Annotated in this window: 115 protein-coding genes and 1 tRNA gene (2 of these 116 running past the window's edge); 72 read left to right on the top strand and 44 right to left on the bottom strand. The window is 45.5% G+C overall.

All coding sequences use genetic code 11. The features are described from left to right. Nucleotides 1-220, bottom strand: the beginning of a protein-coding gene (locus PBAL39_RS01345; protein ID WP_008237447.1) for a hypothetical protein. Its footprint begins 641 nt before the window's first position; 220 of the gene's 861 nt are visible here — the first part of the coding sequence; the start codon lies at nt 218-220; its stop codon lies off the left edge, out of view. Nucleotides 221-745: 525 nt separating this feature from the next. Here PBAL39_RS01345 and PBAL39_RS01340 point away from each other — a divergent pair. After that, nucleotides 746-1,768 carry a low specificity L-threonine aldolase gene (locus PBAL39_RS01340; RefSeq protein ID WP_008237444.1) on the top strand — a complete coding sequence of 341 codons (1,023 nt, stop codon included), beginning with the start codon at nt 746-748 and terminating at the stop codon, nt 1,766-1,768. 221 nt (nt 1,769-1,989) lie between these two features. Next, nucleotides 1,990-2,574, top strand: coding sequence for a riboflavin synthase (locus PBAL39_RS01335; RefSeq protein ID WP_008237442.1), 585 nt, complete (start codon nt 1,990-1,992; stop codon nt 2,572-2,574). 24 nt (nt 2,575-2,598) lie between these two features. Here the strand turns inward: PBAL39_RS01335 and PBAL39_RS01330 are convergent, their stop codons facing one another. Beyond that, nucleotides 2,599-3,786 (bottom strand): tetratricopeptide repeat protein, encoded by a 1,188-nt coding sequence (locus tag PBAL39_RS01330; RefSeq protein ID WP_008237441.1) that lies wholly within the window; start codon nt 3,784-3,786, stop codon nt 2,599-2,601. A 125-nt stretch (nt 3,787-3,911) separates the two neighbouring features. On the opposite strand from PBAL39_RS01330, the gene PBAL39_RS01325 reads away from it, so the two are divergent. Next, on the top strand, nt 3,912-4,211 hold the full coding sequence (locus PBAL39_RS01325) for a hypothetical protein (protein WP_008237434.1): 300 nt from the start codon (nt 3,912-3,914) through the stop codon (nt 4,209-4,211). Between the two features lie 131 nt (nt 4,212-4,342). On the opposite strand, the gene PBAL39_RS01320 is transcribed toward PBAL39_RS01325, so the two are convergent. Further along, nucleotides 4,343-6,103 carry a histidine kinase N-terminal 7TM domain-containing protein gene (locus PBAL39_RS01320; protein WP_008237433.1) on the bottom strand — a complete coding sequence of 587 codons (1,761 nt, stop codon included), beginning with the start codon at nt 6,101-6,103 and terminating at the stop codon, nt 4,343-4,345. A gap of 144 nt (nt 6,104-6,247) precedes the next feature. On the opposite strand from PBAL39_RS01320, the gene PBAL39_RS01315 reads away from it, so the two are divergent. Further along, nucleotides 6,248-6,835, top strand: a complete 588-nt coding sequence (locus PBAL39_RS01315) for a porin family protein (RefSeq protein ID WP_008237432.1) — start codon at nt 6,248-6,250, stop codon at nt 6,833-6,835. A 113-nt stretch (nt 6,836-6,948) separates the two neighbouring features. Continuing rightward, complete coding sequence (locus PBAL39_RS01310) at nt 6,949-7,230, top strand: hypothetical protein (RefSeq protein WP_008237431.1); 282 nt, start codon at nt 6,949-6,951, stop codon at nt 7,228-7,230. Between the two features lie 18 nt (nt 7,231-7,248). Here PBAL39_RS01310 and PBAL39_RS01305 read toward each other — a convergent pair whose 3' ends face one another. From PBAL39_RS01305 to PBAL39_RS01295, 3 genes are all read right to left on the bottom strand, one after another. Next, nucleotides 7,249-8,169 (bottom strand): YihY/virulence factor BrkB family protein, encoded by a 921-nt coding sequence (locus PBAL39_RS01305; RefSeq protein WP_008237430.1) that lies wholly within the window; start codon nt 8,167-8,169, stop codon nt 7,249-7,251. A 188-nt stretch (nt 8,170-8,357) separates the two neighbouring features. Further along, nucleotides 8,358-9,488 (bottom strand): 4-hydroxyphenylpyruvate dioxygenase, encoded by a 1,131-nt coding sequence (gene hppD, locus PBAL39_RS01300; protein WP_039865967.1) that lies wholly within the window; start codon nt 9,486-9,488, stop codon nt 8,358-8,360. A 40-nt stretch (nt 9,489-9,528) separates the two neighbouring features. Beyond that, on the bottom strand, nt 9,529-10,695 hold the full coding sequence (locus tag PBAL39_RS01295; protein ID WP_039865898.1) for a homogentisate 1,2-dioxygenase: 1,167 nt from the start codon (nt 10,693-10,695) through the stop codon (nt 9,529-9,531). A gap of 335 nt (nt 10,696-11,030) precedes the next feature. Between PBAL39_RS01295 and PBAL39_RS01290 the strand changes: the two genes are divergently transcribed. Further along, nucleotides 11,031-12,029 carry a fumarylacetoacetate hydrolase family protein gene (locus tag PBAL39_RS01290; RefSeq protein ID WP_008237426.1) on the top strand — a complete coding sequence of 333 codons (999 nt, stop codon included), beginning with the start codon at nt 11,031-11,033 and terminating at the stop codon, nt 12,027-12,029. Nucleotide 12,030: 1 nt separating this feature from the next. After that, nucleotides 12,031-12,918 carry a flavin reductase family protein gene (locus tag PBAL39_RS01285; protein ID WP_008237425.1) on the top strand — a complete coding sequence of 296 codons (888 nt, stop codon included), beginning with the start codon at nt 12,031-12,033 and terminating at the stop codon, nt 12,916-12,918. 5 nt (nt 12,919-12,923) lie between these two features. Here the strand turns inward: PBAL39_RS01285 and PBAL39_RS01280 are convergent, their stop codons facing one another. From PBAL39_RS01280 to PBAL39_RS01250, 7 genes are all read right to left on the bottom strand, one after another. Then, nucleotides 12,924-13,460 (bottom strand): C40 family peptidase, encoded by a 537-nt coding sequence (locus tag PBAL39_RS01280; RefSeq protein WP_008237424.1) that lies wholly within the window; start codon nt 13,458-13,460, stop codon nt 12,924-12,926. Nucleotides 13,461-13,522: 62 nt separating this feature from the next. Then, nucleotides 13,523-14,224 (bottom strand): SDR family oxidoreductase, encoded by a 702-nt coding sequence (locus PBAL39_RS01275; RefSeq protein WP_008237423.1) that lies wholly within the window; start codon nt 14,222-14,224, stop codon nt 13,523-13,525. Then, nucleotides 14,225-16,009: an aromatic amino acid hydroxylase gene (locus tag PBAL39_RS01270; RefSeq protein ID WP_008237422.1), complete on the bottom strand. Its 1,785-nt coding sequence runs from the start codon at nt 16,007-16,009 to the stop codon at nt 14,225-14,227. It abuts the gene before it with no gap. Between the two features lie 106 nt (nt 16,010-16,115). Continuing rightward, nucleotides 16,116-16,601, bottom strand: a complete 486-nt coding sequence (locus PBAL39_RS01265) for a GtrA family protein (protein ID WP_008237420.1) — start codon at nt 16,599-16,601, stop codon at nt 16,116-16,118. Nucleotides 16,602-16,604: 3 nt separating this feature from the next. Further along, the gene (locus tag PBAL39_RS01260; protein ID WP_008237417.1) at nt 16,605-18,533 is read right to left on the bottom strand and encodes an LTA synthase family protein; all 1,929 of its coding nucleotides are present in this window, start codon (nt 18,531-18,533) and stop codon (nt 16,605-16,607) included. Between the two features lie 104 nt (nt 18,534-18,637). Beyond that, nucleotides 18,638-19,321: a CAP domain-containing protein gene (locus tag PBAL39_RS01255; protein ID WP_008237415.1), complete on the bottom strand. Its 684-nt coding sequence runs from the start codon at nt 19,319-19,321 to the stop codon at nt 18,638-18,640. 133 nt (nt 19,322-19,454) lie between these two features. Then, complete coding sequence (locus tag PBAL39_RS01250; RefSeq protein ID WP_008237410.1) at nt 19,455-20,936, bottom strand: glycine--tRNA ligase; 1,482 nt, start codon at nt 20,934-20,936, stop codon at nt 19,455-19,457. A gap of 173 nt (nt 20,937-21,109) precedes the next feature. Between PBAL39_RS01250 and PBAL39_RS01245 the strand changes: the two genes are divergently transcribed. From PBAL39_RS01245 to PBAL39_RS01200, 10 genes are all read left to right on the top strand, one after another. After that, a complete protein-coding gene (locus PBAL39_RS01245) occupies nt 21,110-22,027 on the top strand; it encodes a glycerophosphodiester phosphodiesterase family protein (protein ID WP_008237407.1) in 918 nt (305 codons plus the stop codon). A gap of 1 nt (nt 22,028) precedes the next feature. Next, complete coding sequence (locus PBAL39_RS01240) at nt 22,029-22,736, top strand: ATP-binding cassette domain-containing protein (RefSeq protein WP_008237399.1); 708 nt, start codon at nt 22,029-22,031, stop codon at nt 22,734-22,736. Between the two features lie 96 nt (nt 22,737-22,832). Continuing rightward, the gene (locus PBAL39_RS01235) at nt 22,833-23,363 is read left to right on the top strand and encodes an outer membrane beta-barrel protein (protein WP_008237397.1); all 531 of its coding nucleotides are present in this window, start codon (nt 22,833-22,835) and stop codon (nt 23,361-23,363) included. A 162-nt stretch (nt 23,364-23,525) separates the two neighbouring features. Beyond that, the gene (locus tag PBAL39_RS01230) at nt 23,526-23,981 is read left to right on the top strand and encodes an SRPBCC family protein (protein ID WP_008237393.1); all 456 of its coding nucleotides are present in this window, start codon (nt 23,526-23,528) and stop codon (nt 23,979-23,981) included. 336 nt (nt 23,982-24,317) lie between these two features. Next, nucleotides 24,318-24,860, top strand: coding sequence for an outer membrane beta-barrel protein (locus tag PBAL39_RS01225; protein ID WP_008237392.1), 543 nt, complete (start codon nt 24,318-24,320; stop codon nt 24,858-24,860). Nucleotides 24,861-24,893: 33 nt separating this feature from the next. Then, nucleotides 24,894-25,622, top strand: a complete 729-nt coding sequence (gldF, locus tag PBAL39_RS01220; RefSeq protein WP_008237390.1) for a gliding motility-associated ABC transporter permease subunit GldF — start codon at nt 24,894-24,896, stop codon at nt 25,620-25,622. Beyond that, nucleotides 25,616-27,295: a gliding motility-associated ABC transporter substrate-binding protein GldG gene (gene gldG, locus PBAL39_RS01215; RefSeq protein WP_008237388.1), complete on the top strand. Its 1,680-nt coding sequence runs from the start codon at nt 25,616-25,618 to the stop codon at nt 27,293-27,295. The genes gldF and gldG overlap by 7 nt, the downstream gene beginning before the upstream one ends. A 35-nt stretch (nt 27,296-27,330) precedes the next feature. Next, nucleotides 27,331-28,455 (top strand): DNA polymerase III subunit beta, encoded by a 1,125-nt coding sequence (gene dnaN / locus PBAL39_RS01210; RefSeq protein WP_008237387.1) that lies wholly within the window; start codon nt 27,331-27,333, stop codon nt 28,453-28,455. Nucleotides 28,456-28,648: 193 nt separating this feature from the next. Continuing rightward, entirely contained in the window at nt 28,649-29,368 is a 720-nt protein-coding gene (locus tag PBAL39_RS01205; RefSeq protein WP_008237386.1) for a DUF4397 domain-containing protein, read from the top strand. Nucleotides 29,369-29,443: 75 nt separating this feature from the next. After that, a complete protein-coding gene (locus PBAL39_RS01200; RefSeq protein WP_008237385.1) occupies nt 29,444-30,118 on the top strand; it encodes a VTT domain-containing protein in 675 nt (224 codons plus the stop codon). On the opposite strand, the gene PBAL39_RS01195 is transcribed toward PBAL39_RS01200, so the two are convergent. The 5 genes from PBAL39_RS01195 to PBAL39_RS01175 are packed head-to-tail and all read right to left on the bottom strand — an operon-like array spanning nt 30,075 to nt 37,226. Next, nucleotides 30,075-30,965 carry a zinc dependent phospholipase C family protein gene (locus PBAL39_RS01195; protein ID WP_157273844.1) on the bottom strand — a complete coding sequence of 297 codons (891 nt, stop codon included), beginning with the start codon at nt 30,963-30,965 and terminating at the stop codon, nt 30,075-30,077. The two genes, PBAL39_RS01200 and PBAL39_RS01195, sit on opposite strands and share 44 nt — an antisense overlap. A 35-nt stretch (nt 30,966-31,000) precedes the next feature. Further along, the gene (gene hscA, locus PBAL39_RS01190) at nt 31,001-32,854 is read right to left on the bottom strand and encodes a Fe-S protein assembly chaperone HscA (RefSeq protein ID WP_008237383.1); all 1,854 of its coding nucleotides are present in this window, start codon (nt 32,852-32,854) and stop codon (nt 31,001-31,003) included. A gap of 39 nt (nt 32,855-32,893) precedes the next feature. Beyond that, nucleotides 32,894-33,988 (bottom strand): DUF3810 domain-containing protein, encoded by a 1,095-nt coding sequence (locus PBAL39_RS01185; protein ID WP_008237382.1) that lies wholly within the window; start codon nt 33,986-33,988, stop codon nt 32,894-32,896. Then, nucleotides 33,988-35,319, bottom strand: a complete 1,332-nt coding sequence (locus PBAL39_RS01180) for a dihydroorotase (protein ID WP_008237381.1) — start codon at nt 35,317-35,319, stop codon at nt 33,988-33,990. Before PBAL39_RS01180 ends, PBAL39_RS01185 begins: the two co-directional genes overlap by 1 nt. 26 nt (nt 35,320-35,345) lie before the next feature. Continuing rightward, nucleotides 35,346-37,226, bottom strand: coding sequence for a M1 family metallopeptidase (locus tag PBAL39_RS01175; RefSeq protein ID WP_008237380.1), 1,881 nt, complete (start codon nt 37,224-37,226; stop codon nt 35,346-35,348). A gap of 224 nt (nt 37,227-37,450) precedes the next feature. On the opposite strand from PBAL39_RS01175, the gene PBAL39_RS01170 reads away from it, so the two are divergent. Genes PBAL39_RS01170 through PBAL39_RS01155 form a run of 4 tightly spaced genes read left to right on the top strand, consistent with a single transcriptional unit; the run spans nt 37,451 to nt 39,888 of the window. Continuing rightward, a complete protein-coding gene (locus PBAL39_RS01170; protein ID WP_008237371.1) occupies nt 37,451-38,782 on the top strand; it encodes a DEAD/DEAH box helicase in 1,332 nt (443 codons plus the stop codon). 14 nt (nt 38,783-38,796) lie between these two features. Next, the gene (locus tag PBAL39_RS01165; protein ID WP_232282878.1) at nt 38,797-39,078 is read left to right on the top strand and encodes a hypothetical protein; all 282 of its coding nucleotides are present in this window, start codon (nt 38,797-38,799) and stop codon (nt 39,076-39,078) included. A 49-nt stretch (nt 39,079-39,127) separates the two neighbouring features. After that, nucleotides 39,128-39,463 (top strand): gliding motility protein GldC, encoded by a 336-nt coding sequence (gene gldC / locus PBAL39_RS01160; RefSeq protein ID WP_008237367.1) that lies wholly within the window; start codon nt 39,128-39,130, stop codon nt 39,461-39,463. Nucleotides 39,464-39,468: 5 nt separating this feature from the next. Continuing rightward, nucleotides 39,469-39,888 carry a hypothetical protein gene (locus PBAL39_RS01155; RefSeq protein ID WP_157273843.1) on the top strand — a complete coding sequence of 140 codons (420 nt, stop codon included), beginning with the start codon at nt 39,469-39,471 and terminating at the stop codon, nt 39,886-39,888. Between the two features lie 5 nt (nt 39,889-39,893). Here PBAL39_RS01155 and PBAL39_RS01150 read toward each other — a convergent pair whose 3' ends face one another. After that, nucleotides 39,894-40,409 (bottom strand): DUF421 domain-containing protein, encoded by a 516-nt coding sequence (locus tag PBAL39_RS01150; protein WP_008237362.1) that lies wholly within the window; start codon nt 40,407-40,409, stop codon nt 39,894-39,896. A 55-nt stretch (nt 40,410-40,464) separates the two neighbouring features. Between PBAL39_RS01150 and PBAL39_RS01145 the strand changes: the two genes are divergently transcribed. The 14 genes from PBAL39_RS01145 (at nt 40,465) to PBAL39_RS01080 (ending at nt 51,565) form a co-directional block, all read left to right on the top strand. Continuing rightward, nucleotides 40,465-41,124, top strand: coding sequence for a heme exporter protein CcmB (locus PBAL39_RS01145; RefSeq protein WP_039865897.1), 660 nt, complete (start codon nt 40,465-40,467; stop codon nt 41,122-41,124). Nucleotides 41,125-41,174: 50 nt separating this feature from the next. Further along, nucleotides 41,175-41,831, top strand: coding sequence for a cytochrome c biogenesis protein (gene ccsA / locus PBAL39_RS01140; RefSeq protein ID WP_008237357.1), 657 nt, complete (start codon nt 41,175-41,177; stop codon nt 41,829-41,831). 4 nt (nt 41,832-41,835) lie between these two features. After that, nucleotides 41,836-42,051: a CcmD family protein gene (locus PBAL39_RS01135; protein WP_039865965.1), complete on the top strand. Its 216-nt coding sequence runs from the start codon at nt 41,836-41,838 to the stop codon at nt 42,049-42,051. Between the two features lie 288 nt (nt 42,052-42,339). Continuing rightward, nucleotides 42,340-42,648: a hypothetical protein gene (locus tag PBAL39_RS01130; protein ID WP_008237352.1), complete on the top strand. Its 309-nt coding sequence runs from the start codon at nt 42,340-42,342 to the stop codon at nt 42,646-42,648. 357 nt (nt 42,649-43,005) lie between these two features. Next, the gene (locus tag PBAL39_RS01125; RefSeq protein WP_008237345.1) at nt 43,006-44,427 is read left to right on the top strand and encodes a Glu/Leu/Phe/Val dehydrogenase; all 1,422 of its coding nucleotides are present in this window, start codon (nt 43,006-43,008) and stop codon (nt 44,425-44,427) included. Nucleotides 44,428-44,586: 159 nt separating this feature from the next. Further along, complete coding sequence (gene msrA, locus PBAL39_RS01120) at nt 44,587-45,306, top strand: peptide-methionine (S)-S-oxide reductase MsrA (protein ID WP_198139721.1); 720 nt, start codon at nt 44,587-44,589, stop codon at nt 45,304-45,306. Nucleotides 45,307-45,470: 164 nt separating this feature from the next. Beyond that, nucleotides 45,471-45,881, top strand: coding sequence for a cytochrome c maturation protein CcmE (locus tag PBAL39_RS01115; protein ID WP_008237343.1), 411 nt, complete (start codon nt 45,471-45,473; stop codon nt 45,879-45,881). 4 nt (nt 45,882-45,885) lie between these two features. Continuing rightward, a complete protein-coding gene (locus tag PBAL39_RS01110; RefSeq protein WP_008237342.1) occupies nt 45,886-48,351 on the top strand; it encodes a heme lyase CcmF/NrfE family subunit in 2,466 nt (821 codons plus the stop codon). Nucleotides 48,352-48,362: 11 nt separating this feature from the next. Continuing rightward, nucleotides 48,363-49,121, top strand: a complete 759-nt coding sequence (locus tag PBAL39_RS01105) for a Rossmann-like and DUF2520 domain-containing protein (RefSeq protein WP_008237335.1) — start codon at nt 48,363-48,365, stop codon at nt 49,119-49,121. Nucleotides 49,122-49,163: 42 nt separating this feature from the next. Continuing rightward, nucleotides 49,164-49,496, top strand: a complete 333-nt coding sequence (locus PBAL39_RS01100) for a 2Fe-2S iron-sulfur cluster-binding protein (RefSeq protein ID WP_008237333.1) — start codon at nt 49,164-49,166, stop codon at nt 49,494-49,496. A gap of 19 nt (nt 49,497-49,515) precedes the next feature. Continuing rightward, nucleotides 49,516-49,758 (top strand): Fe-S cluster assembly protein IscX, encoded by a 243-nt coding sequence (iscX, locus tag PBAL39_RS01095; protein ID WP_008237331.1) that lies wholly within the window; start codon nt 49,516-49,518, stop codon nt 49,756-49,758. Between the two features lie 3 nt (nt 49,759-49,761). Beyond that, nucleotides 49,762-50,289, top strand: coding sequence for an HAD family hydrolase (locus PBAL39_RS01090; protein ID WP_008237330.1), 528 nt, complete (start codon nt 49,762-49,764; stop codon nt 50,287-50,289). Between the two features lie 196 nt (nt 50,290-50,485). After that, a complete protein-coding gene (locus PBAL39_RS01085) occupies nt 50,486-50,884 on the top strand; it encodes a Spy/CpxP family protein refolding chaperone (protein WP_008237327.1) in 399 nt (132 codons plus the stop codon). 111 nt (nt 50,885-50,995) lie between these two features. Further along, a complete protein-coding gene (locus tag PBAL39_RS01080; RefSeq protein ID WP_008237325.1) occupies nt 50,996-51,565 on the top strand; it encodes a Maf family nucleotide pyrophosphatase in 570 nt (189 codons plus the stop codon). A gap of 41 nt (nt 51,566-51,606) precedes the next feature. Here PBAL39_RS01080 and PBAL39_RS01075 read toward each other — a convergent pair whose 3' ends face one another. The 7 genes from PBAL39_RS01075 to PBAL39_RS01045 all read right to left on the bottom strand — a co-directional run bounded on the left by PBAL39_RS01075 (nt 51,607) and on the right by PBAL39_RS01045 (nt 57,624). After that, entirely contained in the window at nt 51,607-52,539 is a 933-nt protein-coding gene (locus PBAL39_RS01075; protein ID WP_008237324.1) for an exopolyphosphatase, read from the bottom strand. 53 nt (nt 52,540-52,592) lie between these two features. After that, nucleotides 52,593-53,684, bottom strand: coding sequence for an AI-2E family transporter (locus PBAL39_RS01070; protein ID WP_008237322.1), 1,092 nt, complete (start codon nt 53,682-53,684; stop codon nt 52,593-52,595). A gap of 92 nt (nt 53,685-53,776) precedes the next feature. Further along, nucleotides 53,777-54,943: a molecular chaperone DnaJ gene (gene dnaJ, locus PBAL39_RS01065; RefSeq protein WP_008237317.1), complete on the bottom strand. Its 1,167-nt coding sequence runs from the start codon at nt 54,941-54,943 to the stop codon at nt 53,777-53,779. A gap of 6 nt (nt 54,944-54,949) precedes the next feature. After that, complete coding sequence (locus PBAL39_RS01060) at nt 54,950-55,531, bottom strand: nucleotide exchange factor GrpE (RefSeq protein ID WP_008237315.1); 582 nt, start codon at nt 55,529-55,531, stop codon at nt 54,950-54,952. Between the two features lie 126 nt (nt 55,532-55,657). After that, a complete protein-coding gene (locus tag PBAL39_RS01055) occupies nt 55,658-56,341 on the bottom strand; it encodes a cell division ATP-binding protein FtsE (RefSeq protein ID WP_008237313.1) in 684 nt (227 codons plus the stop codon). Nucleotides 56,342-56,343: 2 nt separating this feature from the next. Further along, entirely contained in the window at nt 56,344-56,547 is a 204-nt protein-coding gene (locus PBAL39_RS01050) for a hypothetical protein (RefSeq protein WP_008237312.1), read from the bottom strand. A 48-nt stretch (nt 56,548-56,595) separates the two neighbouring features. After that, the gene (locus tag PBAL39_RS01045) at nt 56,596-57,624 is read right to left on the bottom strand and encodes an acyl-CoA reductase (RefSeq protein WP_008237311.1); all 1,029 of its coding nucleotides are present in this window, start codon (nt 57,622-57,624) and stop codon (nt 56,596-56,598) included. 77 nt (nt 57,625-57,701) lie between these two features. Between PBAL39_RS01045 and PBAL39_RS01040 the strand changes: the two genes are divergently transcribed. Then, nucleotides 57,702-58,052, top strand: a complete 351-nt coding sequence (locus PBAL39_RS01040; protein ID WP_008237310.1) for a 4Fe-4S dicluster domain-containing protein — start codon at nt 57,702-57,704, stop codon at nt 58,050-58,052. Between the two features lie 107 nt (nt 58,053-58,159). Here the strand turns inward: PBAL39_RS01040 and PBAL39_RS01035 are convergent, their stop codons facing one another. After that, complete coding sequence (locus PBAL39_RS01035; RefSeq protein WP_008237309.1) at nt 58,160-58,633, bottom strand: universal stress protein; 474 nt, start codon at nt 58,631-58,633, stop codon at nt 58,160-58,162. A gap of 112 nt (nt 58,634-58,745) precedes the next feature. Here PBAL39_RS01035 and PBAL39_RS01030 point away from each other — a divergent pair, with 112 nt between their 5' ends. Further along, nucleotides 58,746-59,522 carry a C40 family peptidase gene (locus PBAL39_RS01030; protein ID WP_008237308.1) on the top strand — a complete coding sequence of 259 codons (777 nt, stop codon included), beginning with the start codon at nt 58,746-58,748 and terminating at the stop codon, nt 59,520-59,522. Nucleotides 59,523-59,611: 89 nt separating this feature from the next. Here PBAL39_RS01030 and PBAL39_RS01025 read toward each other — a convergent pair whose 3' ends face one another. The 10 genes from PBAL39_RS01025 to hisG are packed head-to-tail and all read right to left on the bottom strand — an operon-like array spanning nt 59,612 to nt 68,098. Beyond that, nucleotides 59,612-60,088, bottom strand: a complete 477-nt coding sequence (locus PBAL39_RS01025) for an OsmC family protein (RefSeq protein WP_008237307.1) — start codon at nt 60,086-60,088, stop codon at nt 59,612-59,614. A gap of 46 nt (nt 60,089-60,134) precedes the next feature. Then, nucleotides 60,135-61,037, bottom strand: a complete 903-nt coding sequence (locus PBAL39_RS01020) for a WD40 repeat domain-containing protein (RefSeq protein ID WP_008237306.1) — start codon at nt 61,035-61,037, stop codon at nt 60,135-60,137. After that, nucleotides 61,038-61,628, bottom strand: coding sequence for a bifunctional phosphoribosyl-AMP cyclohydrolase/phosphoribosyl-ATP diphosphatase HisIE (gene hisIE, locus PBAL39_RS01015; RefSeq protein WP_008237305.1), 591 nt, complete (start codon nt 61,626-61,628; stop codon nt 61,038-61,040). After that, complete coding sequence (gene hisF, locus PBAL39_RS01010) at nt 61,625-62,380, bottom strand: imidazole glycerol phosphate synthase subunit HisF (RefSeq protein WP_008237304.1); 756 nt, start codon at nt 62,378-62,380, stop codon at nt 61,625-61,627. The genes hisIE and hisF overlap by 4 nt, the downstream gene beginning before the upstream one ends. 4 nt (nt 62,381-62,384) lie before the next feature. Continuing rightward, complete coding sequence (hisA, locus tag PBAL39_RS01005) at nt 62,385-63,134, bottom strand: 1-(5-phosphoribosyl)-5-[(5-phosphoribosylamino)methylideneamino]imidazole-4-carboxamide isomerase (protein WP_008237303.1); 750 nt, start codon at nt 63,132-63,134, stop codon at nt 62,385-62,387. A 1-nt stretch (nt 63,135) separates the two neighbouring features. Continuing rightward, a complete protein-coding gene (gene hisH, locus PBAL39_RS01000; RefSeq protein ID WP_008237302.1) occupies nt 63,136-63,729 on the bottom strand; it encodes an imidazole glycerol phosphate synthase subunit HisH in 594 nt (197 codons plus the stop codon). Next, nucleotides 63,729-64,862, bottom strand: a complete 1,134-nt coding sequence (gene hisB / locus PBAL39_RS00995; protein WP_008237301.1) for a bifunctional histidinol-phosphatase/imidazoleglycerol-phosphate dehydratase HisB — start codon at nt 64,860-64,862, stop codon at nt 63,729-63,731. Before hisB ends, hisH begins: the two co-directional genes overlap by 1 nt. Before the next feature lie 5 nt (nt 64,863-64,867). Then, nucleotides 64,868-65,911, bottom strand: coding sequence for a histidinol-phosphate transaminase (hisC, locus tag PBAL39_RS00990; RefSeq protein WP_008237300.1), 1,044 nt, complete (start codon nt 65,909-65,911; stop codon nt 64,868-64,870). Between the two features lies 1 nt (nt 65,912). Beyond that, nucleotides 65,913-67,199, bottom strand: a complete 1,287-nt coding sequence (gene hisD, locus PBAL39_RS00985) for a histidinol dehydrogenase (RefSeq protein WP_008237299.1) — start codon at nt 67,197-67,199, stop codon at nt 65,913-65,915. A 47-nt stretch (nt 67,200-67,246) separates the two neighbouring features. Further along, entirely contained in the window at nt 67,247-68,098 is an 852-nt protein-coding gene (hisG, locus tag PBAL39_RS00980) for an ATP phosphoribosyltransferase (RefSeq protein WP_008237298.1), read from the bottom strand. 278 nt (nt 68,099-68,376) lie between these two features. Between hisG and PBAL39_RS00975 the strand changes: the two genes are divergently transcribed. From PBAL39_RS00975 to PBAL39_RS00885, 19 genes are all read left to right on the top strand, one after another. Continuing rightward, complete coding sequence (locus PBAL39_RS00975) at nt 68,377-69,975, top strand: L,D-transpeptidase family protein (RefSeq protein WP_008237296.1); 1,599 nt, start codon at nt 68,377-68,379, stop codon at nt 69,973-69,975. 21 nt (nt 69,976-69,996) lie between these two features. Further along, on the top strand, nt 69,997-72,042 hold the full coding sequence (locus tag PBAL39_RS00970) for a BatA and WFA domain-containing protein (RefSeq protein ID WP_008237295.1): 2,046 nt from the start codon (nt 69,997-69,999) through the stop codon (nt 72,040-72,042). Next, a complete protein-coding gene (locus tag PBAL39_RS00965; protein WP_008237294.1) occupies nt 72,039-73,301 on the top strand; it encodes a dihydroorotase family protein in 1,263 nt (420 codons plus the stop codon). Before PBAL39_RS00970 ends, PBAL39_RS00965 begins: the two co-directional genes overlap by 4 nt. Further along, nucleotides 73,294-73,965 (top strand): hypothetical protein, encoded by a 672-nt coding sequence (locus PBAL39_RS00960; protein WP_008237293.1) that lies wholly within the window; start codon nt 73,294-73,296, stop codon nt 73,963-73,965. The genes PBAL39_RS00965 and PBAL39_RS00960 overlap by 8 nt, the downstream gene beginning before the upstream one ends. A 14-nt stretch (nt 73,966-73,979) precedes the next feature. Further along, entirely contained in the window at nt 73,980-74,558 is a 579-nt protein-coding gene (locus PBAL39_RS00955) for a DUF4199 domain-containing protein (protein ID WP_008237292.1), read from the top strand. Between the two features lie 87 nt (nt 74,559-74,645). Further along, nucleotides 74,646-75,599 carry a glycosyltransferase family 2 protein gene (locus PBAL39_RS00950; RefSeq protein WP_008237291.1) on the top strand — a complete coding sequence of 318 codons (954 nt, stop codon included), beginning with the start codon at nt 74,646-74,648 and terminating at the stop codon, nt 75,597-75,599. Between the two features lie 2 nt (nt 75,600-75,601). Beyond that, nucleotides 75,602-76,570, top strand: a complete 969-nt coding sequence (locus PBAL39_RS00945; RefSeq protein WP_008237290.1) for a glycosyltransferase family 2 protein — start codon at nt 75,602-75,604, stop codon at nt 76,568-76,570. Beyond that, nucleotides 76,567-77,490, top strand: a complete 924-nt coding sequence (locus PBAL39_RS00940) for a hypothetical protein (RefSeq protein ID WP_008237289.1) — start codon at nt 76,567-76,569, stop codon at nt 77,488-77,490. Before PBAL39_RS00945 ends, PBAL39_RS00940 begins: the two co-directional genes overlap by 4 nt. Before the next feature lie 8 nt (nt 77,491-77,498). Beyond that, entirely contained in the window at nt 77,499-78,998 is a 1,500-nt protein-coding gene (locus PBAL39_RS00935; RefSeq protein WP_008237288.1) for a GH3 auxin-responsive promoter family protein, read from the top strand. Beyond that, nucleotides 78,995-80,146: a 1-deoxy-D-xylulose-5-phosphate reductoisomerase gene (locus PBAL39_RS00930; RefSeq protein WP_008237287.1), complete on the top strand. Its 1,152-nt coding sequence runs from the start codon at nt 78,995-78,997 to the stop codon at nt 80,144-80,146. Before PBAL39_RS00935 ends, PBAL39_RS00930 begins: the two co-directional genes overlap by 4 nt. A gap of 45 nt (nt 80,147-80,191) precedes the next feature. Beyond that, the gene (gene rseP, locus PBAL39_RS00925) at nt 80,192-81,517 is read left to right on the top strand and encodes an RIP metalloprotease RseP (protein ID WP_008237286.1); all 1,326 of its coding nucleotides are present in this window, start codon (nt 80,192-80,194) and stop codon (nt 81,515-81,517) included. A gap of 5 nt (nt 81,518-81,522) precedes the next feature. Beyond that, nucleotides 81,523-82,059, top strand: coding sequence for a Fe-S protein assembly co-chaperone HscB (hscB, locus tag PBAL39_RS00920; protein ID WP_008237285.1), 537 nt, complete (start codon nt 81,523-81,525; stop codon nt 82,057-82,059). A 107-nt stretch (nt 82,060-82,166) separates the two neighbouring features. Beyond that, on the top strand, nt 82,167-82,466 hold the full coding sequence (locus tag PBAL39_RS00915) for a DUF3817 domain-containing protein (protein ID WP_039865893.1): 300 nt from the start codon (nt 82,167-82,169) through the stop codon (nt 82,464-82,466). Nucleotides 82,467-82,511: 45 nt separating this feature from the next. Next, nucleotides 82,512-82,591 (top strand) — tRNA-Leu (locus PBAL39_RS00910). A gap of 85 nt (nt 82,592-82,676) precedes the next feature. After that, complete coding sequence (locus tag PBAL39_RS00905) at nt 82,677-83,489, top strand: hypothetical protein (protein ID WP_039865892.1); 813 nt, start codon at nt 82,677-82,679, stop codon at nt 83,487-83,489. Between the two features lie 296 nt (nt 83,490-83,785). Beyond that, complete coding sequence (locus tag PBAL39_RS00900; protein WP_008237280.1) at nt 83,786-84,502, top strand: DUF3667 domain-containing protein; 717 nt, start codon at nt 83,786-83,788, stop codon at nt 84,500-84,502. 13 nt (nt 84,503-84,515) lie between these two features. Further along, a complete protein-coding gene (locus PBAL39_RS00895; protein ID WP_008237279.1) occupies nt 84,516-84,698 on the top strand; it encodes a hypothetical protein in 183 nt (60 codons plus the stop codon). A gap of 93 nt (nt 84,699-84,791) precedes the next feature. Beyond that, nucleotides 84,792-85,514, top strand: a complete 723-nt coding sequence (locus PBAL39_RS00890) for a 3-ketoacyl-ACP reductase (RefSeq protein ID WP_008237278.1) — start codon at nt 84,792-84,794, stop codon at nt 85,512-85,514. Nucleotides 85,515-85,689: 175 nt separating this feature from the next. Then, a complete protein-coding gene (locus tag PBAL39_RS00885; RefSeq protein ID WP_008237277.1) occupies nt 85,690-87,327 on the top strand; it encodes an ABC-F family ATP-binding cassette domain-containing protein in 1,638 nt (545 codons plus the stop codon). A gap of 120 nt (nt 87,328-87,447) precedes the next feature. Here the strand turns inward: PBAL39_RS00885 and bioB are convergent, their stop codons facing one another. The 3 genes from bioB to PBAL39_RS00870 form a co-directional block, all read right to left on the bottom strand. After that, the gene (gene bioB / locus PBAL39_RS00880) at nt 87,448-88,428 is read right to left on the bottom strand and encodes a biotin synthase BioB (RefSeq protein ID WP_039865960.1); all 981 of its coding nucleotides are present in this window, start codon (nt 88,426-88,428) and stop codon (nt 87,448-87,450) included. A gap of 172 nt (nt 88,429-88,600) precedes the next feature. Next, nucleotides 88,601-89,656, bottom strand: a complete 1,056-nt coding sequence (locus tag PBAL39_RS00875; RefSeq protein WP_232282877.1) for a glycoside hydrolase family 43 protein — start codon at nt 89,654-89,656, stop codon at nt 88,601-88,603. 38 nt (nt 89,657-89,694) lie between these two features. After that, on the bottom strand, nt 89,695-90,717 hold the full coding sequence (locus PBAL39_RS00870) for an AraC family transcriptional regulator (RefSeq protein WP_008237272.1): 1,023 nt from the start codon (nt 90,715-90,717) through the stop codon (nt 89,695-89,697). A 93-nt stretch (nt 90,718-90,810) separates the two neighbouring features. On the opposite strand from PBAL39_RS00870, the gene PBAL39_RS00865 reads away from it, so the two are divergent. The 3 genes from PBAL39_RS00865 (at nt 90,811) to PBAL39_RS00855 (ending at nt 93,711) form a co-directional block, all read left to right on the top strand. Continuing rightward, nucleotides 90,811-91,932, top strand: a complete 1,122-nt coding sequence (locus PBAL39_RS00865) for an NAD(P)/FAD-dependent oxidoreductase (protein ID WP_008237271.1) — start codon at nt 90,811-90,813, stop codon at nt 91,930-91,932. Between the two features lie 116 nt (nt 91,933-92,048). Further along, nucleotides 92,049-92,639, top strand: coding sequence for a hypothetical protein (locus PBAL39_RS00860; RefSeq protein ID WP_008237270.1), 591 nt, complete (start codon nt 92,049-92,051; stop codon nt 92,637-92,639). A gap of 109 nt (nt 92,640-92,748) precedes the next feature. After that, on the top strand, nt 92,749-93,711 hold the full coding sequence (locus PBAL39_RS00855) for an AraC family transcriptional regulator (protein WP_008237269.1): 963 nt from the start codon (nt 92,749-92,751) through the stop codon (nt 93,709-93,711). Between the two features lie 4 nt (nt 93,712-93,715). Here the strand turns inward: PBAL39_RS00855 and PBAL39_RS00850 are convergent, their stop codons facing one another. Continuing rightward, nucleotides 93,716-94,297: a Crp/Fnr family transcriptional regulator gene (locus tag PBAL39_RS00850; protein WP_008237268.1), complete on the bottom strand. Its 582-nt coding sequence runs from the start codon at nt 94,295-94,297 to the stop codon at nt 93,716-93,718. 158 nt (nt 94,298-94,455) lie between these two features. On the opposite strand from PBAL39_RS00850, the gene PBAL39_RS00845 reads away from it, so the two are divergent. Further along, entirely contained in the window at nt 94,456-95,523 is a 1,068-nt protein-coding gene (locus PBAL39_RS00845; RefSeq protein ID WP_008237267.1) for an SDR family oxidoreductase, read from the top strand. A 63-nt stretch (nt 95,524-95,586) separates the two neighbouring features. Here PBAL39_RS00845 and PBAL39_RS00840 read toward each other — a convergent pair whose 3' ends face one another. Continuing rightward, nucleotides 95,587-96,090 (bottom strand): DinB family protein, encoded by a 504-nt coding sequence (locus PBAL39_RS00840; protein ID WP_039865889.1) that lies wholly within the window; start codon nt 96,088-96,090, stop codon nt 95,587-95,589. Between the two features lie 445 nt (nt 96,091-96,535). On the opposite strand from PBAL39_RS00840, the gene PBAL39_RS00830 reads away from it, so the two are divergent. Beyond that, nucleotides 96,536-98,623 carry a hypothetical protein gene (locus PBAL39_RS00830; RefSeq protein WP_039865887.1) on the top strand — a complete coding sequence of 696 codons (2,088 nt, stop codon included), beginning with the start codon at nt 96,536-96,538 and terminating at the stop codon, nt 98,621-98,623. 132 nt (nt 98,624-98,755) lie between these two features. Here the strand turns inward: PBAL39_RS00830 and cobA are convergent, their stop codons facing one another. Then, nucleotides 98,756-99,574: a uroporphyrinogen-III C-methyltransferase gene (gene cobA, locus PBAL39_RS00825; protein WP_232282876.1), complete on the bottom strand. Its 819-nt coding sequence runs from the start codon at nt 99,572-99,574 to the stop codon at nt 98,756-98,758. A gap of 202 nt (nt 99,575-99,776) precedes the next feature. On the opposite strand from cobA, the gene nirB reads away from it, so the two are divergent. From nirB to PBAL39_RS00805, 4 genes are read left to right on the top strand one after another with little or no spacing between them, the layout of a single operon-like run. Beyond that, nucleotides 99,777-102,287, top strand: coding sequence for a nitrite reductase large subunit NirB (nirB, locus tag PBAL39_RS00820; protein WP_083801680.1), 2,511 nt, complete (start codon nt 99,777-99,779; stop codon nt 102,285-102,287). A 37-nt stretch (nt 102,288-102,324) separates the two neighbouring features. Next, entirely contained in the window at nt 102,325-102,672 is a 348-nt protein-coding gene (gene nirD / locus PBAL39_RS00815; protein ID WP_008237254.1) for a nitrite reductase small subunit NirD, read from the top strand. 3 nt (nt 102,673-102,675) lie between these two features. Further along, nucleotides 102,676-103,491: a formate/nitrite transporter family protein gene (locus PBAL39_RS00810; protein WP_008237252.1), complete on the top strand. Its 816-nt coding sequence runs from the start codon at nt 102,676-102,678 to the stop codon at nt 103,489-103,491. 11 nt (nt 103,492-103,502) lie between these two features. Continuing rightward, nucleotides 103,503-103,901: a hypothetical protein gene (locus PBAL39_RS00805; protein ID WP_157273842.1), complete on the top strand. Its 399-nt coding sequence runs from the start codon at nt 103,503-103,505 to the stop codon at nt 103,899-103,901. Here the strand turns inward: PBAL39_RS00805 and PBAL39_RS00800 are convergent. Next, the gene (locus tag PBAL39_RS00800) at nt 103,889-104,593 is read right to left on the bottom strand and encodes a Crp/Fnr family transcriptional regulator (RefSeq protein WP_008237248.1); all 705 of its coding nucleotides are present in this window, start codon (nt 104,591-104,593) and stop codon (nt 103,889-103,891) included. The genes PBAL39_RS00805 and PBAL39_RS00800 overlap by 13 nt on opposite strands. Before the next feature lie 161 nt (nt 104,594-104,754). Here PBAL39_RS00800 and PBAL39_RS00795 point away from each other — a divergent pair, with 161 nt between their 5' ends. From PBAL39_RS00795 to PBAL39_RS00765, 7 genes are all read left to right on the top strand, one after another. Next, complete coding sequence (locus PBAL39_RS00795; protein WP_008237246.1) at nt 104,755-105,342, top strand: sigma-70 family RNA polymerase sigma factor; 588 nt, start codon at nt 104,755-104,757, stop codon at nt 105,340-105,342. A 76-nt stretch (nt 105,343-105,418) separates the two neighbouring features. Continuing rightward, nucleotides 105,419-106,408, top strand: coding sequence for a FecR family protein (locus PBAL39_RS00790; protein WP_008237243.1), 990 nt, complete (start codon nt 105,419-105,421; stop codon nt 106,406-106,408). 102 nt (nt 106,409-106,510) lie between these two features. Beyond that, nucleotides 106,511-109,966: a TonB-dependent receptor gene (locus PBAL39_RS00785; protein WP_008237235.1), complete on the top strand. Its 3,456-nt coding sequence runs from the start codon at nt 106,511-106,513 to the stop codon at nt 109,964-109,966. Between the two features lie 11 nt (nt 109,967-109,977). Continuing rightward, nucleotides 109,978-111,387, top strand: a complete 1,410-nt coding sequence (locus tag PBAL39_RS00780) for a RagB/SusD family nutrient uptake outer membrane protein (protein WP_008237234.1) — start codon at nt 109,978-109,980, stop codon at nt 111,385-111,387. 8 nt (nt 111,388-111,395) lie between these two features. Then, the gene (locus tag PBAL39_RS00775; protein ID WP_008237233.1) at nt 111,396-113,963 is read left to right on the top strand and encodes a zinc-dependent metalloprotease; all 2,568 of its coding nucleotides are present in this window, start codon (nt 111,396-111,398) and stop codon (nt 113,961-113,963) included. 12 nt (nt 113,964-113,975) lie between these two features. Beyond that, complete coding sequence (locus tag PBAL39_RS24455) at nt 113,976-115,079, top strand: TlpA disulfide reductase family protein (protein WP_008237232.1); 1,104 nt, start codon at nt 113,976-113,978, stop codon at nt 115,077-115,079. Nucleotides 115,080-115,199: 120 nt separating this feature from the next. Beyond that, nucleotides 115,200-115,343: the 5' portion of an amidohydrolase family protein gene (locus PBAL39_RS00765; protein WP_157273841.1), read on the top strand. The gene runs 1,137 nt beyond the window's last position; the window shows 144 of its 1,281 coding nt (coding positions 1-144); it begins with the start codon at nt 115,200-115,202; its stop codon lies beyond the right edge, outside the window.

The following is a 115,343-nucleotide window of genomic DNA, read 5'->3' as shown; positions in this document are numbered from 1 at the left end:
GCTTGGCATCTGTAGAGCAGCCAGCACCGTAGTAATTTACCTGCGTTAATTTATCTGTTTCCAAATGATCCGGAAGTGTTTTTCTTAACGAATCAACAATATATTTGGTGTCTGAGAAATAGGGATTGTATCCTTCTGTGTTGAATAAGATCTTTCTGCCAGCTTCATTGATTAGACACCAATTGGTTTTGGTTGAACCACCGTCTGCGATTACTATCATCTTAATTTGATTTTTTCGGGATAAAAGTAAATAAACCTGCTGCTTTTGGTTGTGTTTTTTTCATAAATTTAATTTTTATTTTTTGCTCTGTTCATAAATTTAGGCCTTCAGATACGCTCAAAGGCTCTTTTTTGGTTATTATTCCTATGGTCTTTAGGTTACCATATTGTTAATTAAACACTAAGCTAAAATACACTTGTTATTTTAAAATCCAAATTTCCGAACGGGTATTTATGCCTGAACACATGCTTAGGGTCTTAAAATCATGCCAAAATGAAAAATAAATCACCACTGTATAGATATTCGTCAAAGTGACGCTTTTAAAAACATGGTTAAACATCTTTTTTCTCCATAAAATCATTTTAGCGACTATTTAAATAAGGTTTATGCCCAATTTTTTGGAAGGCAAATCAGATTACATTATTGTAGCGGAGGAAATAAATGTCGGCACCCAGGTACTATTTGAAATAAAAAAGCACACGAGATATTTTTTTTTCAATATTTGTATTTACTGATCAAATAAATATGGCAATCAAGATTGATTTTAGAAGTGATACGGTGACGAGGCCAACTGCAGGGATGCTGGAGGCAATGATGACTGCAAAAGTCGGAGATGACGTCTTTGAAGAGGATGAAACTGTCTGTCAGCTGGAAACAAAACTTGCGACGAAGTTTCATATGGAGGCCGGTTTGTTTTGTCCCTCAGGAACGATGAGTAACCAGATTGCCATTAAGTGTTTTACACAGCCGATGGACGAGGTGATCTGTGATCAGACTGCTCATGTATACCGCTATGAGGGTGGTGGCATTGCCTACCATTCCATGGCCTCAGTCAGGTTACTAAATGGGGAACGGGGAATTCTTACTCCCGAACTGATTGAACCAGAAATCAATGAGTCCAATATCCATTATCCGCAGTCCAGCCTTGTGGTACTGGAAAATACTGTCAACAAAGGTGGTGGCGCCTGTTATACACTTAGCCAGATCGAACCAATACATACACTTTGTAACATCAAAGGGCTGAGGCTACATCTCGACGGCGCGCGTATATTCAATGCCTTGGTTGCTACAGGAGATGATTCCCGGAAATATGGTCAGTATTTTGACGGCATTTCCGTTTGTCTGTCTAAGGGGCTTGGTGCGCCTGTGGGCTCAGTACTTCTGGGCAGTAAAGAAATGATCCTGAAAGCGCGTAAAATCAGGAAAGCCTTTGGTGGCGGAATGCGCCAGGCCGGCTTTCTCGCAGCAGCGGGCATCTATGCGTTGGACCATCATGTGGAAAGACTCGCGGAAGACCAACTTCACGCCAAAGCCCTCGAAGCCGCACTACTTCCACTTTCTTTTGTGGCAAATGTAATACCTGTAGAAACCAATATCGTGATATTTGAGGTCGCAGCGGGTATCATAACTGAGAAGCTCTTACATCAGCTGGCTGAAAAGGGGATTGCTTGCTCGGCAACCGGGCCCAAAACAATCAGATTGGTTACTCACCTTGACATCAGTCCGGCCATGATCGACATGGCCATCGAAAACTTCAAACACCTGTAAAATTGCTGAAGATCTTTGTGAACATAACTGAAAATCTTTACTATAGATGAATATCACATTCCAGGGACATAAACTCTACTTACTTTTGGTAATTTTGCGATAGATAGACGGGCACATTTCACCTTTGGGTAAAGCGTCGCGTTATGGAGAATCACAGGTGTAACTTGTCGGAAAGTCCAGAAGTAAAAACAGAACAGAATATAATTAGAAGCGCGCAACTTATGTTTACAGGAATTATTGAGAAATTTGGTGTGGTCTCTGCCATAGCTGAAGAAGGTACCAACCTACATTTTACCATCACTTCAGAATTGAGTAATGAATTGAAGATTGATCAGAGTGTGGCACATAACGGGGTCTGCCTTACCGTAGTCGGACTGACCGACAACACACATACCGTTACTGCCATTCAGGAAACACTGGAAAAGACCAATCTTAGTCAGCTGAAAGTTGGAAGTAAAGTCAACCTTGAACGTTGCATGCAGATGAATGGCCGCCTGGACGGACATATTGTACAGGGGCATGTAGATCAAACTGCTATATGTATCAAACAAGAGGCACTGGATGGCAGCTGGGAGTACCGGTTTAAGTACGATGTAGGGATGGGGAATATCACCGTGGAAAAGGGGTCAGTGTGTGTCAATGGAATCAGCCTGACCGTCGTTAATTCTGCTGATGACGAATTCTCTGTGTTTATCATTCCTTATACCTTTGAGCATACCAACCTTTCCGAGGTATCCGCAGGCGATCAGGTAAACATTGAATTTGATATCATTGGTAAATATGTGGCAAGGCTGAGCAGGAGATAAACTTTGCTTTAGCCCGTTGCATCATTATCTTTTCAGCTCCTCAATTTTACTTTTGATGAATTTTATGGTCTTGGCCTGTTTATTCTGATCAAGCGTCTTCTGGTACAAGGTATAGTATTCTATTGCGTTCTTTTTATCATTCAGTTTGTTCTCGTAAACAAGTGCGATGTTATAATACAAACTTCCGTTATTCTCAAATTTGAGCCCTTCCTTATAGGCGGCATTGGCCTCCTGGTTTTTATTGATTCTTTCAAAGGAGTCTCCAAGGACGCCATAATATGAAGCCGTTTTGGAAGAAATCCCCTCCCGGATGGAATTCTCCAGATAGGGGATAGCACTTTTGTAATCCCTCAAGCCACGGTAGGATTGCGCAACCTGATAAGCCAGCGTTTCTTCACTCATTTCCTTCTTGTCTATCTTAAGGAAACAATTCAGTGCTTTCTGATATTGCAACAGCAGGAAATAGGTCTTGCCAAGCTCATTGAGTACCATAGTGGAGCTGTCGCCCTGAGCGAGTAAGTGTTCTCCCGTGGCTACAGCATCTTCATATTTTTTTGCTGCGATGTGTACCGGCATCTTTAGCTCCAATAAGCGCAGGTTGCTGCTGTCGGCTCTAATCGCCGGGGTCAGCACCGCGTCTGCCTGACTGTATTCTTCTTTTTGCACATACAAATTGCCTAACCCGACAGCAACTTCAGCATCGCCGGGATCGAGACTATTTGCTTTTTTAAGGTAAGCGAGATAGACATCTTGCGGACCTTTGCTGCTAAGCGATGCCAGTTGTTTATAAGATAACGCATTGGTGCTATCCACGCGGATGGCTTCCCGGTAATAATCTTTGGCTTTTTTAATGTTGCCCCTTTTAAGGCTGATGCCCGCTAAACCCTGTATTGCAGCTAAGTTATTGGGGTGCTGTTGTTGAATTCTCAGGTATTGTGCTTCCGATTTCAGCAACTTTCCAGCCATCAGATGGGCATATGCCAGTTGCGCAAGCTGGACCGGATCGTTGGTGTTTTCCTGATAAACACTATCGACATACTTTGAGGCAGCTGCGTAGTCCTGTTTCTGAAGGTAACTGAGCAGTTGCTGTTCCTGCGCCGCGTTCGATTTTGACTGCCCAAAGGCATGGAGATGAAATGTAAGTATTGCAGCGATAAAAAGTAGTTTCTTCATGTCTTTTACAAATGTCTTCTCTGTGAGTTTAGGTGGCATCTTCGCGCTACGTAAGACCACAGCTTTAATGCCAAAAATACGTTAATTGAAAAATTAAAAAACATAGTGGCAAGGTAATTGGTTGATTAGGGTATAAATTGAATGTTAATTTAATACATAAACATATGGATACTTTAAAAAAGTTTGAGTTGATGCAAAAGATTGTCAGAGAGTTGGAAGATTTACAACATTCACAACAGGCCATCATACAAAAGTTGGGAAAAATTGAAGTAGATAATATTGATTTAGGAGATAAAAGGCTGGATAAAGATCTTCCTGATATGCACCAGCGTGTTTCTGATAACCTGGATGCTATTGTAGGGATCCTGGATTATTTTGCAGAAAAAACACAAAACTTCGGTAATAAAAATAATGTCGATGCGCTGAAGGAACAGCAAGTAATTGATGAAGTGTCGAAACACTAATTTTATTTCATCAAGCCTTCTTCATTGAATAAATAAGCCCTTGTGCATGGGATGAAAAGCCATATCCGTGGCATAAAAATCAGCTTACATCAAATAGAAAAAGAGAAGCCATAAAGCTTCTCTTTTTTATGTTATTCTGGTGCTATAGGTAAGTAAATGAAAAATTTCGTTCCTTTTCCGGTTTCACTTTCTACCTTGATACTCCCATTATTACGTTCCATAAATTCTTTACATACCATCAATCCCAGTCCGGTTCCTTTCTCATTCATAGTGCCTCTTGTCGACTGATTTTCTCCGCTAAACAGTTTTTTCAGCACCTGCTCCTCCATGCCTGCACCATTGTCCATAATACAGAGTTCCATCATCCCGGATTTGTGGTACATTGCAAACACATCAATCTGGCAACCTTCATAACAGAATTTAATGGCATTGTTCAGCAGGTTTCTTACCACAATTTGTACCATCAGCATGTCTGCATATACCAGCTTACCCGGAAAGACGTCCTGAATGATGCTGATTTTCTTCGAGGCTGCCGAGGGCAGGTAGTAGTTGATCTCGTTGACCACCATACTGCGTAGGTCGAAATGCTCTTTTTTTATGCCGTACCCACTAAGCTGGCTCCTCGACCAGTGCAATATGTTCTCCAGAAGGTCGGTAGTATATAAAATGTCTTTGCTTAGTGTTGGCGAGAGCATCTTGAATTCCTCGATGGTAATGAGGTCGTTGGAAATCATTTTGATCACTTCCGAGAGGTTCACCAGGGGCCCCCGAAGGTCATGGGAGATGATCGAAAATATCCGGTCTTTGAGTTGGTTGAGCCGTTTCAGTTCCTCGGTCTGCTGCAGTGAGCGGAGCTCCTCCTTTTTTATTTGTGTCAAGTCCTGCAAACGGATGATGGTTGTATTGCTATTCAGCTCATTTTCATTCAGCAGCTGGATTTCAGCCTCCAGGTGGACTGTGCCTTTCAAACGCTCCATGGTCAAAACGACCTTGCCTGAACGCTCGTTCTTGATGAAGTTCAACATTTCTTCCTGATCTGGGAAGGCGATTTTCATGGGCATGCCCACAATCTTTTGGCCGGGCTGTATATATTGTACTGCAGCTTTGTTGTAGTCGATGATCCTATGCCGGTCGTCCACAATTAGAAAGCCATCCTGCATCAGGTCCAATACCTTCTCGCGGGCCACGGGTATAATATCAAATAACCTGAACCGATGTACGGCAATGGCCACGACAAAGACAGAAATGATAAATGAAAAGGGCGTGATGTCCATGTTTCCAAACGGCCGCAGCCCCAGGAGATAACAGAAGTTGGCCATCCACGGAATGGTTGAGGAAAATATGATGCTGTATCTCTGCCTTTTGTAAATAGGAGCAGATTTTTTATAGCTGATGTAAAGCAGGATGTTCGCAACCAGCAAGGTGATGTAAAAGTAAATCGTGAACAGAAGATAACCAGTGCCCCGTTTAAAAGAGAGCAGCGGGATTTTTTCTGTAAAATCGATGTGCATCTCCTTGTAATAAAAATGGTGATGGTCGTTTGTCCAGACCATGATACAGCTGATCAACGTCATGAAGCATAACAGATAAGCATTCAACCGCCGCTGGTACCATTTCTCCAGACCAGAAAGTTTCATGCAGAACAATAGCCAGTATACGGGTAAGGTAGTGATGCCAATATACTGAATGTCGACAAATACCTTAACCTGCTCCAGGTCTGAACTAGCCAGCTCAAAGCCGTAACCAAGGCACCAGATGGCATTGGATAACATCGCAAAACTGAACCATCTTACAGCCCCCTCGCTACTCCTGTAAATATAGTAAGGAAGGATGATGGTTACTGTTCCGAAAAAAAGGAGGATTACCGAATAGGTGTTGAATGTGAAATCCATTAATATAAAGACAGGCTGCAGTGGTATGGCCCTTTTAAAAACAATATAGTTCTTTTATGGTTGTTATGATAAAACTACGTATTTAAGTTATCAATTGAAAATATTCTTAGTTTTACTGAATTATTAAACACATATCATTCCATCATGAAAAAAATAATTATCTCGGCATTATTGCTTTGCGCAAATGTAACTGCTTTTAGTCAGGTTTTACCAAGTTTTCAATTCGGATTAAAAGGAGGTGTCAATTTATCTAAATTCAGCACTGAAAATACTTTCAGCAGCGATAACAGAGCAGGATACTATGGTGGTGTCTGGGCACGTATCGGAGCAGCTGGGATCCATCTTCAGCCGGAACTTTACCTTTCGGGGAAAAATACCACGTTGGAAGATGCCAACGGGGTTCAGAATAAAGTGAAATTTACCAGTCTGGATGTACCCATATTAGTAGGTACAAAAATAGGTGCCGCAGGAATTGGACTTCGCCTGAACACTGGACCGGTATTCTCCTTTATCCTTAATGATGACCAATCTCTGGGAGATGCTGCGGGCAGTGCCATTCGTGGACGCTTCAAAGATCAGAATGTTGGCTGGCAGTTCGGCGCCGGACTGGATGTCAGTAAGCTGGGTGTTGACCTCAGGTACGAACAGGGACTGTCAAAAATAGGAAAAGACGATTTAGCAGCTAAAAAATTAGGACTTTTCACTATAGGTCTGGCTTACAGGTTGTTCTAAGCCAAAAAAAAACGAATAAAATTCGCAAAAAGGGTAAACGTTAAACGTTTTACCCTTTTTTTTTGGCTTTAAAATTGTTGATTAATTCCATGCTAACTTAATATTATACAATTATGAACATCAAGGAATTACTTTTGAATGGAAACAGCTTTGCAGAGTTGTTGAGACAGTTTTCTATCGACCAGAATGATGTCCGTATTCAGGACGAAGAGGTGGTTTTGTCTGACCAGAATTTACAACACCGTGAGATCGTCAGGGAGAACATTTGTATCGAAGGCTGGAATAAAGATGGTGTGATCAATTTCTTTGGTACCCTCCATTATAACCTCCTGAATAAACTGGCCGTATTTGAAATGCAGGGATTTGAGCAGATCTTGCCCCGACAGGTTTGTTAATTAGCGTTTTTGTGTTTGCTAGCCTTCTTTAATTACTTCTTTGATCTCATAATTGAACGTCCCCTTGATTGGTCGTATGGGCTTGTTTTTGTCGTCGCTTAACACCTTAACATAACAGGACCCGAAATAGAATATAAAAGAAGAGTAGAAGACAAATAGCATGATCAGCACAATTGAGCCCGAGGTGCCATAAATGTTACCGATACCACTCATTGGCAACATTATCCGCAGTATAAATTTTCCGATGGTGAACAGGATTCCGGTAAATATACCCCCATGGATCGCAGATGCCCAGGTCGGGCGGCCATTGGTGAGAAAGCGAAAAAGTATGGTAAACCAGATGGTTACAATTGCCACAAAAAGCAACTGATTTAGAATTGAAAGAAAAAACTTCCCGAATGTCGGCGCTGCATTATTGAGGTATATGCCAATAAATGCCTGAACACTGTCTGTCAGCAATCCTACAAAAAAGAGAATTCCTGCCAGCAGGATGATGATAAAGGAACGCGCCCTCAATTTTAGCGTAAAAAAAAATCCCTGATGGGGTTTCTTGGCGATGGACCAGATCTGATCCATGGAATTTTTAATGACATTAAACAATGTCGTAGCAACGAAAATGAAAAATACAAAGCTCAGCAAGGTTGCATACCACTGGTGGTCAACTGCCCTGATGTTCATGAGGGTTTGCCGGATCTGACTCGTGCTGCTGTCGTCAAGGAGATCAGCCAGTCGCTCAAAAAGCCTGTTCGCAAGTAGCTTCCGGTCAACAAAATATCCAAAAAGCCGAATCAGGATGATCAGTATTGGAGGGATGGCAAAGTTTGCAAAGAAAGCAGTTGCACCAGCCAGACGTAGCGGATCATTATGCTGAAACAACTTAAATGCAGCTCCAAACCTGATGAAAAACAGTTTTATCTTACTGATGATGCTTTTATCCATGCTTAACTTTGTAGTCCTAAAGTCCGAAAATAGTCATTTTTTTTGGTTTACACCGGCCTAAGCTGAAAATTGAAGCGTTCGGAAAAGCCCGTCAATGCAAAAAAACCGAAGCTGTTTCCAGCCCCGGTTCCCAGTTGTTTATGAAATAATAGTTGTGGTGTTAAATTAAAATGCTTCTGGAAGCGACCTTAAAGGTTTCCGCGGAGCTCCTGCTCACGTTCCAGCGACTCAAATAAAGCCTTGAAATTTCCTGCACCGAAGGATTGTGCACCCTTTCTCTGGATGATCTCAAAGAACAGAGTAGGGCGGTCTTCGACAGGTTTTGTGAAAATCTGTAACAGGTAGCCCTCTTCATCGCAGTCTACCAGGATGCCAAGTTCCTTCAGCTGCGCAATCTCCTCGTCGATTTCACCCACACGGTTGGGCATCATGTTATAGTAGGCTTCAGGTGGTGCACTTAAAAACTCAACCCCTCGAGATTTTAACTGCCTTACTGTCGACAAAATATCTTTTGTTGCCACAGCAATGTGCTGCACCCCTTCGCCTTCATAAAATTCTAAATATTCTTCAATCTGAGATTTCTTTTTCCCCTCTGCAGGTTCGTTGATCGGAAATTTTGAAAAACCATTACCATTGCTCATCACCTTGCTCATCAGCGCCGAATATTCGGTGTTGATCTGTTTGTCATCAAAAGAAAGAATGTTGACAAAGCCCATGACATCCTCATACCACTGTACAGTTTCGTTCATCCTGTTCCAGCCTACGTTGCCTACACAATGGTCGATGTACAGCAATCCAGCATCCGATGGCTGGTACTCACTGTTCCAGTCCTGATATCCGGGTAAAAATGTACCGGTATAGTTCTTGCGTTCAATGAACATGTGCACCGTCTCCCCATAAGTATAAATGCCCGACATGCGCACTTCGCCATGCTCGTCCCTTTGGGTGACAGGCTCCAGGTAAGGTCGCGCACCGCGTTTGGTGGTCTCCTCGAAAGCGCTGTACGCATCGTCGACCCATAGCGCAAGTACCTTTACGCCATCGCCATGGTTTTTTACATGCGCCGAAATCGGATGGTCCGACCTCATGGCGGTAGTCAGTACCAGCCTGATTTTTCCCTGCTTTAATACGTATGACGCACGGTCCCGGACTCCGGTCTCTGGTCCCGCATAGGCCAGCGACTGGAAGCCGAATGCTGTCTTATAATAGTGTGCAGCTTGTTTCGCGTTGCCCACGTAAAATTCTATATAATCCGTTCCGTTAATTGGAAGGAAATCCTGCGCCTTGGCTATCTTTTCCGCAAATGTTTGTGTACTCATGATTTCTGTTGAAATGTATGGATGGTCGTTGAATGTTTGGTTATTCGATGTTTTGCTGCCAGCTTTTGTGGTAGCTTTCATCTTCAATGTTGATGGCATCTTCGGTGAGCATCAGCGGCCTGAAGGGATCGATCATGACCGCCAGCTCTTCGGTTTTTTCCTTGCCAATGGATTTCTCCACTGTACCTGGGTGTGGCCCATGTGGAATACCTCCTGGATGTAAAGTGATCTGGCCTTTCACCACACTTTTTCGGCTCATGAAATCGCCGTCTACGTAGTACAATACTTCATCGCTATCGACATTGCTATGGTTGTAGGGCGCAGGGATAGACAGGGGGTGGTAGTCGTACTTACGTGGTACGAAAGAACAGATGACAAAATTGTGCCCTTCGAAAGTCTGGTGTACAGGAGGAGGCTGATGCAGTCGCCCTGTAATCGGTTCAAAATCATGGATCGAAAAGGCCCACGGGTAATGGAAACCGTCCCATCCCACAAAATCGAACGGATGTGTGCCATATGTATATGGATAAATCAGGCCCTGCTTTTTGATGAGTACCTTAAAATCTCCGAAAGCATCTATGGTCTCCAGGTCTGTAGGCCGTTTGATGTCACGTTCACAGTAGGGGGAGTGTTCCATCAGCTGGCCGTACTCATTTCTGTATCTTTTTGGCGAGCGGATTGGGCTGAAGCTCTCCACGATAAACAAGCGGTTTTGCGCTGTATCGAACTCCAGCTGGTAAATGGTCCCACGAGGAACCACCAGGTAGTCGCCATAGGCAAACTCTATCTTTCCAAACCCCGTTTTTAGCGTTCCTGATCCTTCATGAATGAAGATCACTTCGTCAGCCTGACTGTTTTTATAGAAGTAGTCGGTCATCGACTTTCTCGGCGCTGCCAGGGAGATGTGGAGGTCACTGTTGACCAGTACTGCTTTTCTGCTCTCCAGATAGTCGTCTTCGGGTTTGATGTTGAAGCCAATGAGGCTGGTGTGACGCAGGTGTTTCTCGCGCGCAATTTTGGGCTCGACAGAATACGGCTCTCCCAACGACTTAACTATTGTTGGCGGGTGGCAATGGTAGACAAGCGAATATAAGCTTGAGAACCCTTCGGTGGAAACCAGCTCCTCGGCGTATAAATCCCCATCTGGTTTTCTGAAGATGGTGTGACGCTTGGCGGGTATGGTTCCTAAAGTATGATAAATAGGCATAACTTAGGTGGATTTGGTTAGAATAGTAAGGATAACAGGAACAACGTCGCAGACGTTTTACCTTAAATAGCGGGAACTGCTATGTAGAATGCTATATGGAGTACTGGGCAAAGATGAGCTTGGAAAGCATCGCATACCTGAAAGCAGCCAATGCTTGTTTGGCAACCTGATCCTGATATAGTAGTTGATGGTTCATCTTTTACGTCAGCTAAATTAATGAAATATTTTTTTAATCAACAAACATTGCCACAGATATATCTGCAGGTATATTTTTATCTACCGCTTTGGCTTTATTTTCTATAGCTTTGAACTAGTCATAAAAAATAACTGAATATATGAAGCTTGTATCTTACAAAACGGAAGACATAGAACACCTGGGTGTTTTTGTAAACGGACATATCTACAACCTGAATTCCTGTGATAAACTGCTGCCTGATGAGATGAATGCATTCCTGCAGGGAGGAACGGAATTAATGGGCCGTGCGAAAAAGATCGATGCACAGATCAAAGCGGGAGACATACAGCCGAAAGAAGAGGCCTTTTACGAACTGCTGGCACCGATTCCTCATCCTACCTCCTGCAGGGATGGCTATGCTTTCCGCCAGCACGTGGCAGCGGCCCGCAGAAACCGAAAAGTAGAAATGATCGCCGAATTTGACCAATATCCAATCTTCTACTTTACCAATCACAATGCCATTCAGGGGCCTGGTGAAATTGAATGTATGCCTGATCATTTCCAGAAGCTCGACTTTGAGCTGGAGGTGGCCATTGTGATCGGCAAAAAAGGCAGGAACATCACCGCTGCAGAGGCAGATGATTATATAGCCGGATACATGATCATGAACGACATGAGCGCCAGAACGCTGCAGATGGAAGAAATGCTGCTCAACCTGGGGCCTGCAAAAGGGAAAGATTTTTCTACCGTAATCGGCCCCTGGCTGGTCACACCTGATGAGCTGGAGGTCTATAAAACAGCGGCTAAGTCTGGGCATACCGGCATCAGCTACAACCTGGAGATGAAATGCCTGGTCAATGGGCAACAGGTATCTTCGGGAAACATGGCCGATATGGATTGGACCTTTGCCGAAATTATAGAACGATGTGCCTATGGTGCTGACATTCTTCCTGGTGATGTGATCGGCTCCGGAACAGTGGGCACGGGATGTTTCCTGGAACTCAACGGCACGGGATTGCTGAATGAGCCTGATTTTAAACCTCAGTGGTTACAGGATGGCGATGTGGTGGAGATGGAAATTACAGGTCTTGGCCACCTCAGCAACACCATCAGGAAGGCCGATACCACATTCTCTATCCTTGATCTGAAGAAAAAATAAGATGCTGACGATTGATGTAAGTACCCTCGGCCCGGCGCAACTGCAGAATTACCTTCAGTATGCCATCGCGCCGAGGCCTATATGTTTTGCAACGACCATTGACCTCGACGGCCAAGTAAACCTGAGCCCCTTTAGCTTTTTCAACCTGTTTAGTACTAACCCGCCATTGTGCATCTTTTCACCCGCACGTAGGGTGAGGGACAATACGACTAAACATACACTGGAAAATGTGCTCCAGGTAAAAGAATGTGTCATCAACATCGTCAATTATTCCATGGTGCAGCAGATGAGCCTCAGCAGCACGGAATATGCGAAAGGGATTAACGAGTTTGAAAAAGCCGGATTTACCATGCTGCCTTCCGATCTGGTCAGGCCACCGCGTGTGGCTGAAGCGCCGGTGCAGATGGAATGTACCATTACTGAGGTCATTCAGCTCGGTGAACGCCCCGGCGCAGGAAACCTCATCCTCGCAGAAATCAAAAGGATACACATCCATGAGGACATCCTCGATGAGGAGGGCAAAATCGATCAGGTGAAAATTGACCTGGTGGCAAGGCTGGGAGGCGACTGGTATTGCCGGGTGACACCTGAAAACCTGTTTAAGGTGGCCAAGCCTTTAACTACACTGGGCATCGGCGTCGATGCACTGCCTAAACAGGTCAGGCATTCCATGGTGCTCACCGGCAACGACCTGGGCATCCTCGGAAATGTGGAAGAGCTGCCTTCTGATGACGACGTGGACGCAATGCGCACCATGCATCAGGTCAAGGAGGTGCTGGATGCCACCATCGGCGATGCTGTAAACCGTGAACGTGAACTGCATGAGCTGGCGCAATTGCTCCTCAGAAATGGAAATGTGGCGGATGCGTTGAAGATTGTACTATTATAAAGGAACTAAAGGATGCTCACGATCTTCATGAACCGCTTCTTGTAGAAACCTTCATTGAGGCTCGTGATCGTCACGCCTTTTTTGTTGCCCGATGAAGAGTGGATAAACTTGATCTCATCACCATCGATGGAATACACAATGCCCACATGCCCGGCGCGGCGAACACGGCTGTTGGTGCCTGTAAAGATGATCACATCACCAATACGGGCATCTTCCAGTTTCTTTGCCTCACCTTTTGTGGCGAACTCCCTTGACGAGCGTGGTACCCTGAAGCCAAAATTCTGAAATACATAACTCACAAAACCGGAGCAGTCAAAACCAACCTTAGGGTTGCTGGATGCATAACGATAAGGGATGCCAATCATGGACTTCGCAAAATCGAGCAGCCTGTTGGTGGACCTTGCTTCTGAAGGTGCCTCAGTAGGCAGGTGTTTCATGAGGTTGGACACCATCTCCTGATACTGGAGCGGGATTGCATTTTGTGCTTTACCGGTAAAAGCACATAAAACCAGGACAATGAATAAAACAGGGACTTTTTTCATATCAATGTGCTAAAGATATTATAAAAATCCTTAGCACATGTATAATGTTGATAACTTGATGATTACGGCGTTGTTACCGCCACAGGGATGATTTTCCCGTTGAAAAACCGGTGCCCTGTACGGGCAAAGTCGGCCACATACTTGCCCATTTCAAATGCCATTACCGGCGACTGGTATCCGGGGAAGGCCTGCTCCAGCATTTCTGTTTGTGCGGAGCCCAGGGCCAGGCAGTTCACCTTAATGCCAGTTTCTGCAAGCTCAAAGGCCAAACATTCTGTCAGCGTATGTAATGCCGCCTTGCTGGAAGAGTAGGCCGCCAGCCCGGGGAATTTTACACTGCCCTGAAAGCCGCCCATACTGCCGATGTTGACAATATGGCTCCCTGCAGTCATCAAGGGAACCAGGTGTTTGATCATATTGAAATGGCCCATCACATTGCTTTCCAGCATCTCAAAGAGTTCTGCGCTGGAAGTTTCCATAAAGGGCTTGTTGATCAGTGCCCCTGCATTGTTGATCAGAATGTCGACTGTCCCCAGCCGTTCCTTCAGGAAGGGCATCAATGCCGCATAGTCGTCATTGACAATGTCAAATTCTACCGGAAGCAAGTTGCAGTCCGGGTTGATCCCTCTGGCAATCTCCAGGAGCTTGCGCAGCTTGTCTGCGGACCGTGCGATGCACACAATCGTATTGGTGTTCTGTAACGATAATTCTAAAGCAGCTTCAAAGCCGATGCCGCTGCTGGCGCCTGTTAGTACAATGTTCATTTAATCTTCTTCTGTAATCAATTGACTTACCGGATTCTGGATCACATGTAAGCCGTCGTTAATGAGTTTCTGGTATTCTGTTTCTGTCGCAGCCTTGAGCTCCAGATAGATGCGTACTTCTTTTTCGAGCTGCGGATGGATCGCCTTATGATAAAGGATCTCCAGGATTTCCATCGAGGCCAGCCAATCCTGCCTGAAGCTGGTCTTCAGCAGTTCAAAGTAACCGCCCAGGCTGGATACATCGCCCTTTCCTTCGCGGATATTGCGGATCTCCCGGTAGATGTGATGCAGCTCCTGCGTGGCCGCATCATAGGTAACCTTGTGGGTATGCTGATCGCTCACATGGGTAAGCTCTTCGTAAGCGTCCTTGTCGGCAGCACCATTGAATACTGATACAATCTTTTCTCCTACAGCCATATCATATACTCCCCATTCCGGCTGGAACAGGACGTTGCCGTTAGCCTCTTTCAATGTACAATCTTCAAAACCAATAAGGATGAGCTTACCTTCATGGTGACGGGTATACCTTGCAATGCCCTGTACGCTGATGCCGCTTGCAAATGTCAGGCTCGCTCGCTCATCTATGGTTATTCCTGCCTCCAACAGCTGCGTGTTGCTGTAGTGTTCAAGTGCTACTGTGGCCCCAAGAAGCCTGCCCACTGGTGATGAAAAGCCATCTTTATGCTCGTGTTTGCCATGGCCCTCCAGCTGTTTGTCGCCGGCAGCAAGCGCAGAAGGCCCCTTGGTCCTGATGAAGGTCAGCTGATCATCCTGATCAATGCCGATATCGGTAAATATTCCTGTAACCTGCAAGCCGGAGCTGTAAACCGCAGTAGCAGGGTTCTTACACTCCATTGCCTTCACCAGACTCTCCGTACCACCCCGCCTGAATGCCATCGTATCGGCAAACTGTTCCAGTACATCGATGAGGTTCTGGAAGGTTTCCGTCACAAACAGCTGTGGTTGTGTTTTGGTGATGTCATAAGGGTGATTGATGGCATCAATCGTATAAGGGAGCTTTGGTACATCACTTTTCATACAGCTGGAGCTCTCGCCGATAGAGGAAAGGAGGCCCGCACCGTAGATTTTGGGATCCTCAAGGGTGCCGATCAGGCCATATTCTACTGTCCACCAGTGCAGGCGGCCCAGTAGGGCCATCTCAGAAGGTTCGCCCATGTTTTCCGAAATCTGCTGCAGTAATTTTTCTGCCCTGGCGATCTCCACCTCATTGGCATCCACCGCTTCTTTCAGGATGGACAGGTTACGAATGGCTTCATATAGCTCAAAATCGCGCGCAGAAAACATAGCCCTGGCGCCGATGGAGCCAAAGTAGCTGAGGTAGCTGTTGTAGTCGGCATCAGCAATAATGGGTGCATGTCCCGCCGATTCATGGATGATGTCTGGTGCTGGCGTGTACTGAATGTGGTTGATCTGCCTGATATCGGCTGCAATCACCAGCACATGATAGGCCTGGTATTCCATAAATGCCGCAGGGGGGATAAACCCATCTACTGTTACTGCGCCCCAGCCAATTTTGCCGAGGTTGTCGTTCATGGTCTGCAGATCGGGGATGTATTCTATGCTCAATCCCGCCCGTTGCAAGCCTTTGATGTAGGGATAAAAAGCAACCTGTTTCAGGTAGCTGTAATTCTGGCGCATCACATAACGCCATACTGCCTGATCAATAGGCGTATATTTTTCGTAGTGCTGCTCTACAATAAACTGCCTCAGATGCCGGGGCAGCTTTGCAACATGAGGATTGTTAAAATCATTAAATGTGCTCATTACCTGGGTAGAATTTGGTATTGCAGCCAAGTTACTGAAATCCTGTATTTCGGTGTTAGTCCCGGCGCCTTATTGTTGAAATTAATCTTCCACACAGGCGCCGATGTTATTTTTTAACCTTGAACGAGAAATGTTTCTGCGAGAAATAGCTGAAAACGGCGAGCAGCAGTGTGATGAGCATCTTCGATGGCGTAGCGTAAAAGCCGAAACCCTCGACCAATAGTTTCAGCAGGGCCAGGTTGAGAAGTACATTGGTTGCCACTATTGATGCATACCGGAACAATTGAATGCGCCCCTTCAGATCAGATTGTGTAAACACGAGGTACTTGTTGAGCATGAAGCCGATGATGAAAGTCAGCACAGACTCTATCGCCAGCGCTGCAACGGGGGCCGTAATCATTTTAGGCAATACCGGAACATCAAGATAAATGTCTTTCTGCTGCAGTACCCAGTTGTACACAATGTAATAGATGACAATGGATGAGCCGGCCGTAGTTCCGCCCGAAAACAGGTAACGGAAGGTATGCAGGGGGAGCCATTTGGAAAACGGGGGATAAAAGAAGTCAATGATCTTCAATAAAGCTTTCCGCATGCTTTATCTGGCAGTTAATTTATTGTCGATCATTCTATTGGTATACTGTTGTATAAATGCTTTCAGGTGTTTCTCCATATCTTTTGCCACTTCTGGTTCTTCATTCAGCAGGTTGATCTTATTCAGCCGGTCTGTTTTCAGGTTATACAGGGAGATGTTTCTTTTTCCGTCATTGCTCAGGAAGTAGTCGCCTTGATAAAAACTGAAGGTCCCATCGTTGTTGTTCACCACAAAGTTATCTGTTCTTTTGTTAAATGCATCAAAACCGAGCGCAAAATATGGCTTATCATAATTTAAATAGTTCAGCACCGTTGGCATGATGTCGATCTGCTGCACCAGCTTGTCTGTTTTTCCTTTGAGGTCTCCGCCGGGATAATAGAAGACGATCGGAATGGAGAAATAACCTGGGGTAGTCTGATATTCAGGGAAATGTGATACCGTAGCATGGTCTGCACACAGGACGAACAGCGTATTTTTAAACCAGGGCATGATCGACGCCGTTTGGAAGAACTTACGCAGTGCCATGTCTGTATAACCCAACGTTTCCTGTACTGGAAGTGGTCCTTTGGGGAATTTTCCCTGGTATTCCTCCGGGAGCCGGAAGGGGTGGTGGGATGAAAGTGAAAAGAAACTGCTGAAGAAAGGTTGCTTCAGGGTGTTCATCGTATGTGCCATATACTGCATAAAGGGCTCATCCCAGATACCCCAGGTACCATCACTGTCCCCTTCTTTCTGGTATTCATTCTGCCCGAAATATTTCTTGATGCCCGCGAGATGCGTGTAGGACGAAAATCCCATAGAGCCGTTGGGTGCACCATGAAAAAATGCCGTTTCGTAACCTTTCTCCCCCAACAGCTGCGCGATGCTGGTCGTTTTGTTGCCAGAATAGATAGAAAGGACAAAAGGCTCTGCAATAGAAGGTACCCCGGTGATTACTGATGGCAAGGCATCAATAGACTTACGTCCGTTCGCATAAGTATGACTAAAGGTGAAACTCTCCCCAATCAGCGAATCAATGAAGGGTGTATAACCTTTGTACTTGCCGTTCATCATGTCCTTATTGAGGCTGCCCACATGCTCCTTACCCAGGCTTTCGATGATGAGAAAGACCACATTCAGTTTCTTGAACGGTCCTTTTCCTTCCGGCTGATGGATGGGATTGTAAATCGTGTTGAGTGTTTTTTGGTCAAAGGTATTGATGGGGTGGAGCTTTGATGCCTTCAGCGTCCTGAAAATAGCAAATGGTGTGTTGAGTACCAGACTCATCTGATCAGGGGTGTCTACATACTCACCTGCATTACTCAGCGTAATCGGTCTGGTGCCAAAACCCCAGCCACCACGTACGCCGGTAATGCAAAGCACCGCAATACCAAGCATGAGCACCAGGTGGAAAACGCCGGTGGCCCAGTTGAAGTTGGTTTCTTTTTTTATTTTAACCCGATCATATAGCTTGATGAACAGCCATATGAAGAGGATCAGCAGAATGAAAAGATACCAATAGTCCTTGCTGAAGTCTACCAGCAGTTTGAATTTGTTTTGCTCATTGCTGAACTGGCTGAATACCGTGGCAGTCGTCCGTTTCAGCGTGTACCGGTAATAGGCAAAGTCAATGAAATTGGAAATGATGCCTATACTGTTGGCGATGATAAAAAGCCATTTTGCAAACTGCTGATAACCGTCACGGTAACGGAAAGAAAAAGGGATCACATTCATCAGCAGGTATACCGAGTTGATGTAGATCAGCGCGGAAACATCGAACTTCAATCCCCCATAGAGGATGTACAGGTATTTCGGAACCGTGATGTCATGAAACAGCGATTGATTGGACAGGTAGAAGCCCAGGCGGCATAACGTATAAAAAAATAATAAGATCAGAAACCGGTAAGCCAGTGCCACATATAGGTTGACTGCTTTTGCGTCGTTTATTTTCAAGGTCTTGAATTTAGCGCCGCAAATTTAAGTATTGGTAATGATTTGTTGATACTAAATTAACATTGAAAGCCTGCGTGTTTAAGAATATGACTTGTAAAAGATGATTACCGGGCCACGAAGTCGATCACGGCACTGTAGCGGTACTGGCGGTGCGGTTGTATGCTGACACCCACCGTATTGAGTTTGGTGCTGCTGTTCAGGATCACCTTACGGTGGCCGAAGTTGGGTACGCCCTTATCCAGCAGCAGCATGCATACATTGGCCAACCCGGATCTGAAACCAAAAGCTAGATTTTCCGCATTAGACCTTTTGGGGTAGGCCTTCCCGATACGTACATTGGCGGTGCGGCCATCGCTGGAGTTATGGCCTGCAAAATTGTTTTTGTTCATGTCGCGCCCATGTTGCCTGGATACGATGCTTAGTGCCTCATCAGGCCATAGGACCGGAAGTCCTTTTGTAGCAGAAAGGTCTCTTTGCAGCGTTCTGTAGTAGTTGTCAGTCCTGCTGATCCTCATTTCACTGTAATTGCTGTACTGTCGCATCTCCTCATTGTGCTGATCTACGAAATCCTGAAAATAGGTTTCAAAGAAACGTTCGCCATCCATGCGTGCAAGGTTCATATAAATGACGATGTCTTTTTCTTCTCCTGTGAGGTAACTGGCATCACCGGCAGTATTGGCCATGCGCAGCTCTTCCTTAGTCCACGAATCGGAAGGGTCCTGTGCCGCCGCATTCAAGGATGAAAATAAGGAAAAGATAGCTACAAGGATGATGGATGTCATTTTCATATTGGCATTAACGCAAAATGAAGGCCAGATGGTATGCCGGCAAAAATAAAGAATCCCTGATGCCGGCTGTTTCTTTTGCCGGAGTCAGGGATTCGGATGAGCTAAAACCTAGGTTTCAGCTGTATGTGTTAAACTAGTGAAGCAGGTTTTTCCAGCTTACCTTGCTGGCAATCAATGTCTCCAGATGTTCGATTTCTATACGTTGCTGTTCCATGCTGTCGCGATGGCGGACAGTAACGGTATTGTCTTCAAGGGTCTGGTGGTCTACCGTTACGCAGAAAGGCGTACCGATGGCGTCCTGTCTTCTGTAGCGTTTACCAATCGCATCTTTCTCCTCATAGATACAGTTGAAGTCAAGCTTCAGGCTGTTCATGATCTCTTTTGCCTTTTCCGGCAGCCCGTCTTTTTTAGTCAGCGGGAAGATGGCCACCTTTACTGGTGCCAGGCATGGGTGCAGGCGAAGCAGCGTTCTGCTGTCTTGTTTTTCACCCTCGCTAAGGTCTTCTTCCTCAAAAGCATTGATCATGGTAAGCAGGAACATACGGTCCAGTCCGATGGAAGTTTCAATCACGTAAGGGATGTAGTTTCCATAGGGTTTACCGTCTTCGTTCAGGTCGTTGTCAAAATACTGCATCTTTTTGCCTGAAAACTGCTGGTGTTGCGACAGGTCGAAGTCGGTGCGGCTGTGAATGCCTTCCACTTCCTTGAACCCGAACGGGAACTCAAATTCGATGTCGGTAGCGGCATTGGCATAATGCGCCAGCTTTACGTGATCGTGGAAGCGGTATTTGTCTGCCGGGGTACCCAATGCCTGGTGCCATTTCAGACGTGCTTCTTTCCAGTAGGCAAACCATTTTGCATCTTCTCCCGGGCGCACAAAGAACTGCATCTCCATCTGCTCAAATTCACGCATACGCATGATGAACTGACGGGCGATCACCTCATTCCTGAAGGCCTTTCCAATCTGTGCAATTCCGAAAGGGATCTTCATACGGCCGGTCTTCTGTACGTTCAGGAAGTTGACAAAGATCCCCTGTGCCGTTTCCGGACGCAGATATACTTCCTCAGAACCTTCAGCCATGGCACCAAACTGGGTGCTGAACATCAGGTTGAACTGGCGTACTTCAGTCCAGTTCCTGGTGCCACTCACCGGGCATGCAATTTCATGTTCTTCAATCAGCGTTTTCAGCCTCGGAAGGTCTTCCGCCTGCAGGGCCTGGTCCATGTCCGACTGCAACTGTGCTGCTTTATCTGTTTTTCCGTCTTTCTCATAACGGGCAATTTTATCTTCTAACAGCTGATCGGCACGATAACGTTTTTTGGATTCTTTGTTATCAATCATCGGATCATTGAATCCATCGACGTGGCCGCTCGCTTTCCATACTTTAGGGTGCATAAAGATTGCAGCGTCAATGCCCACAATGTTCTCATGCATTTGTACCATGGCTTTCCACCAGTATGTCTTGATGTTGTTTTTTAGTTCTGAGCCTAATTGTCCGTAATCATATACAGCACTTAGTCCATCGTAAATCTCACTGCTCTGGAATACAAAACCATATTCCTTGGCATGGGAGATTACATTTTTAAATTGTTCGTCGTTAGTGTTCTTTGCCATAATACTGCAAATATATAAGATTAGGAATGATATTGAAGATGATTATTTATTCTCGTAATCTTTTAAGAAACCGCTGCTTTGTATTTTAGAAACCGGCCATTCCTTTTTGAGAACTTAAGTTTTCAATCCTGTTCCCTGCTGTGCTTTTATGCCCAAAATGCTTACTTTTGGACATGAATCAATTGAAGTGGCTGCTGATCGGCTTCACGTTTTTTTTTGTTTCCTGCAGCAACGAGGAACTGCATTGCCTTGTTCTGGAGGATACTACAGCGCTTCGTCAGCTGCTGAACCCCAAAGAGGGAGGATACCCGCTCTTGAGTGCACATCGTGGTGGGCCAATGAAAGGATATCCTGAAAATTGTATCGCCACCTTTGAAAATGCTACCCGTTATCAGCCGGTAATTATCGAGTTTGATGTTGCCCTCAGTAAGGACTCTATCCTGGTAGCCATGCATGATGACCTCCTGGACCGTACCACCAATGGCAGAGGACCTGTCGGCGCAAAAATGTATTCGCAGCTGCAGCAGCTGCGCCTGAAGGATGGGGAGGGCAAGCTCACTTCCTTCGAAATCCCTACCTTAAATGAAGTGCTCCTTTGGGGCAAAAATAAGGTTTTGTTCACGATAGATATCAAAAAAGGAGTTCCCTTTGACCGGGTGATCGACTGCATTCGCGATACAAAAGCGGAAGCCAACTCCATCGTCATTACTTATAATGCGACACAGGCTGCGGAGGTTCATCGCCTGGCTCCAGATCTCATGATTTCGGCCTCTGTGGGCAGTATGGAAGATTTAGTACGACTAAACACGATGGGCGTTCCAAACAAACGCATCGTCGCCTTTGTGGGTATCTCGGAGCCCGGAAAGGCTCTTTTTGATCAGCTTCATCAACTGGGCATTATCTGTATCCTGGGAACGATGGGCAACCTCGACAAACGGGCAGCGGCCAATCCTGATAAAAATATTTATTATAACCTCTTTGCCGGTGGTGCCGACGTGTTGTCGACCGACCGCATTCCTGAAGCTGGTATCGAACTGGATCGCTACAGGAATGATAAAAATCTCAGTTCAGCATACCTAAAAAAGAAATAACGTGAGTATCCAGGTAGATCACATCGCAAAACATTATGGCAGTCAGCATGCAGTAGATGGCATCACTTTCGAGGCCAGACCAGGTAGGATACTTGGCTTTTTAGGGCCTAACGGAGCGGGGAAATCGACCACCATGCGCATGCTCACCGGATACCTGAAACCCAGCTCCGGAACAGCCTCACTCTGCGGTTTTGATACACAGACACAAAGCCTGGAACTGCGCAAGGTCATGGGCTATCTGCCTGAAAATACCCCCTTGTATGCGGATATGTATGTGAAGGAATTCCTGCTTTTTGTAGCCAATACCTACCAGCTCCAGGATCCCAAACAGAAAGTCATACAGACCATCGACCTGGTTGGCCTCGGCATGGAACAGCACAAAAAGATTTCCATGTTGTCGAAAGGCTACAAACAAAGGGTAGGACTTGCGCAGGCCATCATCCACGATCCTAAAGTGCTGATCCTTGATGAGCCTACATCGGGTCTTGATCCGAATCAGCTCAGTGACATCCGCGAACTGATCAGGAAACTGGGCAAAGACAAAACTGTAGTTCTTTCCACACACATCATGCAGGAGGTAGAAGCGCTTTGTGATGATGTCATCATCATCCATAAGGGAAAAATTGTTGCCAATGCATCCATCACTGATCTTAAAAATGAACACAATGGTGATTCGCTGGAAAATATTTTTAGAATTTTAACTAATTGATAATAAGTTTTTTGTTAAACACTTTTTAGGTTTGGCTGACTTTTTGTTTAAGATGTTCAGGATATTTTATCCGTTAAACAGCAAAAACCAAAAAAAATGAAACGTATCTTTTTATTATCCGCAATAGCAGGAATTTTCGCTTTCTCAAGTGCTTCAGCACAAACAAAAGATGTAGCCATGTCTGGCCCTAAGTTAGGTATCGGTGCAGAATTCGCTTTTCCAGTTGGAAACTTCGGTGATGTCTACAATTTAGGTTATGGTGGATCGTTACAGTATCAACACCCGGTTGCGCCAAGCCTGAACCTGACAGCGAGCGCAGGGTATATTAATTTTCAAAGTAAAGATCTTCCTATCATTGGAAAGGTTAATAGCGGAGCAATCCCTGTAAAAGTAGGTGCCAGATATTTTCTTGCTGAAAATATTTTTGTAAATGGTGAGCTTGGTGCCGCGTTTTCAACTGAAGATGGTGGATCGACCGCTTTCGCTTATTCTCCTGGTGTAGGTGTTGAGTTCCCCGTTTCTGACAAAGGAGCTGTTGAATTGGGAGCGCGTTATGAAGGTTGGTCTGCAGATAGCAATACCTCCTCTTTCATTGGCCTGAGATTGGCTTATAACTTCGGTTTGTAGTATCCGCCATATTTTTTAAAAATTTAGAAAGGGCTGTTCATTTTCCAATGAGCAGCCCTTTTTTTGTTGGATACAGGTTTCAGAATGAAGCTGATTCCAGTCATGTTGTTTTGTCTGAAAGAATTAGTATTCAATATGTAACTTTATATAAAATCATAAGACATGGAAAAAGAGATCCCATCCATTCATCCTGAACTCGAAATCGTGACTTCCAGGATTGTCAATGCAGCAAGGCCGAAGGCTTACCTGGCCTGGGCTGACCCAGATCATTTGAAAAACTGGTGGGGGCCGGCCGGTTTCAGCAATACATTTTTTGAATTCGACTTTAAGGTAGGAGGCAGGTGGGACTTCACCATGCACGGTCCCGAAAAAGGGAACTATCAGAATTTATGTGAGTTTACCAGAATCGAAGAACCTTTCCTGATTGCCTGGACAAGAATTTCTAAGCCCCTTTTTGACGTCATCGTCACGTTTGAAGAAATCGATTCAGACACAACCAAAGTTGTTTTCAGACAGGTTTTTAGAACTGCAGAAGAGTGTAATAAGATCAGGCCTTTTGTTGAAGATAAAAATGAAGAGAATATGGATAAACTGGAAGCTGAACTAAAGATCATGTAGATCCTTGGGGTCGAGGTTCGGCCTGTCCATAGCCTTTGTTCTGGCACTGACCGTAAAGCAGCATAATAAATACCGGACTAAAGAGAAACAAAAGATAGACCAAAGAGGGGCACATCGCGCTTTTTGTCTCTGTTTGGTCTCTGTTTAGTCTCTCTTTAGTCTCTCTTTGATGTGTGTGTGTCCAGAACAGTATCAGAACCCTGACCGAACATGGACCGGTGATACGCATCGTTTAGGGTATAGCTTTTCCTGGAATCGACATGATGATCGCCACTCGATAGGTTGAAACTGCAGCGCAATATTGCATTCCTGAACTTAAATTTCTAATATCGCCCTATGATTTCGAGATTAAATAAGCTCCTTATTGGATTTGTAGTGCTATTGGCTGGCCTTGGGGGAAAAGTAAATGCGCAGACTGGCGTTCCACTGGCATCTCCTCAAATTGGTCTGGGCGTTGATGTGGCATTCCCGACAGGTAGTTTTGGTGACGTAGCCAATTATGGTATTGGTGGCTCGCTTTTTTATCAGCACCCCCTAAGCCAGCGGCTGAGCATCACCGGAAATGTGGGCTTCCTACGGTTCCATGGCAAACAGGCCGTGTTGATGAACATCAAATACAGGGAGGGTTTTGTGCCGATCAAGGCTGGATTGAAATACTTCATCGCCGAAAATATATATGCTGCAGCGGAGACAGGAGTCTCCATTTCTACTGCCGACGGCAATGGAACGGGAACAGCATTTGTTTATGTTCCCGGTGCTGGACTGATGTTTCCTGTAAATGGCAGCAGTTCTGTAGAGCTTGGTGTGCGTTATGAAAACTGGGCCAGAAGTGGCGGCACACATTCTTTTATTGGACTAAGGGCCGGATATAATTTTTAATTTTTCTAACTTCGGCGTCATTAACTGAAATGAATGTACGCAGTATTTAAAAGGGAATTATTCAGTCTGCTCAACTCCATGATGGCCTACATCACCATCGGTGTTTTCTTACTGGCCTGTGGATTGTTATTATGGTTTTTCCCTGATACCTCCATCCTGGAATATGGTTACGCGGAGCTGACAGGTTTCTTCAGCCTTGCTCCATTCCTGTTTATGTTTATGATCCCCGCCATCACCATGCGGTCCTTTGCCGAAGAAAGGAGGGAAGGGACATACATTCTGCTGGCAACAAGGCCGCTAACAGACTGGCAGATCATTTTTGCCAAGTACCTGGCATGCCTTGTAGTCGTGCTTTTTGCATTGGTTCCTACCATCGTCTACTATATTTCTGTATCCCGGCTTGCTTTTCCTGTAGGAAACGTCGATACCGGGGCTGTAATAGGCTCCTATCTTGGTCTTCTGCTGCTTGGAACCGCATTTTTGTCGGTCGGCATCTGCGCCTCTTCATTCACCAAAAACCAGGTCATTGCTTTTGCGCTCTCCGTTTTCATCTGTTTCATTACCTATACTGGTTTTGATGCCATGAGCCAGGTGTTTGCCTGGAGAAACCTGGAACAGGTATTTCTTGGGCTGAGCGTCAATGAGCATTATCAATCCATCAGCAGAGGCGTGCTGGATACCAGAGACCTTATTTATTTTATAAGTTTCATCGCGGTCTTCCTCGGCATAACAAAATTGGTGATCGGAGGCAGGAAATGGTAAAATATTCAAAATATGTGAGCATATTGCTCTTTTTGCTGATGCTGGTTTTGCTGAATGTGGCCGCCCAGTACTGGTACACAAGGATTGACTTTACCAAAGAGCATCGTTTTACACTAAGCGCTAAATCAAAAGAGATTCTGACAAAGGCAGATCAGCCAATTACCATTACCGTTTTTTTGGAGGGAGACCTTCCTGCGGCATTCAAAAGACTTAGAAATGCGACAAAAGACCTGCTTGCTGATTATAAAGCGTACTCTGGAAAAGAACTGAAAGTGATTTTTACTGACCCCATCTCGGGCCATTCTGTCGGGGAACAGGACACGATCATTAACCAGCTTTATCAGGCTGGAATAGAGCCGACCACGTTGAACATTAAAAATGACGCTGGTTTCGCTCAGAAGATGGTTTTTCCGATGGCCATGGTCAGCGCGGGCACGAGACAGCTGCCGGTCAAGCTCCTGCAGAATATGGGCGCTACAGGCAGTTACGAAGAAAATATCAATAATTCCATCCAGAATCTGGAATATATATTTACGGCGGCCATCCAGCAGGTACTGAGTAACTCACATCCGCGCATCGGATTTACGGAAGGCAATGGCGAACTCTCTGATGTACAGCTGAGTGATGCCATCAGCAGCCTCTCAGATAGTTATGAGGTGGGCCGGGTAAACCTGAATGATATTGATGCCTCTGGATTGGATAAACTGAAACTCCTTGTGATCGCTAAGCCACAGCGGGAGTTTTCCGAAGCCCAAAAATTTAAGCTGAATTATTTTGTCATGAACGGCGGGCGTGTAGTCTGGTGTATCGACCAGGTGGGGGCGGATCTCGACAGCCTCAAGGGCTCTGGTGAGCAGCTGGCCTTCAATAGAAAACTGAACCTCGATGATATGCTTTTCATGTATGGGGCAAGAGTCAACTATGACCTGGTTGCCGATGCGAACTGTACAGAAATCCCATTGAGCATGGCGGGCCCCGGACAAGGTCAGATCCAGATGGCGCCATGGGTATATTACCCATTGCTGATGCCGGATACGGCACATAACCTGGTCAAAAATATTGATGCCGTCCGTGGGGAGTTTGTGAGTACGGTAGACACGATAGGGGTCCGGGGACTTACAAAAACAGTCATCCTGCACTCTTCCCCTTTCAACAAGGTCTTTAGCGCTCCAAAGCTCCTCTCGCTGCAGATGGTTGCAGAACAGCCCGATCCACGTGATTATGCGAGTACAGAAAAGGCGATAGGCGTGCTGATTGAAGGTAGCTTCCCATCGGTATTTTTAAACCGCGGTATTCCTGCAGGCATTAACAGTAATTTCACGCTGCCGGCACAAGGCAAAGCCAGCAAGATGGTGGTGATCGGTGATGGGGATGTGTTTAAAAATCAGATCAGCAGCAAAGACGGCTCGGTTTTCCCGCTGGGATTTGACCGTTATACGCAGAGGAACTATGGCAACAAAGCACTGTTGCTTAACATCGCCGATTACCTTACCAATTCCGATAATTTGATCGCGCTGAGGAATAAAGAGGTTAAGATCAGGTTGTTGGATAAAGCACGTTTACGTGTGGAAAAAATGCAATGGCAGCTAATTAATTGCGGCGTCCCGCTGCTATTGTTGATATCATTCGCGATTTTTCAACATTATTACCGCAGGCACAAGTATGCAAGGTAATTTTTTATATTTTTGAGAACTGACTAGATCATACTATGAGATTTATTGTATCCACATCAACGTTATTAAAACATTTGCAAACGGTAAATGGTGCGTCAAGCAGCAGCACCGTTCTGCCAATACTGGAAAACTTCCTTTTTGAAATAAAAGACGGAAGTCTGACCATCTCTGCTACTGATTTACAAACCAGCATGACCACTTCTTTAGCTGTAGAATCCAAAGAAGGAGGAAAAGTAGCCGTGCCGGCCAAAATATTACTGGACACCTTAAAAACCCTTCCTGATCAGCCAGTATCTTTCAATATCGACGATAGCTCTTTCTCCATCGAGATCAGTGCCGGTGATGGAAAATACAAACTGAGTGGTGAAAATGGGGATGACTTTCCAAAAATCCCGGTAGTGGAAAATGCCTCTTCGGTAAACCTTCCTGCTTCTGTATTGACCGAAGCCATCACCAAAACCATCTTTGCGGTAAGTAACGATGAACTTCGTCCGGCAATGACTGGTGTATTCTGCCAGCTTTCAGAACAAAACATCACCTTTGTGGCTACTGATGCACACAAGCTGGTGAGGTACAGAAGAATGGACAGCAAAGGGGATAAATCTTCATCTTTCATCCTTCCGAAAAAAGCACTGACGCTTTTAAAAGCAGCGCTGCCTTCTACGGATGTCAATGTTTCCGTAGATTACAATGCCACAAGTGCCTTTTTTAAATTTGATAACATCAACCTCGTATGCCGTTTGATTGATGAGCGCTATCCGGATTATGAAGCGGTAATTCCTGCGAATAACCCTAATAAATTGGTGATCGACAGAGCGTTGTTTTTAAATACCCTGCGTCGTGTGGTCATCTTTGCCAATAAAACTACTCACCAGGTGCGTCTAAAAATCAACGGAAGTGAATTGAACATCTCTTCTGAAGATCTTGACTTCGCCAATGAGGCTCATGAACGTCTGAGCTGCCAGTATGAAGGTGAAGACCTGGAGATCGGCTTCAATGCACGTTTCCTGATCGAGATGCTCAGCAACCTGAGTGGCGAAGAGGTCACCCTGGAATTGTCTACACCTAACCGTGCGGGACTCCTGATCCCTCAGACCAATGACGAAAATGAGAATGTCCTGATGCTGGTGATGCCGGTGATGCTCAACAATTACAACTAGTATAAAAACCCACTATAAACAATGCCCTTAAAGAGTTTCGTGCTTTCTTAGGGGCATTTTTGTTGAAGATATATCGTAATGTCTTGGATGGATCTATTCGTAAATGGAATTTAATTTTGTGAGTTATTCATCTTTATTTACTGATTTAGAATATAATACCTTAATTTAGTATTCTATAATCCCCCTTAATAAAATGAAACTATTTTCAAATGATCTTTTTAAACGAACGACAGCCTTCAGGTTGATGCCTGTCGTTTTATTGGTGTTATTAACGGCCGTGTTAAGTTCTTGTCTGAAAGAACCGGATCCTGTGCCAACCGGAGAGGCCAAAGTAAGGTATGTGAATGCTGTGCCAGGGTCTAACCCCCAAAATTTCTATGTAAATGGCCAACAATTGAATTCACTGACTGTTAGTTACGGTTTTGCTTCAGACTACGTGACGATTACGTCAGGTTACAATAACTTTATTTTTGCAGATCAAGGTTCTACAACCGGCAATGCTACTGATGCTGGTACACTTGCTATAGGAGATGTTGTTACCTTTTTCTACTATAGGACACAGGATAACAAAGTTTTAGCTACCGGTATTAACGATGATCTCAGTGCACCTGCTGCTGGAAAGGCTAAAGTCAGGTTTATCAACATTGACAGCTTTCTTCCAACAACCACTAGTTCGATAGCGATTACTACGGTTGGCGGTTCCGCATTGGAGACTGCATTAGCTTTTGGAGGTGTATCAAAATATTATGAGGTAGATGCCGGAGTTCAGTTCAGTGCTACAGCCACTACAGCTGCGGGCGTCGTTACTGCACCTAATGTTAACCCAGGTATTGTCGCTGGTAAAACTTATACCGTCTGGTACAGTGGTACTACGGCAACCGAGCTGACGGGTTATTCCATTGTTCATAACTAAAATGACAATCTAAAAATAAAAATATCGCGGTTATTGCTGCGATATTTTTATTTTTGGGCTTAAACTTAAAAGACTTTGGACATTTTCTCGCAACTTGTAGATTTTATATTGCATACCGATAAAGCTTTAGTGAAGCTGGTTAGTGATTACAAAACCTGGACCTACCTGATACTTTTCTTAATCATTTTTGCCGAAACCGGCTTTGTAGTGACCCCCTTTCTTCCCGGAGACTCTATGTTATTTGCCGTTGGTGCGCTGATTGCGAAGGGAAATACCGGTCTGGAGATCTGGCTGATGTTTGCGCTGCTCAGTGCGGCAGCCATTCTCGGGAATAGCCTCAACTATAAGCTGGGTAGTTTCCTCGGTATGAAAGTATTCAAAGAAGGCAACAAAATACTCAAACTCGAATATTACAATAAATCCCACCAGTTTTTTGAAAAACATGGCGGAAAGGCCATCATGTTCAGCCGCTTCCTGCCCATCTTCAGGACCATTGCCCCTTTTGTGGCAGGTGTGGCGAAAATGCCATTTGGAAGGTTTACCTATTACAATGTCCTTGGCGGCTTGGGCTGGATTGGAAGTCTTTTATTCGCGGGCTTTTTACTCGGACAGATTCCTGTTGTCCGTGACAACTTCTCCATCGTCATCATTACGATTGCCGTAGTAACCTTTGCGCCTGTAATCTTTGCCGCAGTAAAAAGCAAATTCAAGGCGAAGGAACTGGCGGAAGAGGAAACCCCTTCAGTGTAGGCTGACCTGCATCTACCCATGCGGAATACCAGTAAGCACCGGTTTTCCGTATGGCTTCACGCATCTGCCGTTCTACCATGTGTTTCATGGAATCATGGTAGAGCCGTGAATAACCTTCCGTATGTTGCTTAACTACCTTGTTCTTTCTTTTAGAGTATCCGTACTTTCGGTATATTGGAAAGCTGCTGTTCAATACTGAATCCAGCTGAAGGACACTGTCGACCAGCAAATGTGTTTTGCTGACCATCTTCCAGGCTTCTTCCAGCGGATCGGAAATGTATTGCGCCTTGCCCAGCAGGAAGTTATAATCTTCAGAGAAAAGCTCCGGCAGCCTGCTCTCCCAGAATGCATGAATGCCCTGTTGCCCGCTCAGCTGTCCGTCGTGGTTCGCCGTGGTGTGCAGCGGCACCTGCGCATCGGAAAGGTAATGGCCGAGGTAGGCAGAATAGATCAGTATTTTCGCAGAATCCCGCTGCTGGAATGCGCGGACCAGTTTATAGTAGGACTGCTGGATCTGCCATGGAAGAATGCCCGACTGATTCATTTTCTTTAATCCATATTTCTTTACCGCATCAGGATACTTTCTCGGGATGCTGTCGATGCAAACCTCATAATGCTCTACATCCAGGTAATGTCTGGCCGCCTCTGAGGTGTCTGCATAGCGCCTTTTGTCGGGGTCTACGGCATGATCCCTAAGGTACCTGCGGTTCTGCTTGTAAAATGTATACATCCCTTCAGGAAGCGTAAAAACAGCGAGCTCATTGATGCGCATATGTGCGAAGAAGCCCCAGCTACCGGCGCAAAAAGGACATAAAAAAAGTATTACAAAGATTAAGACAGGTCTCATCTTTGTAATACTATGGATATCCGGTTAAAGGATGGTTATTTGTCGATGCTTTTGCCTTTCATGGCTGAAGAAACCGCAACATCCATCACCCGTTCCGCAAAAGGGCGGGTAAATTCATTCAGCTCATCTGCCATCTTGAGGATCTCGTCCTTTTGGGCCGTTGCCAGTGCAGCTTTCAGCGCTTCGATGTGTTTCTTTGTTTCCGTAATTTCGGTTTCAGTGAGGTAAACACCGTGCTTCTCCAGAAAACGTTCAGCGGTATAGACGAGCTGTTCGCCTTCACTTCTCGCTTCAATCAGCATGCGCTGCTCCACATCGCTCTTGGCATGGGTAATGCTGTCGATGAGCATCTTTTCCACCGTATCGTCGCTTAGTCCGTAACTTGGTCTGACGTCAATTTCCTGTTTTACACCCGAACGGAGTTCTATGGCCTGAACAGTCAGGATGCCATCAGCATTGAGCATGAAGTTGATGTCTACCTTAGGCAGTCCGGCCGGCATCGCAGGGATCCCCCTAAGCTCGAACTCTGCCAGCTTGCGGTTTTCCTGCACCAGGTCGCGTTCTCCCTGAAATACAGAAATCTTCATGTTAACCTGCCCATCAAGGGAGGTGGTATATTGCCGGCCCGCCTTAGTCGGCACCTTTGCATTTCTGGGGATGATCACGTCCATCAGTCCGCCCATGGTTTCAATGCCCAGAGAAAGGGGGGTGACGTCAAGGAGCAGGATGTCGGAACGGTTGCCGGCAAGGATGTCAGCCTGGATGGCTGCGCCCAGGGCAACAACTTCATCCGGGTTAATCTGATCATGCGCCGGGCGTCCGAAAAATTCCGTAACCGCCTGCTTGACATAAGGGGTTCGGGTGGACCCACCCACAAGCACCACTTCATCAATGTCAGCAATGGTCAGTCCGGCATCCTGCAGGGCCTGTTTACAGGAGTTCATGGTTTCGGCAACCTTAGGCGCAATCAGCTCCTGAAAGGTCTGTTTATCGATGCTGCACCAGATGTCGCCAATCTTTTCATTGAACAGGTTCTGAGTGGTCAATGCCTTTTTCGCTTCTTCAGCTTTCAACCTCAGCATCTGCATGGTTGCTGCGTCCAGGGTGGACTGGTCCAGTTTATTTTTATCAATCCAGTAATGTACAATGGCGCGGTCAAAATCATCGCCCCCGAGGAAGGTGTTTCCGTTGGTCGACAATACCTCAAAGATGCCATTCTGAATGGCAAGAATGGAGACGTCAAAAGTTCCGCCGCCAAGGTCGTATACGGCAATGGTCTGTTGTTTATTTGGATCAAGCCCAATACCATAGGCAAGACTCGCTGCCGTAGGCTCGTTGACGATACGCAGCACATCCAGTCCGGCGAGTTTTCCGGCATCCCTGGTGGCCTGACGCTGACTGTCGTTAAAGTATGCCGGGACGGTGATCACCGCGCGGTTTACCGGCGTTTTCAGTGCATGTTCTGCACGTCCTTTCAGTTCCTTCAGGATTTCCGCAGACAGCTCAATCGGGGTGTAAAATTTATCCCCCGCCTTGATCTTCACCAGAGTGTCGTTCTCATCATCAATGATTTTATAAGAGAAAGTATCCTGATGTGCTGCAAGGTCCTTATAGGATCTGCCTAGCAGACGTTTGACGGAAAATATGGTGTTTGCGGGATCTGTGATTAAAAATTCTTTAGCCTCATTTCCTACCAGCGTGTCTCCATGTGCGTTGAAGTGCACAACGGACGGTACGAGTAGCCCTTTGCCGGTGTCGTTAATGACCTGGGGAAGTTTGTCCGGGTTGATAAAGGCGACCAGACTATTGGTGGTGCCGAGGTCGATGCCAACAATAATTTCTTCCTGTTGTAAAGAACCTGTAGCTAGGTTGATGGATATCTTTGCCATAGACCTGCAAATTTAGGAATGTTTTGAGGTATTTTTGTTTTAAGGTTGTAATGTTTTCCCGGTACCCTCCAGATCAAGTTCTTTTTTGTGGATGTTGTACAGCCAGATGACGATGTCCTGATAGCTGTCGGTGCCTTTGTGCTGGTTGTTGAGCTTCAGAAAGCTGTCCAGTGCAGCGTCCATGTAGCCATACATGTCGCTGTTGTATTTTTGCCAGAAGGCACGGTCATTTTTGAACTCGGCAATTGTTCCTTTGTTGATGGTCTCGTAGATCTCCTGGTAATGTTCAGGAGTACGGCGGCGGATTTCCAGAAGGATGCTCCTCAGCATATTGTAGTTTGCGGAGTACCGGAAAAAAGCATCTGCACTGTTCACTGCGCTCAGGTAGCCGATCAGGTTTGCTTCATCCTCACGGGCGATGCCCAGTTGGTGTGCAATTTCATGGCAGGTGACAAAGGGCAGGGCCGTGCGTGGCAGCATCATGTTGACATTGGCCTCTCCGGATAGCGGATTATAGTAACCCTCAATTCCGATCTTGGTGATCAGCCAGCTGTTCAGCACCGGTTTGACAGAGGGGCAGGTGTATTTGAAAAAATCCTGCCTGCGCTGCATCAGGTCGTAGCTTTCCTTTGCCTTTTGCTTCAGTGTATGAATGTCGTAACGAGGCTTTTCAATATGTTGCGATTGATTGATGCGGGTTATAAAGAAGCGTGCAAGAGAAAGCAGCTGTTCAGTGTTGTATTTCTCTGCGGCAATGCCAAGGCGACTGGAAATGGAAGGCCTGGAATAATTCAGTCCCCAGAGCAGCTTGAAAGCCAGGTAGAGGATGAGCATGAAGCTCGCCACCTGGAACGGGAGGTCGCGGCGACTGGCTTTTGTTTTTGTTTTTCGCGTTTTGAGCAACCTGTAGCTGCTCCACAGCACATAAAGGATGAGGAACACGTAGAGGAAGTCGCCCAGCGCAAAAGCAAAGGGGCTGCTGAGCCATCGTTGTAAGACAGCACTAAACTGGTAGCTGCCGTCCGAATAGTAATGTTCAACAAAGCTGCTGCTCGTGCCGGCGACATAAATGAGTGCCGACAGTACGAGCAGCAGGACAAACAGCCTTACTTTGGGGCGGTTTGCCAATATCATTACCTGTTGAAGTTTAATCTTTTGCCAATCTCATGGGTCATGAACTTACCTTTCTGGTAGGCCAGGTTTCCGGATACAAAAGTATGGGTGATGTCTGCCTGAAAAGTTTGTCCCTCGAATGGCGACCAACCGCATTTGTACAGGGTGTTGGCACGAGTAACCTTCACGGGATCGTTCAGATCTACCAGGACAAGGTCGCCCCAGTATCCTTCCCTGATGAAGCCACGTCTGTCGATTTCAAAGCAGGTCGCCACATTGTGTGCTGTCTTCTCTGCAATCTGCTCCAGGGTAATTTTCTTCTGATGGTACATTTCCAGCAGTGCGAGCATGGCATGCTGCACCAGTGGGCCGCCGGAAGGGGCTTGGAGGTAAGGCTGCTCTTTTTCTTCGATGGTATGTGGCGCATGGTCGGTAGCAATGATGTCAATGCGTCCGTCCAGCACTCCTTTTAAGATGGCATCTTTATCCTCTTCCGTTTTTACTGCGGGGTTCCATTTGATCCAGTTGCCCTTAGTCGCATAGTCGCGGTCGTCAAACCACAAGTGATGTACGCATGCCTCTGCGGTGATCCTTTTGTCTTTCAGCGGGATATTTTCAAACAGCGCCACTTCCCTGGCTGTGGAGATGTGTAGAATGTGCAGGCGTGTGTTGTGCTTTTTGGCGAGTCCAACAGCCATAGAAGAGGACAGGTAACAGGCTTCCGCGCTACGTATAAGCGGGTGCATATCGATCGTAATGTTGTCGCCATACTTTTCTTTATACAATGCCAGGTTGCGTTGGATGGTATGTTCATCTTCACAGTGTGTGGCCACCAGGATCGGTGCATCTTTGAAGATGTTTTCCAGTACCTGTTCGTTGTCCACGAGCATATTCCCGGTAGAGGAGCCCATAAACACCTTAATGCCGCAAACATTTTTGGGGTCTGTTTTCAGGACTTCCTCCAGGTTATTGTTGGAGGCACCCATGAAAAAGGAATAGTTGGCCAGGGATACCTCGGACGCAATTTTATATTTATCGGCAAGGAGCTCCTGGGTAAGGGTGTTGGGCACCGTATTGGGCATTTCCATGAAAGAGGTGATGCCTCCTGCCACTGCGGCCATACTTTCTGTGAAGATGTCCGCCTTGTGTGTCAGTCCGGGCTCCCTGAAGTGTACCTGGTCGTCGATCATTCCGGGAAACAGGTGAAGTCCCTCGGCATTGATTTCTTTAGCGCCCGGTGCCTCGATGCTGTCGCCTATCTTTGCGATCAACCCATCTTTCAGGAGTACATCAGCAACGAAGATCCGGCCTTCATTTACTACTGTGGCCGCTTTTATCAAAATGGTATTCATGTCGTCAAAACTAAATAAAATATTTGTTAATTGCCTTTCCAGCTATTGTCAGCAGGCCTGGCATCCATAAATATACCGCCGTCAACCAACAGGCTGGCAATGGCTTTTTTGGCCTTGATGTTGATGCTTGCCTCCTGTTGGTTTGTCTTCCATACCGCCGGTGTCTGATGGAAAATAGCTTTGCTACCGTCATTATACGTTACCTGAATGTCGAAGGGAACGGCAAAACCGCCTGTGTTTTTGATGTCGATGTGGTAGCTTAACCCTTCGTTTTTTACCTGCGCCAGAGTAAGGTCGATATAGTTGTTGCTGAAAAACCAGTTGTTCCAGTACCAGTTCAGGTTTTCCTTTGCGACGTCATTGATGGTATAAAAGAAATCCCATGGGATGGGGTGTTTACCATTCCAGCGTTCCATGTAAGCATGCAGGTATTTCTTGAAGGTATCATCACCGAGCATATCCTTCAGGGCAAGGTAGGCAAGGGAGGGTTTCACGTAAGCATTGTTGCCGTAACCCCGGTCGGATACCTGTGTTGACATCGAGATAATCGGCTGATCTTCTTCCGTGGAATTGTCAAAGATCCATCTTTTTACCCTGAACTCTTTATAGTTTTCGTCGGCTTTCGCTTTTCCTAGCTGGTCAATGGCAATAAGGTATTCCAGGGTAGTGGCCCAGCCTTCGTCCATGTGTGCGTAACGGGTTTCGTTGGTACCCATGTAAAAAGGGAAGTAGGTATGCGCAATCTCGTGGTTGAGCACAAACTGCGAAAACTCATTGTCGGGAGTTGTGGAATCATTGATCATCATCGGGTATTCCATGTCCGCAAAGCCCTGTACGGAGGTCATCTTGGAGAAAGGGTAAGGCACGCCTGGCCAGTTGTTGGAAAACCAGGCCAATGCCTGTTTGCTCCAGTCGACAGCATGGGGGAAATCGGTTGCCTTTGCGTCATAGGAAGACTGCAGGCTGGCGCGGCGTTTGGTTTTTTTGTCGACCACAACGCTGCCGGCATCCCAGATGTACTTATTGCTGACCGAGAAGGTGATGTCGGTGATGTGGTTTGCGCTGAACTTCCAGTTGTTCCATTCATTTTGTTTAGTTACGGTTCCGCTGTTCATCTCCATTGCATTGGCGATGGAAATGACCTCATCACTGGTATATGATTTTTTTAGTCGCGCGGCAAATTTAGGCTGCAGCACCTCGTCCGGATTCAGCAGGTCGCCGGTTCCCCAGACTACGTAGTTTTTCGGTGCTTTTACACTGAACTCATAGTCGTTAAAATCATTGTAAAATTCTGCCCTGTCGGTATGTGGGATAAGGTCCCATCCATTGTAATCGTCATACACGGAAATGCGTGGAAAAGCATAGGCAACAAAAAAGGTGCTGCTGTCCAACTGTCCCTCGCGGCCGCTCTGTTTGGACAGCGGGTAGTTCCAGCTGATGTCGAAGGTCGTAGTCTGTCCGGGGTTTAGCGGTGTTTTCAGTGGCAGGGTTTCCACGGTTCCCCAGCCATCGCTGTTGAGCTTATAAGTCTGCCCGGCATTGCTGAACTGGGTAATGTTCAGTCCGCTGGTCAGAAAGTCCTTTCCTACAGCTCCTGACCTTGGGTTTTCAGGTTTGTGGATGTTGTTGACAAATCGCAGTGCAATCCGGCGTAGGGTATCGGGGCTGTTGTTGGTATAACTGATGGTTTCTGTTCCGATGACGGTTTTGGTAATAGGGTCAACGCTCATGGTCATGTTGTACTTCCCTTTATTTTGCCAGTAATTTTTTCCCGGGCGCCCATCCATGGCCCGTGTGCCTTTATCATAGGCCATCCTGATGTTTCTTGGCATGTAGAGTTCCTGTGCCTGCAGGCTGCTGGTTCCCAGCATCAGGAGGGATAAGAGGGAAAATAGGTTTCTTTTCATTATTTGTGTTTATGCTGCGCTAAAAATAGCATTTTCATAAATAAAGAGGGAATTCTATCCTATGATTTACAGGTTTGGTATATGGCACGCGCTGCGATATGGCATCTTTCTGGACTTTAATGTAGCCCTGCAGAACGAAAAAAAGAAGCATGAAACAGTTGCCCTGCGCGCGCTGGTATGGAAAAAATGACCGGCGCTGCTATAAATAATAGTATATTTGCAAAATGCCCAAATCATTTGAAGAGTTTAACCTCAACCGACAGATTTTAAACGCAGTAGCAGATGCAGGATTCACTGTTGCTACGCCGATACAGGAAAAAGCCATTGCCCCGGTACTTTCAGGACAGGACCTTTTTGGTATCGCTGAAACAGGAACAGGGAAAACTGCGGCCTATGTCCTGCCGATCCTGATGCAGCTGAAGTATGCACAGGGGGACTCCGCACGTGCGCTGATCCTCGCCCCGACAAGGGAGCTGGCGATGCAGATTACAGAACACATCAAGGTGTTTTCTACTTACCTTGACCTGCGTACTGTGGTGATCTTTGGCGGAATAGGACCTAAAACGCAGATTGAACAAATCAAAGCAGGAGTGGACATCATCGTGGCTACACCGGGACGTTTCCTGGACATTTACCTTGCCGGACATATCAACACGCAATACCTGAAATTCCTCGTACTCGATGAGGCCGACAAAATGATGGACATGGGCTTTATAGGCTCCATCCACCGCATACTGGAAGTGGTGCCCCGCAAACGTCAGAACTTGCTTTTCTCCGCAACGATGAGTAGCCTGGTGCAGAAAATTGCCGGCGACTTTCTCAAACATCCGACAATTGTAGAGGTAGCAGAGCAGGCAACACCGGCACAGACAGTGACGCAGACGCTTTATGAGGTGCCTAATTTCAAAACGAAGATCAACCTCCTGCAGCACCTCATGAAAAATGATGAGGAGTTCAAACGGGTGATCATCTTTTGTAAGACCAAGACGGTGGCCGATAACATATTCAGCTTTATTGAGCGACGTTTTGGGGCCGATGCAGTAAGGGTAATCCACGCCAACAAAGGACAGAATACCCGCATCAACTCCATCAACGACTTTAAGGAAGGGAATATCCGCGTGCTGGTGGCTACTGATGTGGCTTCCCGCGGGATAGATGTTTCTGAGGTAAGCCATGTGATCAACTTCGACGTGCCCATCATCATCGAAGATTATGTACACCGCATTGGACGTACAGGTCGTGCGTTATCCAAAGGGGATGCACTGACCTTCTTCACGGATGCCGAAAAATATTACATTAAGAAAATAGAAAAATTAATCAGGCAAGAGATTCCTGTTGTACCTTTGCCAGCGGAAGTATTCGTGGAGGAGACGCCTTATGAGGAACGTCAGGCCATCAACAGGGCTATTGACGATCAGAAGCGTAAGGAAGATCCAACCTTTAAGGGTGCTTTCCATGAGAAAAAACATGCGGCTTCCATCGCGGCAGCAGAAAGAGCAAAAAACAGGGACAAAACCCCTGCGTGGAAAAAAAAGAAATTCAAAAACAAAAAGTAAAAACACGAGTATCCTTGAAGCTAAAACTGACGCCTTTGAATATTGTGTCTGCGGTCTTCCTAACGATTGCCGTCCTGTTGCTGCTTGAGGACAACAAACCTCGGGGAACAGCAATGTACCTCAATATTTCAGGGATCCTGATCGGATTTAGTTTCCTAGTGGCTGTGATTGCTTTTATCTCTGACCAGATCTTCAGGCGGTTTGTGCCGGAGCTGAAAAAAATCTGGATCCTGGAATCTTTCTTCGTTTTCTTTACTGTCTTGCTGATCATCATCATCAAGGTCAGCGTCAGCTAAAAAAGCCATTTAATCAATTTATACATATTCAGCTAGATAAGCACATTCAATGAAAAAAGCAGAAATAAAAATCACCGTAGAACTGGATGATAATAATGTTCCTGACAATATCCTTTGGGAATCTACCGACGCTAAAACGCAGGAGCAGGTGCCTGTGAAGTCGATGATGCTCGCCCTGTGGGACCACAACTATAAAAACTCCATGCGCATTGACCTGTGGACCAAAGATATGCCTGTTGATGAGATGAAAAGGTTTTTCTATGAGACGCTGCAGACCATGGGAGACAGCTTCCTGAAGGCTACAGGTGAAAAACTGATCATCGAAGATCTGCGCGACTACTGTGCACACTTTGCTGATAAGATGGGTATTGACATGAAACGTTAATGGTCATGAGAATTCAGGGTATTATTGGAGCTGTATTGATGGCTGTAGGTGGCATTTGCCCACTCCTGCGCGTACCGATCATGGGCAACTGGAACTATTTTGACCTCGACCAGCGGCTGGCGATTGCTTTTTATGTGTTGGTAGTCATTGCTTTACTTGGTTCCCTTACTAAAAAAGCAGGCCTGATCAGGTTTGCCGGATGGGCTGCGGTGGTGCTGGTTGCCATCACCTTTGTGGGGATCTACTTCAAAACACAAGGTTCCTTTGGGTTTTTACACTTCAAGGGACTGATCAACCGGGCATCCGGCCTGGTCAAATATAAATGGGGATGGCTGCCGGTCTTCGCGGGGATCCTGGCACTCCTCACGGTGCGGAAGCCGAAAGTGATTGTCGTCAATCCAATGCCGGAAAAACCGGCAGTATAAGGGTTTTAATTCAGCTCTCCGAGCGTCTTGTGCTGTCTTTTACGCTTGTAATGGGTTTGCTTAAGCTGCTCGGAGCCACTGATGATGCTGATGTTGCCATCCACCTCCAGCATGGCCAGCTTCACATCTTTATATTTCTCAATGCCATGTTCTCTCATGGCTTCCTGCAGTTCTTCGTTGGTGATGCCCAATAGCGCCAGCTTGGCAAAATCGAGGTTCCCTTTATGAATGAGGATTTCCGGCTGCTGGGAAAGAAGTGCCCTGAACTTTTCACTTCTGAACATGAGTTTCTTCAGAAGGTAGTTCAGTGCAAATAATACTGCTGCTGCAACCAGCCCGCCAAGCAGGCTGGTGTTGCTGCCCACCATCGCATTCTGGACGGCGTTGCTGATCAATAAAATGAGCACTACATCGGTGGTGTTCAGTTGTGAAAGCTCCTTCTTGCCCGTCAGCCGGATGGCAATCAGCATAAAGGCATAGACGGAGAGACTGCGGATGATAATGTCGACATACTGGTTCATATCCTGTTTTATTTCTTCCTTAAAAGTACTTCAAATCCTTTATCTTTACACCTTCATGCTGCTACTGAATCAGGTAAAATATTTAATCCGTAAAGAACTGCTTTTGGAATGGCGCTCCAAATATGCGCTGAATGGAGTTTTATTGTATGTCGTCTCTACGGTGTTCGTCTGTTTTCTTTCCTTTATCAGCATTGATAAAATCACCTGGAATGCCCTGTTCTGGATCATCATGCTTTTTGCTTCCATCAATGCGGTATCCAAAAGTTTTCTTCAGGAAAGTAAAGGGAGGCAGTTGTACATCTACACCCTTGCCAGCCCGATTGCACTCATCATCTCAAAGACAGTTTACAATGTCATGCTGATGATGCTGCTGACATTGATTGCGCTGGCATTCTATACCCTGGTTTTTGACTATGTGCCGGCAGACCTGGGATTGTATATTGTGGCCACGATATTGGGCAGCCTGAGTTTCTCCACCATATTTACCATGGTTTCTGCCATTGCTTCCAAGGCCGGAAATGGCGGTATGCTGATGGCGATCCTCAGTTTCCCGCTGATCATTCCCGTGCTGATCGTGCTCATCAAGCTGACAAAGAATGCTATTGACGGCCTGGATAGAAGTGTGAGTTACGACGAAATCGGCCTGCTGCTGGTCATTAATGCACTGGTCATGGCTGTTTCCTTACTGCTGTTTCCCTCTCTTTGGAGAGATTGATGCTTTTTTACGTTGATTTCCCTACCTTTGACCAAATTAAATTAAACTGAATGTATAAAAGCTGGTGGAAGATATTAGCTTCACTGTTGGTGATCTACTCTACTATTTGGGGATTTTTATCGAAGGCGCCTGAGCTGCCCATCCTTCATGAGAGTATCCGCAACCTCTATTTTCATGTGCCAATGTGGTTTGGTATGATCGTGCTCTTCAGTATTTCTGTGTTTTACAGCGTGAGGTTCCTGAGCAGCGGCAATCCTGAAGACGACCTGAAAGCGGTGGAAAGCACAAATGTAGGGGTGATCTACGGTGTCCTCGGAATAATTACGGGTGCCATCTGGGCAAAATTTACCTGGGGTCAGGCATGGAGTTTTGATGTGAAGCAGAACTTTGCGGCCATATCTATATTGATGTATTTCGCATACCTCATCTTGCGTAATGCAATTGATGAAGAGCAGAAAAGGGCAAAAATTGCTGCCATATATAATATTTTTGCGTTCCCGATCATGGTGGTGCTGCTTTTCGTACTTCCACGTCTGTCAGATTCACTGCATCCTGGGAATGGCGGCAATCCGGGCTTCAATGCTTATGATCTGGACAGCCGTATGAGAATGATCTTTTACCCGGCATGCCTGGGTTGGATCCTGATCGGATACTGGATTTATACACTCGTTTACAGATTACGTTCTTTAGAAAAAAAACATGCTTAATTTTATGAAAAAAGTTGCCCTTACCCTTTTCCTGCTGATGTTGACCGTACAGTTGTTTGCTCAGCAGCAAGGTGGTTCTCTTTCTGATGATGTCTATGCTTCAGGAAAGATTTATGTGGTGGTCGCTTGTGCGGTGCTGATCCTTCTCGGCCTGCTCATCTTTTTGTTTACCCTGGACAGAAGATTGAAAAAGATCGAAAAACGCAACCTGGAAAAATAAGTACGTTCGATTGATGGCGTTTTAAAATGGCTGGTGCATTTCTGGAAGCTGAGGGATTTCTGAAAGCACCATACTTCAGCGTTGCTGATTAGCATTTAATCGTATTTACCTACTTTCAGTTGTTGCTTACCTTACATTTAATCGTTGCCTACCTGATTTCAATTGTCGCTTGCTGGAAATCTGTATATTTTACTTCCAATCTGTTTTTCGATGCAGAGCAGGTCACAGAATTTCAAATAAGATTTCAACACTCATTTTTATTGCTAATATTTTTAGTAAATTTGAGTTATGAACCACAACATCAACCCAGATATAGGTGTGGACGATACTACGCTCATATCATTTGAAAAATACAGACATTTAAGAAACCTGATCTTCAAACACCTGCTGACGATTTATGACCGTCTGGATTATCGTGATGCGGACGGGCGGAGTTACGAGATCCTGATTTGCGGTTCCAAAGGCAACCATACCTGCATGAGCGTATTTAACGTAATCGAATGGCTGGGCTTTTTTGAGTCTGGTACTTTTCCTTTTCAGATGGTGAGACACCTGACTTGGTGTCTGCATCGTCAGCGGAAATACAACCTCTGCTAAATAGGGTGAAATCTTCAAAAGTTGACCTGAGCGCCTTGTTTTCCTTGTTTTTTCGGAGGGTGTAAAAAAATATAAAAATATTTTTATGTGTAAAAAGATTGGGATCTGGCTGAAAAGCCATCTCCTGATGATGTCGTTTTCTGAAAAAAAATTCAACAAAAAAGGCGTTCTATTTGTTGTTTAAACCGATTTACTATTGTTCTTTGTTCGCGTGGTAGAATGGGTGTTTTTTGGTTATGCCGGTGATGGTGTGCCTGTTACACTAAGGGTTTTGAGATTTGCATAAATGATTTTTTTTACTGCAATTTTGCACCCGTAAAGAATAAGAACTTTTACTCAATTCATAAAAAACAACTAATGGCTAATTTAGCAAACGAGACCAATTTTTTTGCAGATGTCTGTAAGAATTTTGACAGTGCCGCACAGTTTACTTCACATCCTGAAGGATTACTTACCCAAATCAAAGCTTGTAATAGTGTGTATCGTTTTCAGTTCCCTATCCGCAGGGGGAATGGATTTGAAGTGATTGATGCATGGCGCGTGGAGCACTCTCATCACATGAGCCCTACAAAGGGTGGTATCCGCTACAGTGAAATGGTAAATGAGGACGAGGTGATGGCTTTGGCGGCATTGATGACTTACAAATGTGCGATCGTGAATGTTCCCTTTGGTGGTGCCAAAGGTGGGATTAAAATTACCCCTAAAAATTATACCGTGGCTGAGCTGGAAAACATCACCCGCCGCTACACTACAGAACTCATCAAAAAGAATTTTATAGGCCCCGGTATCGATGTTCCCGCTCCTGATTATGGATCTGGTGAACGTGAAATGAGCTGGATTGCCGATACTTATATGACCATGAACCCTGGTCAGCTGGATGCATTGGGTTGTGTGACGGGTAAACCCATCGCACTGCATGGTATCCGTGGCCGTAAAGAGGCTACAGGACGCGGTGTGGCATATGCCGTACGTGAATGTGTCAATGTGCCTGAAGATATGGCGAAGCTGGGCTTTACCGCTGGTTTAGGTGATAAAAGGGTCATTGTACAGGGATTGGGAAATGTAGGTTATCATTCCGCGAAATTCCTGGCCGAGTTCGGTGCGACCATCGTTGGTCTTTGTGAATTTGAAGGTGCCATCTACAACGAAAATGGCCTCAACATCGATGAGGTTTTTGCACACCGCAAGCTGACCGGATCTATTCTTGGTTTCCCTGGTGCTCAGGAATTTAAAAATTCCATGGACGGACTGGAGCAGCCCTGCGATATCCTGGTGCCTGCGGCTCTTGAAAATCAGCTGACGGTAGAAAACATAAGAAACGTGAAAGCGAAAATTATTGCTGAAGGTGCGAACGGACCTACCACCCCTGAAGCAGAGGCGATTTTCACTGAAATGGGTGGGATCATCATTCCTGATATGTACTGTAACGCCGGTGGGGTAACAGTATCCTATTTTGAGTGGCTCAAAAACCTGTCGCACGTCGCCTTTGGCCGTATGGAAAACCGTTACGCAGAAAACTCCAATGCGAACCTGATCAAAACACTGGAAAGTGTAACCGGAAAAAGCATTCCCGCGGAACACCGCCTGATGATCGTAAAAGGTGCGTCTGAGATGGAGCTGGTAAATTCCGGCCTGGAGGATACCATGATTCACTCTTACCATGAAATCAGGGAAACGCTGATCACCAAGCCAGGTGTGCAGACACTGCGGACAGCCGCCTTCGTAGGCTCTATTGATAAAATTGCAGTTTCTTACATGAACCTGGGTGTATGGCCATAATTCACATGGGATTCTAATAACTAAGTATAAATTTCAAGGCGAGGGACCGGCAGTAGCAACTGCCGGTCTTTTTTTTGTCAGATTTTGCCTCTAAAACGGAGGCTTTCATCTTTAACTGCCGGTCTGCACGTAAATTGCAGGGAAGAAACAATGATGAAGATGGAGCCGAAGCAATTTGAGTATAAAGGGGATAAAGGTGTGTCAGTGCTCAGCCGGTGGCTAGCGATTGCTGCGGGATTGGTGATGTTGTTTTTTTCAGGGTGCCTTGGTGGCGTGGAGGGGCAGCACCTGGAGAGCAGGAATGGGTTTGCGGTGATCTCCTCTCCGGAAAAAGGAGAGGCCATAGCTACCTTCGCTGGCGGTTGCTTCTGGGCGATGCAGGAATGTATGGTTGAGCTGAAAGGGGTGAACAAGGTGATCAGCGGGTATGCCGGTGGGACGACGGAGCATCCGAGTTACACCCAGGTATCTTCTAAAAATACCGGTCATGCAGAATCTGTGCAGGTGTATTATGACCCTAAGGTCATTACCTTTGAGCAGCTGGTGAAGGTTTTTTTCTATGCCCATGATCCCACGGAGCTGAACCGTCAGGGACCGGATGTCGGTACGGACTACCGCTCGATTGCTTTTTTTCGTTCGCCGGAAGAATATCACATCATCACGAAGGTCATGCGTGAGGTGCAGGGAGAAATAACTGGAAAGATGCCTGTGGTGACTGAAGTGCTGCCGTTTCGGGTGATTTATCCTGCGGAAACGGAGCACCAGGACTATTACAAACGTCATCAGCTGGATACGTACATCCGGAATGTCTCCAAACCGAAGGTGGAAAAACTGAAGAAAGTGATGCCGGCGCTGATCAAACCTGAATATCAGGGCTAATATCTTCGGAACACAAAGTTTATACAGGGTGTTCAAAGTTTTATACAGGTCTTTGTCAGAGAACTATCAATAAATCGCTTACAAATGGAATTGCACAGGGCTATTGGAGTTTAGGTACTTATATTTTTTATCTTTGCCAAGGTCTAAAAATTTTATTAACTATCATGAGGAAAAGTGCAATTATTGGTTTAATCACAATAGCCATTTGCGTAGGTTTTTTAATCAGTCTGAATGCCGGCACAAGTAACTATTCGACGTTTGCTGAAGCTGCAAAAGATCCCCGTGAATTTCACGTAATGGGTTACTGGGAAAAGACCATGGGCATGTATTATGATGCCCAGAAAGATGCAAACCACTTTTCTTTTTACATGAAAGACTCCAATGGGTCTTTGAGTAAGGTCGTTTACAACGGTGCTAAACCACAGGATTTTGAACGTTCTGAAAAGCTGGTGCTGATAGGTAAAATGAAAGAGGATGTCTTTTATGCTTCTAAAATATTGATGAAATGCCCTTCTAAATACAATGATCAGCTGGTGGAAGTGAATAAGGACGGTCAGGTAAAACAAGATAAATAATTTAATGGACATACAATTTATTGGAGAAAACCTCCTGCCCGGTAAAATCGGTCAATTTTTTATTGTTTTAGCATTTGCTGCGTCACTGCTCTCGACCATCGCTTATTTTTTTGCTACAAAAAATAAAGACAGTAATGACCACTCCTGGCAGCGCATCGGCCGTGTTGGCTTTTTTCTGAACTGGTTCAGCGTCATTGGGATCGGCGTAACCCTGTTTTACCTCATCCTGAACCACAACAATGAATATTACTACGTATACTTCCACTCTTCCAAAGAGCTGGCGGTACATTATATTGTTTCTGCCTTCTGGGAAGGACAGGAGGGAAGCTTCTGGCTTTGGGCCTTCTGGCAGTCACTGCTGGGGGGTATCCTGATCTGGAAAGCAAAAACCTGGGAGAATGGTGTGATGACAGTGGTTGCTTTGTCGCAAGCCTTTCTGACTTCAATGCTGCTTGGTGTCGAAATCTTTGGCGAGCGCATCGGTAGTTCTCCCTTTATTCTGCTCCGCGAAGCGGTAAACCTAAAAGAGATGGCTCCGGTAGTATTTGCTGACGTAGAAAACTATAAAAATTACCTGAAATTCATTACAGATGGACGTGGATTGAACCCTTTGCTGCAAAATTACTGGATGGTGATCCATCCGCCAACGTTATTTCTGGGCTTTGCGAGTATGATTGTTCCTTTTGCTTATGCCGTAACTGGATTGTGGTTAAAAAAATATAAAGAATGGATCAAACCAGCCATGCCTTGGACGTTGTTTGCCGTTATGGTATTGGGTACTGGCATTATCATGGGTTCTTTCTGGGCGTATGAGGCACTGAACTTCGGCGGCTTCTGGGCCTGGGATCCGGTAGAAAATGCATCCATCATCCCCTGGCTGACGTTGATTGCAGGTATCCATGTCATGATTGCCTTCAAGAATACAGGCCATTCCTTTTTTACAGCCATCGTGTTGATCCTGCTTAGCTTTGTCCTGGTACTATATGCTTCCTTTCTTACGAGAAGTGGAATCCTTGGCGAAACCTCGGTCCACGCTTTTACTGATCTGGGCATGTTTGGTCACCTGATCCTTTACAATGTCGTTTTCCTGGTCATCCCGCTGGTGCTGATGATCATCAGATGGAAGGAGTTGCCGATTACCAATAAAGACGAGGAGACTTATTCCAGGGAGTTCTGGATGTTCCTTGGGGCATTGGTGATCACTGTTGCCTGTATACAGGTCATCTTTTCCACATCGGTGCCGGTATTTAATGCTGCTTTTGGGACTAAATTTGCACCTCCGATAGATGCGATAAAGTATTATAACCAATGGCAGGCACCTTTTGCGGTTCTGGTGACGGTCATTTCAGGATTCTCACAGTTTATGAAGTATAAACGTACTGATATCCGTAAGTTTTACAGTGCGCTTGTGGCTTCGATTGTTTTTGCGATGCTGATTACAGGAGGGTTTGTATACCTGACAAATGTATACCACAACCTGATGTACATCTTGCTGACTTTCAGTTGTGTATTTGCAATACTGGCTAATGCCCGGATTCTTTCCCTGGCTTTTGGTGGCAAGAAAAAACTGGTAGGTGCGGCAGTTGCCCATATGGGATTCGCCTTGCTGCTGCTGGGCGCATTAGTTGCCGCGGCCACGAGTAAGCCCATTTCCCTGAATGCATCGAACTTTATTCCTGTACAGGACTTTGAGAAAGTGGAAAAGCCGGGTGAGAACATCGTACTTTACAGAAATGAGCCTAAGAAAATGGGTAAATATACGGTGACTTACGTGAGTGATACGACAGTTGCGCCCAATACCTATTATAAATTAAACTTTAAGGTTTATGGCGAGGGAGGGAAACTGAAGGAGGATTTTGAGCTGAACCCCCATGTACAGGTCAATGAAAAAATGGGATTGATTGCTTCGCCGGATACCAAACACTACCTGACCTACGATGTATATACCCACATCACGAGTGCACCTGATAAAAAGGAAACGCACGAAGATCATGAAGGCCATAGTGAGGAAGAGAACTTTAAAGCACCGAGGATTGTCAAATTGAGCATCGGTGATACCATTCACACCAGCAGTGGTATCCTGACGGTGAAAGCACTGAACAACAAACCGAAAGCTAAAAACCTGGTGATCGCAGCTGATGATATCGCTGTGGGTCTGCCGCTGGAGGTAGCTGTCAATGGGAAAGTTTATAAAACAGAGCCGATCTTCCTGATCAAAGGAAACAACACATTCGACTTTGCCCGCAATATTGATGAACTGGGACTGCGCTTCAGGTTTACCCGGATCCTTCCCGATGAGCATCAGGTGGAGCTTCAGGTATTTGAAAAACCACAGCAGGCAAAAGACTGGGTGGTGTTTAAATCGATTGAATTCCCTTACATCAACCTGTATTGGGTGGGAACAATTGTGATGGTGATAGGATTTTTGCTTTCCATTTTCAGAAGACAGAAAGAGGCCAAAGTAGCTTAATACAATTGCAGATGAAGGTAGTTTGTATCGGTTCTGGTAATGTAGCAACGCATTTTGCTTTGGCCCTGAAGAAAAGCAATGCCGAGATCCTGCAGGTGTACAGTCAACATCAGGAACACGCGCAGGTGCTTGCTGATGAGGTCGACGCTATGGCTATTGATGATACAGCGTTGATTTCCCCTGATGCAGACCTCTATCTGATTGCTATCAAGGACGATGCCATCGCATCGGTCTCCAGCATACTTAAAAATATAAAAGGACTGGTGGTACATACGTCGGGTGCGACACCCATGTCTGTACTTGAGGGGATGTCGCGCTATGGCGTGTTATATCCCCTGCAAACCTTTTCGCGCAGCAGAGCGCTTGATTTTTCAAATGTACCTTTATGTGTGGAAGCAGGTGATGGGGATATGTTGAAAGAGGTAAAGGCCGTTGCTGAGCTGCTGAGTCCGCTGGTATATGATGTTGATAGTGTTCAGCGTAAAGTATTGCATTTGTCGGCCGTATTTGTGTGTAATTTTGTGAACCATATGTATGCCATTGGCGCGGATATTTTGTCGGCGGCAGGACTTGATTTTGAGTTGTTGAAGCCCTTGATTATGGAGACTGCAGCGAAAGTTCAGCATGCAGAGCCCTCCAGTGTGCAGACCGGTCCAGCCATCAGAGGGGATGAGCAAACGATGAACAGACATAAAGAATTGTTAATGGATAGGCCCGAACTGGCCGCTATCTATGAAACTTTGAGTAATAGCATTAAAAAAACACATTAATCGTGTAATTGCGGTTTTTGGTGCTTATTTTTGACGGAAATTATGAGTATTTATAAATTAAAAATAAATTTTGAAGAGCAAGGCAAGTCACCGGTTGAACTTCCCATCGCCAGCGGCGAATCGGTACTTGAAGTATGTCTTGACAACGGAATAGAGCTGCAGCACAACTGCGGCGGTGTATGTGGCTGCAGTACCTGCCATGTGTATGTAAACAAAGGAATGGACGACCTGCAGGAGATCTCTGACAAAGAAGAGGACTTCATCGACAGGGCCGTACGCCCGAAGATTACCTCCCGTCTGGGATGTCAATGTGTAGTGATCAGTGGTGACATCGAAGTGACCATTCCTGATCAATCTGAATTTTTAGGCCATTAATTAAAAACAAAAACATACTATGCAGGATAAGTTTGCACTGCCAATTTATTGGAACGATCATGAAGACATCGCACAGGAACTTTATGAGAAGTTTGGCGATGAATTCAATGAAGCTAAAATCTACCGCATCAGGTTTACTGAACTGGTAGAATGGGTACTTGAACTTCCTAATTTCAAGGGCACCAGAGAAGAAAGTAATGAAGGACACCTGGAGCAAATCCAGTCGGCCTGGGTTTACGAATGGAGAGATAACCAAGACTAAACCATGTTTCTGCAAAAACTTAAAGCAATTTCCACTTTTATCTTTGATGTCGACGGTGTGTTGACAAACGGGGATATCCTGGCCTCGGACTCGGGGGAGTTTTTGCGGACTTTTAACATCAAAGACGGCTACGCGCTTCAGCTGGCCGTAAAACGTGGATACCGCGTTTGCATCATTTCCGGTGGAAAGGGTAAGGCTATGCAGAAACGCTTTGAAGGACTTGGAATTCAAGAGGTCTTTCTGGGGGTGTCCGACAAAGTACAGGTATACCACGACATTCTTGATCGATATCACATTGGCAGCGACGAAGTGCTCTATATGGGGGATGACGTTCCGGACCTTAAAGTGATGAAATTGGTTGGCCTGCCCACTTGTCCGGCGGATGCTGTGCCTGAAATTAAGGCCATCTCTGAATATGTTTCCCCTTACAATGGTGGCCGGATGGCAGTCCGTGATATCATTGAAAAGACCATGCGCGTGCAGGAGCAATGGTTTGATGAACATCCATCTGCTGCGGACTCCGGCAAATAACTGATTCCCCAATCACACTTTCATAACCAACCTGTGTCCTTGTCTTTTGTGTAACGGTGATGTTACTTTTAAGCGTTAAACTTCTTCGCCTGCACCTCCTCTAAAACATACAAAACACAGCTAAATAAATGAAACCTGGGAGGTAAAGGGTTGACTTTGTATCTCCTGAAGTTTCTAAAATTAAAAAAGGAATCACATGAAAAAAGTATTGATCATTTGCGGTTTGTTATTCAGTGTAATGACATTCGCACAAGCACAAGACGGCGGTCGTAAGATGCCAAGCCCTGAAGAAAGAGCACAAAAAACAACAGAAAGACTGGCAGAGAAGCTGAGTCTTACTGAAGATCAGAAAACAAAGGTATCTGCCATTTACCTGGAGCAGGCCAATGCAATGGTGAAATTGCGTGAAGAGAAAACCGGCGATAGGGAAGCGATGCGTGAGGCGATGATGAAATCGAACGAAGATGCAGAGGCTAAAGTAAATGCGCTGTTGAATGATGACCAGAAGAAAACATTTGCTGCCTGGAAAGTGGAACGTCAGGAACGCATGAAAAAAATGGGTAACGGTGGACCTGGAAGAAAAAAAGACAAATAACTAAACCAGACATCTTTAATAATGAGAGCGGCCTTACGGCCGCTTTTATTTTTTCTGGGCAGTTCAAATTGCCTACTTTTGTGGCTTCAGATCAACTCTAATATTAAAGATATGTATCAACAGCAACTCCCCATCATACTCGCCTCTAAGTCGCCACGCCGCCAGGAATTGTTAACCGCCATGAACCTGAACTTCAAGGTGGTATTAAAAGATGTGGATGAGAGCTATCCGGATACACTGCTTCCTGCAGAAATTGCCGTGTACATTGCGGAGAAAAAAGCGGCAGCGTTTGTCGACGATGCCAGGGATACCATTGTCATCACTGCAGATACCATTGTTGCTTATAATGGAGAGATCCTTGGCAAGCCTGAAGATGAGCTGCATGCTGTGGAGATGCTGACCAAACTTTCAGGAACGAACCATCAGGTGTTTACGGGGGTTAGCCTCTCCCTGAATGGTCATACCCGCTCTTTCTATGATGTTACAGAGGTGTTTTTCAATGTGCTCAGCCCGGAACAGATTGATTATTATATTAAATACCATCAGCCCTTTGACAAGGCGGGTTCCTATGGCATCCAGGACTGGCTGGGTTATGTTGCCGTAGAGAAAATCATTGGTTCTTATACTAATGTCATGGGACTTCCCACAGAGAAATTATATAAAGCCCTATCAGGTTTTTAAGGCATGTCTTAGTTTTTCCTGATTTCTTTGGATAGGCTGGGCTAGTTGGTTGAGCCGCCTTCCGATTCAGCAATGCTGTACAGTACGCCCATCTTTAAATCATAGGTAGAAAGGCTGATCCTCTGGATCCCTGAAATCCGGAGGATGTAATCTGTCAGTAAAGAGGCCATCACAATCATGTCCACCCGCAAAGGAATCAGGCCCTGCATGGCTGCTCTTTCTGCATGTGTGGAATTGATAAATGTTGCAGAAAGATGTCGGTAAGCGTCTATGTGGATGGGATGGGACTTTAACAACTTGACGTTAAGCTCCGGTTCGAGCATTCCTGCAAAGGTTTCAAATGCGCCTGCAGAGCCAATCAGATGTTTGGGCTGATGTTTTGTAATGGCCTCCCTGAGTGTGGCTGTCTGCGTATAAAGGTGCGTGCTGATGTGCAGCTGGTCTTCGTTATTGATCGGATCAGAATGAAAATATGCCTGCATCAGTCGCGCGGCACCAAGGTCGTAGCTTTTCTTCCATAACAACTCCTTTTCATTACACAGGATAAATTCGGTACTTCCGCCACCGATGTCCATGATGAGGGAGGTTTCATCAATAACGCCGGTTGCTTTGACTCCTTTAAAGATGTATTCCGCTTCTTCATCACCGCTGATGGCCGTAATGGTGATGCCGGAACGTTCTTTTGCTGCTTTTACAAAGTCCTGCCCGTTGGCAGCGCTGCGCACTGCGGAGGTTGCGGTGGCCCTGACCGTGGTAACGCCATATTTTCTGATTTCTTCAGCAAACTGTTCCAGTGCAACAAGACCTCTTTCAAAAGCTTCCGGGATGATGATGTTTTCATTGAGCCTGCCTTCACCGAGGCGTACCGGCTGATTGGTCTTGTATAAAATATCGAGATCCCCGCTGCTACCGTAGGCGGCAATGATGAGGTGAAAGGTATTGGTGCCAAGGTCTATTGCTGCTGCTTTCATCATAAGGATTTGTATCTGCTGTGGGCAGCGAATATCGTCAATGGGGCGCCAAAAGCTTAAGATTTAGTAAAAATACTTTTAAGCTTGTCAATCAGTCCCGTTTTTCGCTGTCGTTGTTTTTCCGTGCCGATGAGGAAGCCATAGGGCTGAAGTTCGGGAATGTGGTCGCAGATGATCTTAACAATGCCCAGAAGAGGAATTGCCAGGATCATTCCTGCAATACCCCAAACCATCTCACCGAGCACAATGACGAGGATGGTAAACAGCGGATTGATGTTGACCTGTTCGCCGACAATGAGCGGTTCCAGGATATAGGTCTGCAGGAACTGCACCAGTCCATAAGTGACCAGGACACCGATGATCATTTTGGAATCGCCGCCCTGCACCACGACGGAAAGCACGGTGAGTGAAGTTCCTGTAAGGTTGCCCACAAAAGGGATAATCTCCAGTATGCCACAGAGGACCGCAAAGAAGAGTGCACCCTCTACACCAACGATGCTAAAGCCGATGCCATACATGATCCAGAGGACCACAATCATGGCACCCAGCCCACTTAAATATTGCTGTGATACTTTCCCCGCGCGGTGCACAATCAGGTCTGCTTTGCCTTTCTCATCCTGTGGTACCAGCTTCAGGATAAACTTCTTGATGTGGCTGCGGTTGAAAAGAAAAAGAAACATGTATACAAGCACCAGGATGGTATTGACGAGAATCCCCATGATGCTGCCTGCAAAGTTCGCCAGCATACTGCCGGTACCGCTGCCTGCCGACTGGCCCTGCTGTTTAACCAGCTCCTCCTGCTGTGTAGGGCTGATGCCCACTTGCTGCTGAAACCATTGCTGTAGGTTACTCAACAGCGCTGTCAGTCGTTTCTTCATGTCATCCATGTTTTCCACCATTCCGCTGAGCTGCCAGGACAACAGAAGTACGATCGCGGCGACGGTCAGGACGAAGAGTAATATGCAGAGAAATGAGGCAAGCCCTCTTCCCATGCCTTTACTTTCGAGCCAGTTGCACAGGCGGATGAATAACATGGAGAATACTGCTGCCAGGGCTACAGGGATCAGGAATTCTGCTGCAAAATATAAACCTGTAAACAGGAGGACAAAAAATAAAAGCAGGTATACTGTGCGTTGGAGTTTTTTCATAGTCAATCGTTAAGCAGACAACAACGGATCTAACGTAAAGTTTTGGCATAAAAAAAGCCACCCGAAGGTGGCTGATCTTAACCGTTATGTTCTTACTCGAAGTATTCTTTCATCTTCTCAAAGAAACTTTTGTCATTTTTTCCAGGCTGAGGTTTGAAGTTCGGGGAGTCTCTGAGTTTTTCCAGGATTGTTCTCTCCTCGGCACTCAGTGCTTTCGGTGTCCAGATGTTCACATGGATGATCTCATCACCACGGTGATAGGAGTTCACCTCAGGGATACCCTTGCCTTTAAGGCGGAGGAGCTTTCCACTTTGTGTACCAGGCTCTATTTTGATTTTTGCTTTTCCATCTATCGTAGGCACTTCAGCGCTATAACCCAGGGCAGCGTCCACAATGGATACATGCAGGTCATATACCACGTTGTTGCCCTCGCGTTTTAAGGTTTCATGAGGGATTTCCTCAATGAGGATGATCAGGTCGCCCGGTATGCCACCATTAGGGGCTGCGTTACCTTTTCCGCTCATGCTCAGCTGCATGCCGTCACTTACACCCGCAGGAATGTTGATGGTAATGGTTTCCTCACCGCGAACGATGCCTTCGCCATGGCATGAAGTACATTTAGAGGTGATTTGTGAGCCGCTGCCATTACAGGTAGGGCAGGTAGAGGTGGTCTGCATCTGACCGAGGATGGTGTTGGTCACCCTGCGTACCGCGCCACTGCCACCGCAGGTTTTACAGGTGCTCACTGACGAGCGGTCTTTTGCTCCCGTGCCGTCGCAGGTCTTGCAGGTCACCTGTTTGTTGACCTTGATTTTTTTCTCTGTGCCGTTGGCGATCTCTTCAAGGGTAAGTTTTACTTTGATGCGCAGGTTGGTACCTTTTGCTACCCTGCGGCCGCCACGTGACTGCTGTCCGCCGCCGCCAAAGAAGCTCTCAAAAGGACTGCCGCCGCCGCCACCGAAGATGTCTCCAAACTGGCTGAAGATGTCTTCCATGTTCATGCCGCCACCACCATAGCCGCCACCTGAAGCACCTCCAACACCCGCATGGCCATAATGGTCATAACGTTGTTTCTTCTCCGGGTTGCTCAAAACCTCGTAAGCCTCAGCAGCCTCCTTAAATTTATCTTCAGCACTTTTATCATCCGGGTTTTTATCCGGGTGATATTTAATGGCCAGCTTACGGTAGGCTTTTTTTATCTCTTCGGTGGATGAGCTTTTGGCCACGCCAAGCACATCATAATAATCTCTTTTGCTCATAAAATATTAACTGCCTACAACGACTTTGGCAAAACGGATTACTTTATCATTTAAAGTATATCCTTTTTCCAGTTCGTCTATAACTTTACCTTTTAATTCTTCGTTTGGCGCCGGTATTTTCGTGATGGCTTCATGAAGGTCAGTATCAAAAACAGTGTTTTTGCTTTCCATTTCCTTCAAACCTTTTTGTGCCAGTACACCTTTAAGCTTGTGGTGTACCAATGCCACACCTTCCAGGATCGGTGCTACATCGGTTGCATTTTCCATCGCCTTATTGGCGCGGTCAAAATCATCCAGTACCGGAAGTAACGAAACTACCACTTCCTTGCCTGCAGTCTGCAACAGCTCCACGCGCTCTTTTTGGGTACGGCGTTTATAGTTGTCGAACTCTGCGAATAGACGCAGGTATTTATCATTTAATGCAGCAACTTCCTGTTGTAGTTTTTCCTCAACTGAGATTTCAGGTTGAACTTCTTCAGTTGTGGCGGCATCTGCGCTTTCGTCGGCTTGCTCGTTTTTCAACTGCTCATCAGCAGTATTTTCCAGATTAGGATCTTCGATGTCGTTTGTTTTCTTCTTGCTAAACATGGTATAGTAGAATTTTTGGTGGTAAACTCAAAAGTTTTGCCAATAAAAAATTTCAGCCATGCTGTCAGTTTTCTTTGGATATAACTGACGAGAATGGCTGATTAAGAATATTTTGTCATTATTTGTTTACACGATTTGTGCATCTTCATGCACAATCCCGCCTTCACATTTTATGATTCTGGAAGGGAAGGTACGGATGATGTGGTAGTCATGCGTGGCCATCAATACCGAAGTGCCGCTCTGGCTGATCTGCTTCAGGAGCATCACAATCTCTTCGGAGGTATCAGGGTCAAGGTTACCTGTGGGTTCATCAGCAAGGATGATCTCGGGGTTGTTCAGCAGGGCGCGGGCAATCACCACACGTTGCTGCTCACCACCGGAAAGTTCGTGGGGCATCTTGCGGATCTTGGAACGCAGGCCTACCTTTTCCAGGACGTCTTTAATGCGTTCAGTGATCAGGGCGGCATCTTTCCATCCCGTAGCCTTGAGTACGAACTCCAGGTTTTTCTCGACCGTGCGGTCACCCAGCAACTGGAAATCCTGGAATACGATGCCCAGCTTTCTACGTAGAAAGGGAATGTCCCTGTCGGCAATATTTTTCAGGTTGAAACCAGCAACAAGACCATCACCATTGCCGATATTCAGGTCGCCATAAATAATTTTCAGCAAGCTGCTTTTTCCGGAACCGGTTTGTCCGATAAGGAATACAAATTCCCCTTTGTCTATATTTAAGTTTACGTTGGATAAAACCAGATGCTTCTGCTGGAAGACATCTACTTTCCCTAAATTGATTACTGCGTTTCCTGTCATGTTTAAATATCTAATTTAGCAATTTGTCCGAAAGGCAAACCATTCACAAAATCCATAATGGCAGGGAGTTTATCTCCCAGTCCCAGCTTATCCAGTGATTTGTCCGGCCGGTCTACCCTGAAGTAGGCGAGCAAAGTGAACTTCTCGTCCCTCAGCTGCACATAGTCAGGGATTTTGGCAATGCCTTTTACTTTAATTACATACATTTCGTTCAAAAATAGTATTTCAAAATGAGAAATAGAGGGATAAATAATTTATGTGGTCTGCAGACGGTTTAAAAAATCAACTGTGTTGACGTTGTCTGCATACTCCCATAAACGGGGCTGCTGACTCTGTCCAAAAGGCAGTACCCCGTTTTTTAATTTTAAATCTGCAGCGCTGACCACACATTGTATTTTCTCCGATTCCGCCTCCAGAGTTGCGGTCATGCCTTCCAGGTTCTCATATTCCTCGTAGTAAAGAACAGCGAGAGGAGAAGATAAGTTTGTATCTTCTTTCAGCAGTAAAAAGCCGTTGTCAAAATGCGTGGCAGCGTTGACCAGGTAGATGGATTTATTGTAGTCGTAGTTGTTGTTGTATTTGAAGTGGTGGATGATGGGCTGAAAACCTTCAATAGGCTCAAAGAAGTTTTTGATGTCATAACCTTTCGGGAAGTAGATCTTGGAAACATTCCTGCAGCCCAGGCCGAAGTAGTCAAAGATATCATGCCCCAGTTGTACCAATTCTTCTTTACGCTCTTCACCGGTCAGGACCGCAATGCTGTTCCTGTTTTTACGGATGATGTTGGGTACTTTTCCGAAATAATAATCGAAATAACGGGAAGTATTGTTACTGCCGGTTGCAATCACAGCATCAAAATCTTTCAGCCGTTCTACGTAGACGATATGGTCTGCCAGGAGCGGCTCTATACTGATGAGTTCACGCAGCAGGGCAGGCAGGAGCTGGTCATCCGAAGAAGACAATTTGATCAGTGCGATGTTGCCGGTAGCAAGGACAGACAGTACATCATGAAAGCCTACCATGGGGATATTGCCAGCAAGTATCAGTCCTACTTTCTTTGGCTTGCTGCTGATCTGTATGTCTTTGAACCAGGTATCAAGGTCTTCAGCGCTGAGCATCAGCTCCAGGCCACGAAGTGCTTTTTTTACTTCGTCTGCTGTGAACCACGCATTTTTGTTGGCCGCAGACAGGATCAGATTGCTGAACTGCTCATCAGGACTTTTGATAAAGTCGCCAAGTTTACGGAATGCAATAATTAGTTTTTCAGCAGTAAGGGTAGGCATAATTCAACAATTTTAAAGTTTATGTGTTATATTTGCAGTTGCAAAGGTAATCTTATGCAATAGATATAGACGAAGACATGGCTATTAAAATAACAGACGAATGTATTAACTGCGGGGCATGTGAGCCTGAATGCCCAAATAATGCAATTTATGATGCGGGCACAGCCTGGAGGTTCTCCGACGGTACCAATTTGAGTGGAATTATCGATTTTGGCGGTTCTGAAGTAGATGCTGAGGCATCACAGGACGCCGTATCTGATGAGGTTTATTATATTGTTTCCGATAAATGTACAGAGTGTAAAGGTTTTCATGATGAACCTCAATGTGCAGCCGTTTGTCCGGTTGACTGTTGTGTTGATGATGAAGACATCCGCGAGACTGAAGAAGAACTATTGGCTAAGAAGGCCTGGTTACATCAGGAAGGATAGGGTAGTACGAGATATAAAATATTGAAGGACGCCTGCTACAGGCGTCCTTTTTTTTGTTAATTATATTGAGTCTTATTAGTTTCTCGCTAACTTAAGTCTGAGTCTGATCATAAAACAGGTGATTCCTGCTCTTTATCCTCAAACTTATTCGGTACAATCAGCACCGGGCAGGTCGACTTACGTGCAACTTCTTCCGCTACACTTCCCATCAGAAAGTGGTATAATCCGGTGCGTCCATAGGTACCGATAACGATCAGGCTGGCGGACCACTCTTCTGCCTGTTTCACAATACCATGAGCAGGGCTGTCGAGCACACTCAGGTAAGTGGTGGTAATGCCATGACTGTACTTCGTTTCAATCTCCCTGAGCAAAAGATGACTGTTCTCCTCACTATTGTCGTAAGTCTCCAGAAATACCGGTGCAAGAGTAAGATCCGGGCTGATGGTAGCAGGTACAGGCTCGATGATGTTGACCAAAGCCACTTCGGCACTGAAAGTCCTGGCGATATCGTAACCCGTTCTTGCTGCTTTTTCTGAGCAGGTACTGTTGTCTACTGCAATTAAAATTTTCTTGACGTTCATGATCGTACAGTTTGTATGTACTCATAAAACAAAATAAGACCTCAAAAGTTTATAGATCGTTTACTTATTAAAATGTGATGACTACATTTATGCCGTCCAAAACTATCTATAAATGGAAGATAATTATGCCATCTGCAGACTTGCTGTAGCGCCGCTCAGGGTCTCGGCGTCCGACCGTGCTGAAATCGTTTCTCAGTTGCTTTTTGGCGAACATGTCATGGTGATCGGCCGCGATGCACAATGGCGGCAGGTGCGCAACGTTTACGATGGTTACGAAGGATGGGTAGATTTTAAGCAGCTCGCCCCTTTGTCGCAGGCACAATTTGAAGAGATTGCTGAAACTAGCTACCTTGTTCCCGCAGAGCTCGCCAATATTTTGATGGATGATGCCGGCAGCAAGTACTTTCTTTCTCCGGGCAGTAGTCTTCCTTTGTATAAAGATGGTGTCTGCTATCTGGGCGATACAAAATACCGGGTGATGTTTCATCCTAAAGAAATGCTGACGAGCCCCGACAAATTGGTGGACACTGCCTTGTTTTTCCAGAACGTGCCTTATCTCTGGGGAGGGAAGACGTTGTTTGGGATAGATTGTTCGGGCTTCACGCAGGTGGTTTTCAGGCTACATGGCATTGCCCTCCTGAGGGATGCCTGGCAGCAGTCAGAACAAGGTACAGCTGTAGACTTCCTGCCGGAAGTGAAAGCCGGGGATGTCGCGTTCTTTGACAATGCAGAAGGGCGCATTATACACGTAGGTATCATGCTGAGCGATTCAGAAATCATCCATGCTTCCGGGAAGGTCAGGATAGACCGGATGGACCAGGAGGGGATCTATAACGATGAGCTTGGAAGGTACACCCACAAGCTGAGGATTATCAAAAGGTTTTTTTAGGCTAGTTATTGTTTTCATCCACATTTTTGCATCAGCTAAAATATGCTTTATACTAGTCTTCCGGAATTTAGGCAATGGATGTGCATTATCTAGCTTTTTTCCGCACTGCAGCTGGGCTGGTGCCGAATAGGGAAGTTACATGAGTTGGCAATGAAGCACAGCTTATTGGCCTGCTCATGTAGCTTGTTTGCCTGCTCCACCTGTGATTCATCGGAGATCAGCACTACAGGGTGGAGGACGACCTCTGTAAAGTGCCCACTGCCGTCCGAATTTTCAGTCATCGTTCCCGTCGCATTGTCCTTATAATCCAATACTGTGATGCCAGTTTCGGCGCAAAGGTGTAGGAACCACAACATATGACATGAGGAAATAGAGGAGATCAGCAGGTCTTCCGGGTTGTGTTTGGTTTTGTCACCAAGGAAAGCAGAGTCAGAAGAACCGAGAAGTTCAGGTTTATCGGGAATGGAGATACTGAAGCTTCGGTCATAAGAGCGGTAATCCATCGTGCCCGATCCTTTATTTCCAGTCCAGGTCAGGTTGCTTAGGTATTGATGTTCTTTAGGCATAACTTATATTTAGTCATCCCAATTTAAGCAATCTTTATCTTTTTAGCTAGTGTAAGCTGAACTTCCATACCATGACCTGTCTGTCGTCTCCGGTGGAGATCAGGTATTTACCATCATGGCTCCAGATGAGTTTATTGATGGAGTGAGAATGGCCTTCCGTATTTTTCTCCAGGCTCAGGATCTTATAAAGCTTGAAATCTTTACTGCCCCAGAGTTTAATCCCTTTATCCTGGCTGCAGGTGGCAAAGTAGGGGGCTGTGGGATGAAAGGCGATGGCATAAATGCCGAACATGTGCGCGGCGATGTTGTTGATCAGTTCATAGTCAGGGAGGCCCCATACCTTTAGCTGAGCATCTCTGCTGCCAGAAATGAGGTGATCTCCCTCAGGTGAATACTGAAGCGAGGTAATTGGTCCTTTATGTGCCGTTAGTTCCCTGAGCAGGCTGTAATCTTCAGCACGATAAATTCTGATGACACCATCCTTGGCACCGAGTGCAATTTCCTGCTCATCATTACTCAGGGCAATCACGCGGACCGTATCACTGATTACGGGAAACTGATACAGGAACGAGAAATCCTTTAATGACCATACGGCGAGTATGCCATCTTCACCGGTGCTGATGAGCTCATCTTTATGGGGGATGGTCTTGATGTCAAAGACACCCTTTTTGTGATGGTTCAAGGTCGCCACCAACAGTTGCTGCGGCAGGTCGTAAACCAGGATCAGGCCGCTACGCTGCGCAATAAACAGCCAGTCTTTGTATCGATGTAAAGCATATACAGAACTCTGCACAGGTACCAGTACCTTTTGGAAGGCCATGCTTTCCAACGACCACTCTACGACACCTTTATCGTTACCAGCACTAAAGAAATGGTCTTTAGCAGGAGCAAGAGCAAGGGCATAGATCGGGTTCTGATGTCCGCTAAGGGTCTGTATATGCGTCAACATTTATTTCTGATGTCTTTTTTCCAGGTTTTGTGCAATCTCAGACAGCGTTTTGCCTTTTTCTCTCAACAATACCAGTAAATGGAAAATCAGGTCGGAGCTTTCGCCAATGAATTCTTCGTCAGTTTCATTCAATGCGGCAATAACTGTTTCCACACCTTCTTCACCCACTTTCTGCGCGATTTTATTGATGCCTTTACTGCGCAGTTTGTTCACGTAGGAGCCTTCCACAGGGTTTTCATAACGATCTGCAATGATTTGCTCCAGCTCGAAGATGAAGTTCTGATTGTAGTTGGTTTTGAAACAGCTCCTGCTGCCCGTGTGGCAGGTAGGCCCCACAGGAGAGGCTTTGATCAGGATCGTATCATTGTCGCAGTCAATGTGCGTTTCTTTGACAAACAGGAAGTGACCGCTTTCTTCACCTTTTGTCCACAGCCTTTGTTTAGACCTTGAGAAGAAGGTTACTTTGCCTTCTGCATTGGTTTTTGTCCAGGCTTCCTGGTTCATGTAACCAAGCATTAAAACTTCCAGGGTATGTACATCCTGTATAATCACAGGAACAAGTCCGTCCGTTTTTTCAAAATCTATATTCATAACCTTACAGGTATATTGTGGTCTTTTAATTTTTGTTTGAGCATTGGGATAGGGATCTCACCAAAGTGAAATACCGATGCCGCCAGTGCGGCGTCTACGCCGGTTTTTTCAAATACTTCGGTAAAGTGTTCCACCTTTCCTGCGCCGCCGGAGGCGATTACAGGAATGTTGATCATTTGGGTGATGGCGTTGAGCAGGCCACAGTCGAAGCCCTGTTTTGTGCCATCATGATCCATCGAAGTCAGGAGGATTTCTCCGGCACCCAGGCTTTCGGCACGTTTGATCCAGTCCTCGGTTTCCAGTTCTGTGATGAGCCTTCCGCCGTTCAGGTGGACCATGTTTTTGCCCTCCACCAGCTTGGTATCTACGGCAACCACCACAAACTGCACACCGAAGGCTCTTGCTAGCTCTTCAATCAATGAGGGGTTTTTTACTGCTGCCGAGTTGATGCTGATCTTGTCGGCGCCGGCATTCAGCAACGCCTCAGCATCCTGAATGGTCGTGATGCCCCCTCCAATGGTAAAGGGGATGTTCAGCTGTTTGGCAACTGCTTTCACCATCTCGATCATGGTCTTGCGGCGTTCATGCGTGGCGGTGATGTCCAGGAATACCAGCTCATCGGCGCCCTGCTGTGCATACTGCCAGGCCAGTTCCACCGGGTCACCGGCATCCTTAAGATCGATGAAGTTCACGCCTTTTACGGTCCGGCCGTCTTTGACATCCAGACATGGAATGATACGTTTACTCAGCATCGGCCTAGAGGGAAGTCATTTGCTTCAGGTTCCAGTCCTTGATGTCTTCAATCGTGATCCTGTCTTCATAGATCGCCTTTCCAACCACCACCGAGCGGATGTTCAGGTTGGCGAGCTCCTCGATGTCGGCCATAGAGCTGATGCCTCCTGAGGCGATCAGTTTAATGAACGGAGAGTGCTCCAGCAGTTTTTTATAGAGGTCGACAGCAGCGCCGCCTAATTTGCCATCCTTGTTGATGTCTGTGCAAAGGAACCTGAAGAAGCCCAGTTGCAGGCATTTATCCACATAGTCCATCAGTTTGATTGGCGAACTTTCCATCCATCCTGAATATTTGATGACCTCATCCAGCACATCAATGGCAATGACAATGCGGTTGGCATAGTCATATTTTTTGCCTACCTCTTTGCTGAGTTCCTCCAGGAAGTCAGGGTTGGTGATGGCCTGCGTGCCTACAATGACGCGGTGGATACCGGCATCAAGAAGGTCTGTTACCTGCTGGATGGTGCGGATACCGCCGCCGTACTGCACGCGCATGTCTGTTTTTTTGATGATGTCAAACAGGGCAGCCTGATTGCTGAAGTCGCCTTTAGCGCCGTTCAGGTCAATAATATGTATGAATTCTGTACCATTAGACCGGTAGGTTTCGATCATTTCGGCGATGGAAACGTCATAAACTGTTTTCTGGTTATAGTCGCCCTCTCTAAGGCGAACCACTTTCCCATCTAGAATATCAATTGCTGGAATGATGTACATTTTAGTATTTTAAGTTTGAAAAATTCTTTAATAAAAGCTCTCCGGCGATTCCGGATTTCTCCGGGTGAAACTGAACGCCATAGAAATTGTCCTTTTGTATTGCTGCAGAAAATGGCATGCCATAGTTTGCAGTAGCGATGTCAAAAGTAGGGTTATATTCAATAAAGTACGAATGGACGAAGTAAAATTGTGTCAGATTTTCAACACCTGCAAAAAGGGGATTGTTTTTATGGTCAATATTGTTCCATCCCATGTGCGGGATCTTAATCCCCTGATCCTTATTAAATAAGCGCGTATTCAGGGGGAAGATCTTCATCATTTCGGCATCTCCTTCCTCAGAATGGTCTGTAAGCAGTTGCATGCCTACACAGATGCCCAGCACCGGCTTCTTTAATTTTCTGATGGGCTCTACCAGGCCTGTGTGTTCCAGCTTGGCCATTGCAGCGCCCGCATGTCCTACACCCGGAATAATGATGTGGGTATATTTATCCAGATCTGCCTCCGTGTTCACCATACCGTAGTCCAGGTGTTGCCTTTCCAGTGCTGAAGTCAGGGAGAAGATGTTTCCAGCCCCATAGTTTACGATTCCAATCATTATAATACGCCTTTCGTGCTTGGTAATACCAGTTTTTCCGCGTCGCGTTTTATGGCCATTTTAATTGCTTTTGCAAAGGCTTTAAAGATCGCTTCAATTTTGTGATGCTCATTGTCGCCTTCCGCTTTAATGTTCAGGTTGCATTTTGCAGCATCGCTGAACGACTTGAAAAAGTGGTAGAACATTTCTGTAGGCATGTCACCAACCATCTCACGGCTAAATTCCGCTTCCCAGACGATCCAGTTCCTGCCACCGAAGTCGATCGCTGCCTGTGCTAAACAATCATCCATAGGCAAGCAAAAGCCGTACCGTTCCAGTCCAAGTTTGTTGCCGATGGCTTTTGCAAAGGCTTCACCCAGAGCTATTCCGGTATCTTCGATGGTGTGGTGTTCGTCGATATGGAGATCGCCGTTGGTTTTTATTTTCAGATCAATGCTGCCATGGCGTGCGATCTGGTCCAGCATGTGGTTGAAAAAATTGAGGCCAGTATCGATATGCGCTTTGCCAGTACCATCCAGGTCAATATCAATGCTGATTTTGGTTTCATTGGTATTGCGCTCATGGTGTACAGTCCTGGTGCCTGCTTTCAGCATGGTGTAGATGTCTTCCCAGTTTTTCGTTGCAATGGCAATGTATTCAGACAATGCTGCGGCTTTCTCCAGGTTTTCATTGGCACCGAGTGTCTCGTTATTATTTAGCCAGATGGATTTTGCACCCAGGTTTTTAGCGAGAATAACATCATTGATCCGGTCGCCGATCACGAAGGAATTTGCAAGGTCATAACCTTCAGCAAAGAAATGCTGCAGCAGGCCTGTATTGGGCTTACGTGTAGGTGCATTCTCATGCGCAAAGGTTCTGTCGATGATTACTTCTGCAAATTCCACCCCTTCATTGGCGAAAGTTTTCATGATGAAGTTGTGCACGGGCCAGAAGTTCGGCTCCGGATGGGAATCTGTGCCGAGGCCGTCCTGGTTGGTCACCATCACGAGCTCATAATCCAGCTCCTTTACTATTTTTGACAAATAATATAATGCGCGGGGGTAGAACTCCAGTTTTTCAAAGGAGTCGATCTGCTCGTCTTCAGGTTCAATAATCAGCGTGCCGTCCCTGTCTATAAATAATACTTTCTTCATGATGTTTAGTTGATCGATTGTAGTGCTTCCAGAAGGATCTGGTTTTCTTCGGTTGTTCCTATGGTGATTCGCAGACAGCCTTCACAAAGGGTGACTTTGGAGCGGTCCCTGACGATAATTCCTTTGTCTACCAATGCATTATAGGTATTCAACGCATCAATAACCTCAATGAGTATAAAGTTGGCATCGGAAGGGTGCACTTTTTTTACCATAGGGATGTCCAGCAGGCGTTCGCTGAGGCTGTCGCGCTCGGCAACCGTGGTTTTAATCCAGTCGTTAACTTGTCCTATGTTGGCCAATGCTTTCAGAGCAAGGTCCTGGGTGGCCTGGTTGATGTTGTAAGGAGGTTTAACCTTATTCAATACATCAATGACAGGTCGGGCAGCGAAAGCCATTCCCAGACGTAACGCTGCCAATCCCCATGCTTTGGAAAAAGTTTGCAGCACCACCAGGTTTGGGTATTCTGTCAATTCCTGGATAAAGGTTTTTTGCTTTGCATAGTTGATGTAAGCTTCATCAATTACCACCAGACCCCTAAAGTTGGCAAGTACCGTTTCAATGTCTGTACGGATGATGGAGTTGCCGGTGGGATTGTTAGGAGAGCAGATGAAGATCAACTTGGTATTTTCATCAACAGCCTCTGCAATTTTATCGAGGTCCAGCTGGTAGTTGGGGAGCAGGTTCACTTTACGCACCTCCACATTGTTAATGTTAGCAGAAACCTCATACATGCCATAGGTTGGCGGGAGAATCACCACATTGTCCTTTGCAGGTTCGCAGAATGCACGGAAGAGGAGGTCGATGGCCTCATCGCTGCCGTTGCCCAGGAAAGTGTTCTCTATCGGCACACCTTTAATTTTGCTCAATGCATCTTTTAGGTCAAGCTGCAGGGGATCAGGGTACCTGTTGAATGGCTGGTCCAGTGGGGAGCCGTAACTGTTTTCATTGGCATCCAGAAATACGCTGGCCTGCCCTTTATATTCATCCCTTGCCGTAGAATAAGGCTTTAGGTTTTTAATGTTTTCGCGTTGTAACTTATTGATATCCATCTTATGATTTTAAACGAATAGTGATTGCATTACGGTGTGCCTGCAAACCTTCTGCGGATGCAAGGACTTCTACCGTGTTACCTATATTTTGCAGACCTTCAATGCTGATGTGCTGGAAGGTGATTTTTTTAATGAAGGAGTCTAACGATACGCCTGAGTAGGCTTTCGCAAAACCGCTGGTGGGCAGGGTATGGTTCGTGCCCGAGGCGTAGTCGCCGGCACTTTCAGGCGTCAGGTTGCCGAGGAATACCGAACCTGCATTGCTGATCTGAGGGATCAGTTGCTCAAAGCTGCTCGTTGATAAGATCAGGTGTTCCGGGGCATAGCTATTGCTGAAGGCCATCCCTTCTTCCAGGCTGTCTACCAATACCGCATAAGAGTTTGCAATGGCTTTCGCTGCCACCTCTGCCCTGGGTAATGCTTTCAGCTGTGCTTCGATTTCTTTTAAGGTTTTAGCTATGAAATCTGATGAGGTAGCTACTAAAACAGTCTGACTATCAGCGCCATGTTCTGCTTGTGCTAAAAGGTCTGAGGCGACGTATGACGAATTGGCAGTCTCATCTGCGAGCACTAAAACCTCGGATGGCCCTGCGGGCATATCGATTGCAGTCATGGTTGACGACTGGATCAGCTGCTTGGCCTGGGTGACGTATCTGTTGCCCGGACCGAAGATCTTGTGTACCTTGGGTACACTTGCTGTTCCGTAAGCCATCGCTGCAACTGCCTGTGCACCGCCAATGAGGAAGATCTTGTTGATGCCCAGCTTCATGGCACAGTATGCAAGGTAACAGTTGGTCTTAGCATCTTTCTGAGGAGGAGAGCAGACTACAATCTCCTTGCATCCGGCGAGCATGGCGGGGATGCCCAGCATCAGGAAGGTACTCGGCAATACGGCCGATCCGCCGGGGATGTAGAGGCCTACACGCTCAATTGCGCGCGATTCCCGCCAGCAGGTGACACCGGGCATGGTCTCAATTTTATCTTCCACATTTACCTGTGAGGCATGGAATGCTTTGATGTTGTTGTAGGCGGTATCGATGGCTGTTTTTGCATCTTCAGGAATGCCTGCCGCTATTTGTTCGATCTCTTCCTTTTCGATAAAAAGGCTGTCGAGCTTTACCTGGTCAAACTGACTTGCATAATCAAATAATGCGCTGTCGCCTTCCACTTTTACACGGTCAACAATGTTTTTTACACGGTCAAGAATGCTGATGTCGTCTTCCAGCTGCCTCAGGCAGAGTGACGCTATCTCATCTTTAGATAAATCCTTATAGGTGTAGATTTTCAATGTGTTATGGTTTATGTTTAACTAATAGTTAACGACTGTTTTTGTGTTTATGCGATTATTTTTTCAATCGGCATGACCACAATTCCCTCTGCACCTGCGGCTTTCAGCGCATTGATTTTTTCCCAAAAGTCATACTCCGCAATGACCGAGTGTACTGCTACCCAGTCTTCATCAAACAAAGGCACGACAGTAGGGCTCTTCACTCCTGGCAGCAGGTTGACTACTTTTTCCAGATTGGTTTTTGCCACATTCAGCACTACATATTTTGTTTCTTTTGCACGCAGTACGGACATGATGCGCTGCAATAATTCCTGTACTTCGGGGATCAGCTCGGAGCCTGCTTTGCCGATCAGGATCGCTTCAGATTTCATGACTTCTGAGAATGGTTTAAGGCCATTGCTCTTCAGCGTTCCACCAGTGGAAACAATGTCGCAGATGGCATCACTTAGCCCGAGTCCGGGACCGATTTCTACTGATCCTGAGATGGTCCTTACTTCCGCATCAACATTGTTTTCTTTGAGGTATTTTTCAAGGATGACAGGGTAGGAGGTGGCAATTGCTTTACCGGCAAGCTCGGAGAGGTCGGTAATCGGGCTTTCATTAGGAATAGCAATCTTAAGTGTACATTTTCCAAAACCAAGACGTTGCAGGTAGGTCACATCGGCACCAGCCTCCACGATCACATTTTCCCCAACGATACCCAGGTCGGCAATGCCGTCCTGCACATATTCAGGAATATCATCATCCCTTAGGAAGAGGATTTCCAGCGGGAAATTGGTTACTGTGGAAATGAGTGAGCTTTTGTAGTTTTCGAATGATAAACCACAGTTCTTAAGAATTTCTACTGATTTTTCGTTAAGTCTACCCGATTTCTGGATAGCAATTTTTAGCGTTTTCAATTATGCTTTTGGAGTTAAATTGTAAAATTAATGAACAGGAAAATAGGTCGGAAACAAGTTTTGAAGTACAAAACATTACATATACATCGCCAACAGGCGATGGTGCAAATGTAAGTGATGGTTCAAAAATTGAGTCATAATTTATTTTTAAGTCCTTAATCAACAATGTCTAGCATCTTGAGGAGCTGCAAATATATAGATTGAATTTACAAATCAAAATATATATGGCATTTTATTTGATTAAAATGTACTGTAAAGAACTAAATTAACTTCTGATTTTGTATATAAATACCACCCCTGTGAGGAAAGCGCTGTTGGTCCTGATCCCCCTTAGTTTATTCATAAATGCCTGTTCCTGGTTTAAGGAAACACCTGAGGTCGGACTAGTCCTGTCGGCACATTTTGATCGCAAACTTTATAAAAATTTTGATACGGCAGCCTACAATGTAGTGTTTAGAACACACCTTGATTCCCTGAAAGGAAAGGTCTCCAATCCCAACACCATCAGGAACTTCTACGTAAATGTCAACTATGAGCCGCGCCTGGTGACGCAGTTTTTTGTGTCCGGACAGCTGGATAGTCTGGAGCAGTATCTGCTGCATAGCGACCGTCATGGTTTCAACCCTAAAATATTTCATGCCAAAGAATTAGCGGAGCTGCTACAAACGCTGAAGGCGGATCAGTTTAAGTCCATTCAGGAAGTGTACCCGCTGATTGCCGACCTCGAACTCAGTGCTGCAGCATCACTCATCAAGTATGATAACTTTGTCAGTTATGGCAGTCTCAATCCGAGGAAGTTGCTTTCCAGGTATTATGTGCCGGTAAAAAGACCTGACAGCTCCGGCATGTCGGAGCTGCTGGCCACAAAAGACCTGGCGAAACTGCTGCGGGACATTCAGCCTTCATCGGGGCAATACCTGGCCTTACAAAAGGAGCTGGCAGCTTTAAAAGCAGGGGGGCTGGGTAGCTCTGCCTCTGCCAGGACCATCCTCATCAATATGGAGCGCCTGAGGTGGAAACTGCCCGACATGGGCAATGAATATGTAGAAGTCAATATCCCCGACTTTTCACTCACCTGGTTTAATAAACAGGATACCGTGAGCCATATGAAAGTATGTGTTGGGGGTGCCAGGGAGGCGAACTACAAGGAAAAAATCGCGACCTACCTGAAGACGAAAAGCCTGGACGACAAGCCCAAGAATCATGAGACACCAATATTGTACAGTAAGCTGAACTCCATTCAAGTGAACCCGATCTGGAATATCCCCGTGAGTATCGCCCGCAGTGAGATCTATTGGATGGCACGTAAAGATCCTTTTTACCTCTCCAATAACAACATCAACGTTTATTATAAGGGCAAGCTGGTGAACGATCCGGATACCATCCAGTGGAACAAATATCCGAGGGAAAAACTGCCCTTCCAGTTTAAGCAGGGATCCGGTGGGGGAAATGCGCTTGGTAAGTTCAAGTTTATTTTCGACAATGGCTCGAGCATTTACCTGCATGACACCAATAATAAAACGGCTTTCGGCCGCGCCAACAGGGCCATCAGTCATGGTTGCGTGCGTGTGGAACGCCCGCTGGAGTTTGCCGAGAAGCTGGTGGGTAGCAAATATCAGTATGATCAACTGCGCATGGAGGTGAACCTACCACCGCTGGATACCACAAAAATGAATGTTTACCGTAAGAAACTTGCACAAAAAGCAGATACACTCAATGCTTTTCAGCTGAAACCAAAATGGTTCGGCACGAAAAAGCCGGTCCCACTGATCATCAACTACGTCACTGCCTGGTCGCAGAATGGCAAGATAGAGTTCCGGCCGGATGTGTACCGTTTAGATGAAACTTTATGGACAGCTATGCAGAAATTCATGTAAAAGTCCTACCTTTGGTTTTTAATGAATTTCCTATACCCAGGTTTTCTTTTCGCACTGCTGGCAATAGCCATTCCTATTGCAATTCACTTATTTAATTTCAGGAAATTCAAGAAGATTTACTTCAGTAACGTTCAGTTTCTGAAGGCAGCCACCGAACAGAATTCTTCGCGCGAAAAACTCAAACACCGAATGGTGTTGGTGTGCCGCATACTTGCCGTTGCCTTTCTGGTGATGGCCTTTGCCCGGCCCTACCTTCCTTTGGACCACAGGACCAATGTCGGGCAGCGGAATATGGTCAGCATTTACATCGACAACTCCTACAGCATGGAAACCGTCAACCAGGAGGGAAGCCTGCTGGATGAAGCACTGCGTAAAGCAAAGGAGATCGTTGCTGCCTATCCACTGAACGACCAGTTTCAGCTGATCACGAATGATTTTGAGGGTAAACACCAGCGACTGGTCAATAAAGAAGAATTCTTGCAGCTGCTGGAGGAGGTAAAGATCTCCGCTGCAGGACGGACCCTGCAACAGGTAGTCAATCGCATGCAGGGAGCTGCAGCTGCCAATGGAAACCAGATTGCCTACCTCTTGTCTGACTTCCAGCAGAGTTTTGCGGGGACGGAGAAAATCACTACTGGAAACGATATCCGTTATACATTAATCAAGCTGAATGCGAACCCGCAGCCCAATATTGCAGTGGACAGCATCTGGAGCCTGTCGCCAGTTCATCAGCCCAATCAACCAGAACAACTTGTCGTCAAGCTCCACAACTATGGGGAGGAGGACGCTGCGGATGTACCATTGCGCCTGACCTTAAACGGGCAACAGAAAGCGCTCAGCAACGCGAAGGTTGATGCGGGTAAGACCGTTAACGATACCCTGTCATTTGCAGGACTGCAGCGCGGCTGGCAGAAGGGGATATTACAGATCAAGGATTTTCCTCTGACTTTCGATGATGCCATGAACTTCAGTTTTGAAGTGAACACCTCCATGAAGGTGCTCAACATTACCGGTAATGCGGTACAGAATTTTATACCGTCGCTATATGCGGCCGACCCTTATTTTAAGCTGACAGAGATGCCGGAGGAAAATATCCAATACTCCACACTTCCTGAATATCAGCTCATCATCCTTTCCGGAATTAAAGAGCCGGGATCCGGATTGGCGGAACAACTCAAGGGCTATCTGCAGAACGGAGGATCGGTGGTCATTTTTCCGAACCTCGATGCCAATGCCAATGCCTACTCTGCTTTCCTGAATGCGTTGTCGCTCCCTTCCATCAGGCAGCTCAATGTGGGGACGGGAATAGGCAGCAGTATTGATCTGAAACATCCTTTGTTTAAAGACGTATTCGATCAGATTCCTGCCAATATGGATCTTCCACTGGTAAAACGTCATTTCAGTTTCGAAGTCCAGAATCAGAAAGCGAGAACAGACATCCTGAAACTGCCATTGAATGAATTTCTTTTTGCGCAATACGGTCTGGGTTCAGGGAAAATCTATCTGTCGGCAGTCTCCCTGGATCCGAAAGACAGCAACCTGGGCAGGCACCCGGTGTTTGTACCGATGATGTTTAAGATTGCTTTTTCCAGCCTCAAGGCACCCCCTTTGTATTATACTACCGGGAAGAGCAGCACATTGGAGATACCGAAAGTCAATCTGGGTAACAATCAGACCCTCATCCTGAAGGCGGATGCCGTAGAAGTGATTCCGGATGTACGCCAGACACCTGATCAGACATTGCTATATATTGCCGATCAGGTGCGCCAGTCGGGTTTTTATGACCTCCGCAAAGCGGATTCGCTATTGGCGGTTGTCGCATTTAATGATAACAGGCTGGAGTCGGATATGCATTATGCCTCTGAAGATAACATGAAAGCGCTGTTCGACAGCAAGCAGTTATCCGTTTACAATTCTAAGAAAGACGCCTTGTCGATGAATATACAAGCAAAAAATAACAGCATTGAGTTATGGAAACTTTCCCTAATTTTGGCTGTTGTTTTTTTAGCCCTGGAAATACTATTGATCCGATTTTTTAATAATTCAAAAAACATACAAACATCATGAATCTTCTTATCACCGGAGTAACCATTGCCGATCCCAACAGTCCGTTTAACCAACAAGTATGTGATGTACGTGTGGTCCAGGGAAAGATCACGACCATTGGCAGTAACTTAAAGTCTGCGGATGGTGAAAAGGTGTTCGATGGCTCAGGAGCGGTATTGTCGCCGGGGTTTTTCGATCTCAACTGTTCCATCGGAGATCCGGGTTTTGAAACGAAAGAAGATATAGATACAGCCACTGCTGCTGCACGCGCGGGTGGATTTACTGGGCTGGCTGTATTGCCGAACAGCAGTCCGGTGGTACATTCCAAAGCGGAGGTCCGCTACATCATCAATAAAGCCAGCGGCAACCTGGTGGATGTATTGCCCGTAGGTGCTGTGAGCCGCGACCTGGAAGGGAAGGAGCTGGCAGAACTTTATGATATGAAAACTGCCGGTGCAGTGGCCTTCTCTGATGGCAGCAAGCCTCTTACGGATGATGGCTTCATGAGCCGTGCCCTGCAATATGCCAAAGGTTTCGATGGGTTGCTGATGGTGCACCCTGAAAATAAATACATCTCTGGAAAGTCGCAGGTAAACGAAAGCAAGACGAGTGTTCTGCTGGGTATGAAAGGGGTACCTGCCCTTGCTGAAGAAATGCACATCAGCAGGGACATTTTCCTGGCCGCCTATCACGATGCACCCCTGCACATCAGCAACATCACTACTGCTGGTGCTGTCTCACTAATCAAAAAGGCAAAAAAAGACGGATTAAAGATCAGCTGCGATGTAGCTGCACACCACTTGGTATGGACGGAAGAACTGCTGAACGACTTTGACAGCAACTATAAGGTGAAACCACCGCTTCGCGGGAAGTCGGACGTACGTGCCCTGATTGCCGGATTGAAAGATGGGGTCATTGATGCTGTTGTTTCCCAGCACCGCCCGCAGGAAATAGAATTTAAGGCGGTGGAGTTTGAAATTGCTGCTTACGGTGTGATTGCACTGCAGACGGTACTTCCACTGCTGATCAAAGCAGGGCTTGATGCCGCCCAGATCGCAGAGAAGCTGTCCATCAACCCGAGGAAATTGCTGAACCTGCCCGTACCTGTGATTGCTGAAAATGAAAATGCTAACTTTACGATGTACCGCCCTGCAGAAGTCTGGGACTACACGCTGGCGAACAACTATTCGAAATCATCAAATACCCCACTGTTAAATAAAAAACTGACCGGTAAAGTAACACTGGTATACAATAACAAACAATTGCAAGCATATGGATAATCATGTAAAAACCGCGCTGATCGCGTCATTAGATAAATTTGCCGTCGTATCAGGAAATGAATCCCTTCAGTTGGAAGAAAGATTGGTAGAGATTTTCAGTAAAGACCTGGGCTTTCTGGAAAAGGTTGAGGAGTTTGACGAAGCTTTCAACGAATATCCTGCATTTGAACCATTGAGAGAAGTGTTTTTCGATCTGCTGATGATCAACTTTTTTGCCAATGATGTAAAGAAACTGGAAGAAGACTACCTGGAATCGGATGAATGGGCTGACATTGAGGAGGAGACTATAGAAAGAGGAACTGAGCTGCTCAACCTACTTCTGTATATCAATGAGTGTCATGATGAGCGCATCAAACCTGAGCTGGGTGATTTCCTGAAAGAGTTTTTGCTCGTTGAGGAAGATGAATTCCAGGATGAGTTCCACATTTATGAAGACCTCATCAGCAACCAGCAACTGGTAGAGACCTCGATTGAAGACATCGTCAGCCATGCCGGCATGATAGAGATTGCTGAGGAAATGGAAGAACTGTTCGTTCCTTTCATGGCCTTTTTCCATCAGCCAAAAGTAAGCGAAGAAGTGATTGCCGATTTGAATTCATTCAGTGCGAATAAAGAATTTGATATTGCCGTTTACACACTAATTGCTAATTTTAACAAAAACTAAAAATAACGCTTACTATGGAAGAGAAAACTTTAGGAGAGAAAAAGACACTCAATACAATGGCAGCAACAAACGGGGTAATTATTGCCATTGTGACGCTCGTATTATCGTTGGTGATCCATTTTATTGATCCAGTGTTACCATATACCAGTCTGTTGGTGCAACTGTTCTCATTTGTTGTTTTCATCGGACTGCTGGTGTATGCCGGTACGTCCATCAGAAAGGAGCTTGGAGGTTTCTGGACTTTTGGAGATGCATTTAAGTCATTCCTGATTATAGCTTTAATCCTCGCTGCTGTCACTACGGTATATAACGTGGTCCTCATGACGGTAATAGATCCTGAATTGCCCAAAAAAGCTGCTGTAGCAATTGAGGAATCTCAACGTAGCATGATGGCTAGGTTTGGGGCAACGGAAGAACAGATTGAAGAGGCTTTGGCCCAGGGTGGAAATATGGAAGAGAGGCTGCGCATTACCCCTAAAAATGTGGTGACCAGTTTCGGTGTAGGTCTGGCGATATATGGCATCATCGCATTGATTATGGCCGCCATACTTAAGAAGAATCCGCCATTGTTTAAACCAACTACGGAAGATTAAAGCCTATATAATCATTTAACAACGTGTGAATTTCTCATTTTTAATGATGAAATTTGCACGTTGCTTTTTTTAGCATGTTATCAAATCATGGATATTTCTATTGTTGTTCCTTTATATAATGAAGAGGAGTCTCTTCCTGAACTGACTGCCTGGATCGAAAAGGTCATGGTAGCCAATAACTTCTCTTACGAGCTGCTGTTTGTGGATGACGGGAGTACAGATACTTCCTGGTCGGTCATTGAGGATTTAAGGGCTCAGTACCCGGCGGTAAAAGGCATCAAGTTCAGAAGGAACTATGGCAAGTCTGCAGCCTTAAACGTAGCTTTCGAAGCCGCTGAAGGTGATGTTGTCATCACGATGGATGCCGATCTGCAGGATAGCCCTGACGAAATTCCCGAACTCTTCCGCCGCCTGAAAGAGGAGCGGATGGACATCATCTCCGGCTGGAAGAAGAAACGTTACGATCCAATCACCAAAACCATCCCCACGAAACTCTTCAATGCCGCAACACGCAGCATGTCGGGCATTCAGCTGAACGACTTCAACTGTGGTCTGAAAGCTTACCGTAAGGATGTGGTAAAGACCATTGAGGTCTATGGGGAGATGCACCGTTATATTCCTGTGATTGCCAAATGGGCAGGCTTTAAAAATATCGGGGAGCAGGTGGTGGAACACCGCGCAAGGAAATATGGGGTAACGAAGTTCGGCCTCAGCCGGTTCATCAACGGATTTCTGGACTTACTGTCCATATTTTTTGTCGGCAAGTTCGGCAAAAGACCAATGCACTTTTTCGGATCTCTGGGCGTGCTGAGCTTTTTCCTGGGTACTTTTATGGCATTGTGGATGATCGGAGAAAAATTATACCACATCGCTGCCTCCATTCCTTATAAGAGAGAAATTACCGATCAGCCTTTGTTTTACATTGCGCTTGTAGCCATCATCCTGGGGTCTCAATTGTTCCTTACTGGATTCGTGGCCGAGCTGGTCACCAGGAATGCACCGGAACGCAACCAGTACCTGATTGAAAAAGAAATTCGCTAAGCATGTTTTTCTCTATCATTATTCCACTTTACAACCGTCCGCAGGAGATTGACGAACTGCTGAACTCACTCACGAAGCAAACTTACCTTCAGTTTGAGGTACTCGTGATTGAAGATGGTTCCAAAAATGATGCAAAGGTAATTGTAGACCGATATGCCGACCGACTGGACGTCAGGTATTTTTTTAAACCCAATGAAGGGCAAGGCTTTGCCCGTAACTATGGTTTTGAGCGGGCCAAAGGTGATTACTTTGTCATTTTTGATTCCGACTGCCTGATCCCCGGGGATTATCTGGAAACGGTTAAAGATTACCTTTTCGACCACAATCTGGATGCCTATGGTGGTCCGGATGCGGCACACCAGACTTTTACGCCCGTGCAGAAGGCCATCAGCTATGCGATGACTTCACCTTTTACTACCGGTGGCATCAGGGGCAATAAAAAACACATGGGTCAGTTTCATCCGCGGAGTTTCAATATGGGAGTGTCGCGCGAGGTTTGGGAGAACGTTGGAGGTTTTATCCTCACCAGACTCGGGGAAGACATTGAATACAGCATTCGCATCCATAAAAGTGGGTATAAAATTGGCCTGATCCCGGCAGCGAAAGTTTTTCATAAACGCCGCACCAGTTTTGCGCAGTTTTACAAACAGCTGCACTTCTTTGGACGTGCACGCATCAATATCTACAAACATTTTCCCTCAGAGCTGAAGCTGGTACATTTTTTTCCTGCGGCATTCACCTGTTTTGTGATGTTCACGTTAATCATCAATATTGTGTATTGGCCTTTGGCGTATTTGTGTAACTTTATACTGCTGTTATTTCTAATGTTGAACTTTTTTCATTCATGGCAGGTCAACAAGTCAATAAAAGTTGCATTTTTGAGCGTGATTGCAGCGTTCATCCAGCTGACAGCCTATGGGCTTGGCTTCATGCAGGATTTTATTAAGCGAGTAGTATTCAAACAACAATGATAAGTTTTTTAAAAGAAAGTACGTTTACCGTTAATGAGGTGATTGTTAAAGCATGGGCCGTCACCCGGAGGAATTATTTCTCTATTGCTACGCTGTGCTTTCTGATGTTCATTACTTCAATGGCATCCACCATTCTGTCCAGTCTGCTGGGAGAGATCGATTTCTTTCTGAGCCTCTTTATGCTGGTGGTGTTTGTATTGTTGTATTTTACGCTGAACCTCACCCTTTTCCGCTACATCTTCCACTTGCTGGACGATGAGGAGAAAGATGTGATGATCGTTCATACAATTCCTACGAGATTGCAGATCATGACCTTCCTGATCGCATCGCTTTCCTTTATGGGTATCGTTCTGATGGTGATGTTTGTAACGGCATTCCTTCCTTTCCTGGTTTTTTACATTATGTTAAAGATCCGGATTTTTGCGGTGGGACAGCAGACATTCAACCTCATCTCTAATATCTTCCTGGCGATTGGCTTCCTTTCAGCATTTGTGGCATTTTTGAGGCTGTCATTCTTTCCTTTTTTTATCATTGACAAACAAACGAATAAGCTAAGGTTTACGGAGATCAGCTTCTCCAAAACAACGGGCTCCTTTATAGGCAGGGTGTTTAAGGTAATCGGCTTGCTGTTCACGCAGGCTTTGGTATCCATTAAATTGAGCCTCGCCCTTACCAAGGGCAACTTTACCAAACTGCTGATCCTTTTAGCTGTATTGGGTGCTTTCGGGTATTTGTATGGTTACCTGCGTGGTAACGATGTGTTTCTGCCTGGCAAGCTTTACATCATTATTGTGGTGATCTTATTCATCTCCTTTATTATTGTGCCCCTAACCGCTGTTGCGCTTACTGTAGCTTACAGGAAGATGGTGAGCGACTATACAGGTGATGCGGAGCCAGACATTATTCATAATATAGTTTAAACATATTTATGGGATTAAAAGCGGCATTAAGTAAACCATTTGCAGCCCTTGTTGTCAGGCGCATCAATAAATGGAAAAAAGATGCAGTGGGTGCTCAGGAGAAGATCATGGGCAGGCTGACCGATACCGCCAGACATACAGCCTTCGGAAAGGACCATAACTTCGGTTCCATCCTTACTTATGAGGATTTTAAGAAAGAAGTGCCAATCCGTGATTATGAAGATTTACGCCCTTATATCGACAGGGTCGTGAATGGGGAGCCGGATGTCATGTGGAAGGGGAAACCTCAGTATTTTGCAAAAACTTCCGGCACTACTTCGGGCGTTAAATACATTCCCATCTCCAAAGAATCAATGCCTGAGCACATCAAAGCGGCAAGGAATGCGTTGCTTACCTACATCCATGAAACCGGAAACGTAAAGTTTGTCGACGGCAAGATGATCTTCCTGCAGGGCAGCCCGGTCATGAGCAAAAAAAATGGCATTAACGTAGGCAGGCTGTCTGGCATCGTTGCCCATCTGGTACCGGCCTATCTTCAGAGAAACAGGTTGCCTTCTTATGAAACCAATTGTATCGAGGACTGGGAGGACAAAGTAGAAGCAATTGTTCAGGAAACCATTCATCAGGACATGCGCCTGATCTCGGGAATTCCGCCATGGGTACAAATGTATTTTGATAAGCTTACGGAGCAATCGGGTGGAAAACAAATCAAGGATATTTTCAAAAACTTCAGTCTCTTTGTATATGGAGGGGTCAATTATGAACCCTATCGTTCAAAGATTGAGGCCAGTATCGGCAGGAAGGTAGATACCATAGAAACTTATCCTGCATCCGAAGGTTTCATTGCCTATCAGGACAGTCAGCGGGACAAAGGTATGCTGCTGCTTGCCGATGCGGGAATCTTTTATGAGTTCATCCCTGCCGATGAGTATTACAACGATAAGCCTACACGTCTGAACCTGGGGCAGGTGGAATTGGATGTGAACTATGCTTTGATCCTGAACACCAATGCGGGACTGTGGGGTTACAGCATCGGTGATACGGTGAAGTTCATCTCCAAAAATCCCTACCGGATTATGGTGACAGGCAGGATTAAACATTTCATCTCCGCTTTTGGGGAGCACGTGATTGGTGAAGAAGTCGAACATGCCTTGTTGTCTGTGGCCAATGAAGAAGGTGTCGGTATCACAGAATTTACAGTGGCACCCCAGGTGAGCACTCCTGCAGGGGAACTTCCTTATCATGAATGGTTCATTGAGTTTTCAAACCCTCCAAAAGACATTACAGGCTTCAGCAAAAAGGTTGATGAAGCTTTGCAAAAGAAGAATATTTACTATTTTGACCTCATTGAGGGTAAAATACTACAGCCTTTGATCATCCGTTCCCTTCAGAAAGATGCGTTTGTACAGTATATGAAAACGCAGGGTAAGCTTGGTGGCCAGAATAAAGTGCCCCGCTTGTCGAACGACCGGAAGATTGCAGACGATTTAAGAAATTTTACAATTTGAAAAATATATCCATTTTAGGCGCTACTGGTTCTGTGGGAACCCAAGCCTTAGAGGTAGTTGCCGCCAATCCCGGACTATATAAGGTAGCTGCCCTTACAGCGCAGTCTAACAGTGCCCTGCTGATTGAGCAGGCCCGGGCTTTTCAGCCGGAGCTGGTCGTGATTGGTGACGAGTGCCTGTATGAACAGGTGAAATCGGCATTGTCAGGTACCAACATTCGTGTGGCTGCCGGGGAAGCGGCGATTTCTGAAGCTGCGGGATTGTCGGGTGTCGATCTCGTGCTGACCGCAATTGTGGGCTCGGCAGGTCTGAAACCGACCATTGCCGCTATTGAGGCGGGGGCCGACATTGCGCTGGCAAATAAAGAAACACTGGTTGTTGCCGGAGACCTGATTACAAGCCTTGCCAAAACTCATGGTGTATCCATTATCCCTGTGGACTCCGAGCACTCTGCGATCTACCAATGTCTGGTAGGCGAGGACTACAAGGCGTTGGAGAAAATCTACCTTACTGCTTCCGGAGGTCCCTTCCGCGGAAAAGACCGGGACTTTTTGGCCAATGTGACCAAGCTGGAAGCTCTAAAACATCCAAACTGGGTGATGGGTGCCAAGATCACTATCGACTCGGCATCCCTCATGAACAAAGGCCTGGAGGTGATTGAAGCCAAATGGCTCTTCGGACTGGAAACAGACCAGATTGATGTGATTGTTCACCCACAGTCGATCGTCCATTCCATTGCGCAGTTTAATGATGGCTCGATGAAAGCCCAGATGGGGCTTCCCGATATGAAACTTCCCATTCACTTTGCCATGGCCTATCCAGACAGAATAAGCACGGATTTTGAACGTTTCAATTTTATTGATTATCCGGAGCTCAATTTTTACAAACCTGATACTTCCACCTTCAGAAATCTTGACCTCGCCTATACTGCTTTGCGTAAAGGTGGGAACATGCCTTGCATCATAAATGCAGCCAATGAAGTGGTGGTCAGTGCCTTCCTACAGGATAAAATCGGTTTTCTGGAGATGAGTGATGTGATCGAGGAATGTATGGAAACGATTCAGTTCATCGCCAAACCAGGACTGAATAATTATTTAGAAACGGATGTACATACACGTATATTTGCTGACGAACTAGTAACAAAGTAGACTTTTAACAATCAAAATTTAAAATAAAAACATTAAGATAAAGATATGAGTGGATTGATTATGGCCGCCCAGTTATTGCTGGGATTATCGATACTGGTAATTTTACACGAGTTGGGGCATTTCCTGGCGGCACGTGCTTTTGGGATTAAAGTAGAGAAGTTTTACCTGTTTTTTGATGCCTGGGGCGTAAAGTTGTTCAGCTTCAAAAGAGGGGATTGTGAATATGGTATTGGATGGTTGCCTCTTGGCGGTTATGTAAAAATCTCCGGGATGATTGATGAATCTATGGATACTGAGCAGATGAACCAGCCTGCACAGCCCTGGGAGTTCAGGTCTAAACCAGCATGGCAACGTCTGATTGTGATGCTTGGAGGTGTGGTCGTGAATATCATTGTAGGTATCTTTATCTTCTGGATGCTGACTTTCAAGTATGGTGAAAATTATATACCGAACAGCTCCGTGCAGAATGGTATTTATCCAGGATCTATCGGTCGGGAAATCGGTCTTCAGAAAGGTGACCGTGTCATTGCCGTAAATGGCAAAAAGGTATTGCGTTTTGATGAGCTCATGAGTTCCAATGTATTGCTGGACAATACTACGCTGACTGTTGCGCGCGCCGGCAAAACTATTGATGTGAAAGTCCCTGATAATATTCTCAATAAAGTTTCTGATCTGGGTATTGATGAGTTCATCAGCAGGGCACCCTTGCTCAGCTCCACGATCGATAGTGTATTTGGAAATTCATTAAAAGGTGGTCTTCAGAAAGGTGATGTCATTGCTTCGGTGAACAATGTGCCTGTAAAATATAATGTTGATGTGCGTGAGCAGGTGGGTAAGGTAAAGGGAAAACCTGCCTTAATTACCGTAAGACGTGCTGGAGAATTGAAGAGTTTTACCATCCCTGTGGATACAGCAGGTGCGATAGGCATCGGTTTCAATGTGAATGAGATCAAGGAAGAAACCATCAAATATGGTTTCTTCGCAGCGCTTCCTATTGGTGCGGGGCAGGCCTGGAAAACTTTCAGCGATAATGGTAAAGGAATCTGGAAGGTATTAACCGGAAAGATTAAAGCAAATAAGGCATTTTCAGGGCCTGTAGAGATCGCACGTAAAGTTTACGGTGGTGAGTGGGTATGGGCAAGATTCTGGGCTTCTACAGGTTTTATTTCGATTGCACTGGCATTTATGAACCTGTTGCCTATTCCAGCGCTGGATGGTGGTCACGTGGTGTTCTTATTGCTGGAAATGATCAAAGGAAAACCAATGGGCGATAAGTTCATGGAGCGTGCACAGATTGTCGGTTTTGTGATGCTGCTGTCGCTGATGGTGTTCGTTTTGGGGAATGATATTTTTAAAGCCTTCTTTAAATAGTAAGAATGACTGATTATTTCGCTTTTTATGGCCTGCCGGTTACTTTTCATCCTGATGCTGCTGTGATCAAACAGAAGTTCTATGAGCTGAGCAAAAAGTATCATCCTGATTTTTACATCAACGAATCTGAGGAGAAACAATCGGAGGTGCTGGAGCTGAGTACGCTGAACAATAAGGCTTACCAGTTGCTTGGTCATCCTCAGAAACGTCTACAGTACATTCTTGAACTGAAGGGCATGCTACAGGAAGGGGAGGGCTACAAACTGCCTCAGGATTTCCTGATGGAAATGATGGACATCAACGAAACGCTGATGGATCTTCAGTTTGATCCGGACGCTGTCCGCCTGGAAGAGCTTAAAAAGGAAGTGGATGGGGTAGAGGCAGGCTTGACTGCCAGCATTGATGCGCTTACTGTCTCTTTTGATGCTTTGAATGAAGAGGAACAGGCGCACGTGCTCGCTGAGATCAAAGATTTATATTATCGAAATAAATACCTGTACCGGCTCCGGGAAAGTATCGTCAAAGCTTCTGCATCTGTTTAGGTGTTACAGCATTGTAAAAAAGTAGGTTACTGCTTTTTTACAATGTTTGTTTAAGCTATGTTTGGGGTTAAAGCTGTGAAGCTTTAGTGAAAATCCAAAACCATCATATGACTACATTATCCATTTTTAGAAAGGTTGCTTTAGCGGAGGGGATCTCCTTCGTGTTTCTAGTGTTTATAGCGATGCCGTTGAAATACTGGGCCGATATGCCATTGTTTGTGAAATATGGCGGCTGGGCGCACGGTTTACTGTTTGTTTTGTACATCATCTTTCTGATCATGGCCTGGCAGGAATATGCCTGGAAGTTCACTAAGGTCCTGCTGTTCGGGCTGGCTTCCTTGATCCCGCTTGCGCCTTTCTGGGTGGAGAAAAAGCTAGGTGAAGAAAATTCAAATAATTCTTTGTAATTATCAATTCAATTTATACATTTGCAACCCGCTAAGGAAGCAAAGGCCCGGATGGCGGAATTGGTAGACGCGCTGGTCTCAAACACCTGTGGGAAACCGTGCCGGTTCGACTCCGGCTCCGGGTACGACTTAAAAGCCTTCGATGAAAATCGAAGGCTTTTTTGATTTTGTTAATTGTTCTATCTTCGCTGTCAAAATTAAATTTAATCCATGCGTATTATTAACCTCTTAAAATCGGCTCTTTTATCGAGATCAACTTTCACAAACATATTTCGCGTTATTCTGGTTACAGCGATGTTTTTATTCTTTTTTACAGGCTGTAAAAAAGATAACTTTAAAACCAATGAACCTGAACCTAATCCTATAACGCTAGCTGATAGTATCTATTTCGAAGTAGACGGAAGAGCTTATAAATCAAATCATTCAAATTTAGTAGGTGTAGGAAACAAGGGCGCGAATATGAAATTGTCGGATATTCCTTTAGCTGGCCAGAAGGCTTGGGGAACGATTGGTCTTCAATCTTATTATTCGTCAGTTGATTCTATTTATTTTAGTTATCAGAGAGGCTTTGATGTTTCAGATGATAGCGGTGACATAACTATAACCTTCGGTAAGGCATCTCATGTGAGGGACTTGAATGCTGTAGGGAGGGTGTGGTATTTAAAAGATATTAGAGACATTCTGGATACCGGTAAGCAGGAATTTGCAGTAGACTATGAAAGTGCCAATTCAATTAATGGGGTTTCTTTTGTTATATATAAATTTGGGACCACCTGTATGCCAGAACATACTTTTGATGATTCTTCTGATCCCAATCTACAGAATGATGCTCATTTCAAAATTACCAAGAAAGAACAAATTGATAAGGATAGGTATCGTATATATGCTGAATTTGAAATGAATATTTACGACCGTGGCCGTAATAAGCGCCGCGTAACTAAGGGGTTTCTAAGACTTACTGTCGACCGTGTCTTTACGTACGCAGATCTTTTCAGAGGGAAGAACATCTTTGATAAAAATTAACACTAGTTTTTTGAAACGTAATACCGATTCTGACTAAATCGTCTTTAAATTTCGAGTTTAAGCCAAGGATACTGACCGGAACCGATTATACCGAATCCGGTTTTTTTGTCTCATATTACTTATCTGCTTCAGATAACGGGTCAAGATAGTAAATCAACGTTGGTCAGGTCAATCCATCTACCTCACGCTGTTTAGGGAAAATTTCCAAATGCTGATTGATGAATACCTTGAATATACTATATTTGAATGTTGGCCGCGATGATCACCGACCCTGATTAATGACTCACATACAAAATATGAATTGTAAAAATTGCAACACAGAAGTAGACTTGAACTTCTGTTCTAACTGCGGTCAGCCTGTTCACCTGAAACGGATTAATGGACATTACATCATTCACGAGATCGAACACGTATTACACTTCGAAAAAGGAATATTGTATACCATCCGCGAATTATTGACAAGACCAGGCGAGAATATCAGGCACTTTGTGACTGAAAACAGAAGCCGGCTTGTGAAGCCAATCATTTTTATTATTGTCAGCTCGCTGGTTTATACCCTTGTAAATCATTACTTTCATATTGAAGATGGCTACATGAGGTTTGAGGAGACCGCAGAATCCACAACCGGTTTAATCTTTAAATGGGTTCAGAGCCACTATGGTTATTCAAATATATTGATGGGCGTCTTTATTGCTTTTTACCTGAAGCTCTTTTTTAGGAAGTACGAATACAATTTTTTTGAGATTCTCATCCTTCTGTGCTTCGTGATGGGCATGGGGATGTTGATTTATACTGTGTTTGCACTTGTTCAAGGGCTTACGCATTTTAATTTAATGACCGCAGCGGGGGTCGTTGGGTTTGCCTACTGTACCTGGGCAATCGGTCAGTTTTTCGATAAGAAAAAAGTTGCAAGCTTCCTCAAAGCCCTTGTTTCCTATCTCTTAGGAATGATCACATTTATGCTGGTCGCAATTCTGTTAGGGACATCAATTGACTTGATCATAAAACACTAAACAACAAAATAACATGGAAAAGAAAAAGGCGGTATCATTTACGCTTCTTATTGTGGCAATCATTTTAGGTGTAACTTTGATCAAACAATTCGATTTTGAAACTTTAAGATTTGAGAATACAGGGCTGGCAGTGATTTATTTAATTGTGTTTACAGTTTCCGCATTTCTGGTCATAAGGGGGGCTCTAGGTAAATAACAACAACAAGGTATTGCTATTCATGAGAACTCTCCTTTTCATCATACATGAAGAGGAGGGTAGAATGAACTTCGGCGTCTAAAGAAATTAAAAATGCAATCATTAAAAGGAAAAACGGCCATCATAACAGGTGCCGGAAAAGGCTTGGGAAAAGCAATGGCGATGGCTCTTGCGGCTGAGGGGGTAAACCTCGGACTGGTAGGCAGGACTCTGGCAGACCTTGAAAACCTTCAAAAGGAATTGAGCGGACTGCACCCGCAGGTCAAGGTGCATTATGCGAAGGCTGATATCGGCAAACTTACCGAAGTGCGCTCGGCGGTGGCAACGTTGATAGAAGAGCTGGAAAAGATAGATATACTGATCAACAATGCCGGAATATTGAAGGTGGGCGGTGTTCTGGAACTTCCTGTTGAGGAATGGGAGGAAGTCATCCAAACAAATGTTCTGGGGACTTTTTACATGGTGCACGAAGTTTTGCCGCAGCTATTATTGCAGGGCAAGGGTGACATCATCAATATTGCATCAACTGCCGGCTTGAAAGGCTCAGCCAAAATGAGTGCTTATGGCGCATCGAAAGCTGCAGTGATCAACCTTACGGAATCGTTAATGCAGGAGGTAAGGAAATCAAATATCAGGGTGACAATTGTCAATCCAAGTACAATTGCTACTGAGATGACGCTGAATGCGAAATTTACAGATGGTAACGAGGAGAAGGTGCTTCAGCCAGATGATCTAGCCTTTTTGGTAGTCAACAATCTTAAGTTACCACAACGTGCTTTTGTGAAAGAGGTGGGGCTATGGTCGACAAATCCTTAGAGGTATTTGTTACCATGATGGGGCAGTTGAATGGCGCCGCTTTACCAGTTACGGTTTCCGTGTGAGATTGGTGTATCAGGATCTAGTGGCATATGAGCAGGAAATGGATTCCATGAATACCCCATAATATATCAAATTCCACTATCTTTGCCGCTCAATTTAATACCTTCTTTTTGTGATTAATGTAAATAACATCTCCGTTTCATTCGGTGGAACTACCTTATTTAGTGATGTAACCTTCTCGATAAACGAGAATGACAAAATAGCCCTGATGGGTAAAAATGGTGCGGGTAAGTCGACCATTTTAAAAATTATAGCTGATGCGATAAAACCCACATCAGGTAATGTAACCGGTCCGAAGGATGCTGTGATTGCCTATTTACCCCAGCATTTGCTAACGCAGGACAATGTGACCGTATTTGAAGAGACTTTAAAGGCTTTTCAGGAGGTGTACCAGATGCAAAAGGAGCTGGACGCGCTGAATGAGCAACTAACTGTCAGGACCGACTATGATAGCGACGATTACATGAAGTTAATTGAGCGTGTTTCTGAGCTGAGTGAGAAGTTTTATTCGGTAGAAGAGGTCAATTATGATGCGGAGGTGGAGAAAGTCCTGAAAGGTCTGGGCTTTGAACGTAAAGACTTTAATCGCCAGACTTCTGAGTTTTCGGGCGGATGGCGCATGAGAATTGAGCTGGCAAAAATCTTATTGAAGAAACCAGACCTCATTTTGCTGGATGAGCCTACTAACCACATGGACATTGAAAGTATTCAATGGCTGGAGGATTTTCTGATCAACTCTGCAAAGGCTGTGGTAGTCATTTCCCACGACCGTACCTTTGTAGACAACATCACCAACCGCACCATTGAGGTGACCATGGGCCGTATTTACGATTATAAAGCCAAATACAGTCACTACCTGCAGCTGCGCGCCGACCGGCGCGTGCATCAGTTGAAAGCCTACGAGGAGCAGCAACGTTTTATTGCCGATAATCAGGAATTCATAGATCGATTCAGGGGTACGTATTCTAAAACCCTTCAAGTGCAGTCGCGGGTAAAAATGCTGGAAAAACTCGAAGTCATTGAGATCGACGAAGTGGACACCTCGGCCTTGCGCCTCAAGTTTCCACCATCACCTCGATCGGGTCAATACCCAGTAATTGTGGAAGAGCTAACGAAAGCATACGGCGATCATGTAGTATTCGAGAAAGCATCCATGGTGATTGAACGTGGTGAGAAGGTTGCCTTTGTCGGTAAAAACGGTGAAGGTAAGTCGACTATGATCAAAGCCATCATGGGCGAGATCGATTTTGAAGGTGGTTTAAAAGTGGGTCACAATGCTAAGATCGGCTATTTTGCGCAGAACCAGGCCGCATTACTGGATGAGAATCTGACTGTATTTGAAACGATTGACCAGATTCCGTTAAGCAACGGAAGCATAAAAATCAAAGACCTTCTGGGTGCTTTTATGTTTAGTGGCGATGACACCACCAAAAAGGTAAAGGTCCTTTCCGGAGGGGAGAAAACCCGCCTGGCGATGATCAAACTGTTGCTGGAACCAGTAAACGTACTGATCCTGGATGAGCCGACCAACCACCTGGACATGAAAACCAAAGACATCATCAAAGAAGCATTGCAGGATTTTGATGGCACCCTGATCCTGGTATCCCACGATCGTGATTTCCTGGATGGCCTGGCCCAGAAGGTATTCGAGTTTGGAAACAAGCGTGTTCGTGAACACTTCGAGGATATAAAAGGCTTCCTGGCGTACAAGAAAATGAACAGCCTGAAAGAGATCGAGCAAGGAAAATAAGCCGATTTCTGTTGTTGTTACAAATGACAATTCTGTCGTTTAGCACGAGCAAAATAATATGAAATTTGCTCCTGCTAAACGATAAAACCTGAGCTCATCAAATTAGAGTACCATTTGATCCTATTTGCCTTCTTCCAATACCATTGGTTTCAATCCTAAGGTCTTCAGCATCTGCATGTCTTCTGACACCCCAGGATTAGGCGTTACCAAAAGCGTTTCCCTCTCGCCTGTAAAAATAGAATTTGCACCTGCCATAAAACACCATGCTTGTTCCGATTCCGTCATCTCAATACGGCCTGCACTTAAACGCACCATTGAAGCAGGCATCGCAATACGTGTAGTCGCGATCATACGGATCATTTCCCAGCTGTCTATTTTCGGATTGTTTTCTAATGGAGTTCCTTTAACCCTGGCCAGCGCATTTATTGGGACTGATTCCGGATGTTTTTCCATATTAGCCAGTGTGAGGAGCATCGAAATACGGTCTTCCTGAGATTCTCCTAATCCAATGATCCCTCCTGAGCATACTGTAATTCCTGCCTTCCTCACATTGTTGATCGTCAGGATACGGTTCTCGAAATTTCTTGTAGATATGATCTCGTCATAATATTCTTCAGAAGTATCCAGGTTGTGGTTGTACGCATACAGCCCGGCTTCCTGTAGTCGTTGGGCCTGGCTTTCGCTGAGCATACCGAGCGTGCAGCATACTTCCAGACCCAGGTTGTTGACCCCTTTTACCATATCGATAATTCTGTCAAAATCACCATTGTTGCGCACCTCCCGCCAGGCTGCTGCCATACAAAAACGTGATGATCCGTTGTCTTTCGCTTTTTGGGCATGGGCAATAACCGTTTCGGTAGGCAAGAGTGCCTGCACCTTAATGTCTGTATGATAACGCGCGGCCTGCCCGCAATAAGCGCAATCCTCCGGGCAGCCTCCTGTTTTTATGGAGAGTAGCGTAGATATTTGAACCTCATCGGCTTTGTGCCAGGCCCGGTGCACTGAGGCGGCCTCATAAACCAGTTCCATCAATGGTTTATTGTAAATGTATAGTAATTCTTCCTTAGCCCAATCGTGACGTACTTCGCTGCTGGTGTTCATCGTAATTCTATTTAGTGTAGCTATTGTTGGGGTGATCAGTTCTTCTGTTCTGTTATTTCCAGCAAAAGTAATGTCACGGTGATACATCAATAGGCGCCGGTTTTAAAATTACGACTAGTCCGGCTAGATTGGCAACGACAAGCAACTGTGTTATGGAGAATATTTCCTGCCGTCAGGGAAAGGCGGTTAACAATCTGTCTGCCTCTTCCGCCGATATCTTTGAAACACTGCCATGTCTGGCATCGTCAGGCATGGATACATCCTTTTCGATCTTCCATGTAAAGAAGTCCGGAGAAGAAGAGATGCCGTACTGATCCACCATGGGGTAATCGTATAACAGGAGCCAGCCTTTCTTCACTGGATCTTTCATGATGCTTGGTCCCTCAGTAATGGTAGGGGCAATCTGCCCTTTATTTAAGGGGCCATTATAAATTTCATAGGGCCCCTCAATGTTCTTCGATGTGGCCAGACGAATGCCTCTGCGCTCCCCGGTTTTTGCACCGAACTCCTCCTCTTTATGAAAAAGATAATATACATCTTTGTGTTTCGTAATCGTTCCATCAATTACAGAATATGCCGGGGCAAACATTACTTTCGCCGGACTGAAGGTTTCCCAATCTTTCGTTTTGCAGTACCACAGCCTGCTTTCTTTCCAGCCCGCATCTTTAAATGTAGACGACCAGAAAATAGTATATTCTTCTGTTGCGGCATCGAAGTAAAATTCCGGCGCCCAGATGTTCCCCACAAATTCTCCAGACTCGTCTTTGACATCCTTCATCAGGGGTATGTATTTTTCAAACTTCCAGTGCACCAGGTCTTTTGAGGTAGCATAAGTTACACTTGGGCCGGACTTTTTTCTCTCCTCTGCGCCTGCGCCTCCCGTGGCGATGAGCCGCCACAGGCCATCCACGCCCCGATGGAGGTACTGATCACGCATAAACTGATCCCATATGGGCTTGTTGCCATTCAGCGCGTTCCAATGACGGCCGTCTGCGGATAATGCGATGTGAAGTTTAGCGCTCAACATCGGGTCCGGCAGTGGTACCTCCACCGTTTCTCCCTTATCATTGATCTCAATCCTGGTAGGATAGCGCTGACGGAAGTAGCTCAACATCCATACACTGTCGCTCTTCAGTACCGATTTCGCAGCTTTGTTTTTTGTCGTTTGTGCGTTTGAAAGCTGTATTATTGAGCATAGTAAAACAAACGTTATCAATATCTTTCTCATCTGTAATATTTGGTGCAGTTAATATAAATACAATCCTTTTAATTTAAAGACTTGCTGTATTGTTTTGGTTTCATCCCTATATGTTCGTTAAAGATCCTTGAAAAATGACTGAGATTCGTAAATCCCAATTGATAACCTACCGCTGAAACGGATAGTTTTTTTGTGCTCAATAGCGAGGCGGCCTCTTTCATCCGGAACTCCTGATAATAATTGAAAATGCTGTTGCCGAAAACCTGCTTGAATAAACGCTTCAGCTTGGAGGGGCTCATCGCTGCAAGGACTGCCAGGTCTTTGATAACCGGTGTTCTTTCCAGATGCTCCAGCATCTGCGTTCTTACCTTGTAAATGGTTTGTATGTCATCTGAATTCAAGGGATAAAGCCTTTTTTCATCCCTCTTCTCCAGTTCCATCAGTAATCTGCAGATCAGCTCCTCAGCTTTTACCTTCATGAAAAATAGTTCAAAAGTCTTGTCAATGGATTCCGTGACTATTTCATTCACAATTCTTTGCAATGAAGGAAAAATGGCTTGTTCAAATAACAACGGTTTTGTATTCTGCAGCAGACTCTGCAATACGACCGATTTTTCTGATTCCCCAAATAAGCCTTTCAGATAGTTGGCATCGATTTCTATATTGATGGTGGACGTATTGCTGTGCACAGGAATCATGACGTCCGTATTCACACTGCTGGTCGTGATTAATACCGAAGGGAGCCGTTTTAATTGCTGATCTTTTGATGGTGATGCTACTTCAGGAAAAGATCCTGCTCCCTGCAGAAATGCCATCTCAGAAGTAGATCCGGCCTGAGGTAGGACATTTTGAAACTTAAAAAGGATCATCCTCATCGCATCATTCCAATCGGGGTTTTCAACAGACAAATTTTCTTTCAGCTCATAATCCATAATCACCATCCGGATCTGCTCATTGAAAATAAATCCTGAACAGTAGCCAGTGCCGTAAGCCGGGGGGATGTCCAGCCTCCTGTTTTTTACACCTGTCCCCAGTAAATGAGCAAGCACTTTAAGGATACCTGGTTCTGTCTGTGATTTTTCTGTGTCCATAAAAGTCTTTTGCGACTATTTTTGTGGCTAATGAGATTATTTTGTTTCTAAGATACTTAACACTTTTGTGTCATCATCAAGAAATATAAATTCATGTTACTAAAGAATAAAAGAATAGCCATTATCGGTGCCGGACCCGTAGGACTCATCATGGCAAAATTACTCCAACAAGAGGGGGTGCTCGTCTCGGTTTATGAAAGAGACAAAGATCCCCTGGCAAGAATATGGGGTGGCACCCTGGATCTTCATCAGCATTCCGGACAGGAAGCGATGAAAAATGCAGGATTACTGGAACAGTATTATGCGATGGCAATACCAATGGGAAGAACGCTGGCTGATGAACATGGAGAAGTGTTTTTCTCCAAAGAACCTGACGAGCAAAATCCTGAGATCAACAGAAACAATTTAAGGACCATATTACTCGACAGCCTAACAACAAACACCGTGTTCTGGAATAGTAAATTAGTTGGAATTGAGATGGAAACGGATCAGTGGCTGTTGCATTTTGAAAATCAACCTGATGTAGCGGCTGATCTGGTGATCGCTGCCAATGGGGGAATGTCCAAATTAAGAGCATGGGTAGTTGATGCGACCATTGAATCTACGGGAACGACGATTATACAGGGGGAAGTGATACAACCTGAAATGAGATGCCCGGAATTCATTAAGCTTTGTAACAATAACATCCTGATGTGTGCGGCCGATGGCAATCTCCTGGTTGCAAATCCGAACAACAATGGAACATTGACCTACAATGTTATGTTTAGTACGCCCGAAGAATGGAAAATTGAAAGCCGACTGGATTTTCAGGATACAAAGATGATTTGTACGTTACTTACCAGTAGGTTTTCTGGTTGGGGAGATGGTTACCAGCAGTTATTCCGCTCCACCTCTGCCTTCTGGGGTTTGCCAACCAGAATGTTCCCACTGAAAAAGAAATGGAAGACCGATCGCTGCCTACCCATCACCCTTATTGGTGATGCCGCGCACCTGATGCCGCCCTTTGCAGGCCAGGGCGTCAATACCGGAATGATGGATGCACTGATTTTGGCTGGCAACCTGACCAAAGGAAACTTCGACACCATCACTGCTGCCATTAGCGACTACGAGCGGAAAATGTTCCGTTACGCGAAAGAGGCGCAGCTGCAAACCCGAAAAAATGAAATGGAGATGCGTCAGCCAGACTTTTCTTTCAAAAAGAGATTTGACAACTAACAGAGATTGATAGTGGAAGAGATCGATGAAAATATTGTTGACATTTTCACTTAAGTGAAAATCCGGCGTCAAAGGACTATGCATCTTTGAACCGTAATCACTTAAACATTCAAATCATGTCATCTTCACTAACTACCGATGCAGCGGCTAATGGTCAGTCCATAGAAACTGCCAGATCATTAAGAAACCTTTATTTTACCCGTGCTGGATTTTCGATCATCTGGGTTCTCCTGGTTGCCCTTTTTTCTAAAAACTCCATGGGCCTGGCTACCGCGCTTTTCATCGTTTACCCGGCCTGGGATGTGCTGGGTACGTTTCTCGATCTTCGCGCCAATCAGAACGGTAATTCCAGAACACCGCAATATGTAAATGCTGCAATCAGCGCGCTTACTACCATTGCGGTAGCCGCAGCCCTGCAAAAAGGTGTGCCACAGGCGTTGATCGTCTTTGGTGTCTGGGCCATCCTCACTGGTGCCATTCAGCTGATCCTTGGATTTCGACGCCGTAAGCTATTGGGCGGACAATGGCCTATGATGATCAGTGGTGGCCAGTCCCTGCTCGGTGGTACCTCCTTTATTGTTCTGGCACACGACCCCACAATGGGCATCACCAGCCTGGCTGGCTATGCGGCCTTCGGAGCTTTTTACTATCTTCTGTCCGCCTTCCGACTGTCAAAAACGGTCAGCAACGTGCATGTGGCAGCATAATTTTCCGCTGATATAGCCCCGGTATTCGACTCATTTAACTATCAGGTGTGGAGAAGTAATGTTATTTTTACGGCTGAAATCATTGTAAATGTCTATATTAAAGTCGTAAATGAAAATATCGGTTACTGATAAAAACGGATCCGGCATCATGAAGGAATTTGCCCGGGCCATAGGCGCGACAATTCAAGGGCGTTTCTTCTACATTCCGGAAAGTAAGGGTGGGGGCTACATCACTGGTTTCTCCTGGGAAAATGGGCTGCGGATGTTGGTGCGCGATTACCATCTGAAGGAAGAAATTCAGCTGGAACGAACCAATGAGCTCGCCGAAGGGCAGGAAGATGTGATATTCTCGCTGAATGGCATCTTCCCGGCTCCGCTACAAAATGATAAGACCTTGACAGCAGAACAAGCCAGTGTGTTCATCTGCATGCATGCCGTTTCGTCGAAGCTTACCATGCCTTCCCACACCTCATTCCGCAATATCATCATCGGAGTTCCGCGACAATACCTGAGGCAGGTCTTCGGACACATACAACATCCCGTTATAGCTACCATTTTAGAAGGTAAAGAGAATTTCGCTTTTGAAACCGGTATTTCTCAGGAAATGATCCGTTCTGCCAGTGATGTCATCCATCAGCAGGTCCCGGAAAGTCTGGAACATCAGTATTACAAGTTGAAATGTGAAGAGCTGCTCTGTTTTATCTTTAGCCTGCTGATGGAAAGAGAGGCATTGCCCACGAGTAGCATGCACATCGACGACATCAGGGCGATATATGCCGTCAAATTAAAACTGCAGACCAGGCTGGACCAGTCGCCGGACATTGCTGCGCTCGCCAGGACTTCAGGTATGAGCGAGCCCAAAATGAGAAAATTGTTTAACCAGACATTCGGAAAAGGCGTCTTTGAGTATTTTCAATCTATGCGTATGCAGGAGGCAGCAAGACTACTCAGGGAAAGGCGGTTCAGTGTTTCTGAGGTGGGTTACCAACTTGGATTTACTAACCTCAGCCATTTCTCAAGAGTTTTCGAGCAGCATATTGGCATGAAACCAAAGAAGTACTCCTCAATGTAATCGGCTACTTTCGGGTAACCAGGTTTTTTCTGATGCGGCTTAATGTCTCGGCTGCGATACCCAGGTAAGAGGCAACCATGTGCTGAGGAATACGCTCAATGATTTCCGGATTCGACTCCGACAGTTTTAAGTACTTCTCCTGAGCAGTATGGGTGATTGCGCTCATTAAACGGCGCTCCTTCGTGACCAGGCTATTCTGGTAAAGAATACGGAAGTAACGGTCCATGATGGGCACCCTGAGCGTTAGCTCTTCATAGTCTGACCTGGAGATCATGAGGAGTTCGGAATCTTCGATGGCGTCGATGTTGAACACTGCAGGATCTCCGGACAGAAAACTGCGGAAGTCAGATAACCACCAACCTTCCCACCCGAAGATGTTGATGTGCTCATCGCCTTTTTCATCCACATTATAGGTGCGCAGAAGGCCCTTGGCCACAAATGTAAGGCACCTGCACACCTCGCCCTCCTGAAGCAGATATTGCCGTTTCCTTAGTCGCTTAGGTATAAAGAAGCTTTTTATTGCAGTCTTATCGTCGTCGCTAAGCGATACCTTGTCCTGAATGTGGCTGAAAAGAACTTCGATCATCTGTTGCTAAATCTTAGGGTTAACAAAGATACTTCTTTCCCCGCAAGAATGGCTGCCCGCTTCATGCAAGTCCACTTGACTTAAGTCAACTGCATTATTTGACTTAAGTCAACCGCCGGCAACCGGGGCGCGCATAACTTTGTTGAAAATAAAAGACCATGAAAAAAATAGCATTAGTAGTAGGAGCAAGCGGAATTACAGGGGCTAACCTTGCTGAACGGCTGATGGACTCCGGCTGGGAAACCTATGGCCTGGCACGTACTCCAAATACAGATAATAAATTGCTGAAACCCATAGCTGCAGACCTACTGGATGTCGACAGCCTCCGGTTGGCACTGGCTGAAGTGAAACCTACACATGTATACCTCACCACATGGATGCGCAATGATACAGAAGCTGAAAATATAAGAGTTAATGCATTGATGATTCGCAACTTGCTGGATGTATTGTCTGAAAAGAAAAGCCTGCAACATGTGGCGTTGGTGACTGGCTTAAAACATTATTTAGGTCCATTCGAAGCTTACGCAAAAGAAGGCTTCTTACCGGAAACCCCACTCAGGGAATCGCATCCAAGGTTGGATCTTGAGAACTTTTACTATGCTCAGGAGGATGAGGTCTATCGGGCAGCTGAACGTGATGGTTTCTCCTGGAGCATCCACAGACCGCATACGGTGATTGGCAAGGCCGTTGGAAATGCGATGAACATGGGAACGACGCTTGCTGTTTATGCTACGATCTGTAAGGAAACCAATAGGCCGTTTATCTGGCCCGGCTCCTCGGCACAATGGAATGGCTTGTCGGATGTAACCGATGCTTCTGTTTTGGCAGCGCATCTGATCTGGGCCTCCACAACGGAGAGTGCTAAAAACGAGGCATTTAATGTTGTCAACGGAGATGTGTTTCGTTGGAGTAGGTTGTGGTATCGTCTGGCAGACTATTTCGGAATCGAGGCGAAAGGCTTCAACGGAAGTATTCAACCTCTCGAAACCGAAATGGCAAATGATATTGACGTATGGAAACAAATCGCCAGGAAATTTCAACTGAAGGAACCTTCATTGGGCAGATTAGCGACAGCATGGCATACTGACCTTGATCTGGGAAGACCTATTGAGGTGATGACGGATATGTCCAAAAGCAGAAAACTTGGATTTACCGTTTATCAGGATACTGAAGAGACATTTTATAAGCTGTTTTCGCAGCTGCGTGAGGCTAGACTCATTCCTTAAAATGAAACAAGCGACAAAATGAGAAAAGCGTCTTCAGCTTTGCGGCAGAAGACGCTTTTCTATTTAGGCCTTTTGACTCTCCTCATAGGTCGGGCCATACATTCCCGGTATCTTATTGCCTGTTGCACGGAGATAAACGATCAATTCACCACGGTGGTGATAAATGTGGTTGAACAAAAATCCACGGGATACGATACCCCTTGGCATCGGGCCAAGTAAAACCTGCTCACCGAATTTCATCGTCCATTGATCCTGTAGTTTTTCTTCTGTCAATGAGTTTAAGGCGGCCCTGGCCAGTTCCACGTTGCGCTCAAAAAGTGCAAGGGTGGCTTTGATGTCATTTGCTTCGCTGCGCTCCAGATGGTCATCGGCCATATCATAAACATCCTTCGTAAGCGTGCCTACATACCAATAGTAAATTGTGGCAATGTGCTGGGCAAGCTCAGCCATCGTCCAGGAGATTTCTGATGGACGGTAATCCAGATCTTTTTCAGGAACCATCTGTAGTAGCCGGCGCGTGCTATTTACTTCATGCTCAAATTCGTCAACAAGATATTTTAATATCATAAGGCAATATTTTAATGAAAGATATGAAGATAACAAATTGAACTGTAGTAGGTTTTGCGATTGTCAGGATGAGCTCAGTCGTGAAACTGGATTAAACGAAGTGCAATTGTTTAAAAAACGTTTCTCATATGATACACTTTTGGTATGAAATCGTTTCACAGAAGAAACGATTTGTGGTTAAAAACGTTTCTTCTGTGAAACGGAAATAGGCGGCCGGAATAAATCCGGAAGACAAATACAAGGTCAGGAGCAAGCTTTCATCGTAGCCGACGATCTTGAGCACGGCTTTGGTCATAAAATTCCATTGTGGCTGTTTGGATTTCTGTATTAGTGGTGAAAAAAAACCGGTTGTGGTTGATTGGTGTTGGTCTTTTGTAACGATTTGATTGTTAGTAAATCGATTTTTCATATAAATATTGTATTTTGGATCAGTAAACAACCAGATATGAACCTAAGATCCCTCATGATGATGACCCTATTGGTCATCTCAGCAGCAATGGCGCAAGCACAGCTGAAACTGAACACCAGCCAATTTAATCCGAAAGCTGAAGCAACTGTCACCAGTAAGAACAACATGGTAGAGGTTACCTGGCCCGCCGGCGAACAACAATTCGGAAAGGTACAGTTTGATCTATCTGGCAACAATCCCTTATTCCGGCGCATTATGCTTGGGACAAAAACTGCACCTGTTACCGTATCGGAAGATCTCGATGCCGCATTTTTACTGAGTATTGGGAAACGGGACCTGATGTCACAGAATGGCTGGAACATCTTCTTCGATAAAGTGCCGCTTCGTCCCTTCAAAACCTTTCCAATCCTACTAAAAAAGAAAAGTATTGCTGTGAAGACTGTCGGCAGCCGTACTGTAGTCACCATAGGCAACCTTAGCGCCGACCGCTTTTCGGGAGTGCTGGAGGTTACCTTCTATAATGGAAGCCCGCTGTTCAACATCGCTGCGGTAATGTCCACCAAAGCTGATGCTACCGCAATTGTCTATGATTCGGGACTCATCAGCAGAACCGAAAAATGGAACGACCTTTCCTGGACCAATACTTCCGATCAACTGCAATCCAATGCTGTCAATTACAGCGATACCGCAAGAAACCTGCAGGTGAAATACCGCGCCATTGCTGCCCGCAGTAAGGGTGGGACGCTGGCCGTATTCCCCGCGCCACACCAATATTTTTATCCGCTGGATGAAGCATTCAACCTCAAGTTTATCTGGCACGGAAAGAACTACCGGAAAATGCTGGATGGTTATGGGATCGGCATCCGCCAGGAACTGGAAGGTGACCGACGTTTCGTACCCTGGTTCAATGCGCCTCCGGGCTCTCAGCAACGCCTGAATTTCTTCTGCCTGATCAACAATACAGGAAATGCAGAAACCTTTACCGCCATCAAAAAGTTTACGAATGCGGACCGTTACGTTAAAATCCCGGGTTTCAAAACCATGTCAAGTCATTTTCATAATGAGTTCATCATGAATGTGGTGCTGGCTGGAAAACCAATCCCCGAAAAACCAGAATTTGTGGAAGTGTTCAAACGCCTGGGCGTAGACATGGTACACCTTGGTGAATTCCATTATACGGCGCATCCTAAAGGACCGGACTCGTTAAGGCTAAGGGAGCTGAAAGCGCTCTTTGAGCAATGTGAACGCTTGTCGGATAAAGATTTTCTGCTGATGCCAGGGGAGGAGCCCAATGAGTTCTTCGGTGGCCACTGGCTTCAGATTTTTCCAAAGCCCGTCTATTGGATCATGTCACGAAACAGGGAGCAGCCTTTTGTTGAGGACAGACCTGGCTTTGGAAAGGTTTATCACATTGGTGGTAAAGAAGATATGCTAAAATTGTTACAGGAAGAACAGGGACTCGCCTGGACGGCACATGCCCGTACCAAAGGTTCGGTGAACGCCCCCGATATCTATAATCACGAAGACTTTTTCAAATCCGACCGCTTTATGGGAGCTGCCTGGAAAGCCATGCCTGCGGATCTGTCGCAACCACGCCTGGGCAATCGCGTGCTTGACCTGCTGGACGATATGAACAACTGGGGGGAAAAGAAAACGGTCATTACCGAAGCCGATCTCTTTACCATCACCCAGGAAAACGAGATGTATGCCCACATGAATGTTAATTACATGATGATGGACCAGATTCCGGCATATAATGACGGATGGAAACCTGTGGTTGATGCCATGCAGCACGGCAAGTTCTTCGGCACCACAGGTGAGGTGCTGATGCATGAGCTAAAGGTAAATGGTAAACTATCAGGGGAAACACTGAGCCTTAATGCAGATGGTACAGCTGAAATGCACCTGAAGCTCAGCTGGACCTTCCCGATGAACTTCGTGGAGGTGATCTCCGGAGATGGGGAAAAGGTCTACCGTGAAAGAATGGACCTTACACATACCAAAGCTTTCGGGGAACAGCAGTTTCAGTTTCGGCCAAAGCTTAAAGGCAGAAAATGGATGAGGGTAGAAGCCTGGGATAGTGCGGTAAACGGTGCTTTCAGTCAGACTTTTTACCTGCAATAAGTTCCTGTTCAGCAGGCTTGTGTTTTAGTGTTTTTCTTTTTGATGTGTCCAGTTTTTTAAAGCTGCTGGTGTAAATCCAGTAGCCATATTTAAGTCTGAGGTAACAACGGGATGTTATAGTTACTAAATATATTAAACTGCAATTCTGCCCTGACAAAGGTGTTGCGCGAGAAGGATTTCTCTTGCTTTGACTACGTCTCCTATAATGATGATTGCCGGGTGACTCAAATTGGCGCTGGTAGCAATTTCGAATAGGTCTTTTACATTGCAAACAACATGTTGCTGATGTGGCATTGTAGCATGTTGTACGATTGCTGCAGGAGTAGATCCTAATCCTGATTGCTGATAGGCGTCGGAAATCTCCCGTAGCTTTTTCATTCCCATGTAAATGACGACGGTAGCGGAGCTTTGCATCGCACATTTCAAATCGGCGGAAAGGCTCCCGTCTTTTTTTGTGCCGGTAATGATCCATAAGCTTTCACTAATACCACGATGCGTTAACGGAATATCAACAAAACCTGCTCCCTGCATGCTGCTGATTCCGGGAACATATTGTGCTTTAATGCCATAAGCCTCCGCGAATAGCAATTCTTCAAACCCTCTCCCAAATATAAAAGGGTCGCCACCTTTCAGGCGTACTACAATCTGATATTTCTTGGCGTTTTCTACAATCAGCTCATTGATTTTTTCCTGGGGAGTGCAAATGCCGTAAGGTTGTTTTCCTACATATATCATTTTACATGTTTTTTTTGCAATATCCAGCAGTTTTTTGTTGCTCAAATTGTCATATAAGATTACTTGTGCCTTTTTCAAGATTTTAAATGCCTTAATTGTGAGTAATTCCGGATCTCCAGGTCCTCCTCCGATGATAAATAATTCTGTTTCGTTGTTTTTTAGCTTCATATTTTGTGTTATTCTATGTTTTTTATGATAAAATCTAATTAATAACATCTAATATAATGTTTATTGTATGATATTTATCATAAATATTGCAAGTATTGAATTTCATATCATATATTTGACTATCAAAAGTCATTTTATGCATTATTTTGTCTATTTATATGGTGTTTATATGTCTTTTCTCAGTATTCATAGGTTTGTTTTGTGTTTCGTTGAAAATATTTAGTGATAATCTTTAAAAACTATAAAAATTATGAGAGAACCAAGGGTTATTGTGATAGGAAATGGGATGGTTGGCTATAAGTTCTGTGAAAAACTTAAGTCGAAGTCGGATTTTTTCAAATTGATTGTATTTGGTGAAGAATCACGCAGGGCTTATGATCGTGTTCATCTGTCTGAATACTTTAATGGGAAAGATGAAGAAGATTTATCATTGTCTACCGCAAATTGGTATCATGATTTAGACATCAAACTTTATTTAAATAACCCGATTGTGAGCATCGACCGGGAAAATAAAACTGTTCGGGACCTATCTGGAATCAATCACGGTTATGATTTTTTAGTATTTGCCACAGGATCCGCAGCCTTTGTGCCCTCCATCCCTGGGATTGAAAAAGAAGGGGTATTTGTCTACCGCACCATTGATGATCTGGACCTGATTAAGGCTTACGCTAAAAAGGCAAAGAAGGCTTCTGTTATAGGTGGTGGATTATTGGGGCTCGAAGCTGCAAAGGCACTGATAGATCTGGGAATTGAGCAAACGGATATCATTGAGTTTGCTCCTGGATTAATGCCGCGACAGATTGATCCTGCAGGGAGTCGGATATTGGTGTCGAAGCTTACGGCGCTAGGGCTTCAAATTCATCTTAATAAAAACACCACCAGTATAGCAGGTGAGGCCTGCATCAGCGAAATGAAATTTGCCGATGGATCTGTCATGGAGACGGATATGCTGGTTATTTCTGCAGGCATAAAACCCCGTGATGAACTTGCCAAAGATTGTGGTATCATCACCGGACCCAGGGGAGGTATCGTTGTTGACGACAGGATGCAGACCAATGACTCCTGCATCTTCGCTATTGGGGAATGTGCACTACATGCGGAGCAGATTTATGGTCTGGTGGCTCCAGGTTATGATATGGCAGAAGTCCTTGCCGCGAATCTTTCAGGTGACAATAAAACATTTTCCGGTTTTGACATGAGCACAAAGCTGAAGCTCATAGGTGTAGACGTGGCCAGCTTCGGTGATAATTTTATTCAGGAGCCCGATTGCAGAACCATCATCTTCGAAAATAAACATAAGGGCATTTATAAAAGGCTAAACATAAGTAATTGCGGGCAGTACCTTCTAGGAGGTATATTAATTGGTGATGCAGCAGCATATAATATGCTGTTGCAAACCACCAATAACAGGATCTTATTGTCTGAAAATCCTGAAGAACTGATAATGGGGACTCGCAGTGCTGAAAACGATGGGGCTGCCGGCATCACTGCATTGCCCGACAGCGCGTTGATTTGCAGTTGCGAAGGCGTGACAAAAGGGGATATCTGTAAGTCAGTTTCTGAAGGTGGTTGTGAAAATCTGGACGATATCAAAAAATGTACAAAGGCAGGGACAGGTTGCGGCGGTTGTATGCCTATGGTAAAAGACCTGATGCTGCATACCATGAAGGCTCAGGGTAAATATCTCAGGAATGTAGTTTGCGAACATTTTCAATATAGCAGGCAGGAACTCTATGATCTGATTCATATTCACCAGCTGAAAAGCTACGATACTGTTCTGACTGAACTTGGTAAAGGTGATGGCTGCGAGACTTGTAAACCCTTAGTATCGTCATTACTTGCCAGTTTATGGAATGAAATGATCCTGAAGAAAGGAAATGATACCGCTCAGGATAGTAACGATCGTTTTCTGGCCAATATCCAGAAAGGGGGATCCTATTCTGTAGTTCCCCGTGTTCCGGGGGGTGAAATTACTCCCGATAAACTCATTGTGATCGGCAATGTGGCAAAGAAATATCACCTCTATACTAAAATCACAGGCGGGCAACGGATCGACATGTTTGGTGCCCATCTAAATGATCTGCCGTTAATCTGGGAGGAGTTGATTGCTGCAGGTTTTGAAAGTGGTCATGCTTACGGTAAAGGATTGAGGACTGTAAAGAGTTGTGTAGGAAGTACCTGGTGTCGGTTTGGTTTACATGACAGTGTAAGTTTTGCCATCCGGATTGAAGAACGGTATCGTGGAATCAGAGCTCCACATAAATTCAAATCAGCTGTAAGCGGATGTATACGCGAGTGCGCGGAAGCACAAAGTAAAGACTTTGGTATCATTGCAACAGAGAAGGGCTGGAACTTGTATGTATGTGGGAATGGTGGTAGTAAACCCCAACATGCACTGCTGCTGGCCTCCGATCTGGACAGTGATACCTGTATCCAATATATTGACCGCTTTCTGATGTTTTATATCCGCACGGCAGACCCTCTAACAAGAACCGCCACCTGGCTGAATAAAATGGAAGGTGGTATGGACTACCTGCGAAATGTCGTCGTCAATGACAGTCTTGGAATGGCAGCAACATGGGAAGAAGAGATAGAAAGTTTAATAGCAGCCTATAAATGTGAGTGGAAAGAAGCAGTGGAAAATCCGGCAATCCGGAAGAGGTTTTCTCATTTTGTCAATTCACCGGAGGAGAAGGATCCAAGTATTGAATTTGTAGAGATGCGTGGTCAGAAACGAACTCCCGACTGGAAAATTGCTTAAGCTAAATCAAAAAAAATAGAACCCTAAACTTATCTTTATGACTGAAACTACAAAATGGATGGCCGCATGCAGAGTTGAAGACGCTGCGGAAAACGGAGGTGTTTGTGTAAAAAGCGGTGAGGAACAAATTGCCTTATTTTACTTCACCCGAAGAAATGAATGGTACGCCACGCAAAATGAATGTCCCCATCGTAAGCAGATGGCTTTAAGTCGCGGAATGATTGGGACCCTCACCGACGAACCTAAGGTGGCGTGTCCTTTTCATAAGAAGAATTTTTCACTTAAAACAGGAGAATGCCTTAATGGTGACGAATGCGCCATCAAAACGTACCCGGTAAAAGTAGAAAACGGAACTGTTTATATCGCCTTAAAATCAACACGATAAGCCATGGACTACGTCTCACCAAAAGAAGTTGCCGGGGCGATGATGAGCGCCGCAACTACAAAAGCTGCATTGCCGGTAAAGGATCTGCTGATCAGGGGATGCCTCTCCGGGGCCCTGTTGGCCATATCCGTAATTTTAGCAAACCTGGCTGCCTCGCAGGCGAAGCTGAGTATGGCCGGTGCGCTTGTTTTTCCTGTAGGTTTTATCATTATTGTGATCCTCGGACTGGAATTGGTTACCGGGAGCTTTTCGCTGATCCCTTTGGCCTGGTTTGAAAAGAAAATTTCAGCATCAGTAATGGTTAAAAACCTGTTCTGGGTTTTTACGGGTAACCTGATCGGAAGCTTGCTGTTTGCTTTTTTGTTTTGGAGTGCTTCCTCAGAAATGGGCACCATTTCAGTGCTTGGACCCATCGAGGAGATGCTGGTAAAAGCTGCTGAGAAAAAAACGATCGGTTATGCTGCTCATGGATCTGCAGGATTGTTTGCTGCCTTTATCAAGGCTGTACTATGCAACTGGATGGTTTGTATGGGGGTGGTCATGGCCATGACGTCCAAATCGACTTCAGGAAAGATGTTTGCCGCAGGCATTCCCATTTTTATATTTTTTGCGCTCGGATATGAACATGCTGTTGTCAATATGTTTGTCATTCCAGCAGGGATGTTGTTTGGTGCAAAAGTCAACATATCAGAATGGTGGTTGTACAATCAGCTGATTGTAACCGCCGGCAATTTAATCGGAGGTTTGCTCTTTACCGGGGTGGCCATTTACTATACACACAGCAGGAAAGGCGAAGCCATTCCCAATACCAGTATTTAAATTTCAGAATAATGATGAAATCTAGACTTTTCGCAGCTTTGCTAAGCTGCTTTAGCCTCTCTTTGTGCTTTTTTTCTGCGCGTGCTCAAACAAAACCAGTGCTTTTTGAGGGGGTAATTGTTGCGGGGTATGTGAATAATGGTGCTTACATCAATTGTGCCGGCCCTGGGATTAAATGGAGTAAAAAACCATATTCCCTGATGATTGGGCTGCTGCCGGGCTTACGCATTAAAGAAGACCAGGTGCCTACTGGTGCTACTAAAAATTCGACAGTCACACCGTCTTTAGGTTTCGGTTTAACTGCCGCTTTTCGCCATGTCGCCATTCAATTGCCTGTGTATTACAATGCGAAGACAAGCCTGAAAAATGGCAGCTGGCACCCCGGTGTTGGTTTGGGTTATAAATTCTGATGTGATGAGGCCTCCTGGGTCAGTGCGAATAGTTTTTCTTCATTCAAAATGCTGATTTCTTTTCCTTTTAAACCGATCAGCTCATCCTGTATCAGCTCATTCATGGTTCTGAAAACGGTTTCGTAGGTGGCGCCGGTGAAGGCGGCAAGATCCTGTCGGCTTAAAGTAATATTGATGCAGTCTTCGGTATTGATGCCGAACTGTGTACGCAAATGGAATAAAGCAACGGCTAATCTGTTCTTCACCGGCATCAATGCTAAATCACGCATTTTCTTTTCTGACGTGTGTAGTTCATCAGCATAAAACATCAGCAGGTTATAGGCAAAATCGTGGTTTACCTTTATGGTAGTTTTGAAAAAATCAATGTCAACATAACATAGCGTTGTGGTTTCCAGTGCTGTTGCAGAAATTGGGTATAAACCATCTTTGGTATTTATTCCACGATGACCAAAGATGCTTCCTTGGTCGGCAAAGCGTAAGATCAACTCCTTGTCGCCCCATTTTTTGTGAACTTTTACAACACCTTGGGTTACAAAGAAAACACCGGTTACGGGATCACCTTCTTTGATGATCAACTCACCTTTTTTGGCGATGAAGTTTTTCCTGTTTGCCAGCACAGCAGGAAGCCATTCTGGTAGTACATTTTGGCAGAAGAAACAATTTTCAATGTCACAGCTGTTGATTTTTTTCATGCTTAAGGTTAGGTCGGGAGATTTAGGTGTCCAATATGGGCAATAAATCAAATATTAGCAATGTATGATTGCAATATCTTTGCAATGCTCAACGGGCAAGAAGACCACCTTTATTGTTAATTTAATATAAAGCCTTATCTTAGGAGTTATTAACTGGGGAAATGAAAGTGCTAAGCGATGAATCGGATGAGCAACTGGTCAATCTGCTGAAGCAGGACAGTGAGAGGGCTTTCACCGTATTGTACAACAGGTATTGGGACAGGCTCCTGCAGGTGGCCTACTACAAACTCGGCTCCCAGGAGGAGGCTGAGGAGGTGCTGCAGCAAGTGTTTCTGGAGCTTTGGGAACATCGCCTCGACCGGCAACTGCGCTACAGCTTTGCTACCTATATCTCCTCAATACTCAAGTATACTATTTACAATCGTCTGGCGGAACGGCGCAAACGTAACGCGGTGCCCATAGAAGGGGAGATGTACCACAATCTTGCCGACCACAGCACACAAAACTGGCTTGACTTCTCCGAAATCCGTGGAGAAATTGAAACTCTTGTTGTGCAACTCCCCGAAAAATGCCAGATGGTATACCGTTTGAGCAGGGAAGAATGGATGACCGCTCAGGAAATATCCGAAAATATGCAGATCAATAAAAAAACAGTGGAAGGGCATCTCACAAAAGCATTGAAATTCATTAAAGAGAATTTAAGCATGCTTTCTTTTCTGCTTTTTGTGGTTGTTCGGGCTTTTTTTTAAGAAATAAATATTTTTTTTCATTCCGACCAAGGGTATTGCTCCTTTTTTTACACTATATGTTTGTAATCAGAGGGAAATGCCAAACGAAAATCAATCAGAAAAGGAAATTCTTGCCAGTAAGCTGCTGAACAATACCATCACCCCTGAAGAAATGGAAAGGCTGGAGTGTTGGTATGCTGAGGTGTCGGAAGATGCTCCGGTTTGGAACCTTAAAGACAAAAGCCCGGCGGATCTGCAACAACGACTCCTCAACTCCATCAGGAGCAAAATCAATGTCCCTCAGCCGAAATACAGAATAGGAAGATATCTTGCCGTTGCGGCTTCTATCGCTGTCATTGGTATGGCCTGTTTCTTTGTTTTTAACCAGGAGCACGTAAGCACCGCGCCGACGATGATGGCCAAAAGCTCCACTGCAGGGAAAATCATAAAAATACACTTACCAGACCAGTCCATCGTGTGGCTTAAAGGGGATAGTCACCTGGATTATCCTTCCAAATTCAGTGACAGCACCAGAAACGTTACATTAAGGGGGGAGGCGCTTTTCGAGGTCGCCAAGGATAAAAAACACCCCTTCGTCATCCGCACCAGTGCTTACACTACACGTGTGCTGGGGACGAGCTTTAACATCAGCGAGGCCGACAAAAGTTTCAGGCTGACGGTGCTTACCGGTAAGGTGTCCATATTGCCTGCATCGGAAGGCGCATCTGCTAAAAACAATAAACCTGTGGTGGTTACCCCAGGTACGGAATTCGTTGTAAACAACCCGGCAGAAAAAGCCCAGATTGTCGCTGCACCGGCGACTGACAAGGTCAGCATCCTCAACGGGACAGAATACGACATGAACTTTGAGAATACACCTTTCGAAGAAGTACGGTTGCGTATTGAAAAGAAATTTAATGTGAAAATCAACGCCGGCAAAGATGCCTATCAGAATTGTTTCCTTTCTGCTGATGTTACCGATCAGTCGCTGGACAATACCCTGAAAGTTCTTTCGGCAGTGCTGAACGCACAATACTCGATCAACAAAAACCTAATTACCCTTACAGGAGGAGGATGTAATTCATGAGCTAAACTTTACTAACCACCTATAAAAGCAACAGCAGGCGTGCTGCAAACACCCTGCTGTGAAGATTTAGAAGCCTTTTACTTTACTACTAAAACCAAACAAATGTACAATAAATTGTTCAAACGGCCAGTCTATGCAATAAACTTTGCACTGTCCAAACGACATACCAACCACGAAGTATTCGCAGCAAATGCGCTTCCCATATTCACCAAGCTTATGAAATTTTCACTGATACAGATTTTAGGTATTGTTGTGGCTGTTCAGCTGAGCTGGTCTGCTCCTGTGAATGCACAGTTGATGGAGAAAAGGGTGTCTATAGAGTTTACTAACCAAAAACTTGAAGAAGCCCTTACTGATCTGGCTTCATCGGCAAAATTCCGATTGGTCTACAACAACCAGATTAAAGAAGATAACACCAAATTCAGCGGTAAATACAATGGCATCAAAGTGAAGGAGCTGCTGGTTTATCTGCTTAAAAACAGCAACCTGACTTACGAGGTGATCAACGACCAGTTTGTGGTCATCAGGTCCAAAGGACAAAAAGAGGAATCGCCTGTAATTACGGCTCCTGTTGAGGAACCGAAGATAAGTTCCAGTCAACAGGGCTTTGTCATCTCCGGGATTGTGCTGGATGAGAATGATGAACCCATGCCAGGAGTGTCGCTGAAAGCCAAAACAGGCGGACAGGCTACTACCACCAATGCAAAGGGCCGTTTTGCCCTTGGGATTTCTGCGCCCGGTACTGTAGTGGAGTTCTCATTCATCGGATATCGTTTGTATCAAACGACCGTTAATGCAGAGATCGACCTGCAGGTAAAGATGAAACCCGACCCGGCCAAACTGGATGAAGTAGTGGTAATTGGTTACGGTACTACCACCAGAAGGACCAGCACCGGCTCTCAGGTAGGCATCACTGCAAAAGACATCGAGAAACAACCGGTTACCAATGCCTTGCAGACGCTTCAGGGCAGGATGCCGGGTGTACAGGTCACACAGACCAATGGTTTACCTGGTGCAGGGATCAATGTACAGATCCGCGGTGCCAACTCCATTGGTAAAAGTAACCGTCCTTTATACATTATTGATGGTGTGCCTTTTCTTTCTGAACCCATCAATACCGCTTCATCAAGCACTTCCGTATTGCCATCCGCAGAAGGCAATACCAGTCCGCTGAACACGATCAACCCTTCGGATATTGAAAGCCTTGAAGTGTTGAAAGATGCCGATGCTACCGCAATCTATGGATCACGTGGTGCGAACGGCGTCGTGCTCATCACTACTAAGAAAGGTGCCGCGGGTAAAACAAAGTTTAACGTAAATGCTTCCAGCGGGGCTTCTGTAGTCGGCCATTTTATTGACCTCATGAATACGGAACAATACCTGGCCCTTCGAAGGAAAGGTTTTGCAAATGGTACGACCAACCCAACAGCACCTTCGGCAACCAATGCGCCGGACCTGGTTAGCTGGGACCAGAATACAAGTACCGACTGGCAGCGCGAACTGCTGGGAGGAACAGCAAGAACGAATGATGTGACGGCAAACGTCTCAGGAGGTGATGCCAATACCAACTTTTACATGAGCGGTACTTACCACCAGGAAGGCAACGTATACCCAGGTGATCAGGGTTATAAAAGGGGAGGAGTAAATGTCAGCTTAAACCACAGTTCCATAGACAGGAAGTTTAACGTTGGATTTTCCGCCATTTACTCGACCGACAAAAACAACATCTCTTCTACTGAACTGGCAAACTATGCTTATAGCCTTGCGCCTAACTTCCCCATCTATAAAGCTGACGGATCCCTGAACTGGGTAGGCGGAAATAACCCTTATGGGTTCCTGTATCAGACGAATGATAACCGTTCAAGTAACCTGTTGGGAAGTTTAAACCTGAAGTACACCATCCTCGAAGGTCTTGACATCAAGTCTACTTTTGGATATAGCAAGACCGACATGAACCAGGTCGTATTAAGACCACTCATGTCGTTGAGCACAGCCTATACGGTACCTGTATCAGGAACGGCCAGCTATGCTTATACTTATGCGAACAACTATATCGTTGAACCTCAGATCACTTACAACCGTAAAATCTGGAAAGGATCATTGAGTGCACTATTGGGCGGCACCTACCAGTCGAAACAATCAAGACAACCATATTATACCAGTGCACAGGGATTCAGCTCTGACGATTTCCTCAGAAATGTAAGCTCGGCAACGACGGTATCTACCAGCAGTTCCTCGAGAGATTATAAATATGCCTCTGTTTTTGGACGTATAAATTATAATGTGGCAGATAAATATATCCTGAACCTTAACTTCAGAAGAGATGGTTCTTCACGTTTCGGTCCGGACAAGAAGTTCGGTAACTTCGGCTCTGTCGGCGCGGCATGGGTGTTCTCTGAAGAAAATTTCCTGAAAGATAAGTTCTCCTGGTTTAGCTTTGGTAAACTGCGCGGTAGCTACGGTGTAGTAGGAAGTGATGAAATCGGTGATTACCAATACCTGGAATCTTTTACCGCTTCAACTGCCTCCTACAATGGAGTGTCCAGCCTGAATCCAAGCAGGATTGCCAATGCAGCCTTCCAATGGGAGACAACTAAAAAACTGGAAGTAGGCCTTGAGCTGGGTTTCTTCGACGACAGGTTGTCGTTGACCGGTAATTACTATCGCAACCGCTCCGGCAACCAGCTGATCAGCTACCCGCTAAGCGCACAGACCGGTTTTACCAGCTACCAGAGCAACCTGCCTGCAACAGTGCAGAACTCAGGTGTGGAGCTGGCCATCAGCAGCACCAACATCAGAACCAAGGAGTTCACCTGGACTTCCGGATTTAACATCAGTAAAAATGCCAATAAGCTTTTGTCCTTCCCGAATATTGAAAAGACTTCCTACTACACCACTTACCTGGTGGGACGCCCAATCAGTTCGTTTTATGCTTACCAGTTTACAGGTATTGATCCCGCAACAAACCTGCCTGCCTTCACTGACTTTAATGGTGTAGGTGGAACAGCTAGTCCGACTACGGGACTTTCTGAGATTGGCCGCGGCGACCGTTATTTTGTTGGTAGTGCGTACCCAAGCTTCTTCGGCGGGTTGACCAATACGCTTACTTATAAAGGACTGACCCTTGATTTTACGTTTCAATTTGTTAAACAACGTGGCCGGAGCCTGGCTGCTGCTTCCTTTTATCCTCCTGGATACATGTACAACATGGCAACAAGTGTAGTGGATGAATACCTTGCCCTCGGATCTCAGGATTACCTGGTTACCGCTGGTACCGCAGGCACCAACGGAAGACCGGCGTATTTTGGTTATAGCAGCTGGACAGGTTCTGATGCCAATATTGTGGATGCTTCATTCATCAGGATGAAAAATGTGAACCTATCTTATGTGTTGCCCACAAAGTGGGTGTCAAAACTTCATGCTCAGCAGATCAGGGTGTTCACCCAGGCGCAAAACCTTTTCACGATCACCAATTACAAAGGTTATGATCCGGAATCCCAGGGAATCGTCACCCCACCATTGCGCACCGTTGTTGCAGGTTTACAGTTCACGTTTTAAAAAAATCAGTCATGTTAAAATCAATTGAAAAAATATTTCTGGGCTGTACAGCAATCGCAGTGATGGCCTTATCTGCCTGCGAGAAAATGGTAGCAATCGACCCACCCCTGAATGAGGTGACCAATGAGCTGGTGTTCTCCTCGGATAAACTCGCTACTAGTGCCCTATCTGGAATGTATACCGGCCTGGCACAGGCGGCCACGCAAAGTACCTATACACCAGTATACAATGCACTCTTTGCGGATGATCTCATCTACACCGGTGTCAATCCAACTTACTCCGAAGTGTATAACAATTCCTATACCTCCATCAGTACCTTTCAGGCCACCATATTCCAGGACTGGTATTCCACCATCTATCGTGCAAATTCCATCATCGAAGGACTACAAAAATATCAGGGAACGTCTGACCGTGTGAAGAAACAATTTACTGCTGAAGCAAAAGTTTTCAGGGCCTATTGTTACTTTAACCTCATCAATACCTTTGGGGATGTACCGTTGGTGCTGACCACTGATGTTACGGTGACGGCATTTCTTCCTAAAGAGACAGTGGCAAGGGTATATGAGCAGATCATCGCTGACCTGACCGCTGCAAAAGCGGACCTGCCCGCAGACTACTCTGCAACATCGGGTTCGCGGCTGGGTGTAAACCGACTGACGGCTGCGGCATTGCTGGCCAGGGTCAGTCTCTTTACCGGGAACTATGCTGCTGCGGAAAGCAATGCTACTGAGGTCATCAGCTCGGGCCTCTTCAGTATCATTCCTGCCGCCGATATGGCTACTGGCGTTTGGGTGAAAAATAATGCCGAAAGCATCTGGCAGATGTCATCGCCCATCAATGTCATCAACCAATATACTGTTGAAGCGCAAACATTCCTGCCCGCGTTTAATGCTACTCCTCAGTTTGATATCCGTGACGACCTGATCAATCTTTACAGCAACAGCGATCTGCGTCCTCAGCGATGGATGAGAGTCTATGGGGCTGGCGCTCTTGAGGTGGTGCTCCCTTACAAATATAAGTATACGACACAGGCCGATGCCGTTGCAGCAGGAGTTGCGGAATCACCTACGGTATTGCGTCTTGCTGAACAATACCTGATCCGGGCGGAGGCAAAGGCAAGAATCGGAGCAGACCTGACTGGTGCAAGGGACGACATGAACGTGATCCGTTCACGCGCAGAAACAGCAGAAAGTACCACTGCCGATCAGGCTACCCTGATCAACGAGATCCTGCTGGAAGGACGTAAGGAATTCTTCTGCGAGCAGTCACACCGCTGGTTCAACCTGAAAAGAACCGGACAGGCAGATGTGGTGCTGGAAACATTGAAAACCGGTTACAGACCAATATCGAAATTGCTGCCTATCCCAACTGCAGCAATTGACGCCAACCCTAACCTGGTACAAAACCCTGGTTACAACTAAACAGAAACATGAAAAAACACATATTCAACCCTAACACCAGGCAAAAGTGCCTGGTGTTGGCTACTGCCTTGCTTGCGATGAACGCCAGCTCCTGTAGCTTATTTAAAAAATCGAAATCGAAAACACCTGCTGCCACTGCCGCTTCGGCAAATGCAGCGAAGCTGAAAGCAGACAGTGCAAAGAGTACGATCAAGCCTTATAGTGAGGTAGTTACTTCCAAGGCTGTGACGCAAAAGGGGCTCATGACCGTCCATAAGGTAGCGGAGAAGTACTACTTCGAAATCCCTAAAACACTCTTGGGAAAAGATATACTCGTGGTCAACCGCCTGAGTGGATCTACTCCAGGTGCTGGAAACTACGGCGGTGAGGAAGTTGCTGAAAACATGATTTACTGGGAGAAAGGTCCTGATAACAAGCTGTTTTTAAGGGTTTCAGCGCTGGTGAGTGCTGCAGATTCAACAGACATGATCTCCAGGGCCGTGAAAAGCTCAAACCTGAACCCTATTATTGCGGCTTTCCCATTGAAAGCGCTAAGTAAGGACTCATCAGCAATGGTGATCGATGTGACGGAGTTTCTCCTCAGTGAGAATCCCTTGTTTGCGTTCAGCCCGGAGGATAAGAAAAGTTATGGTTTAGCTGGTCAGCTGCCAGACCGTTCTTTTATATCCAGTGTGAAAAGTTTTCCGATCAACACAGAAGTAAAATCTGTGCGTACCTATTCTTCTGCAGCAGGCTCCTTACCAGCATCCAGAGCAGCGGGAGTAGTGACACTGGAGATGAACAGCTCCTTTGTCCTGTTGCCTGAGAAACCGATGCGCATGCGTTATTTCGATCCGCGCGTAGGTTTCTTTGCAAGCGGATTTTATAAGTTTTCGGACGAACAGCAAAAGGTGAAACCAGAAGTGTTTGTGCACCGCTGGCGACTGGAAGTGAAGGATGAAGATATGGAGAAATTCAGACGCGGAGAACTGGTGGAACCTAAAAAACAGATCGTTTATTACATCGACCCTGCAACTCCTAAAAAATGGCGCCCGTACCTGATCGCCGGTATCAACGACTGGCAGAAGGCTTTTGAGCAGGCTGGTTTTAAAAATGCCATTGTAGGTAAAGAATGGCCGGAAGCAGACTCTACCATGAGCCTTGATGATGCACGCTTTTCTGTCATCCGCTACTTTGCGTCGCCGAAAGCAAATGCGTACGGCCCTAATGTCGCTGATCCTAGAACAGGTGAGATCATTGAGAGCCACATCGGCTGGTACCACAACGTGATGAGCCTGGTGCACAACTGGTATATGATCCAATGTGCGGCAGTGGATCCAAGAGCGCGTAAAAATGTATTTGATGATGAACTGATGGGGCAGCTGATCCGTTTTGTGTCTTCACATGAAATTGGTCATACCCTTGGCCTACGCCACAACATGGGGGCCAGCAGCACGGTTCCTGTGGAAAAACTACGTGACAAAGCCTGGGTGGAAGCGCATGGCCATACGCCGTCAATCATGGACTATGCACGTTTTAACTACGTGGCGCAGCCCGAAGATAACATCACTGAGAAAGGACTGTTCCCAAGGATCAACGATTATGACAAATGGGCAATTCAGTGGGGCTATCGCCCGATGCTGGACGCCAGGGATGCTGAAGCGGAACGTAAAATGTTGAATACCGTCACTAAAGACAGTCTGGCCAATAACAAACGTTTGTGGTTCGGTGGCGAAGGCAAAGATTATGATCCTCGTTCGCAAGCTGAAGATCTTGGTGATGATGCCATCAAGGCAAGTTTATATGGTATCAAAAACCTGAAACGCATTGTTCCCAACCTGATCAACTGGACAAGGGAGGATGGTGAAGATTACACCAACCTCAAAATCATGTACAAGGAAGCGGTAGGTCAGTTTGACCGTTATGCGTTCCACGTTATGAAAAATATGGGTGGGGTAATGACTACAGAGAAGACTTACGATCAACCAGGAGCGGTTTACCAGGCAGTGAGTCTGGCGAAACAAAAGGAAGCCGTGAAATACTTCAACGAGCAGGTATTTACTACGCCAAAGTGGTTACTGGATAAACAGATCCTGAATAAGATTGATCCGGGATACAGCTTCAATGATGTTCAGAAAGTACAACAGGGTGTTTTGGCAGCAGTAACCTCGCAAAGCAGGTTGTTCCGCATGATTGTGAACCAAAGGGATAATGGTCTCGGTGCTTACTCCCCAGCCGAATGGTTGAGAGATTTGAAAAAAGGCATTTTCACAGAACTTTCAACAGGTGCCGCTGCGGATGAGTACCGTAGGGCCCTGCAAAAAATGTATGTGGGCAGCATCATCACGATGTACAACAAACGTTTTGCCTTACAAGGGTCTACAGACAACATTCTGGCTTCTGTAACGCCAACTGAAGTGTTGCTGTATTCTAACGTGAAAGCACTGGCATTTGCGCATTTGAAAGAACTGCGTACAGACATTAATGCCGGCATTGCAAGAACTAAAAATCAGGATACAAAAATCCACCTGCAATACCTGAAACAGATGTTGGATAAAATTGTGGATGAATCTCCAATCCCAGGGTTAAACTATTAAAAACCAGCAAACATGGCTAAGCTACATCATACCTATAAAATGGTCATCGCAGCTGCACTGATGGTTACTTCTTCGGCATTGTCATTTAAAGCCGAAGAAGTTTCGGTGACCGGAAAGCTTAACGGTAAGGACGGTACCACCATCAGGTTGTCTTATAACTATGCAGGCAGGGATGTCATGGACTCTGTGATGCTCAAGGCAAACAGCTTTACCTTTAGGCATCATTTTCCGGAACCCGTAATCTGCACGCTCAGCAACTCGGCAAATGCACAGATTAAAATATTTGTAGCAGAGAACACAGCGATACAGGTATCGGGAAATCTGGAACAGTTTGTTGGGATGAAGATTGCCCACGCAATTCAGGATTCTATCTATCATCAGTTTAGCAATGCCAGTGGGATCCTATCAGGAAATTACCGTAAAAAGCTGAAGGAAACAGGTGGGACACTTAAGGACACCACAAATGTTGTTTACCGTAGCTATCAGCAAGCTAAGGATAGCTTGCTGCGCAGCTTTGTTGTGGAACACCGTAGTTCTACAGCCGCTGCACTGGCGATCATAGATAGTTACGTGACCAATGCCAACAGATCAAGGGCGGCAATCAGTTATGCGCTGCTGTCTGATAAAGGGAGAAAAACCGTGTATGCGAGACGCATCAAACAGTTTATCGATACCGAAAAATCCATTGCCCCTGGAAAAACGGCTCCTGATTTTGTACTGCTGGATGCAGATGGAAAAGAAGTGAGGCTGAGCGACTACAGGGGTAAGTACGTGTTGCTGGACTTTTGGGCCAGCTGGTGCCCGCCATGCAGGGCTGAACATCCCTTATTAAAAAAAATAAACCAGCAGCTGGGCGACAAGATGGTGTTCCTGGGCTTATCTATGGATGCCAGCAGCAGTGCCTGGAAGCAGGCTGTAGCGGTAGACGGACTGACATGGCAACAGGTAAATGATCCACGCTCAACGAATGGATCTGTCGCTGACAGCTACGGCGTAAAAAGCCTTCCTTTCAACTGTATTGTTGATCCTCAGGGAAAGATCGTGGCCACAAAACTTAGAGGTCAGCAACTGACCTCGTTCCTGTCGGAATTGTTTCGAATGTCACTTTCTGAATAAGGATACCAAAGTTGATAAGGACTAAACTTAGGTTAGTTTAATTAGAAAACGCAGATGGTGGATGCCTCTGCGTTTTTATTTATCATCATAAATGCAAATGTCATTAAACTAAATATCATCATGAAAAAATATACGATAGTATTGATGTGCCTGCTCGGTTTTTTCCGGGTATCCGCTACATCAAATGAACGAGGATCTGTTACATCAAATGAACCAATATCTGGTACACAAAAGGAATATGCAACAGTACCTGGAGATACTGCG

Source organism: Pedobacter sp. BAL39 (assembly GCF_000170795.1).
Taxonomy (GTDB): domain Bacteria; phylum Bacteroidota; class Bacteroidia; order Sphingobacteriales; family Sphingobacteriaceae; genus Pedobacter.
Note: the sequence above shows the minus strand (reverse complement) of the source record. Positions and strands in the feature narration are given on the sequence as shown.

Bases quoted from the DNA above. Each gene is read 5' to 3' on its own strand.
- PBAL39_RS00865 (WP_008237271.1), top strand. From the start codon at position 90,811: ATGTTACTAAAGAATAAAAGAATAGCCATTATCGGTGCCGGACCCGTA.
- PBAL39_RS01175 (WP_008237380.1), bottom strand. From the start codon at position 37,226: ATGAAAAGAAACCTATTTTCCCTCTTATCCCTCCTGATGCTGGGAACC.
- hisC (WP_008237300.1), bottom strand. From the start codon at position 65,911: ATGGATATCAATAAGTTACAACGCGAAAACATTAAAAACCTAAAGCCT.
- PBAL39_RS00950 (WP_008237291.1), top strand. From the start codon at position 74,646: ATGGATATTTCTATTGTTGTTCCTTTATATAATGAAGAGGAGTCTCTT.
- PBAL39_RS01315 (WP_008237432.1), top strand. From the start codon at position 6,248: ATGAAAAAAATAATTATCTCGGCATTATTGCTTTGCGCAAATGTAACT.
- PBAL39_RS01155 (WP_157273843.1), top strand. From the start codon at position 39,469: ATGAGAATTCAGGGTATTATTGGAGCTGTATTGATGGCTGTAGGTGGC.
- PBAL39_RS00960 (WP_008237293.1), top strand. From the start codon at position 73,294: ATGGATAATCATGTAAAAACCGCGCTGATCGCGTCATTAGATAAATTT.
- hisB (WP_008237301.1), bottom strand. From the start codon at position 64,862: ATGAAGAAAGTATTATTTATAGACAGGGACGGCACGCTGATTATTGAA.
- gldC (WP_008237367.1), top strand. From the start codon at position 39,128: ATGAAAAAAGCAGAAATAAAAATCACCGTAGAACTGGATGATAATAAT.
- PBAL39_RS01060 (WP_008237315.1), bottom strand. From the start codon at position 55,531: ATGTTTAGCAAGAAGAAAACAAACGACATCGAAGATCCTAATCTGGAA.
- PBAL39_RS01280 (WP_008237424.1), bottom strand. From the start codon at position 13,460: ATGAAAAAAGTCCCTGTTTTATTCATTGTCCTGGTTTTATGTGCTTTT.
- PBAL39_RS01250 (WP_008237410.1), bottom strand. From the start codon at position 20,936: ATGGCAAAGAACACTAACGACGAACAATTTAAAAATGTAATCTCCCAT.
- hscB (WP_008237285.1), top strand. From the start codon at position 81,523: ATGACTGATTATTTCGCTTTTTATGGCCTGCCGGTTACTTTTCATCCT.
- dnaJ (WP_008237317.1), bottom strand. From the start codon at position 54,943: ATGAGCAAAAGAGATTATTATGATGTGCTTGGCGTGGCCAAAAGCTCA.
- PBAL39_RS00940 (WP_008237289.1), top strand. From the start codon at position 76,567: ATGATAAGTTTTTTAAAAGAAAGTACGTTTACCGTTAATGAGGTGATT.
- PBAL39_RS01125 (WP_008237345.1), top strand. From the start codon at position 43,006: ATGGCTAATTTAGCAAACGAGACCAATTTTTTTGCAGATGTCTGTAAG.
- hisH (WP_008237302.1), bottom strand. From the start codon at position 63,729: ATGATTGGAATCGTAAACTATGGGGCTGGAAACATCTTCTCCCTGACT.
- cobA (WP_232282876.1), bottom strand. From the start codon at position 99,574: ATGTTATTAATTAGATTTTATCATAAAAAACATAGAATAACACAAAAT.
- PBAL39_RS00785 (WP_008237235.1), top strand. From the start codon at position 106,511: ATGTACAATAAATTGTTCAAACGGCCAGTCTATGCAATAAACTTTGCA.
- hisF (WP_008237304.1), bottom strand. From the start codon at position 62,380: ATGCTGAGTAAACGTATCATTCCATGTCTGGATGTCAAAGACGGCCGG.
- PBAL39_RS00850 (WP_008237268.1), bottom strand. From the start codon at position 94,297: ATGATCGAAGTTCTTTTCAGCCACATTCAGGACAAGGTATCGCTTAGC.
- PBAL39_RS00840 (WP_039865889.1), bottom strand. From the start codon at position 96,090: ATGATATTAAAATATCTTGTTGACGAATTTGAGCATGAAGTAAATAGC.
- PBAL39_RS00870 (WP_008237272.1), bottom strand. From the start codon at position 90,717: ATGGACACAGAAAAATCACAGACAGAACCAGGTATCCTTAAAGTGCTT.
- PBAL39_RS01325 (WP_008237434.1), top strand. From the start codon at position 3,912: ATGGATACTTTAAAAAAGTTTGAGTTGATGCAAAAGATTGTCAGAGAG.
- PBAL39_RS01145 (WP_039865897.1), top strand. From the start codon at position 40,465: ATGCTGCTACTGAATCAGGTAAAATATTTAATCCGTAAAGAACTGCTT.
- PBAL39_RS01070 (WP_008237322.1), bottom strand. From the start codon at position 53,684: ATGAAAAAACTCCAACGCACAGTATACCTGCTTTTATTTTTTGTCCTC.
- PBAL39_RS00845 (WP_008237267.1), top strand. From the start codon at position 94,456: ATGAAAAAAATAGCATTAGTAGTAGGAGCAAGCGGAATTACAGGGGCT.
- PBAL39_RS01290 (WP_008237426.1), top strand. From the start codon at position 11,031: ATGAAGCTTGTATCTTACAAAACGGAAGACATAGAACACCTGGGTGTT.
- PBAL39_RS00800 (WP_008237248.1), bottom strand. From the start codon at position 104,593: ATGAAAAAAATCAACAGCTGTGACATTGAAAATTGTTTCTTCTGCCAA.
- PBAL39_RS01040 (WP_008237310.1), top strand. From the start codon at position 57,702: ATGGCTATTAAAATAACAGACGAATGTATTAACTGCGGGGCATGTGAG.
- PBAL39_RS01055 (WP_008237313.1), bottom strand. From the start codon at position 56,341: ATGACAGGAAACGCAGTAATCAATTTAGGGAAAGTAGATGTCTTCCAG.
- hisIE (WP_008237305.1), bottom strand. From the start codon at position 61,628: ATGAATATAGATTTTGAAAAAACGGACGGACTTGTTCCTGTGATTATA.
- PBAL39_RS00805 (WP_157273842.1), top strand. From the start codon at position 103,503: ATGATGAAATCTAGACTTTTCGCAGCTTTGCTAAGCTGCTTTAGCCTC.
- bioB (WP_039865960.1), bottom strand. From the start codon at position 88,428: ATGAACACCAGCAGCGAAGTACGTCACGATTGGGCTAAGGAAGAATTA.
- PBAL39_RS01310 (WP_008237431.1), top strand. From the start codon at position 6,949: ATGAACATCAAGGAATTACTTTTGAATGGAAACAGCTTTGCAGAGTTG.
- PBAL39_RS01320 (WP_008237433.1), bottom strand. From the start codon at position 6,103: ATGGATTTCACATTCAACACCTATTCGGTAATCCTCCTTTTTTTCGGA.
- PBAL39_RS00970 (WP_008237295.1), top strand. From the start codon at position 69,997: ATGAATTTCCTATACCCAGGTTTTCTTTTCGCACTGCTGGCAATAGCC.
- PBAL39_RS00780 (WP_008237234.1), top strand. From the start codon at position 109,978: ATGTTAAAATCAATTGAAAAAATATTTCTGGGCTGTACAGCAATCGCA.
- PBAL39_RS01235 (WP_008237397.1), top strand. From the start codon at position 22,833: ATGAAACGTATCTTTTTATTATCCGCAATAGCAGGAATTTTCGCTTTC.
- PBAL39_RS00860 (WP_008237270.1), top strand. From the start codon at position 92,049: ATGTCATCTTCACTAACTACCGATGCAGCGGCTAATGGTCAGTCCATA.
- PBAL39_RS01080 (WP_008237325.1), top strand. From the start codon at position 50,996: ATGTATCAACAGCAACTCCCCATCATACTCGCCTCTAAGTCGCCACGC.
- PBAL39_RS01085 (WP_008237327.1), top strand. From the start codon at position 50,486: ATGAAAAAAGTATTGATCATTTGCGGTTTGTTATTCAGTGTAATGACA.
- PBAL39_RS01195 (WP_157273844.1), bottom strand. From the start codon at position 30,965: ATGAGACCTGTCTTAATCTTTGTAATACTTTTTTTATGTCCTTTTTGC.
- PBAL39_RS01285 (WP_008237425.1), top strand. From the start codon at position 12,031: ATGCTGACGATTGATGTAAGTACCCTCGGCCCGGCGCAACTGCAGAAT.
- PBAL39_RS01105 (WP_008237335.1), top strand. From the start codon at position 48,363: ATGAAGGTAGTTTGTATCGGTTCTGGTAATGTAGCAACGCATTTTGCT.
- PBAL39_RS01295 (WP_039865898.1), bottom strand. From the start codon at position 10,695: ATGCCTATTTATCATACTTTAGGAACCATACCCGCCAAGCGTCACACC.
- PBAL39_RS01330 (WP_008237441.1), bottom strand. From the start codon at position 3,786: ATGCCACCTAAACTCACAGAGAAGACATTTGTAAAAGACATGAAGAAA.
- hscA (WP_008237383.1), bottom strand. From the start codon at position 32,854: ATGGCAAAGATATCCATCAACCTAGCTACAGGTTCTTTACAACAGGAA.
- PBAL39_RS01255 (WP_008237415.1), bottom strand. From the start codon at position 19,321: ATGAAAATGACATCCATCATCCTTGTAGCTATCTTTTCCTTATTTTCA.
- nirB (WP_083801680.1), top strand. From the start codon at position 99,777: ATGAGAGAACCAAGGGTTATTGTGATAGGAAATGGGATGGTTGGCTAT.
- PBAL39_RS01275 (WP_008237423.1), bottom strand. From the start codon at position 14,224: ATGAACATTGTACTAACAGGCGCCAGCAGCGGCATCGGCTTTGAAGCT.
- PBAL39_RS00965 (WP_008237294.1), top strand. From the start codon at position 72,039: ATGAATCTTCTTATCACCGGAGTAACCATTGCCGATCCCAACAGTCCG.
- PBAL39_RS00945 (WP_008237290.1), top strand. From the start codon at position 75,602: ATGTTTTTCTCTATCATTATTCCACTTTACAACCGTCCGCAGGAGATT.
- PBAL39_RS01020 (WP_008237306.1), bottom strand. From the start codon at position 61,037: ATGTTGACGCATATACAGACCCTTAGCGGACATCAGAACCCGATCTAT.
- PBAL39_RS01305 (WP_008237430.1), bottom strand. From the start codon at position 8,169: ATGGATAAAAGCATCATCAGTAAGATAAAACTGTTTTTCATCAGGTTT.
- PBAL39_RS01245 (WP_008237407.1), top strand. From the start codon at position 21,110: ATGAATCAATTGAAGTGGCTGCTGATCGGCTTCACGTTTTTTTTTGTT.
- PBAL39_RS00810 (WP_008237252.1), top strand. From the start codon at position 102,676: ATGGACTACGTCTCACCAAAAGAAGTTGCCGGGGCGATGATGAGCGCC.
- hppD (WP_039865967.1), bottom strand. From the start codon at position 9,488: ATGAGTACACAAACATTTGCGGAAAAGATAGCCAAGGCGCAGGATTTC.
- PBAL39_RS01050 (WP_008237312.1), bottom strand. From the start codon at position 56,547: ATGTATGTAATTAAAGTAAAAGGCATTGCCAAAATCCCTGACTATGTG.
- PBAL39_RS01035 (WP_008237309.1), bottom strand. From the start codon at position 58,633: ATGAACGTCAAGAAAATTTTAATTGCAGTAGACAACAGTACCTGCTCA.
- PBAL39_RS00905 (WP_039865892.1), top strand. From the start codon at position 82,677: ATGCGTATTATTAACCTCTTAAAATCGGCTCTTTTATCGAGATCAACT.
- PBAL39_RS00935 (WP_008237288.1), top strand. From the start codon at position 77,499: ATGGGATTAAAAGCGGCATTAAGTAAACCATTTGCAGCCCTTGTTGTC.
- PBAL39_RS01110 (WP_008237342.1), top strand. From the start codon at position 45,886: ATGGACATACAATTTATTGGAGAAAACCTCCTGCCCGGTAAAATCGGT.
- rseP (WP_008237286.1), top strand. From the start codon at position 80,192: ATGAGTGGATTGATTATGGCCGCCCAGTTATTGCTGGGATTATCGATA.
- PBAL39_RS24455 (WP_008237232.1), top strand. From the start codon at position 113,976: ATGGCTAAGCTACATCATACCTATAAAATGGTCATCGCAGCTGCACTG.
- PBAL39_RS01100 (WP_008237333.1), top strand. From the start codon at position 49,164: ATGAGTATTTATAAATTAAAAATAAATTTTGAAGAGCAAGGCAAGTCA.
- gldG (WP_008237388.1), top strand. From the start codon at position 25,616: ATGGTAAAATATTCAAAATATGTGAGCATATTGCTCTTTTTGCTGATG.
- PBAL39_RS00915 (WP_039865893.1), top strand. From the start codon at position 82,167: ATGACTACATTATCCATTTTTAGAAAGGTTGCTTTAGCGGAGGGGATC.
- PBAL39_RS01030 (WP_008237308.1), top strand. From the start codon at position 58,746: ATGGAAGATAATTATGCCATCTGCAGACTTGCTGTAGCGCCGCTCAGG.
- PBAL39_RS00900 (WP_008237280.1), top strand. From the start codon at position 83,786: ATGAATTGTAAAAATTGCAACACAGAAGTAGACTTGAACTTCTGTTCT.
- PBAL39_RS00875 (WP_232282877.1), bottom strand. From the start codon at position 89,656: ATGAGAAAGATATTGATAACGTTTGTTTTACTATGCTCAATAATACAG.
- PBAL39_RS01340 (WP_008237444.1), top strand. From the start codon at position 746: ATGGCAATCAAGATTGATTTTAGAAGTGATACGGTGACGAGGCCAACT.
- PBAL39_RS01135 (WP_039865965.1), top strand. From the start codon at position 41,836: ATGAAAAAAGTTGCCCTTACCCTTTTCCTGCTGATGTTGACCGTACAG.
- PBAL39_RS01075 (WP_008237324.1), bottom strand. From the start codon at position 52,539: ATGATGAAAGCAGCAGCAATAGACCTTGGCACCAATACCTTTCACCTC.
- PBAL39_RS01130 (WP_008237352.1), top strand. From the start codon at position 42,340: ATGAACCACAACATCAACCCAGATATAGGTGTGGACGATACTACGCTC.
- dnaN (WP_008237387.1), top strand. From the start codon at position 27,331: ATGAGATTTATTGTATCCACATCAACGTTATTAAAACATTTGCAAACG.
- PBAL39_RS01180 (WP_008237381.1), bottom strand. From the start codon at position 35,319: ATGAATACCATTTTGATAAAAGCGGCCACAGTAGTAAATGAAGGCCGG.
- PBAL39_RS01115 (WP_008237343.1), top strand. From the start codon at position 45,471: ATGAGGAAAAGTGCAATTATTGGTTTAATCACAATAGCCATTTGCGTA.
- PBAL39_RS00895 (WP_008237279.1), top strand. From the start codon at position 84,516: ATGGAAAAGAAAAAGGCGGTATCATTTACGCTTCTTATTGTGGCAATC.
- PBAL39_RS00790 (WP_008237243.1), top strand. From the start codon at position 105,419: ATGCCAAACGAAAATCAATCAGAAAAGGAAATTCTTGCCAGTAAGCTG.
- PBAL39_RS01335 (WP_008237442.1), top strand. From the start codon at position 1,990: ATGTTTACAGGAATTATTGAGAAATTTGGTGTGGTCTCTGCCATAGCT.
- iscX (WP_008237331.1), top strand. From the start codon at position 49,516: ATGCAGGATAAGTTTGCACTGCCAATTTATTGGAACGATCATGAAGAC.
- PBAL39_RS01205 (WP_008237386.1), top strand. From the start codon at position 28,649: ATGAAACTATTTTCAAATGATCTTTTTAAACGAACGACAGCCTTCAGG.
- ccsA (WP_008237357.1), top strand. From the start codon at position 41,175: ATGTATAAAAGCTGGTGGAAGATATTAGCTTCACTGTTGGTGATCTAC.
- PBAL39_RS01025 (WP_008237307.1), bottom strand. From the start codon at position 60,088: ATGCCTAAAGAACATCAATACCTAAGCAACCTGACCTGGACTGGAAAT.
- PBAL39_RS01185 (WP_008237382.1), bottom strand. From the start codon at position 33,988: ATGATATTGGCAAACCGCCCCAAAGTAAGGCTGTTTGTCCTGCTGCTC.
- PBAL39_RS01150 (WP_008237362.1), bottom strand. From the start codon at position 40,409: ATGAACCAGTATGTCGACATTATCATCCGCAGTCTCTCCGTCTATGCC.
- nirD (WP_008237254.1), top strand. From the start codon at position 102,325: ATGACTGAAACTACAAAATGGATGGCCGCATGCAGAGTTGAAGACGCT.
- PBAL39_RS01270 (WP_008237422.1), bottom strand. From the start codon at position 16,009: ATGAGCACATTTAATGATTTTAACAATCCTCATGTTGCAAAGCTGCCC.
- PBAL39_RS01230 (WP_008237393.1), top strand. From the start codon at position 23,526: ATGGAAAAAGAGATCCCATCCATTCATCCTGAACTCGAAATCGTGACT.
- PBAL39_RS00955 (WP_008237292.1), top strand. From the start codon at position 73,980: ATGGAAGAGAAAACTTTAGGAGAGAAAAAGACACTCAATACAATGGCA.
- PBAL39_RS01170 (WP_008237371.1), top strand. From the start codon at position 37,451: ATGCCCAAATCATTTGAAGAGTTTAACCTCAACCGACAGATTTTAAAC.
- PBAL39_RS01265 (WP_008237420.1), bottom strand. From the start codon at position 16,601: ATGCGGAAAGCTTTATTGAAGATCATTGACTTCTTTTATCCCCCGTTT.
- PBAL39_RS01045 (WP_008237311.1), bottom strand. From the start codon at position 57,624: ATGCCTACCCTTACTGCTGAAAAACTAATTATTGCATTCCGTAAACTT.
- PBAL39_RS01090 (WP_008237330.1), top strand. From the start codon at position 49,762: ATGTTTCTGCAAAAACTTAAAGCAATTTCCACTTTTATCTTTGATGTC.
- hisA (WP_008237303.1), bottom strand. From the start codon at position 63,134: ATGTACATCATTCCAGCAATTGATATTCTAGATGGGAAAGTGGTTCGC.
- msrA (WP_198139721.1), top strand. From the start codon at position 44,587: ATGGAGCCGAAGCAATTTGAGTATAAAGGGGATAAAGGTGTGTCAGTG.
- PBAL39_RS00775 (WP_008237233.1), top strand. From the start codon at position 111,396: ATGAAAAAACACATATTCAACCCTAACACCAGGCAAAAGTGCCTGGTG.
- PBAL39_RS00890 (WP_008237278.1), top strand. From the start codon at position 84,792: ATGCAATCATTAAAAGGAAAAACGGCCATCATAACAGGTGCCGGAAAA.
- PBAL39_RS00795 (WP_008237246.1), top strand. From the start codon at position 104,755: ATGAAAGTGCTAAGCGATGAATCGGATGAGCAACTGGTCAATCTGCTG.
- gldF (WP_008237390.1), top strand. From the start codon at position 24,894: ATGTACGCAGTATTTAAAAGGGAATTATTCAGTCTGCTCAACTCCATG.
- PBAL39_RS00830 (WP_039865887.1), top strand. From the start codon at position 96,536: ATGAACCTAAGATCCCTCATGATGATGACCCTATTGGTCATCTCAGCA.
- PBAL39_RS00855 (WP_008237269.1), top strand. From the start codon at position 92,749: ATGAAAATATCGGTTACTGATAAAAACGGATCCGGCATCATGAAGGAA.
- PBAL39_RS01225 (WP_008237392.1), top strand. From the start codon at position 24,318: ATGATTTCGAGATTAAATAAGCTCCTTATTGGATTTGTAGTGCTATTG.